The organism is Paenibacillus ferrarius, from assembly GCF_002027705.1.
GTDB classification, from domain to species: Bacteria; Bacillota; Bacilli; order Paenibacillales; family NBRC-103111; genus Paenibacillus_E; species Paenibacillus_E ferrarius.
This window is the reverse complement of sequence record NZ_MBTG01000004.1, coordinates 115,344-230,319: the sequence shown is the minus strand read 5'-3', so window position 1 is coordinate 230,319 and position 114,976 is coordinate 115,344. Positions and strand designations below refer to the sequence as shown.

121 protein-coding genes and 1 other annotated feature (2 of these 122 only partly in view) are annotated in these 114,976 nt (G+C 47.0%); of the genes, 78 read left to right on the top strand and 43 right to left on the bottom strand.

Annotated features, from left to right (window positions below):
• The 9 genes from BC351_RS06425 to BC351_RS06385 all read left to right on the top strand — a co-directional run.
• Nucleotides 1–720, top strand: the 3' portion of a protein-coding gene (locus BC351_RS06425) for an HpcH/HpaI aldolase/citrate lyase family protein (protein WP_079409895.1). The gene continues 384 nt to the left of window position 1, outside the view; 720 of the gene's 1,104 nt are visible here — the last part of the coding sequence; its start codon lies beyond the left edge, outside the window; its stop codon occupies nt 718–720.
• Complete coding sequence (locus BC351_RS06420) at nt 665–2,080, top strand: phosphoribosyltransferase family protein (protein WP_244208900.1); 1,416 nt, start codon at nt 665–667, stop codon at nt 2,078–2,080. The genes BC351_RS06425 and BC351_RS06420 overlap by 56 nt, the downstream gene beginning before the upstream one ends.
• Complete coding sequence (locus BC351_RS06415) at nt 2,056–3,189, top strand: cysteine protease StiP family protein (protein WP_079409894.1); 1,134 nt, start codon at nt 2,056–2,058, stop codon at nt 3,187–3,189. The genes BC351_RS06420 and BC351_RS06415 overlap by 25 nt, the downstream gene beginning before the upstream one ends.
• The gene (locus tag BC351_RS06410) at nt 3,186–4,022 is read left to right on the top strand and encodes an HAD family hydrolase (protein ID WP_079409893.1); all 837 of its coding nucleotides are present in this window, start codon (nt 3,186–3,188) and stop codon (nt 4,020–4,022) included. Before BC351_RS06415 ends, BC351_RS06410 begins: the two co-directional genes overlap by 4 nt.
• Nucleotides 4,019–5,041 (top strand): ATP-grasp domain-containing protein, encoded by a 1,023-nt coding sequence (locus tag BC351_RS06405; RefSeq protein WP_079409892.1) that lies wholly within the window; start codon nt 4,019–4,021, stop codon nt 5,039–5,041. Before BC351_RS06410 ends, BC351_RS06405 begins: the two co-directional genes overlap by 4 nt.
• Before the next feature lie 254 nt (nt 5,042–5,295).
• On the top strand, nt 5,296–5,865 hold the full coding sequence (locus BC351_RS06400; protein ID WP_079409891.1) for a hypothetical protein: 570 nt from the start codon (nt 5,296–5,298) through the stop codon (nt 5,863–5,865).
• 24 nt (nt 5,866–5,889) lie between these two features.
• On the top strand, nt 5,890–6,498 hold the full coding sequence (locus BC351_RS06395; protein WP_079409890.1) for a sigma-70 family RNA polymerase sigma factor: 609 nt from the start codon (nt 5,890–5,892) through the stop codon (nt 6,496–6,498).
• 39 nt (nt 6,499–6,537) lie between these two features.
• Nucleotides 6,538–7,182: a pentapeptide repeat-containing protein gene (locus BC351_RS06390; protein ID WP_079409889.1), complete on the top strand. Its 645-nt coding sequence runs from the start codon at nt 6,538–6,540 to the stop codon at nt 7,180–7,182.
• Between the two features lie 27 nt (nt 7,183–7,209).
• The gene (locus BC351_RS06385) at nt 7,210–7,773 is read left to right on the top strand and encodes a 5' nucleotidase, NT5C type (RefSeq protein ID WP_079409888.1); all 564 of its coding nucleotides are present in this window, start codon (nt 7,210–7,212) and stop codon (nt 7,771–7,773) included.
• 32 nt (nt 7,774–7,805) lie between these two features.
• Here the strand turns inward: BC351_RS06385 and BC351_RS06380 are convergent, their stop codons facing one another.
• Genes BC351_RS06380 through BC351_RS06365 form a run of 4 tightly spaced genes read right to left on the bottom strand, consistent with a single transcriptional unit; the run spans nt 7,806 to nt 12,878 of the window.
• Nucleotides 7,806–9,107: an MBL fold metallo-hydrolase gene (locus BC351_RS06380; RefSeq protein WP_079409887.1), complete on the bottom strand. Its 1,302-nt coding sequence runs from the start codon at nt 9,105–9,107 to the stop codon at nt 7,806–7,808.
• Nucleotides 9,104–10,762 carry an ABC transporter permease gene (locus BC351_RS06375; RefSeq protein WP_079409886.1) on the bottom strand — a complete coding sequence of 553 codons (1,659 nt, stop codon included), beginning with the start codon at nt 10,760–10,762 and terminating at the stop codon, nt 9,104–9,106. Before BC351_RS06375 ends, BC351_RS06380 begins: the two co-directional genes overlap by 4 nt.
• A gap of 24 nt (nt 10,763–10,786) precedes the next feature.
• Nucleotides 10,787–11,884 (bottom strand): ABC transporter substrate-binding protein, encoded by a 1,098-nt coding sequence (locus tag BC351_RS06370; RefSeq protein WP_079409885.1) that lies wholly within the window; start codon nt 11,882–11,884, stop codon nt 10,787–10,789.
• A 31-nt stretch (nt 11,885–11,915) separates the two neighbouring features.
• Nucleotides 11,916–12,878 (bottom strand): ABC transporter ATP-binding protein, encoded by a 963-nt coding sequence (locus BC351_RS06365; protein ID WP_079409884.1) that lies wholly within the window; start codon nt 12,876–12,878, stop codon nt 11,916–11,918.
• Nucleotides 12,879–13,046: 168 nt separating this feature from the next.
• Between BC351_RS06365 and BC351_RS06360 the strand changes: the two genes are divergently transcribed.
• From BC351_RS06360 to BC351_RS06345, 4 genes are all read left to right on the top strand, one after another.
• Nucleotides 13,047–13,946 (top strand): LysR family transcriptional regulator, encoded by a 900-nt coding sequence (locus tag BC351_RS06360; RefSeq protein WP_079409883.1) that lies wholly within the window; start codon nt 13,047–13,049, stop codon nt 13,944–13,946.
• A gap of 105 nt (nt 13,947–14,051) precedes the next feature.
• Nucleotides 14,052–14,915, top strand: a complete 864-nt coding sequence (locus tag BC351_RS06355; protein WP_079409882.1) for a hypothetical protein — start codon at nt 14,052–14,054, stop codon at nt 14,913–14,915.
• Between the two features lie 48 nt (nt 14,916–14,963).
• Nucleotides 14,964–15,935: a hypothetical protein gene (locus BC351_RS06350; protein ID WP_208629626.1), complete on the top strand. Its 972-nt coding sequence runs from the start codon at nt 14,964–14,966 to the stop codon at nt 15,933–15,935.
• Between the two features lie 626 nt (nt 15,936–16,561).
• On the top strand, nt 16,562–16,783 hold the full coding sequence (locus BC351_RS06345) for a hypothetical protein (RefSeq protein ID WP_079409881.1): 222 nt from the start codon (nt 16,562–16,564) through the stop codon (nt 16,781–16,783).
• A 913-nt stretch (nt 16,784–17,696) separates the two neighbouring features.
• On the opposite strand, the gene BC351_RS06340 is transcribed toward BC351_RS06345, so the two are convergent.
• Complete coding sequence (locus BC351_RS06340) at nt 17,697–18,539, bottom strand: transposase (protein WP_158081991.1); 843 nt, start codon at nt 18,537–18,539, stop codon at nt 17,697–17,699.
• A 678-nt stretch (nt 18,540–19,217) separates the two neighbouring features.
• On the opposite strand from BC351_RS06340, the gene yunB reads away from it, so the two are divergent.
• Entirely contained in the window at nt 19,218–19,991 is a 774-nt protein-coding gene (gene yunB / locus BC351_RS06335; protein ID WP_244208899.1) for a sporulation protein YunB, read from the top strand.
• Between the two features lie 8 nt (nt 19,992–19,999).
• Here yunB and BC351_RS06330 read toward each other — a convergent pair whose 3' ends face one another.
• Nucleotides 20,000–21,049 (bottom strand): M23 family metallopeptidase, encoded by a 1,050-nt coding sequence (locus BC351_RS06330; protein WP_425270903.1) that lies wholly within the window; start codon nt 21,047–21,049, stop codon nt 20,000–20,002.
• Nucleotides 21,050–21,165: 116 nt separating this feature from the next.
• Here BC351_RS06330 and larC2 point away from each other — a divergent pair, with 116 nt between their 5' ends.
• A complete protein-coding gene (gene larC2, locus BC351_RS06325) occupies nt 21,166–21,636 on the top strand; it encodes a nickel pincer cofactor biosynthesis protein LarC2 (RefSeq protein ID WP_079409878.1) in 471 nt (156 codons plus the stop codon).
• 47 nt (nt 21,637–21,683) lie between these two features.
• Here the strand turns inward: larC2 and larC are convergent, their stop codons facing one another.
• From larC to larE, 3 genes are read right to left on the bottom strand one after another with little or no spacing between them, the layout of a single operon-like run.
• Nucleotides 21,684–22,586 (bottom strand): nickel pincer cofactor biosynthesis protein LarC, encoded by a 903-nt coding sequence (larC, locus tag BC351_RS06320; protein WP_079409877.1) that lies wholly within the window; start codon nt 22,584–22,586, stop codon nt 21,684–21,686.
• A gap of 9 nt (nt 22,587–22,595) precedes the next feature.
• Nucleotides 22,596–23,372 (bottom strand): nickel pincer cofactor biosynthesis protein LarB, encoded by a 777-nt coding sequence (larB, locus tag BC351_RS06315; RefSeq protein WP_079409876.1) that lies wholly within the window; start codon nt 23,370–23,372, stop codon nt 22,596–22,598.
• On the bottom strand, nt 23,369–24,217 hold the full coding sequence (larE, locus tag BC351_RS06310; protein WP_079409875.1) for an ATP-dependent sacrificial sulfur transferase LarE: 849 nt from the start codon (nt 24,215–24,217) through the stop codon (nt 23,369–23,371). Before larE ends, larB begins: the two co-directional genes overlap by 4 nt.
• Before the next feature lie 156 nt (nt 24,218–24,373).
• On the opposite strand from larE, the gene lipA reads away from it, so the two are divergent.
• The gene (gene lipA, locus BC351_RS06305) at nt 24,374–25,249 is read left to right on the top strand and encodes a lipoyl synthase (RefSeq protein WP_079409874.1); all 876 of its coding nucleotides are present in this window, start codon (nt 24,374–24,376) and stop codon (nt 25,247–25,249) included.
• A gap of 41 nt (nt 25,250–25,290) precedes the next feature.
• Nucleotides 25,291–25,608, top strand: a complete 318-nt coding sequence (locus BC351_RS06300) for a YutD family protein (protein WP_079409873.1) — start codon at nt 25,291–25,293, stop codon at nt 25,606–25,608.
• A gap of 55 nt (nt 25,609–25,663) precedes the next feature.
• On the opposite strand, the gene BC351_RS06295 is transcribed toward BC351_RS06300, so the two are convergent.
• From BC351_RS06295 to ylbJ, 4 genes are all read right to left on the bottom strand, one after another.
• Nucleotides 25,664–26,476, bottom strand: coding sequence for an NAD kinase (locus BC351_RS06295; protein WP_079409872.1), 813 nt, complete (start codon nt 26,474–26,476; stop codon nt 25,664–25,666).
• Nucleotides 26,477–26,487: 11 nt separating this feature from the next.
• On the bottom strand, nt 26,488–27,159 hold the full coding sequence (locus tag BC351_RS06290; RefSeq protein ID WP_079409871.1) for a flagellar brake protein: 672 nt from the start codon (nt 27,157–27,159) through the stop codon (nt 26,488–26,490).
• 127 nt (nt 27,160–27,286) lie between these two features.
• On the bottom strand, nt 27,287–29,890 hold the full coding sequence (gene glgP / locus BC351_RS06285) for an alpha-glucan family phosphorylase (RefSeq protein WP_244208898.1): 2,604 nt from the start codon (nt 29,888–29,890) through the stop codon (nt 27,287–27,289).
• Nucleotide 29,891: 1 nt separating this feature from the next.
• Nucleotides 29,892–31,130: a sporulation integral membrane protein YlbJ gene (gene ylbJ / locus BC351_RS06280; RefSeq protein WP_079409870.1), complete on the bottom strand. Its 1,239-nt coding sequence runs from the start codon at nt 31,128–31,130 to the stop codon at nt 29,892–29,894.
• Between the two features lie 280 nt (nt 31,131–31,410).
• Here ylbJ and BC351_RS06275 point away from each other — a divergent pair, with 280 nt between their 5' ends.
• Nucleotides 31,411–31,803, top strand: coding sequence for a globin domain-containing protein (locus tag BC351_RS06275; protein WP_079409869.1), 393 nt, complete (start codon nt 31,411–31,413; stop codon nt 31,801–31,803).
• A 45-nt stretch (nt 31,804–31,848) separates the two neighbouring features.
• The gene (locus BC351_RS06270; RefSeq protein WP_079409868.1) at nt 31,849–32,550 is read left to right on the top strand and encodes a DUF2225 domain-containing protein; all 702 of its coding nucleotides are present in this window, start codon (nt 31,849–31,851) and stop codon (nt 32,548–32,550) included.
• A 66-nt stretch (nt 32,551–32,616) separates the two neighbouring features.
• Here the strand turns inward: BC351_RS06270 and BC351_RS06265 are convergent, their stop codons facing one another.
• Genes BC351_RS06265 through BC351_RS06255 form a run of 3 tightly spaced genes read right to left on the bottom strand, consistent with a single transcriptional unit; the run spans nt 32,617 to nt 34,166 of the window.
• Nucleotides 32,617–33,723, bottom strand: a complete 1,107-nt coding sequence (locus BC351_RS06265) for a GGDEF domain-containing protein (RefSeq protein WP_079409867.1) — start codon at nt 33,721–33,723, stop codon at nt 32,617–32,619.
• 38 nt (nt 33,724–33,761) lie between these two features.
• On the bottom strand, nt 33,762–33,998 hold the full coding sequence (locus tag BC351_RS06260; RefSeq protein WP_079409866.1) for a hypothetical protein: 237 nt from the start codon (nt 33,996–33,998) through the stop codon (nt 33,762–33,764).
• 3 nt (nt 33,999–34,001) lie between these two features.
• Complete coding sequence (locus tag BC351_RS06255) at nt 34,002–34,166, bottom strand: YycC family protein (protein WP_079409865.1); 165 nt, start codon at nt 34,164–34,166, stop codon at nt 34,002–34,004.
• A gap of 158 nt (nt 34,167–34,324) precedes the next feature.
• Between BC351_RS06255 and BC351_RS06250 the strand changes: the two genes are divergently transcribed.
• Nucleotides 34,325–36,130 (top strand): M3 family oligoendopeptidase, encoded by a 1,806-nt coding sequence (locus BC351_RS06250; protein ID WP_079409939.1) that lies wholly within the window; start codon nt 34,325–34,327, stop codon nt 36,128–36,130.
• A 93-nt stretch (nt 36,131–36,223) separates the two neighbouring features.
• On the opposite strand, the gene BC351_RS06245 is transcribed toward BC351_RS06250, so the two are convergent.
• Nucleotides 36,224–37,474 (bottom strand): methyl-accepting chemotaxis protein, encoded by a 1,251-nt coding sequence (locus tag BC351_RS06245; protein ID WP_079409938.1) that lies wholly within the window; start codon nt 37,472–37,474, stop codon nt 36,224–36,226.
• Between the two features lie 382 nt (nt 37,475–37,856).
• On the opposite strand from BC351_RS06245, the gene BC351_RS06240 reads away from it, so the two are divergent.
• Nucleotides 37,857–38,129 (top strand): O-methyltransferase, encoded by a 273-nt coding sequence (locus BC351_RS06240; protein ID WP_341865971.1) that lies wholly within the window; start codon nt 37,857–37,859, stop codon nt 38,127–38,129.
• Nucleotides 38,130–38,290: 161 nt separating this feature from the next.
• Here BC351_RS06240 and BC351_RS06235 read toward each other — a convergent pair whose 3' ends face one another.
• Entirely contained in the window at nt 38,291–38,530 is a 240-nt protein-coding gene (locus BC351_RS06235) for an alpha/beta-type small acid-soluble spore protein (protein ID WP_079409863.1), read from the bottom strand.
• A 160-nt stretch (nt 38,531–38,690) separates the two neighbouring features.
• On the opposite strand from BC351_RS06235, the gene BC351_RS06230 reads away from it, so the two are divergent.
• The 6 genes from BC351_RS06230 (at nt 38,691) to ilvD (ending at nt 45,467) form a co-directional block, all read left to right on the top strand.
• Nucleotides 38,691–39,203, top strand: coding sequence for a hypothetical protein (locus BC351_RS06230; RefSeq protein WP_079409862.1), 513 nt, complete (start codon nt 38,691–38,693; stop codon nt 39,201–39,203).
• A complete protein-coding gene (gene rnhA / locus BC351_RS06225) occupies nt 39,190–39,837 on the top strand; it encodes a ribonuclease H (protein WP_079409861.1) in 648 nt (215 codons plus the stop codon). The genes BC351_RS06230 and rnhA overlap by 14 nt, the downstream gene beginning before the upstream one ends.
• A gap of 155 nt (nt 39,838–39,992) precedes the next feature.
• A complete protein-coding gene (locus tag BC351_RS06220) occupies nt 39,993–41,087 on the top strand; it encodes a sugar ABC transporter substrate-binding protein (protein ID WP_079409860.1) in 1,095 nt (364 codons plus the stop codon).
• Nucleotides 41,088–41,192: 105 nt separating this feature from the next.
• Nucleotides 41,193–42,671: a sugar ABC transporter ATP-binding protein gene (locus BC351_RS06215; protein WP_167388007.1), complete on the top strand. Its 1,479-nt coding sequence runs from the start codon at nt 41,193–41,195 to the stop codon at nt 42,669–42,671.
• A 1-nt stretch (nt 42,672) separates the two neighbouring features.
• A complete protein-coding gene (locus tag BC351_RS06210; protein WP_079409859.1) occupies nt 42,673–43,659 on the top strand; it encodes an ABC transporter permease in 987 nt (328 codons plus the stop codon).
• 122 nt (nt 43,660–43,781) lie between these two features.
• The gene (gene ilvD, locus BC351_RS06205) at nt 43,782–45,467 is read left to right on the top strand and encodes a dihydroxy-acid dehydratase (RefSeq protein ID WP_079409858.1); all 1,686 of its coding nucleotides are present in this window, start codon (nt 43,782–43,784) and stop codon (nt 45,465–45,467) included.
• A gap of 1,037 nt (nt 45,468–46,504) precedes the next feature.
• Here ilvD and BC351_RS06200 read toward each other — a convergent pair.
• A complete protein-coding gene (locus BC351_RS06200; RefSeq protein WP_079409857.1) occupies nt 46,505–47,644 on the bottom strand; it encodes a permease in 1,140 nt (379 codons plus the stop codon).
• A gap of 116 nt (nt 47,645–47,760) precedes the next feature.
• Nucleotides 47,761–48,028 (top strand) — a binding site (T-box leader).
• Between the two features lie 54 nt (nt 48,029–48,082).
• Between BC351_RS06200 and trpS the strand changes: the two genes are divergently transcribed.
• Entirely contained in the window at nt 48,083–49,063 is a 981-nt protein-coding gene (gene trpS, locus BC351_RS06195; RefSeq protein WP_079409856.1) for a tryptophan--tRNA ligase, read from the top strand.
• 63 nt (nt 49,064–49,126) lie between these two features.
• Here trpS and BC351_RS06190 read toward each other — a convergent pair whose 3' ends face one another.
• Nucleotides 49,127–49,309 carry a DUF5325 family protein gene (locus BC351_RS06190; RefSeq protein ID WP_079409855.1) on the bottom strand — a complete coding sequence of 61 codons (183 nt, stop codon included), beginning with the start codon at nt 49,307–49,309 and terminating at the stop codon, nt 49,127–49,129.
• A gap of 153 nt (nt 49,310–49,462) precedes the next feature.
• Between BC351_RS06190 and BC351_RS06185 the strand changes: the two genes are divergently transcribed.
• The 3 genes from BC351_RS06185 (at nt 49,463) to BC351_RS06175 (ending at nt 51,992) form a co-directional block, all read left to right on the top strand.
• Nucleotides 49,463–49,696 (top strand): alpha/beta-type small acid-soluble spore protein, encoded by a 234-nt coding sequence (locus tag BC351_RS06185; RefSeq protein ID WP_079409854.1) that lies wholly within the window; start codon nt 49,463–49,465, stop codon nt 49,694–49,696.
• A 195-nt stretch (nt 49,697–49,891) separates the two neighbouring features.
• Nucleotides 49,892–51,076, top strand: coding sequence for an NAD(P)/FAD-dependent oxidoreductase (locus tag BC351_RS06180; RefSeq protein ID WP_079409853.1), 1,185 nt, complete (start codon nt 49,892–49,894; stop codon nt 51,074–51,076).
• A gap of 55 nt (nt 51,077–51,131) precedes the next feature.
• Nucleotides 51,132–51,992: an RNA polymerase sigma-70 factor gene (locus BC351_RS06175; protein WP_079409852.1), complete on the top strand. Its 861-nt coding sequence runs from the start codon at nt 51,132–51,134 to the stop codon at nt 51,990–51,992.
• A 46-nt stretch (nt 51,993–52,038) separates the two neighbouring features.
• Here BC351_RS06175 and BC351_RS06170 read toward each other — a convergent pair whose 3' ends face one another.
• A complete protein-coding gene (locus tag BC351_RS06170) occupies nt 52,039–53,022 on the bottom strand; it encodes a metal-dependent hydrolase (protein WP_079409851.1) in 984 nt (327 codons plus the stop codon).
• Between the two features lie 157 nt (nt 53,023–53,179).
• On the opposite strand from BC351_RS06170, the gene BC351_RS06165 reads away from it, so the two are divergent.
• Nucleotides 53,180–53,485 (top strand): hypothetical protein, encoded by a 306-nt coding sequence (locus BC351_RS06165; RefSeq protein ID WP_079409850.1) that lies wholly within the window; start codon nt 53,180–53,182, stop codon nt 53,483–53,485.
• A 79-nt stretch (nt 53,486–53,564) separates the two neighbouring features.
• Here BC351_RS06165 and gerQ read toward each other — a convergent pair whose 3' ends face one another.
• The 7 genes from gerQ to urtA all read right to left on the bottom strand — a co-directional run bounded on the left by gerQ (nt 53,565) and on the right by urtA (nt 60,002).
• Complete coding sequence (gene gerQ, locus BC351_RS43225; RefSeq protein ID WP_079409849.1) at nt 53,565–54,014, bottom strand: spore coat protein GerQ; 450 nt, start codon at nt 54,012–54,014, stop codon at nt 53,565–53,567.
• A gap of 185 nt (nt 54,015–54,199) precedes the next feature.
• On the bottom strand, nt 54,200–54,889 hold the full coding sequence (locus tag BC351_RS06155; protein ID WP_079409848.1) for a response regulator transcription factor: 690 nt from the start codon (nt 54,887–54,889) through the stop codon (nt 54,200–54,202).
• Between the two features lie 223 nt (nt 54,890–55,112).
• Nucleotides 55,113–55,808 carry an urea ABC transporter ATP-binding subunit UrtE gene (urtE, locus tag BC351_RS06150; RefSeq protein WP_079409847.1) on the bottom strand — a complete coding sequence of 232 codons (696 nt, stop codon included), beginning with the start codon at nt 55,806–55,808 and terminating at the stop codon, nt 55,113–55,115.
• Complete coding sequence (gene urtD, locus BC351_RS06145) at nt 55,801–56,592, bottom strand: urea ABC transporter ATP-binding protein UrtD (RefSeq protein WP_079409846.1); 792 nt, start codon at nt 56,590–56,592, stop codon at nt 55,801–55,803. The genes urtE and urtD overlap by 8 nt, the downstream gene beginning before the upstream one ends.
• A 47-nt stretch (nt 56,593–56,639) precedes the next feature.
• Nucleotides 56,640–57,716 carry an urea ABC transporter permease subunit UrtC gene (urtC, locus tag BC351_RS06140; protein WP_079409845.1) on the bottom strand — a complete coding sequence of 359 codons (1,077 nt, stop codon included), beginning with the start codon at nt 57,714–57,716 and terminating at the stop codon, nt 56,640–56,642.
• Between the two features lie 20 nt (nt 57,717–57,736).
• On the bottom strand, nt 57,737–58,642 hold the full coding sequence (gene urtB / locus BC351_RS06135; protein WP_079409844.1) for an urea ABC transporter permease subunit UrtB: 906 nt from the start codon (nt 58,640–58,642) through the stop codon (nt 57,737–57,739).
• 94 nt (nt 58,643–58,736) lie between these two features.
• Nucleotides 58,737–60,002 carry an urea ABC transporter substrate-binding protein gene (gene urtA / locus BC351_RS06130; protein WP_079409843.1) on the bottom strand — a complete coding sequence of 422 codons (1,266 nt, stop codon included), beginning with the start codon at nt 60,000–60,002 and terminating at the stop codon, nt 58,737–58,739.
• Nucleotides 60,003–60,283: 281 nt separating this feature from the next.
• On the opposite strand from urtA, the gene BC351_RS06125 reads away from it, so the two are divergent.
• From BC351_RS06125 to BC351_RS06090, 8 genes are all read left to right on the top strand, one after another.
• Entirely contained in the window at nt 60,284–60,586 is a 303-nt protein-coding gene (locus BC351_RS06125; RefSeq protein ID WP_079409842.1) for an urease subunit gamma, read from the top strand.
• A gap of 26 nt (nt 60,587–60,612) precedes the next feature.
• Nucleotides 60,613–60,996, top strand: coding sequence for an urease subunit beta (gene ureB, locus BC351_RS06120; RefSeq protein WP_079409841.1), 384 nt, complete (start codon nt 60,613–60,615; stop codon nt 60,994–60,996).
• A 13-nt stretch (nt 60,997–61,009) separates the two neighbouring features.
• The gene (ureC, locus tag BC351_RS06115; protein WP_425270902.1) at nt 61,010–62,692 is read left to right on the top strand and encodes an urease subunit alpha; all 1,683 of its coding nucleotides are present in this window, start codon (nt 61,010–61,012) and stop codon (nt 62,690–62,692) included.
• Between the two features lie 36 nt (nt 62,693–62,728).
• Nucleotides 62,729–63,451 carry an urease accessory protein UreF gene (locus BC351_RS06110; RefSeq protein ID WP_079409839.1) on the top strand — a complete coding sequence of 241 codons (723 nt, stop codon included), beginning with the start codon at nt 62,729–62,731 and terminating at the stop codon, nt 63,449–63,451.
• A gap of 36 nt (nt 63,452–63,487) precedes the next feature.
• Nucleotides 63,488–64,147: an urease accessory protein UreG gene (gene ureG, locus BC351_RS06105; protein ID WP_079409838.1), complete on the top strand. Its 660-nt coding sequence runs from the start codon at nt 63,488–63,490 to the stop codon at nt 64,145–64,147.
• Nucleotides 64,140–64,994: an urease accessory protein UreD gene (locus BC351_RS06100; protein ID WP_158081990.1), complete on the top strand. Its 855-nt coding sequence runs from the start codon at nt 64,140–64,142 to the stop codon at nt 64,992–64,994. The genes ureG and BC351_RS06100 overlap by 8 nt, the downstream gene beginning before the upstream one ends.
• 234 nt (nt 64,995–65,228) lie before the next feature.
• Nucleotides 65,229–66,179: a heme o synthase gene (gene cyoE / locus BC351_RS06095; protein WP_425270906.1), complete on the top strand. Its 951-nt coding sequence runs from the start codon at nt 65,229–65,231 to the stop codon at nt 66,177–66,179.
• Between the two features lie 17 nt (nt 66,180–66,196).
• Nucleotides 66,197–66,829: an SCO family protein gene (locus BC351_RS06090; protein ID WP_079409836.1), complete on the top strand. Its 633-nt coding sequence runs from the start codon at nt 66,197–66,199 to the stop codon at nt 66,827–66,829.
• 21 nt (nt 66,830–66,850) lie between these two features.
• Here the strand turns inward: BC351_RS06090 and BC351_RS06085 are convergent, their stop codons facing one another.
• Nucleotides 66,851–67,204, bottom strand: coding sequence for a toprim domain-containing protein (locus tag BC351_RS06085; protein WP_079409835.1), 354 nt, complete (start codon nt 67,202–67,204; stop codon nt 66,851–66,853).
• Nucleotides 67,205–67,373: 169 nt separating this feature from the next.
• Nucleotides 67,374–68,540, bottom strand: coding sequence for an MFS transporter (locus BC351_RS06080; protein ID WP_079409834.1), 1,167 nt, complete (start codon nt 68,538–68,540; stop codon nt 67,374–67,376).
• A 111-nt stretch (nt 68,541–68,651) separates the two neighbouring features.
• On the opposite strand from BC351_RS06080, the gene BC351_RS42065 reads away from it, so the two are divergent.
• The 10 genes from BC351_RS42065 to BC351_RS06035 all read left to right on the top strand — a co-directional run bounded on the left by BC351_RS42065 (nt 68,652) and on the right by BC351_RS06035 (nt 81,267).
• Nucleotides 68,652–68,807 carry a hypothetical protein gene (locus tag BC351_RS42065; protein ID WP_158081989.1) on the top strand — a complete coding sequence of 52 codons (156 nt, stop codon included), beginning with the start codon at nt 68,652–68,654 and terminating at the stop codon, nt 68,805–68,807.
• A 54-nt stretch (nt 68,808–68,861) separates the two neighbouring features.
• Nucleotides 68,862–69,296, top strand: coding sequence for a hypothetical protein (locus BC351_RS06075; RefSeq protein WP_079409833.1), 435 nt, complete (start codon nt 68,862–68,864; stop codon nt 69,294–69,296).
• 31 nt (nt 69,297–69,327) lie between these two features.
• Nucleotides 69,328–70,476, top strand: coding sequence for a transglutaminase domain-containing protein (locus BC351_RS06070; protein WP_079409832.1), 1,149 nt, complete (start codon nt 69,328–69,330; stop codon nt 70,474–70,476).
• A gap of 404 nt (nt 70,477–70,880) precedes the next feature.
• Nucleotides 70,881–71,603 (top strand): HAD-IA family hydrolase, encoded by a 723-nt coding sequence (locus BC351_RS06065; protein ID WP_079409831.1) that lies wholly within the window; start codon nt 70,881–70,883, stop codon nt 71,601–71,603.
• An 18-nt stretch (nt 71,604–71,621) separates the two neighbouring features.
• Nucleotides 71,622–73,688 carry a peptidoglycan D,D-transpeptidase FtsI family protein gene (locus BC351_RS06060; RefSeq protein ID WP_079409830.1) on the top strand — a complete coding sequence of 689 codons (2,067 nt, stop codon included), beginning with the start codon at nt 71,622–71,624 and terminating at the stop codon, nt 73,686–73,688.
• A 219-nt stretch (nt 73,689–73,907) separates the two neighbouring features.
• Nucleotides 73,908–75,974: a peptidoglycan D,D-transpeptidase FtsI family protein gene (locus BC351_RS06055; protein WP_079409829.1), complete on the top strand. Its 2,067-nt coding sequence runs from the start codon at nt 73,908–73,910 to the stop codon at nt 75,972–75,974.
• A gap of 384 nt (nt 75,975–76,358) precedes the next feature.
• A complete protein-coding gene (gene asnB / locus BC351_RS06050) occupies nt 76,359–78,233 on the top strand; it encodes an asparagine synthase (glutamine-hydrolyzing) (RefSeq protein WP_079409828.1) in 1,875 nt (624 codons plus the stop codon).
• A gap of 36 nt (nt 78,234–78,269) precedes the next feature.
• On the top strand, nt 78,270–79,010 hold the full coding sequence (locus BC351_RS06045) for a Cof-type HAD-IIB family hydrolase (protein WP_079409827.1): 741 nt from the start codon (nt 78,270–78,272) through the stop codon (nt 79,008–79,010).
• A 48-nt stretch (nt 79,011–79,058) separates the two neighbouring features.
• Nucleotides 79,059–79,538, top strand: a complete 480-nt coding sequence (locus BC351_RS06040) for a DUF456 domain-containing protein (RefSeq protein WP_144028289.1) — start codon at nt 79,059–79,061, stop codon at nt 79,536–79,538.
• 46 nt (nt 79,539–79,584) lie between these two features.
• Nucleotides 79,585–81,267, top strand: coding sequence for a putative polysaccharide biosynthesis protein (locus BC351_RS06035; protein WP_079409826.1), 1,683 nt, complete (start codon nt 79,585–79,587; stop codon nt 81,265–81,267).
• Here BC351_RS06035 and BC351_RS06030 read toward each other — a convergent pair.
• Nucleotides 81,262–82,518: a DUF2515 family protein gene (locus BC351_RS06030; protein WP_079409825.1), complete on the bottom strand. Its 1,257-nt coding sequence runs from the start codon at nt 82,516–82,518 to the stop codon at nt 81,262–81,264. The two genes, BC351_RS06035 and BC351_RS06030, sit on opposite strands and share 6 nt — an antisense overlap.
• Nucleotides 82,519–82,771: 253 nt before the next feature.
• Between BC351_RS06030 and BC351_RS06025 the strand changes: the two genes are divergently transcribed.
• The 4 genes from BC351_RS06025 to BC351_RS06010 are packed head-to-tail and all read left to right on the top strand — an operon-like array spanning nt 82,772 to nt 85,904.
• Entirely contained in the window at nt 82,772–83,161 is a 390-nt protein-coding gene (locus tag BC351_RS06025; protein ID WP_079409824.1) for a GntR family transcriptional regulator, read from the top strand.
• Nucleotides 83,154–83,843 carry an ABC transporter ATP-binding protein gene (locus tag BC351_RS06020; protein WP_079409823.1) on the top strand — a complete coding sequence of 230 codons (690 nt, stop codon included), beginning with the start codon at nt 83,154–83,156 and terminating at the stop codon, nt 83,841–83,843. Before BC351_RS06025 ends, BC351_RS06020 begins: the two co-directional genes overlap by 8 nt.
• On the top strand, nt 83,840–84,673 hold the full coding sequence (locus tag BC351_RS06015) for a hypothetical protein (protein WP_079409822.1): 834 nt from the start codon (nt 83,840–83,842) through the stop codon (nt 84,671–84,673). Before BC351_RS06020 ends, BC351_RS06015 begins: the two co-directional genes overlap by 4 nt.
• A gap of 13 nt (nt 84,674–84,686) precedes the next feature.
• Nucleotides 84,687–85,904 carry a hypothetical protein gene (locus BC351_RS06010; protein ID WP_079409821.1) on the top strand — a complete coding sequence of 406 codons (1,218 nt, stop codon included), beginning with the start codon at nt 84,687–84,689 and terminating at the stop codon, nt 85,902–85,904.
• Here BC351_RS06010 and BC351_RS41395 read toward each other — a convergent pair.
• The 3 genes from BC351_RS41395 to BC351_RS06000 all read right to left on the bottom strand — a co-directional run bounded on the left by BC351_RS41395 (nt 85,829) and on the right by BC351_RS06000 (nt 87,287).
• Nucleotides 85,829–86,089, bottom strand: coding sequence for a hypothetical protein (locus tag BC351_RS41395; RefSeq protein ID WP_144028288.1), 261 nt, complete (start codon nt 86,087–86,089; stop codon nt 85,829–85,831). The genes BC351_RS06010 and BC351_RS41395 overlap by 76 nt on opposite strands.
• Before the next feature lie 149 nt (nt 86,090–86,238).
• A complete protein-coding gene (locus tag BC351_RS06005; protein WP_079409820.1) occupies nt 86,239–86,436 on the bottom strand; it encodes a type II toxin-antitoxin system antitoxin in 198 nt (65 codons plus the stop codon).
• An 11-nt stretch (nt 86,437–86,447) separates the two neighbouring features.
• Nucleotides 86,448–87,287, bottom strand: a complete 840-nt coding sequence (locus tag BC351_RS06000; protein ID WP_079409819.1) for an SPFH domain-containing protein — start codon at nt 87,285–87,287, stop codon at nt 86,448–86,450.
• Between the two features lie 171 nt (nt 87,288–87,458).
• On the opposite strand from BC351_RS06000, the gene BC351_RS05995 reads away from it, so the two are divergent.
• Entirely contained in the window at nt 87,459–87,803 is a 345-nt protein-coding gene (locus BC351_RS05995; protein WP_079409818.1) for a thioredoxin family protein, read from the top strand.
• Between the two features lie 390 nt (nt 87,804–88,193).
• On the opposite strand, the gene BC351_RS05990 is transcribed toward BC351_RS05995, so the two are convergent.
• Nucleotides 88,194–88,715 (bottom strand): general stress protein, encoded by a 522-nt coding sequence (locus BC351_RS05990; RefSeq protein ID WP_079409817.1) that lies wholly within the window; start codon nt 88,713–88,715, stop codon nt 88,194–88,196.
• A 253-nt stretch (nt 88,716–88,968) separates the two neighbouring features.
• On the opposite strand from BC351_RS05990, the gene BC351_RS05985 reads away from it, so the two are divergent.
• From BC351_RS05985 to BC351_RS05965, 5 genes are all read left to right on the top strand, one after another.
• Nucleotides 88,969–89,868, top strand: a complete 900-nt coding sequence (locus tag BC351_RS05985; protein ID WP_079409816.1) for a COX15/CtaA family protein — start codon at nt 88,969–88,971, stop codon at nt 89,866–89,868.
• A 132-nt stretch (nt 89,869–90,000) separates the two neighbouring features.
• Nucleotides 90,001–91,752, top strand: coding sequence for a UbiD family decarboxylase (locus tag BC351_RS05980; RefSeq protein WP_144028287.1), 1,752 nt, complete (start codon nt 90,001–90,003; stop codon nt 91,750–91,752).
• Nucleotides 91,749–92,705: a DMT family transporter gene (locus BC351_RS05975; protein WP_079409815.1), complete on the top strand. Its 957-nt coding sequence runs from the start codon at nt 91,749–91,751 to the stop codon at nt 92,703–92,705. Before BC351_RS05980 ends, BC351_RS05975 begins: the two co-directional genes overlap by 4 nt.
• Before the next feature lie 41 nt (nt 92,706–92,746).
• A complete protein-coding gene (locus BC351_RS05970; RefSeq protein ID WP_079409814.1) occupies nt 92,747–93,457 on the top strand; it encodes a Cthe_2314 family HEPN domain-containing protein in 711 nt (236 codons plus the stop codon).
• 7 nt (nt 93,458–93,464) lie between these two features.
• Entirely contained in the window at nt 93,465–94,256 is a 792-nt protein-coding gene (locus tag BC351_RS05965) for an SDR family oxidoreductase (protein WP_079409813.1), read from the top strand.
• A gap of 65 nt (nt 94,257–94,321) precedes the next feature.
• On the opposite strand, the gene BC351_RS05960 is transcribed toward BC351_RS05965, so the two are convergent.
• Nucleotides 94,322–94,567 (bottom strand): NifU family protein, encoded by a 246-nt coding sequence (locus BC351_RS05960; RefSeq protein WP_056829608.1) that lies wholly within the window; start codon nt 94,565–94,567, stop codon nt 94,322–94,324.
• 96 nt (nt 94,568–94,663) lie between these two features.
• Here BC351_RS05960 and BC351_RS05955 point away from each other — a divergent pair, with 96 nt between their 5' ends.
• Nucleotides 94,664–94,918 (top strand): YuzB family protein, encoded by a 255-nt coding sequence (locus BC351_RS05955; protein ID WP_079409812.1) that lies wholly within the window; start codon nt 94,664–94,666, stop codon nt 94,916–94,918.
• A 1-nt stretch (nt 94,919) separates the two neighbouring features.
• On the opposite strand, the gene BC351_RS05950 is transcribed toward BC351_RS05955, so the two are convergent.
• Both BC351_RS05950 and mqnE read right to left on the bottom strand, forming a co-directional pair.
• The gene (locus BC351_RS05950; protein ID WP_079409811.1) at nt 94,920–95,984 is read right to left on the bottom strand and encodes an NAD(P)/FAD-dependent oxidoreductase; all 1,065 of its coding nucleotides are present in this window, start codon (nt 95,982–95,984) and stop codon (nt 94,920–94,922) included.
• 44 nt (nt 95,985–96,028) lie between these two features.
• Nucleotides 96,029–97,129: an aminofutalosine synthase MqnE gene (gene mqnE, locus BC351_RS05945; protein WP_079409810.1), complete on the bottom strand. Its 1,101-nt coding sequence runs from the start codon at nt 97,127–97,129 to the stop codon at nt 96,029–96,031.
• 341 nt (nt 97,130–97,470) lie between these two features.
• Between mqnE and BC351_RS05940 the strand changes: the two genes are divergently transcribed.
• The 8 genes from BC351_RS05940 to BC351_RS05905 all read left to right on the top strand — a co-directional run bounded on the left by BC351_RS05940 (nt 97,471) and on the right by BC351_RS05905 (nt 103,977).
• Nucleotides 97,471–97,647, top strand: a complete 177-nt coding sequence (locus BC351_RS05940; RefSeq protein WP_079409809.1) for an aspartyl-phosphate phosphatase Spo0E family protein — start codon at nt 97,471–97,473, stop codon at nt 97,645–97,647.
• A 147-nt stretch (nt 97,648–97,794) separates the two neighbouring features.
• Nucleotides 97,795–98,166 carry an iron-sulfur cluster insertion protein ErpA gene (erpA, locus tag BC351_RS05935; RefSeq protein WP_079409808.1) on the top strand — a complete coding sequence of 124 codons (372 nt, stop codon included), beginning with the start codon at nt 97,795–97,797 and terminating at the stop codon, nt 98,164–98,166.
• A gap of 374 nt (nt 98,167–98,540) precedes the next feature.
• Nucleotides 98,541–99,233, top strand: a complete 693-nt coding sequence (locus BC351_RS05930; protein ID WP_079409807.1) for a hypothetical protein — start codon at nt 98,541–98,543, stop codon at nt 99,231–99,233.
• A 422-nt stretch (nt 99,234–99,655) separates the two neighbouring features.
• Nucleotides 99,656–100,060 carry a hypothetical protein gene (locus tag BC351_RS05925; RefSeq protein WP_079409806.1) on the top strand — a complete coding sequence of 135 codons (405 nt, stop codon included), beginning with the start codon at nt 99,656–99,658 and terminating at the stop codon, nt 100,058–100,060.
• A 188-nt stretch (nt 100,061–100,248) separates the two neighbouring features.
• Complete coding sequence (locus BC351_RS05920) at nt 100,249–102,216, top strand: S-layer homology domain-containing protein (RefSeq protein WP_079409805.1); 1,968 nt, start codon at nt 100,249–100,251, stop codon at nt 102,214–102,216.
• Nucleotides 102,217–102,304: 88 nt separating this feature from the next.
• Nucleotides 102,305–102,760, top strand: a complete 456-nt coding sequence (locus BC351_RS05915) for an SRPBCC family protein (protein WP_079409804.1) — start codon at nt 102,305–102,307, stop codon at nt 102,758–102,760.
• A 120-nt stretch (nt 102,761–102,880) separates the two neighbouring features.
• Nucleotides 102,881–103,132 (top strand): DUF3953 domain-containing protein, encoded by a 252-nt coding sequence (locus BC351_RS44265; RefSeq protein WP_079409803.1) that lies wholly within the window; start codon nt 102,881–102,883, stop codon nt 103,130–103,132.
• A 164-nt stretch (nt 103,133–103,296) separates the two neighbouring features.
• Nucleotides 103,297–103,977, top strand: a complete 681-nt coding sequence (locus BC351_RS05905; protein WP_079409802.1) for a glycoside hydrolase family 73 protein — start codon at nt 103,297–103,299, stop codon at nt 103,975–103,977.
• A 48-nt stretch (nt 103,978–104,025) separates the two neighbouring features.
• Here BC351_RS05905 and BC351_RS05900 read toward each other — a convergent pair whose 3' ends face one another.
• Entirely contained in the window at nt 104,026–104,187 is a 162-nt protein-coding gene (locus BC351_RS05900) for a mechanosensitive ion channel protein MscL (RefSeq protein WP_079409801.1), read from the bottom strand.
• A gap of 340 nt (nt 104,188–104,527) precedes the next feature.
• On the opposite strand from BC351_RS05900, the gene sda reads away from it, so the two are divergent.
• Nucleotides 104,528–104,683 (top strand): sporulation histidine kinase inhibitor Sda, encoded by a 156-nt coding sequence (sda, locus tag BC351_RS05895; RefSeq protein WP_079409800.1) that lies wholly within the window; start codon nt 104,528–104,530, stop codon nt 104,681–104,683.
• A gap of 18 nt (nt 104,684–104,701) precedes the next feature.
• On the opposite strand, the gene BC351_RS41390 is transcribed toward sda, so the two are convergent.
• Both BC351_RS41390 and BC351_RS05890 read right to left on the bottom strand, forming a co-directional pair.
• A complete protein-coding gene (locus tag BC351_RS41390) occupies nt 104,702–104,950 on the bottom strand; it encodes a hypothetical protein (RefSeq protein ID WP_144028286.1) in 249 nt (82 codons plus the stop codon).
• Nucleotides 104,951–105,012: 62 nt separating this feature from the next.
• Nucleotides 105,013–106,014: an NAD(P)/FAD-dependent oxidoreductase gene (locus tag BC351_RS05890; protein ID WP_079409799.1), complete on the bottom strand. Its 1,002-nt coding sequence runs from the start codon at nt 106,012–106,014 to the stop codon at nt 105,013–105,015.
• Nucleotides 106,015–106,433: 419 nt separating this feature from the next.
• On the opposite strand from BC351_RS05890, the gene BC351_RS05885 reads away from it, so the two are divergent.
• Nucleotides 106,434–107,624 (top strand): NAD(P)/FAD-dependent oxidoreductase, encoded by a 1,191-nt coding sequence (locus BC351_RS05885; RefSeq protein WP_079409798.1) that lies wholly within the window; start codon nt 106,434–106,436, stop codon nt 107,622–107,624.
• 27 nt (nt 107,625–107,651) lie between these two features.
• Nucleotides 107,652–107,933, top strand: coding sequence for a hypothetical protein (locus BC351_RS05880; protein WP_079409797.1), 282 nt, complete (start codon nt 107,652–107,654; stop codon nt 107,931–107,933).
• Between the two features lie 151 nt (nt 107,934–108,084).
• On the opposite strand, the gene hemQ is transcribed toward BC351_RS05880, so the two are convergent.
• The gene (hemQ, locus tag BC351_RS05875) at nt 108,085–108,831 is read right to left on the bottom strand and encodes a hydrogen peroxide-dependent heme synthase (RefSeq protein WP_079409796.1); all 747 of its coding nucleotides are present in this window, start codon (nt 108,829–108,831) and stop codon (nt 108,085–108,087) included.
• A 193-nt stretch (nt 108,832–109,024) separates the two neighbouring features.
• Between hemQ and BC351_RS05870 the strand changes: the two genes are divergently transcribed.
• Complete coding sequence (locus BC351_RS05870) at nt 109,025–109,315, top strand: YuiB family protein (protein ID WP_079409795.1); 291 nt, start codon at nt 109,025–109,027, stop codon at nt 109,313–109,315.
• 39 nt (nt 109,316–109,354) lie between these two features.
• Complete coding sequence (locus BC351_RS05865) at nt 109,355–110,272, top strand: alpha/beta fold hydrolase (RefSeq protein ID WP_244208896.1); 918 nt, start codon at nt 109,355–109,357, stop codon at nt 110,270–110,272.
• 212 nt (nt 110,273–110,484) lie between these two features.
• On the opposite strand, the gene BC351_RS05860 is transcribed toward BC351_RS05865, so the two are convergent.
• Nucleotides 110,485–111,528, bottom strand: a complete 1,044-nt coding sequence (locus BC351_RS05860) for a zinc-binding alcohol dehydrogenase family protein (RefSeq protein WP_079409793.1) — start codon at nt 111,526–111,528, stop codon at nt 110,485–110,487.
• 129 nt (nt 111,529–111,657) lie between these two features.
• On the opposite strand from BC351_RS05860, the gene BC351_RS05855 reads away from it, so the two are divergent.
• The 4 genes from BC351_RS05855 to BC351_RS05840 all read left to right on the top strand — a co-directional run.
• Entirely contained in the window at nt 111,658–112,023 is a 366-nt protein-coding gene (locus BC351_RS05855; RefSeq protein ID WP_079409792.1) for a winged helix-turn-helix transcriptional regulator, read from the top strand.
• A gap of 169 nt (nt 112,024–112,192) precedes the next feature.
• The gene (locus BC351_RS05850) at nt 112,193–113,710 is read left to right on the top strand and encodes a replication initiation and membrane attachment family protein (RefSeq protein WP_079409791.1); all 1,518 of its coding nucleotides are present in this window, start codon (nt 112,193–112,195) and stop codon (nt 113,708–113,710) included.
• A 101-nt stretch (nt 113,711–113,811) separates the two neighbouring features.
• Nucleotides 113,812–114,762 (top strand): primosomal protein DnaI, encoded by a 951-nt coding sequence (dnaI, locus tag BC351_RS05845; RefSeq protein WP_079409790.1) that lies wholly within the window; start codon nt 113,812–113,814, stop codon nt 114,760–114,762.
• On the top strand, nt 114,752–114,976 hold the 5' portion of the coding sequence (locus BC351_RS05840; protein WP_208629618.1) for a hypothetical protein. It continues 87 nt past the right edge of the window; only the first 225 of its 312 coding nucleotides appear in the window; the start codon lies at nt 114,752–114,754; its stop codon lies off the right edge, out of view. The genes dnaI and BC351_RS05840 overlap by 11 nt, the downstream gene beginning before the upstream one ends.

Genomic DNA, 114,976 nt, shown 5'->3' with positions numbered 1-114,976 from the left:
ATAACCCTGCTGACTGGGATTGTTTTTCCGAAGTTTACGATGGAGAATGGCGAAGCCTATTTCCAACCCTTAGAAAATTACAATGATGAGAAACCATCTTCTGCTCCTACGCTATACGGTCTGCCTATCCTCGAGTCTGGCGCTATTATCTATAAAGAAAGCCGCTTCCAAACGCTGCAAGGGATTAAAGACATTTTAACCAAGTATAAAGATCTCGTCCTGAACGTCCGAATAGGCGCTACGGATTTCTCCAGCTTATTTGGCTTGCGAAGAAGCTCGGAAATGACTATTTATGATATTGCACCGATTCGTGATTGCATCGCAGATATTATTAATATATTTGGTCGTGTCGATGCTTCGTATGTGATCTCTGGTCCTGTGTGGGAATATTTCCCTGAGAAGGGGCTGATTCGAGAAGTTATTATGGATAAAGAAAACGGACTTATTGGCAAAACCATTATTCATCCTACCCATATTAAGCCGGTACAATCGCTCTACACGGTAACCCATGAGGAATATGCCGATGCCACAAGCATTATCTCCAATAACAATGGCGATCATGGTGTGATCAAGAGCGCATATGCGAATAAAATGAATGAAATTAAACCTCATTTAAGCTGGGCCAAACGGATTCTTTTACGATCACACATTTATGGGGTGCTGCATGAACAACAACAATATTTCGGATTATTGTCCAAGCAAGACCGTGCGTACGTATAGCATTGCCGGAGATTTAGAGCTTCGTGTAAATGTGACTTCAAACCCCTATGAAATTCCTCTCGATAGTTTATTTGCGATGGCAGCAAGAATTAATAAGAAGCGCTCGTTTCTCTTTGTCAGTAAAGTGCTCGGCAAGCATATTCCAGTTCGTCCCTATGCCTCCTTGTTAAGCGGGGTATCGCTCTCATTACTGCTGCAGCAAGCTCTCCAAGGCAATCTGCCGAATCATTTAATACCACTAGCGATGCAAGGGATCATAGAGCCTCTTCAAGCAGAGGCTGCCTACAAGGAAATCATGTCACATCAATTGTCTCTCCCTCAGTCCGTTGCCTTTATAGGCTTTGCTGAAACGGCTACGGCGATTGGACATGCGGTGTTTCAGACTTTTGCCCATAATGGCAGTTACATTCATACGACGCGAGAGGTGATTGAAGGATCATCATCGTTGATTAATTTCAGTGAAGAGCATTCCCATGCGGTTGCTCATTACTGCTATGCCCAAGATCTGAATCTGCTTACGCAGGCGGAACTTGTCGTTCTGGTTGATGATGAGATTACGACAGGCAAAACATCCTTGAATATTATTCGAGATATGCAGGGGAAATTCCCGAAGAAGGTTTACTATATTCTAGCGCTGCTGGACTGGCGAACAGAGGACGATCAGGAGCAGTTTAGGAAACTGGAGTCGGAGCTCGGCATCACTATACACGTGATTTCGCTAATCAAAGGCGAGGTGAGCGTGCTCGGTTCATCGGAGAGCATCCCTCCTCAAACAACAGAACTAATTCACGCCGCGGATCAAAAGGAACTAATTCATTATACGTATATGGATCAACTGTTTGAACATGCCGACGCTGCGAGCCGACGTCCTTATTTGCGGCACAGCGGCCGCTTTGGTCTGACATCGGCAGATCGGGCACAATTCGATGAGGCCATTACTCAAGCCGCGAACCGGCTGGAACAGACGCGTACGGGCACGAAAACGCTGTGTGTAGGAACCGGGGAGTTTATGTATATCCCTATGCGTCTCGCAGCCGAAATGGGTGAAGGTGTTCGCTACCAATCGACCACGCGAAGCCCGATTCATTGCATAGATCGTGAGGGCTACGCCGTTACGGTCGGCTATCCTTATCCAGCTCCGGAGGACCCGGAGGTCACTCATTTTCTATACAACCTACCGGTAGGTTTGTATGACGATCTCTATCTTTTCATGGAAAGGGAAGTGGATCCCGCAGCGCTGCAGCCGTTGCTGCAGATTCTCCGAACGCGCAGGCTGCAAAGAATTCATGTTGTTTTCTTTTCTCCGCAAACCATAGAGTGGAAGGAGACTGAGGCATGGCAGATTGGCGCGCAAAATTAATAAACGAGCCAGCGCCCTTAGGCAGTTATCCGGCTTCTGATGTGACCTTCCTGCTTAAGGATATAAGCGAGGTTAAGCTGGAGAAGTCGGTTGATGCAAGGGAGCGGGCGATTCAATCAGGCACGCATTATTCCGAGATGCTTCCTGTTGAGAAGCAGCCAACGGATGATTATTTGGCGTTGTACCAAGACACCTTGCAGCAATCCGCCAGGAAAGTTGCAAGTGCTGTAGGTACGACGGCCGAGCTCATCAGACATAAAAAGGGGCGGAACACGGTGTTGGTCTCTTTGGCGAGAGCAGGTACACCTGTGGGTATCCTGATCAAACGCTACTTGCAGGACATACACCTTATGGACTTGCCTCACTACAGCATTTCGATTATTCGCGGCAAAGGGATTGACGAGAATGCTTTATTCTACATCCTGCAGAAGCATCCCGGCGCCAAGCTGCAATTCGTCGATGGATGGACCGGGAAGGGAGCCATCCGCAAAGTGCTGACGGATGCTTGCCGCAAGCTGGAACAAGCGTATGAAATCAAGCTGGACGATGATTTGGCTGTGCTTGCTGACCCGGGACATTGCACGGATCTATTCGGTACAAGAGAGGATTTCCTGATACCGAGCGCTTGTTTGAACTCAACGGTATCCGGATTAATGAGTCGGACTGTTCTGCGCGATGATTTGATTGGACCGAGTGACTTCCACGGGTCTAAGTATTACAAAGAGTGGCTGGATCAGGACCTCTCGAACCACTTTATCGCAGCGATAACACCTTTCTTCGGCGAGGTTCAGGAGGAAGCCATGCAGAGGGCAGATGACATGCTAGCCCATCCTCCTGAGGTATCCTGGAAAGGCCTTCAGGATATCCAGGCTATTCAACGCGATTATCAAATGGCGGATATCAACTTGATCAAGCCAGGTGTCGGTGAGACGACACGCGTGCTGCTACGCCGAGTGCCGTGGCGCATTCTTGTAGACCGCTTGGATAACCCGAATATTCGTCATATTCGTCTGCTCGCCGAAGCTAGAGATGTGCCGGTGGAAGTCTATCATGGACTCAGCTATTCGTGCTGTGGACTTATTAAATCGGTGAAGGGGGATGCTGAATGATTTTTGCAAGCGACCTGGACCAGACGCTTATTTATTCACAGCCTTTGGAACGAGCCGAAGAGCTGGGCAGTCGAATTGTACTGGCCGAGCTCATTGACGGCAAGCCGAGATCGTATATGTCTTCAAGCTCCTACCAGCAGCTTCAAGCGCTGATGACTGAGCTTACTTTCATTCCGGTCACGACACGGACGATGCAGCAGTATTTGCGGATACATGTGATCAGCCAAATGTTAAAGCCCAAATACGCAGTTACGAGCAACGGCGGCAATATTATGATTGATGGGCAGCCTGATCCAGACTGGCAGGTGTCTATGGTTAGCCGTGTAAATGAGACTAGCGTACACGTAGAGGACGTTCGAGCGTTGATGGCACAAGTGCTTCATCCGGAATGGGTCATTAATTCGACTTACTGTGATGAATATTTCTTTTCTCATATCGTGCAGAGAGACAAGATGCCGCTTCAGGAAGTGAGCGACATGAGCGCAGAGCTTCAGCGGATGGGATGGAATACGTCCATTCAGGGAAGGAAAGTATATGTCGTTCCTCAAGCTGTGAACAAACGAGATTCCGTCGCGCATGTTAAGGAGCTGCTTGGAGAAGACAAGGTCGCGGCATCGGGAGACTCCCTGCTGGATCAGGTCCTGCTGGACTTCGCTGACTATGCAATAGCACCCAGACATGGCGAATTATTTCGACAGCAGCAGCTTAACCCCACGGGGTGCTATCGCTTTACAGAGGAATCCGGCATTTTCGCTGCGGATGAAATCTTAGCGTATGTCCAAACCGTAAACCAAGAGCAGAAGAATCGTTTCGTGATAAAGGAGACCTCATGAAAAAAGTATGGTTTAACCGCTGGTTTTCCGTTGCTTACCACTACATGAACAGCATCCGCAATAATGAGGATGGCGTGCAGTTCAAGATGTATGCAACGCATCCTGATCGTACTCACATGGCCCTGCAGGCGGCTGATTTCGCAGATACAGAGCCTGTTCTGGGGGACGATGATTATGTTGAGTTCGCGCTCAATTTCTGCAAGCAACACGGCATTGATGTGTTTATTCCGAGATTGCATATGTACGCCATAGCCAAGCATTTGGATTTATTCGAAAAAGCAGGAACCAAGGTTACGGTATGCCGCGATCTGGAACTTCTGGAGAATTTGCTGGAGAAACAGAAATTCTATGAATCTATTCGACAGAAGGATATTCTTGCGATTCCTGATTATCAAGTTGTCAACACGGCAGATGAATTCATGGCGGCTTATGAAGCGCTCACCCAAGCAGGTCATCAAGTCTGTATGAAGCCGACGAATGCAGAAGGCGGGATGGGTTTTAGAATCATCAGTAACAAAAGGGATACCCTAGGTGATTTGTTCGGAACGGTGACACCTTATCTTTCAACCGATCAGGCATATCAGATCTTATCCTCCGTGGATCGTTTTGATGATCTGATGGTGATGGAATTGCTGAATGGCTATGAATACAGCATTGATTGTTTGGCTTCCGCTTCCGGGGAGCTGTTAGCCGCCGTACCACGCCGCAAAGCAGATGGACGACTGCGGTTATTGGAGGAAGTGCCTGAACTCGTCGAGATCGCGAATAAGGTTGCCGCCACGTATCGGATTCCTTTTAACTACAACATTCAAGTGAAATATAACCAAGGTGTTCCCAAATTGCTTGAAATTAATCCGAGAATGTCCGGTGGTCTGCATGTCACATGCTTATCAGGCATTAACTTCCCGTATTTAGCGGTGAAATCGATTTTGGGCGGGCAGGTGGACGTGCAGAAGCCCAATTATGGTATTTTAGCTAGCCATATCGAAAAATACATTATTATGGATATCGGCGAATAAAAAAAGCTGCCCATCATATCTTGGAGTATAGATGATCAAATCTGTCGAAGAAGGTGCAGAGTATGATGATAGGCAGAATTATACTATTCGGCATAATCGTCGTTCTCATTGTCTTAGCCAGTGCTGAAAAAGCAGAAGCTGTGTCCAAATTTATTGATAAATAGACATTTTTGAAACCTGAAAAGGTTTCTTTTTTTTCATTCGATTTGGTAGAATGGAAGATAGAGTCTGCATTTGTTCGGGAGGGATGTACGTTGCTCGATTTTACATTTGAAATTATCGACGAATTTACAATTAATACCAAAATTTTATACGCCAATGAATGGTTTACTTTCAACATATATGAGAAAGATCAAGTGTGGACACTTCATCCCTTCGATGGCATGCTCATACGGAATAAAGATATGTGCCAACTCGTCGTGAACGAACTGCTCAAAAATAAATATTTTCATGTCATGTGTGCCAAAGAAAATATTCTCTTGTCCGAAATTAGAACGACAGTGGATCTGGGGAATCGCGCAAATCCAGCGCTGCCTGAACCAAGGCCCAGAGAGGAAAGACCAGTAGACGATGAGCCGGAGGATGTTCAATCCTTCATGGATAATCACAGTCTGGATGAAATCATGGAAATCGAGAAAGAGATCGTTCACACGCGAATGTCTGTGTATAAGCAGATGCTAGAGATTATGTTTATGCAAGGAGCGAGTCCGACAGATAAGGAATTTGTGCAGATCCAATCCGTTTTTACGATGTGGAAAGAAGCGTACGAGAAGATCACCGGGCTCAGCGATTCAGATTTTTCGGGCGGGAAGAAAAGATGGTAGTTTTCATGAAAAAGGAGTTATATCATGCTGCAATTAAACGATAGTCAGCTTGCCACCATGTGGAGTCAAGGGGATTCTAAAGCGTTCAATCGTCTTCTGGAATTGTACAAGGACAAAATATATCGATTAGCCTTTCGAATGCTGCGCAACAAATCGGATTCGGAGGACGTTGTTCAAGAAACATTCCTGCGGGCGTATCAACACTCCCATCGGTTTGACACGACGAAAAACTTCTCCAGCTGGATTTTTAGCATTGGCAAGAATGTGACTATTGATTTTTTGCGCAAAAAAAAGTCGGAGCTGTCGATGGACTCCAATCCACATCCCTATCAGGATGCACTCCCTTTTTATGAGAAGCTGACCAGTCCTGAGAAAACGCCCGAGCTTCAATTGATCGAGTCAGAAACTGCGGCCCAAGTTGAGCTTATGCTTCAAGATCTGCCGGATAAATACAAAACGTTAATCATCTATAAATACTATTTGGATATGTCTCTGGAGGATATCAGCAAAGAGGTCAATTTGCCGGTTTCGACGATCAAAACCAGATTATTCCGCGGGCGGAATTTCATCAAAAGAAAATGGGGATCCTTATTCTTCATGGTGCAAAGTCTGACCTCGGTCATTATTTTCTAATAGCAACAACCCTACATTTTGATTGATAGAGGAGTACGTATGAGCCTTCCCAAAATTGATGCACCCAAGATGCCAAAGGAATTGCCGGAGATCACGCTGCCGAGCGAGGAAATGGAATCCGAGGAAAATTACCATACAGGAATTATCAGTGACTGTACGATTGATAATCAATCGGGCTATAAAGTTGCTTTTGATAAAATTATTTTTCGAAATGTCATCTTTACGCGGATTTCGATGAAAGAAATTGAACTGACCGATGTCATTTTTGATCGATGTGATTTATCCAACGTCGATTTTGGAGAAGCTACTATACATCGGACCGAATTCCGTAATTGCAAAATTATTGGCATGGATCTCACGGGAGCTACGATCCGCAATGTCTTATTTCAATCTTGTTTAGGCGATTATGCGACATTTCGGATGGCGAATTTCAAACAAATTAACTTCCAGGATTGTTCGTTGTTAAGCTCTGATTTTTATGAGTCAACGCTGCTGAAGGTGCATTTTGAAACTTGTCAGCTGGACCGGTCACAATTTACGGGATCGAAGCTCTCTGGCATTGATATCAGCAGCTGTGAGTTCACAAGCCTAGGTGTAAGCATAGATGACTTGCGCGGCTGCATTATTTCGCGGGGACAAGCTTCTGTTTTTGCAAGTCTTTTTGGACTTGTGCTTAAGGAATAAAGGGTTCAACGAAATGAGGATATTACCGTGAAATTTGGTTTTGATATTGATGATACGCTCATCAATTTAAGAGAGCATGCTTTTCATATTTATAACGATAAATTGCAGCAGCATGTAGGATTAGATGTATTTCAGGCTTTGCCTTCAATGGAAATCCACAGTGCATTCGGATTGACGAAGGAGGAGGGCGGGAAGCTATGGTCCAGCCTCCGCGATGATATTTATTACTCTAAGTGCGCTGTGTTCCCGCACGCTCGCGAGGTGCTTCAAGAGTTGGTCAAACAAGGCCATGAGGTATATTACATTACGGCCAGAGCCCCGGAGCATACGGATCGGACAAGGCAATGGCTCATAGATAACGATTTCCCTGTAGCGGAAGGCCATTTCTTCTGTGGCATGAGTGATTCGGAGAAGGTTCATATTATTGACGAGCTGAAATTAGATTATTATTTCGATGATAAACCAGCCGTGCTGGAAACCTTGTCACATCTGCCAGTGAACGTTTATGTCAAAGATCGATCCTATAATCAGCATTTGCAGCTGCCCAGGATTACTTCTTGGGATGAGCTTCTGGAAGTGTTGAAAAAGTAAACAGGGTAGGACGAATTGTCCTACCCCCTACCCTACAGATTAATCGTGTCACCTGGTTGCAAGGAAAGTAAATCATGAAGACCTTCAGACTCAAGCTGCCCAAGCAGGATATCCGTATCTCGTTTGGGCGCATGAACCAGCAGTTTAAACTTGCTGTTCATGGCTTGAGTCATTTTGCGTACATCCGGTTGCCCTTGGTGTATTTTGTAGCGAATCACCGACATCCGACAACCGCGCTCTTCTTCGCGAAGAGCCAGCAGCTGCTGCGCCATCGTCCCTTTGGCAACATGCCCGGTAATCAGAATGCCGCTGGCTGCGTGACTTTGCAGCTGCTCATAATACCACTGTGCCTTCACGGACTGCATCATGCCATCTGTCGTAAACCAGATGGCTGCTCTGTTGTTGGCGATGTCTTGCTCCAAGAGCCGTGCGCGCTGCTCATCGCTGCGCACCACTTCAAAGCTGCTGACGCGCAAAGCATCAGCGAGAACGCGTTCCATGCCTGGCTTGAGCCAGCTGGCATGCTGCAGTAAGAGCTCCATGGCGTGGACGAGCTCTTGCTCGACGCGAATGGGCGTTTCGGGGAACTGCTGCCGCATGAGCAGCAGAAGCTCTTGACCTCTGCCGGAGACGGGTACCGGCATAAGCAGCTGGCCGCCTGCTGACAAGATGTCATCAGCAGCAGCATAAAGCTGCTCCAGCTTGTCAGCTTGCTGCGCCGTGTCTGTGCTGTAAGCAGCATCAACAATAGCTCCGTCCAAATTCGCAAGCCTGCGCAGTTCATCCTCCGGTGCATCGGTTCCAAGCAGGAACGATTCTTCACTATAATCCCCTGAGTAGAATAAGCGCTTTCCATCCAATTCAAGCAGCAGCCAGACCGATCCAAGCATATGTCCGCTTCGCCCCCAGCAAATCCGAAGGGAAGGTGACAGCTCACACCATTGCAGCGGTGGAACCTCGTCTTCAAGGTAGGCATAGGTAACAGCAGCAAGGTCTTCTTCACCATAAGGCAGCTGTCCGCCTTGCTGTTTAACATAGTTCCCCCAAGCGGTGTAATAACCGGGCAGCTGCTCGGCTGTTATTCTCGTGGTCCACACTTTGCCGGTGTACCCCATTTTATATAGCCAAGGGATGGCGATCGAATGATCCTCATGGGCATGTGAAAGAAAAACAGCGTCCAAACGAGCAATACGGGAGGGATCCAGAAGAGGATATTCCCCACAGCCTTCCCGCTTGACGCCGCAATCCAGCAAAATACTCGTGTGATCATTGCCTAGCCAATAGCAGGAGCGGCCGTGTTCACCGGCACCGCCCCATACATGTAATTGCATCATTGCGCATTCCACTTTCTGTTCGAATTCATGTTGTTTACAATAAGCAGCAGGGTTGTAGTCAGTGCGACCGACACGACGGCCATCGCCATACCGAGAGAGAGCTGACCTTGCTCGAATTGAGCGAAGATGTAGGTGGCTGAAGTCTGCATGGAAGGCGGCAGCACCATCAGCGAGGCGACTAGCTCTCTTAGCGAGATGGTGAAGGTCATCATCCAGCCGGCCAGCATACCCGGCAGCAGCAGTGGCAAGACAATACGTCGGAACACGTACCAGGGCTTCCCGCCGAAGACTTGCCCGGCTTGCCGCAAGGATTCGTCCAGCTGCCCGTTGCGGGCCTTGACGTATTGTACGGTGTACGGCAGGAAGAACACCACGTAAGTGAGGACGACCATGCCGTAAGTGTTGTAGATATGGATCGGCATCCAAGGCGCGTTCCATACCATAATGAGTCCGACGACTAGGACCATATCAGGCACGGTGTTCGGCAGCAGGCTGAACATATCGGTGATGCGCTGCGGCAGCCGCTTGGCGCGGCCGATGCTCAATGCGAACCAAGTGCCAAGCGCGACAGCTAAGCATGCGGCGAGCAGGGCGAGCCCCATGCTGTTCATCAGCGCTTTCATGCTCGGTGAGCCCCATGTCAGAAGCTCGCCGTAATGGTGCAGCGTTAGGTTGGTCCAAGCCAAACCATTGCCCCGGAGCTTCATCAGTGAAGCCGAAATGATAGAGAAATAGGGAATGCCGATGGCGGTAGCAAGCAGCAGAACGACATACAGCCAAGCCAGTGCTTGCTGCCAGCCGCGGTAGCCGACAATTTTCTCGCGGGAACCTTTGCCGCCAACAAGGTTGTAGGAATGGCGGCGCACAACGACAGACTGTACGTACCACAGTACGAGACAGGCAAGAAGCAGAAGTGAAGCCAATGAAGTCGCTTTTCCGAAATCTACAGGCCAACTAGAGATAGACGCTTGAATCTCGGTCGTTAGCACGAAGTAGCCGATCCGTCTGCCGAAGGTGGCCGGCGTACCGAATTCGGCCAAGGTTTTCACGAAGATAAGCAAGGCACCCATCACATAGCTTGAGAAAACTAGCGGCAGCATGACACGACGCATCGTATACATGAAGCTTGCACCATGAACGGCGGCTGCTTCTTCTTTATTCCCTCCGATTTGGATAATCGCATTGCGCAGAATTAAATAAAGGAATGGAAATAAATGAAGGCTCATGATCGTAATCATCCCGAACAAGCTGAAAAAATGGCTGCTGATCCATTGCGCACCGGGAAATAGCTGTTCAAGATAGCCGCGAGGCTGCATGAACAAAATCCATCCCATTGAGCCAATGTAAGGCGGCGTCATGAATGGAATGAGCAGCACAATGTCGAGCCAGCGATGTTTGCGAAGCGGTGTTTTAGCCATAAGCCAGGCCAAAGGCAGGGCAAAAAGGGTAGATCCTGCCACGACCCCTATGCCTAGCGTTAAGGAGTGACTGAACACTCCAGTCAAATCTTTTTCCAAAACGGTTCGAATAGGCGCGAGCAAATCCAGCTTCCCATTGATCCAAATACTTTTAAAAGAAACCCATAATAGAGGAAGGACGACCAGCACAGCCAAAAGCAGCAGTGCCAAGAACGTCCCCGTACGTTTGATTCTCATCTAGCAGTCATCCCCGTCCGGCGCTTACTTTTTGAACAATTGGGTGAACTTCTGTGTAACTGCGGCTTGGTTGTCATTCATCCAGTTCCAGTCCACTTGAATCGTAGGAATGTCTTTCGCGCTCATTCTTCCTTGTATCTGGATATCACTGCGACCGGAAAGCAAGTAAGCATCTGTGACCATCTTTTGAGCTTCATCGGAGAGCAGATATTCAATAAAGGCCTTTGCACTGTCGACATTTTTACTTGTTTTCATAATCATCGCAGGTCTTGGGGAAATAACGGTTCCGCTCGCCGGATAGATCAAATCAATTGGCTCGCCTTTTGCTTTGGAAGCATAAGTCATATAATCCACGCTAGCCATAACGATGCTTTTAGCTCCAGAAATGACAGGGTCCATAGCTTCTTGGTTGGCTCCGGCAATAATAGCTCCATTGGCTTTTACTTTACCGAACAAATCCCATGCGGAATCACCGTTTTTATTTGTATAACCTGTCATGAAATCAAGAGCAGAGCCGGATTGAGCTGGATCGGGAATATTTACTTTGTCTTTCCACTCAGGCTTCGTCAGATCGCTCCATTCCTTTGGAGGAGTCGTAACGGTTTTTGTATTGTAGGCAATCCCTAGCGCGGAGAGGCTGTAGCTAAAATAGTTGCCATCCTTATCGGAATAAGCTGGGATAAGCTTGTCAGCATTTTTCGCCTCTTTGTAAGGAAGCGTTAGTCCGCTTTTCGTCATTCCGATAGCGGAAGGAAGGGAGGCCAAGACGACAACGTCAACAACCGGATTTGTTTTTTCTGCTTCCATACGAGCTAAAATTTTACCGGTCGTTCCTTGGAACATTTCGATCTCAACGCCAGTTTTGGCTGTGAAGCCTTTTTGAATTTTTGTTGCCAAATCTGCTGGACCTGCGCTGTATACAACAATTTTACCGCTTAGTTTCTTTGCTTCAGGTGTTGGCGTCGCAGTGGCAGCTGTAGTAGCCGCGGCAGGGGTCGATGCAGTTGGATTGGCATTGGAAGTTGTTTTGGCTGTCCCACAACCGGTTAAACTAACACCTACTAGAACAGTCATTAGTGCCAAAGAGCTTACATGAAACGATTTCCTCATTTTTGTTTTCATTTTACATACACCCTCTCTGAGTTTTATGAATTTACAGCTGATGAATCTGATCTTGCGAAATATAAAGCTTTACCTGATCTCCTATTGCTAGGCGTGTTGGATGATAAGCCATCCATACATGACCATCTTCCAACTGTACAGTGACTTCATAACGCTCGCCGATGTAACTGACAGCCTGCACCACGCCGGAATAAGCAAGGTCATTCTCTGTCGATGGCATCCATCGTACATGCTCGGGACGAACCAGACGCTTGTCCGCTTCCAACCAATTCGTTTTGCCGATAAAGCGGGCGGTAAAAGCGTGTGTAGGTTTCCTGTAAATCACTTCGGGCACATCTTTTTGTAAAATGTGGCCGCTTTTCATGACGACGATCTCATCGGACATCGACATAGCCTCTGTTTGGTCATGCGTGACATAAACAGCTGTGAACCCAATTTGGCGAACCAGCCTCATAAGCTCAACCCGCATTTCTTCTCGGAGGAGAGCATCCAAGGCACTCATGGGCTCATCGAAAAGGACGAGCTGTGGACGGACAACAATCGCTCTGGCCAGGGCCACGCGCTGCTGTTGACCTCCGGAAAGTTGGTGCGGATAGCGCTTTTCCATGCCTTGCAATTGAACCAATTCGATGGCCTCCATCGATCGATTGCGCCAGTTGGTTGTATCTCCCTGAGCTTTAAGTCCAAAAGCCACATTTTCTAGAATTGTTAAGTGCGGCCAAAGGGCAAAGTCTTGAAAGACCATACCGAAATTGCGTTGGTGAACAGGGCGGTTAATCCTGCGTTTTTTCGAGAAGAGGCAAACATCTCCGATATGAATATCTCCCTCATCCGGCGTTTCCAGACCGGCGATAATGCGAAGCAGCGTTGTTTTGCCGCATCCTGAGGGGCCTAACAAGGTTGTAAATCGACCTTTTGATAGGGTGAGATGAATGTCTTTCAGGGCAGGTGATCCGTCAAAAGTTTTGTTGATACCGCTAAGGTGTAAAGGCATTTTAGGCATCCTTCCGTTCTTAGGAACTCAACTTCAGTTTAGAGCCTTATAATCAGCAGAGTGTCAACGCAAAGTAAATAGATTGTTAAGTTTTTGTTTGTAATCTATTCAAGTGCATAGATTTTTTCTATAATGATCCCAAACGTAATTTAAAGGAGATTGATCTCGATGAATTGGAATCTGATTAAGCTGCAAATCATTGAACTATTGGATAAATACAAACGAATTACAACCGTGGCTGAGCATTTAGGGCTGAAACAGCCAACAGTTTCCTTTCATATGAAAAGCATGGAACAGGATCTTGGCGTGAGCTTATTTTATTCCAAAGCGGGTAAAGTTCATTTGACAGAAGCGGGTCAATCGCTCAATCACTATGCCAAGAAAATAAATGCACTTGCTCAAGAAGCGGAAAGAGTTGTTAAAGAATTTGATGAGAGAGGGAGCGGACATCTAAAGATCGGAGCCAGCTATGTACCTGGCACCTACGTGCTTCCCAGCATTCTCAGCGCATTTTCGAAAAAATTTCCGCATATCTCCATTTCATTGACCGTCAGAACCTCTCCGGTTATACAAGAGATGCTGCTGAATCACGAAATCGATATTGGTGTTATGTCCGCTGAACCCTTTCAATGGGCTCCTCTGATTGGCGAAACCTTATGTGAAGACGAGCTTGTTTTCTTCTTTAACCCCCAGCACCGCATGTCCAGATATGAATCACTTCATCCCGAATTTCTAAAAGATGTTCCCTTCATCCTGCATGGCCAAGAATCAAGTACACGCACGATGACCTTGAAATGGGCGAAAAGCATGGGGATCGAGCTTAGACCTATTATGGAAATGGACTCTTTGGAAGCCATTAAACAAGCCGTATTGACCGGGGACAGTATATCCGTCATTTCGAAAATGGCCATTGCCAAAGAACTGCAGCGAGAAGAGCTGGTTTATCGTGCCATACCGCAAAATCCTTTTAAGCGGTACATCTATTTCACATATAACGAGGATCGGATTCGTTCTTCTGTTTTTGATAGTTTCTTTGATTACTTGCGTGATTCAGTTCGTTCGTACTGATCATATTTACAAAAAATACACGCACAGATGATAATCCAATGACAAATCTACCTTAATCTCAAGTCTGTAGGGAAAACTTTTCCAGAAAACAGAGGAGATGAATTGATGTTAAAGAAAAACGTGTTGAACGTCGTCATGGCCACAGTAGTTGGAACCACATTACTGGCCGGCTTTGGCGGGGCACCCCAGCAAGCAGCAGCAGCAAGCAACATGGTGCCGGATTACGAAGTGAAGCTTCTTCTGAATCCAAGCGTTGTTCTTGGATCCGATTTTAAGCTCACAAGCAGCGTCAAGACCGCATTTGGCATGCCGGACACAGTCACCAAGATGAATGTCCAATTTCTGGATACGAATGCGAAGGACATTTATAACAACGGATGGAGTCCGCGTATTCGCAAAACCGAGGGCGAGAATGATTTCGAACTCAGCTACAAAAAACGTTATGCTGTGACTGGCAATGACATCAATGGAGCATTGACATTAGCTAATCAAGAAGGCTTCAATTCAGGCGATACTGGATATGAAGCACAGATTGAGTGGGGATATCAGAAGAAAACGCTAAGTATTACCCGGAATAAAACGGGCAGCAAGTCCGGCTATAGTGGAATGGATTTACCGAACCAAAGCGATTCACGGAGTTTGCTGATCAATAATGCGCCGGATAAATTTAATAATTGGGTATCCAGTGGCTGGGGGACAAGCAAGCTTTCTTCCTCGCGTATCTATGGGCCAGTCCTCGCCAAGCGTTCTATCGGCACATGGAGTGGAGAGAAAATTTATATCGAAGTATGGCCAATTCTGAACGCAGCGGGTACGGGTACAGAATATGTCGTCGAAGCTTCCTTCAAAACAACCAGTCAAACTACGGCATCGGCCAAACATGATGAATTGATTACCTATTTACAGAACAAAGGATGGTTCCTCGCACAGGATTCTCTGAAAACACAACTTATTATGGATCGTTATTAATCTAATCGAAAAGTTCAAATAATCCAGGTAGACATAGGAGATGAGAGAATGTTACAAACCTTGAGCAAAACATCCAAACTCGTTATGGTAACAACCGCAGCAGCCGTTCTTTTGACAGGGGGGATGTTCTCGCCGCAACCAGTTTCAGCGGCAAATGGTACGCCCAACTACGAGGTCAAGCTCAATCTAGCTCCGGCGATCGTAGCAGATGCCAGTCATAATTTGGTCAGCAGCGTTCGCAGCCAATTTTCCACAGGCTCGTCCGCAAAAAGCTACCGTGTTCAGTACATGGATACAGCAGCACGTACAATGGAAGGTCAAGGCTGGAGTGATCGTATTCGCAAAAGAAGCGACCAAAGCACACACCAGATTCAGTACAAAAAGAGATACCCAGTTTCAAATGGGGATATCAACGCAGCCCTAACAACCGCAGCAGGCGATGGCCTGGATAGTTCATCTTCCGGCTTTGAATTCCAAGTCGATTGGACCTTTAGCAAACAGACCTTAAGTGTTCAATATGAAAAAGATGTAACAATTTCCGGCTATAGCGGCAACGGATTGAATGCCCCTAACCTGGCTACCTCTCGCTCCGTGTCCGTTTCTAATGCACCTAGTAATTTCAAGAACTGGACCAGCAATGGGTGGGGAACAACACAGTTGAATAATGCCGTGATTTATGGTCCCGTGGATTTCAAAAGATACAAGGGAACCTACAAAGACTTGGAGCTCGACATTGAGATTTGGACCATACTAAACGCCGCCAAAACAGGGACCGAAGATATCGTCGAGGCTTCCTTCAAAACAGACAGCCTTAGTGAAGCAACAAGCGTGCGTACCGATTTAATTAACTTACTCCGTTCCAAAGGATGGCTGGTGGAGTCCGACGTTCTCAAAACGAGCTTAATTATGGAGCGTTATGCGCCTGTCGCCACTACGCTGGATACAATTGCTCCATCCGTGTCTACAGGTGTGACCGCAGCAGCATCCTCTAGTACGCAATCACGCGTACCTGCATTTTAAACACAACAACAGACCTATTGCCCTTTCTGGGAGTGGGTCTGTTTTTTTTCGAGGGGCTGTCTCATCTTTGTCATCAGAAGCATAAAAGTACCGGAACTTTGGGTTTACAAGTGTAAGCCGATTAAAGCGCAGAGGCAAGCAAATTTTCGGGTGATTAAGGTGCAGGGAATGGGGCGAGGGCGTCCAACCCCGATCACTTGTCTGGGATACAAATACCTGTACTCACTATCCCTAAGGCTCAGTTTCTACTCGCAGACAACCGTCAAAGCAAAAAATGCGAAATGAGGAGAAAGTAAGTTAAATACTAAGCAAGATAGTAGAAGAGGAAGAGGAAGCCGAAGAGGAAGCGGATAGGAAAGCAAAGGAGCAAGCCAGGGGGATGAGGCAAAGGGGGAAGCAGGATAGGAAACAAAGGAAGGAAGCCGGGGATGAGATAGAGGAGGAAGCAGGATAGGAAACAAAGGAAGGAAGCCGGGGATGAGACAGAGGAGGAAGCAGGATAGGAAGCAAAGGAGAGGGGCCGGAGATGAGATAGAGGAGGAAGCAGGATAGGAAACAAAAGAGGGGAAGCTGGGGATGAGGGCAGAGGAAAAAGGAGGATAGGAAACAAAGGAGGAAAGTCGGGGATGAGACAGAGGAGGAAGCAGGATAGGAAGCAAAGGAGAGAGGCCGGGGATGAGGGGAGAAGAAAAAGCAGGATAGGAAAAAAAGGAGGGAAGCCGGGGATGAGACAGAGGAGGAAGCAGGATAGGAAGCAAAGGAGAGAGGCCGGGGATGAGGCAGAGGGGAAGCAGGATAGGAAGCAAAGGAGAGAGGCCGGGGATGAGATAGAGGAGGAAGCAGGATAGGAAGCAAAGGAGAGAGGCCGGGGATGAGATAGAGGAGGAAGCAGGATAGGAAGCAAAGGAGAGAGGCCGGGGATGAGATAGAGGAGGAAGCAGGATAGGAAGCAAAGGAGAGAGGCCGAGGATGAGATAGAGGAGGAAGCAGGGTAGGAAGCAAAAGAGGGAAGCTGAGGATGAGGGCAGAGGAAAAAGCAGGATAGGAAACAAAGGAGGGGAGCCGAGGATGAGACAGAGGAGAAAACAGGATAGTAAGCCAAATAAGGCAGCCGGGGATGAGGGCAGAGGAAAAAGCAGGATAGGAAGCAAAGAAGGGAATCGGAGGATGAGACAGAGGAGGAAACTGTGAATGAGGCAGAGGAGAAGGCAGAATACGAAGGTCATGAGGATACCGAAGAGCGGAAGAAGAGAAAGTAAGGAGGAAGATGAGGAAGAATAGGATGAGAAGCAGAGAAATAAAGAAGATGAAACACGTAGACATCGAAGAAAAAGAAGAACGTAAAATGTAGAAATAACGAATAACGAATAACGAATAACGAAAATTAATAATAAAAAGATATGAGGAAAAACAAAAATCGAACTTGAAGAACCAAAAACAAATACCAAAGTCCACGATTCACAGACCACAGACCACAGACCACAGACCACAGAATAGAAAACAAAAAATCGAATCGAGTGGTATCGATAAAGAGGTAACATGGACAAAAACGAAAAACGAAAAACGAAAAACGAAAAAAAGAAAGTAAGAAGCCATAAATGAGGGGAAAGAAGAAAATTAAATCAGTTTAATTAAAAAGTTAGCAAGTAAATGCAAATCTGATAGTAAACATGTGTGTTAATTCTAGTGGAGGGAGGATTTTTTTCCTGATTTCTAACCAGAAGGGTCAACATAAAACATGTCATTAGCTCTTACTATTTACTAGGAAAGTCTAAAACAGCGTTCGATTAAACAGGGGAATAGGGGAAGGTTTCTGGAAGATAGATTGAATCGAAAGCAGAATTCGTCTAAATAAATTTGTAGATGTTTGGCGCCGATTCCGTGGAAAGTATCGTTGATCCATTGGCTTGCTTGTTTTGTGAATTTGAGTAGAGGGCGAAGACGTTTAGGCGTATAGAATCCAGTTACAATATCAATAGAATATGCAGCTATATCAATCTGTTCATTTTGAAAAGTGATAATGTCGGAGCGGGAAATATGTTTTACTTTTGGATTTGTGGGAATGATGTGCTTTATTTTGAGAGAGGTAGAATCATCATCCTCATTAAGGGAAGAAGCGATAAGAAGTAGATGCTCTTTCGGGTGTTTATTAACAGTAGGGTTATAGGGGCGTCCGTAAACAGCAGAATTCACACAAATGGCGCCTGTAAGCGGAGTGAGAATATCAGAATTGTGAATTGTAGAACGAATTTTATGTAAGATAAGCCATGCAGTTTTGTATGTAACTTGAATGATATTGGAAAGCTCAACGGCCGTTGTGCCCTTATCCTTCCGTGAAACAAGGAAAAGTGCTGTCAGCCATTTACGAAGTTCTGTCCGACTGCCTTCCATGATGGTCCCTGAAGTAAGAGAGATTTGAAAGTGACAGTGACCGCATTCATAAAGCGGAAGTCGTCGCGTAGTCGTTACATATGCTTGAGGATGAGAGCAACGCGGACATTGGAAGCCTGCCGGCCACCTCGTATGGAAAAGATAATCCACACATGCGAATTCAGTGGGGAAATGGACATGAAATTGCTCTAAAGACATAGAAGAAAAATCCATGAGCATCCCCCTTAAAATTTATAAATAGAACACTTGTTCTTAATTTTATTATACTAAATATTCTGTTTTTTATCAAGTGAATAGGGAATTTTCTTGATAGTAATTGAACTTATATAACTGAGTGGTGGGGATAGTGAACATAGTGCTGGGCAAGGCAACAGAGGGTGCGCCAGAGCAGTGTCCCAGAGCAGTACCCAATAGCACTGCCCCAAAGAAGTGACCAGAGCAGTGCCCCAGAGCAGTGCCCCAGAGCAGTGCCCCAGAGCAGTGCCCCAGAGCAGTGCCCCAGAGCAGTGCCCCAGAGCAGTGCCCCAGAGCAGTGCCCCAGAGCAGTGCCCCAGAGCAGTGCCTCAGAGCAATGCGCCAGAGCAGTACCCCAAAGCAGTGCCCCAGACAAGCCCCAGACTAATGCACCAGACCGTTGAGCAAAGATAATGAACAATAACCCATGCTTCAGAAGAGGGACACTTAGGTAACGATGAAATTGGAGGTTAGTTGTAAGGGGAGTGAAATGTCAACATTTTTGCTATTGGAATATGAACAAGAAAGAAAGCCGAAGAGGCAATGCAGAGATAAACAACAAGGAAAGGCTTTATCGGGGGAACGTGTCTTCTTTTTCACTTCATGTCCGCATAAGGTAGTACTAATGAAAACGGGCAGGTCAGGGGAGGGAACGGGATGCTGCAAAGGCGACGGTGGAGAAGCAGGCCTACAGGGAAAACCAGCCGCAAAAAGGTGCTGTTGATTACTCTTCTCATCTTTGTCTTATTTGGTGTGCAGTTTTTTATTTTCGTGGAACGAAATCTTAGGCCGCCATTGATGAATTTGGCAAAAGTGCGCATAAAGCAGATTGCGACTCAAGCTATTAATACGGCTATTGCGGATCATGTGGCTGGGAGTACGAATGCGGAGCAGTTAATTGATTGGAAGATGGATAAAAACGGAAAGATTACCGGCTTCATGCTCAATTACAATGAACATATGCGTATTACATCGGATACGATTAAAACGGTGCAAGGGGAACTCAGCAATTTGCAAAGTATTTCTGAGCATATTCCTGTTGGGCAGGCGATGAATAGTGCCATTCTCTCATCATTTGGACCGGATATTCCGATTCGACTGCTGCCGGTGGGAAGTGTGAAGGTGGACTTAAACACACGCTCGCAAAATGCGGGAATTAATATGGTGATGTTCGAGGTATATGTACGAATTATTGCGGAGGTATCTGTCATTATTCCTTTTGATTCAGATACTGAGATTGTAGAAACCGAAATTCCAATATCTTACTCTTTGGTCGTTGGGGATGTTCCCACTTATTATTATGATAACAAGGGGAATCCTGTAGGCAGCAACAAGGACAATAGTTTACCGAGTATATCTCTACCGCAATTACCCAGTGCAGGCACTGCTACTTCACCTTCTGTGGAATTGCAAAAAGAGCCGAAACCATGAGGATCGGCTTATTTTTTTCTTTTGTTTCGATCTTCACGTTCCCATTTACGTAGTGAAGGATAAGGATCAAAGCTCCATTCTGTAAGCCCGTTATCACGATAAAGTCCAAAATGAAGATGAGGCGGAAATTTACCGGATGTACCAGGTTTTCCATACCCAGAACTGCCTACCCAACCGATCGTTTGACCAGGTTTTACGATGTCATTTTCTTTGATGCCTTTTTGAAAGCCTGAAAGATGGGCGTAGTAATGGTAGATATTGTTTACATCCCGAATTCCAATTCTCCAGCCACCGTAGGGATTCCAGCCTTTGACTTCGACTATGCCGTAACAGGTGCTTCTTACAGGAACGCCGTATCTGGCAAATAAATCGGTTCCTTCATGGGAGCGATGTCCCCCCCACCCTCGGCTGTCTCCCCATGTACTGCGATACGAGTAATCTGCGCTCACAGGCAACGGAAATGCATGTTCGGACGCGTCGAGTGTGCCAAGAGCTGCATAGATGGAGGAGAATTGTGTGATACGTTCAACGCTTCGCGAGTTTTGATAATAATTCCATAGATTAATTTGTAAATTCTCTTTATCGCTGCCGTTTTTGGTCATTAGTGAAGTCATGGCTGCAAGCAGATCTAAATCATTGTTTCGATCTGCTATCCCATCGCCAGAGCCATCTCGACCAAAGCCATGAAAGAAGGAGATGCTCTTTGGATCCGTATCTTGCTGGTTTGGATTTAATAACCCAACCCATTCCGACTCTGGAAAGTAAATACTGATAACCCCTTGGCGTTCGGGCCTTTTTTTGGCGATATTCATTGTTCTTTCATACTGATCTACGGCAGCCAGATATGTCCATGGAATGCCGGATAAGAGGCTTGTTTTCTCAAAGAGCTCTTTTCGTTCTGCATTCAGGTTGATTGGAGCTTTTGACGGAGCTTGCGTAAGTGATTGGTCAGTTACAGCCGCATGGGATGTCCAACTGCCTGTAAAAGTCCCGGATTCGGTTGCTGATAGGAGGAAGCTAATTACAAGAACCCGCGACCAAAACGGTCTGCTTTTCATCTCTATCATCCTTCCTGAAATGTTAGTTCTTAGGATGTACTCTTCGTGGTATGTTTATCCCCTTATCTTTCGTTGTTATCTGAATTTTGCTATGATGCCTTTAAGAGGTGAGGACAATGAGTTTTAATCATAAGGATGAGCATGTGGATGACAGTATGTTGTTAATTCAGGCAAATTTGGATGATATGAACCCAGAGTGGGTTACTTATATTATGGACAAGCTCTTCGAGGTTGGCGCGAATGATGTTTATGTCGTACCCATTATCATGAAGCGAGGCCGACCTGGCGTTATGCTGAATGTGCTTGTTGAGGAGAGGCTTTTATCTGCTGTGGAAGGTGTCATTTTTAGTGAGACGACGACGCTAGGCATAAGGTATATGCATGCATCTTGTCATCGCTTGGCTAGAGATTTCAAACAAGTTCAGACGCAGTGGGGGATGCTAACGGTAAAAGTCGGCTATCACCAAGGAAAGTTAGTGCAATATGCCCCTGAATTTAAAGAGTGTGAGCAAATTGCCAAGGAGTATCATGTTCCATTGAAGGTTGTTTATGAAGAGGTCAGGATGAAATTCATGCTGTTAAACTAAAAAACACCTCTTCCTGTTTGTGTTCAGGAAGAGGCGTTTTGCTGTGATTACTGGTGAGCTCCCGGAATGACAGCTCCTGTTTGATGAGAATGCGTATGTGGATGGGCATGAGCATGAGTATGTTCATGATGGTGATGATGGTCGTCATGCGTATGACCATGACTGTGGCTATGCTCTTGTGCAAGATGTTCATGGCCTACTTGCCATTTGCCAATGTAAGGATCTACTTTTCCAACTACTACACGCAGGACATTTGGTTGGTTAGGCAAATCTCTTGTGCCTGCTCCATAGCCGATTGTGTCTACGATCATCGGAGGAAAGCTTTTGGAAAATTCGTCCACGATACCGGATATGATGCCTGCACCCGTTGGCGTAGTCATTTCTAGGCTGTAGGTAGTTGAAGCAATTGGTAAGCCTCGCATCATTTCCAGGGTCGCCGGAGCTGGCACTGGATAAGTGCCATGGTCGATATGGATGGTTCCTGATCCAAGCGGCACTGGTGAAGCGAAGATGCGTTCTACCTGCAAGGAATCTACGGCTAGAGCAACACCAACAATATCAACAATGGAATCAATGGCTCCGACTTCGTGAAAATGTACTTTTTCAACGGAAATACCGTGAATTTTGGCTTCTGCAATACCGATTTTCTCGAAAATAGCTAAGCTGAGAGCGGTAACTCGCTCGTTGAATCCGGCAGCTTGAATAACTTTTACGATTTCGGAGTAATGGCGGTGGTGCTTAGGCGGATGATTGGGGTCTAAAATAACATCCAGCTTAAGTGCGGAAATTCCGCGTTTGACGACGCGTTTCCATTCCAAGATGTAAGGCTCTAGCTTGATTTTGGTTAGTTCTTCTTCAATGTAAGCTCGATCTGCTCCTGCATCCACTAAAGCGGCGAGAGTCATATCACCGCTAATACCGGAAAAGCAGTCCAAATATAAAATACGCATTGTGAGGTCTCACACTCGTTTCGACATATTTTTGTTGATGAGTCCTGCATAGTAGCCAGCTCCGAAACCGTTGTCAATATTGACGACGGAGATACCTGGCGAGCAGCTGTTCAACATGGACAACAAGGGCGCGACACCTGCGAGATTAGCGCCATAGCCGATACTCGTCGGCACAGCGATGATAGGCTTGGAGACGAGCCCGCCAACTACGCTGGCGAGTGCGCCTTCCATGCCGGCCACGACGACAATCGCGTTAGCACCGCGAATGAGCTCCAGCCGGCGGAAAAGCCGGTGAATGCCAGCCACACCCACGTCGAACACCCGTTCAACGTGACTGCCCAGGCATTCAGCTGTAAGAGCGGCCTCCTCCGCCACGGGGAGGTCGGAGGTCCCTGCACACACGACGGCGATGTAGCCGTCGTGGACCTTCAGCAGCGGTCGCTTGAACCAAGTGAGCGACCGGGCAGTTTCGTGGTAGGTGACGCCTTCCACGGCAGCGACAACATGGGCGGCCTTGGCGGCGTCGACCCGCGTAGCCAGCACGCGATCGGTATGTTCCGTCAGCCGCCGGAAGATCGTCTCGATCTGCTCGGCGGTCTTGCCTTCCCCGAATATGACTTCGGGGAAGCCTGTTCGCTTCTCGCGATCGATATCGAGCTGAGCAAATCCAAGATCAAGGTTGCCGGGGCCATTGCCCGCGCCATCCTTGATGATTTGCTTTTTGGCTTCTTCTACGTCCAGGTCGCCTGTCTGGACGAGCTTTAAAATCTTTTCTAAGTCCATCATAGGGATGCTTCTTTCACCTTATCTTTGGTTTCTTTGGACAGTACTTCGTTCATACTGCCTGTACGGTAGCCTTGCAAATCCAGCGTCACGTAAGTAAAGCCGAGTTTGCTGAACTTTTCGTAAATGGCGTCACGATGTTCCACGACCTTATGTATTTCATCCGGCATGACTTCAATCCGGGCAATTTTTTCGTGGTGGCGCACACGTACTTGATACAGACCGAGCTGGGATAAGAAGTATTCCCCTTCATCCAACTGGTCAATTTTCCACTTCTCAATTTGCGTTCCATAAGGAATCCGTGAAGACAAGCAAGCAAAAGATGGTTTATTCCAAGTGCGAAGACCCAATTCTTTGGAAAGCTGTCTGATCTCATCCTTGGTCATGCCAGCCTCTTGCAGCGTACTGCGAACGCCTTGCTCGTTCTTGGCTTGGAGTCCCGGTCTATAATCACCGAGATCGTCCATATTAGAGCCGTCCAAAATATAAGGGTAACCTAACTCTTTGGCTAGATCCTGCAAGTGAGAATAAAGTCCCGTTTTGCAATGATAACAACGATCCGGATTGTTGGCGACGAAGTTCGCATTCTCCAATTCCTTGACCTCTGTTTGATACAGTGGGACACCGATTTGTTCAGCAAGTTCGACAGCTGCATCGAATTCCCTCGATGGGAATGTTTCGGATGCGGCAGTAACGGCAAGGACTTGATCGCCTAGCTCCTGCTTCGCACGCTTGAGGACGAATGTACTGTCCACGCCTCCGGAGAAGGCAATCAATACACGGCCCATGCCGCGCAGGATTTCGCCAAGCTTGCGGTCTTTCTCTCGTGTTACATCTGTTATGCTCATGTTTCTTCCCTCCCATACAGCCTTCATGTCATAAGCTGAGCTGTTTTGGTCCATCTAGATAAGTGTATCACAACTGACTGGCAAAGTGGATTGTTTTGTCAGTCATTCATGTTATAATAACAACAATGAGAAACCTACAAAAAGGCGGGAAATACAGTGCCTACTAAGCCATTAGAGAGAAAACCAGACTGGTTAAAAATTAATCTCAAGACCGATGAGAATTTCAAAGAAATAAAGTCAATGATGCGTTCCAAGACGCTGCATACGGTTTGTGAAGAAGCCAAATGTCCGAATATCCATGAATGCTGGGCCAATCGCACAGCGACTTTTATGATATTGGGTGACATTTGTACCCGAGCTTGTCGTTTCTGCGCTGTGAAGACAGGACTTCCGACTGAGCTCGATCTGGAAGAGCCGGAACGCGTGGCTGATGCTGCTTTGCAAATGGGACTGCGCCATTGCGTTGTTACCTCTGTTGCACGTGATGATTTGAAGGATGGCGGGGCGATGATCTTCGCGGAGACGATCAAAGCGATTCGCCGCAAATTGCCGCTGTGCACCGTGGAAGTGCTGATCCCTGATTTCTTGGGGCGCGAAGAATCACTGATCACGGTACTGGAAGCGAAGCCCGATATTCTCAACCATAATATGGAGACGGTGGAGCGTATGTCCGATCGCGTTCGTTCCAAAGCGAAATACCGCCGTTCCTTGGAGCTGCTTGAGCGCTCCAAACGAATAGCTCCGAACATTCCAACCAAATCCAGTGTTATGATTGGTGTAGGTGAGGAGTGGGACGAGTTGCTGCAGACGATGGACGACTTGCGTGCTGTGAACTGTGATATTATGACCATAGGGCAGTACCTGCAGCCATCCACGATTCATTTGGCTGTAGCCAAATACTACACACCTGAGCAATTTGCAATATTAAAAGAAGAGGGAATGAAACGTGGCTTTAAGCACGTAGAGTCAGGTCCTCTGGTACGCAGCTCTTACCATGCCCATGAGCAAGTAAAAGCGGCGTCCAACGATTAGTCTAACTTAACGGATCATAGAAAGGAGAGCTTCCTAACATCATGATTCATATTGCCAATAAAACATACGAGCTCGTAACCGATCATAAGAATGGCTGGAACTTTGAAGTGTTCAAGGAACGCTTCAGTGAAGTGCTGGAGCGTTATGATTATATTGTTGGCGACTGGGGATACAGCCAGCTGAGGCTGAGAGGATTTTTCAAAGAAATCCATCCAAAGGCAACCAAGGAATCATCGATTGCTTCGCTTCAAGATTATTTGAACGAGTATTGCAACTTCGGCTGCGCATACTTTATTATCGAGAAAGTGAATGCTGCGAAGCAGCAGCCAACTTCGGAAGTCGTTGCATCAACACCATAAGCATTGCCATAAATAAGACGCCCCGATCTCTTCGTGAGACGGGGCGTCTTATTTTTTATTTTAATTCTAACCCTACGAAGGCTTCGCGGACCCTGTTCCAGAAAGGGAATGGACGGAATCTGGCGAATTTCACTTTCACATTGGAGGCAACGCGGCAGCGAATCGAAACGACATCATTTCGCTGCATATACAAATGGTCAAGAGAAAGGAGCATCGTTTGCTGCGCCTTCGGATAAATATCGCAATGATGATGCTTAGGCAAAATCATGGAAGAACCCAGCGTTCGATACACCCGATTGTTAATTGAGGCGATTTCGGCAATTTGAATGGCTTCCAGGGAAGGGTGGACCATAGCTCCGCCCAAGCTTTTGTTATAAGCTGTGCTGCCAGCCGGCGAAGAAATGCAGATGCCGTCCCCGCGGAACATTTCGAACATTTCGTCGTTCACATGCAGACGTGCAACCAATGACACTTCAATGCCGCGCAAAGTGAATTCATTAAGTGCGAGATGGGTCTCGATGCCTTGTTCTGTCGTAATTTCAATTTCGACAACAGGATACTGTACAATATGAAGCTCCTCAGGTGTAGCGACGCTGAACATTAAGGATGCCAAATGGTCCAGTTCATCCGGTTTCCAATCCGCGAAAAACCCCAAATGCCCCGTGTGGATACCTACGAAGGCGATATGATCCAGATGATGTGTATATTTATGAAAGGCTTGCAGCATTGTGCCGTCTCCGCCAATCGATAGGACAATATCGGGATTCTCTTCGTCCCTAGGCATTCCATGCTGGGCAGCGAGTGTGTGAAACCGCTCTGTCAGGTCCTTGGAGATGGGATCTCCGCGTTCAATGACGTTGTATTTCAATGATGTTCCTCCTAATCTACCGAGCAGTATTTATCAATTTCTTGCAGGATCGATTCAGGTATATAGCGGAATTCGGCGGCAACGCGATAGGAATCATTGCTGAAATTCGTTACCCTGACAATTTCGCCATAGGCGGTAATGGGATGTGGAAACCCAGGAAGTATGAAGCTGAATTCTAAAAATAACGGATAAATAAGCCGATTGGATGTTACAAAAGAAAGACCTCCTGCGCTGATATCCAGCAGTTGTCCCGAGAAGGCAACACCCTTGCGTGCAGACAGGCCGCGAATGCCAACAATTTGGAGGGTAATCGGCGTACGAAGGGAGAGCTTAGCCCGGTTGTACTGTCGTTTCTGATGTTGATGAATTTCTTCGGGAATGGATAATGTGAGGTAACATATCGTTTTCTTCACTTCAAGCTGAAGCAAATCGACATACGCATAATATAAAATGCCATGATCTTTAAAAGAAAATTCAATGAATGAAACATGTTCCAATTTGTCAAAAGGAAATAGTCCGGACACATCTAAAAAAACGGTGAAGGATGATTCACCCAGTTTATCCATTGTAAAATTTTCTTCATAGCAAAAAGGTTGTCCGTCTTTACATTCTCCGACAACGATCAAATGACACTCCGTATGGGGCGCGATATATGCCATTTCCAGTGCTTTATTCCAATCCATAGCATCACCAAGTGGTTAGATTTGCATTCATGAACACTTGCACAACCCTGAAGGCCTCTTTTCATAATAATTTATAAAGGAAAATAAGAAAAGCCCCAAACGGGGCTTTATGTCGGAAAATCAGGTTTTATTGCCAAGATAAGGTGCTGGTCACCAGTGAAAGCTCAAAAGAATGAGCGAAGTTTGCTGAAATGGGTCGAACACGAATGGAGAAGTGCGGCCCATGAACAAGGTGCCCGGGAATCGTTGCTTTGAAGCTTTGCATCTGGTCGGTGAGCTCGCCTGAGGGTTCCATGGAGACAATCTTCTGTTTCCAATCCCCCGCATGTTCTTCGTAATAAACGACTTCAACAGCTGTGTCTTGCGGCCAGATCGGCCCGAAATGCACTTGGGCTGTGATTTCTTTGGTTGTCGGCTTCATTTCAGCCAGAGGCACTTCGGTGGAAAGCTTGGCGGAACGGTCGTCGATGCCGATAATTTTGACGTGATACCAGTTGTTGCGGATGAACTGTTTGTAGTCGGCAACTTTGGTAGCTACATCATAGTGGTTGGCGACAAAAAGTCTGGCTCTTTCGGCCGTAGGAAGATAGGTCTCTTCCGTATAGTCTTGAACCATGCGATGTGTGTTATACACAGGACTTAACGATTGAATAGAACGCTTCATACGGCTGATCCATTGATGGGGAAGCGCGCCTTGATTATAGTAGAGCGGAATGATTTCCTTCTCTAAAATGTGGTAGATCGCTTGTGTATTTTCTTTCTCCTGGGCTGCCCAATCCGCTGCGCCTGTTGACCCGATAGCCCAGCCATTCGTTCCGTTGTAGCCTTCCTCCCACCAGCCGTCGAGCACGCTGAAATTAAGCACACCGTTCATGGCGGCTTTCTGGCCGCTCGTGCCGCTGGCTTCAAGAGGTCTGCGCGGATTATTTAACCAAACGTCAACCCCTTGGACAAGGTAGCGGGCCATATTCATATCGTAATTTTCGAGTATGACGATTTTGCCAGCGAACTCTTTCATTTGGGAGACGCGATAAATATCGCGGATGAGCTCCTGGCCTGGGTAGTCCGCAGGATGTGCTTTGCCGGCAAAAATAAATTGGACCGGACGATCAGGGTCATTCATAAGCTTCTTCAGCCGATACAAATCATTGAAAATCATATTCGCGCGCTTGTAGGTTGCGAAGCGTCGGGCGAATCCGATGGTCAAGGCTTTGGGATTCAAATATTTTCTTACTTCTTGGATACGTTCTTCGGACTCCCCGTTGCGTTTGCGCTGTTCCAGCAAATTCTGGCGAGCGAAGCGTATCAGATCTTCTTTCAGTTGTTGATGCACGCTCCAGATGGATTCATCAGGAATGACCTCAATCTGCTGCCATTGATGCTTGTTGGCTTGCTCCTCACGCCAAGTTCCTGGAAGGAAACGATCAAACAGCTCTTTCCATTGCGGGGCCGTCCATGTGTCCATATGAACGCCATTGGTAATGGAGCCAATGGGAACTTCACTTGCGTCGATATGTCCGTGGAATTCTTTGAACATTTCGCGCGATACTTGACCATGTAGCTTGCTGACACCATTGCGCATCCCAGCTGTATTCATGGCCAAATGGGTCATATTGAATTGACCCGTATGATGATCAAGCCCGAGTGTTACAATTTGCTGCTTATGCCGTGACAGCTCTTGAAGGTAAGGGCCGAGATAGTGTTCCACCATCTCGATGGAGAACGTATCATGGCCAGCTGGAACAGGCGTATGGGTCGTAAAGACCGTTGCAGAGCGCACCGTTTCAACGGCTGCGTGAAACGGCAAACCCAGCTGGAGCAGCTCCTTGAGCCGCTCCAGCGTGAGGAACGCCGCGTGACCTTCATTGATATGGTAGACGTTTGGGTAGACCCCTAGAGCGCGGAGTGTTTTCACGCCACCGATGCCAAGGACCATTTCTTGGGCAATCCGTGTATCTTGATTGCCCCCATAAAGCTGAGCGGTCAACTCTTTGTCCGCCGGCTGATTAGACGCATGATCCGCGTCGAGCAGATAGACGCGATTGCGGCCGACCTGAATCTGCCATACCTGCAAGGTGATCGCCCGGCCAGGCATAGCAACGGAGACGGTGAGCTGTTCCCCATTATCGATGACAGGCTGGATCGGCAGCTTGGTGAAGTCGTAGGGATACAACTCGCTTTGCTGACCACCGGAGGCATCGATCTTTTGAGTGAAATAGCCCTTCTTGTAGAGCAGGCCAATTCCGATTAAAGGGATGCCCAAATCGCTGGCCGACTTTGTATGATCGCCGGCCAAGATGCCCAGACCGCCCGAGTAGATGGGCAAAGATTCATGAAAGCCGAATTCGGCCGAGAAGTAGGCGATTTGCACATAGCTTCGATCGGCATACTTGTCTTGGAACCAGGTTTTGCCGTTCAAATACGAATCAAACGTATCCATGACCCGGCGATAACGTTCCGTGAATTCCGTGTTGCTGCTCAGGGCTACGATTTGGGATTCGTCCAAATCTTGCAGTAGGCGAACAGGGTTATGGCCGGATGCGGCCCATTTGACAGCGTCGATCTCGGCAAAAAGCGCTAAAGCCTCGTGGTTCCAACTAAACCATAAATTAGCTGCCAACTCGCTCAAACGTGCAATTGGAGAGGGCCATTGTTTAACTGCTTGCGGGAAGACTGCTGCTTGCATATCTAGAGGTTCTCTCCCTTTATTATCATGATCGTGAATACCCATATTATCTTGTTCCACCAACCTTTTCATACACGAGTTTAAGTAAGGAATATGCAGTGAACAGTCCAGCGATGACTGTAAAAGAAGCGAGGATGACTATTCCGCTAACCGGAAGCATCAACTTTAAATAGCTGAGTACCGGGGAAGTTGGTTCATATTGCGGGAAAAAGGTTGCTTGAGAATCCCGGAATATTTGCATAGGCTCCCAGATTACGAGCACAATAGCTGCGGAGAGCAGGGCATGCGTGACTCTGGCAATGAGAAAAGGCAAATAGCGCAAATTCGTGTGGCTAAGCAGACTTACGATTTGAGCGTGAACCGACATGCCGCCCCATGACAAAATGAAAGCCCCGATCGCCACTTTGCTGGAAAGCGCCAGCGCATCTGGAGCGTTGCCCGCAGCTTTGGCCCCGAGTGTCACCTCAAACAAGCCATTGATTACCGCTTGCGATAATTCGTGAGGCAGTCCGATAAATTGCAGGATGGAGGAGATGAGGACATACATAACATTCATCACCTGAGCGGACGTAAGAACCTCCAAAACCACGGAGAAAAAGACGACAAGACCGCCCACTACAAACATCAGGTTAAGTGAATGCAGGATGGACTGGCTGAGCAGCGTTCCGATGGACCGGCCATCACGGATTCGGGCGGTGTGCATCGTTTCGAAGGCGCGTTTCCAGATCCAACCGCTGCTTGTGCTTTTCTGTGAAGTTGGCACGCTTTTACGGCCATGGAAACGCATCATGAAACCGATCAGAAGCGAGCCGCCATAGTGGGCTGTGGCAAGAATGATGGCCAAAGATGCATCATGGAAAAAGCCGATAGAAACGGCTCCGATCAGGAAGATCGGATCTGAGCTTGTCGTGAAGGCAACCAGCCGCTCGCCTTCCTCGCGATTAACCAGCCGCTGCTCCCACAGCTGGGAGGTCAATTTGGCCCCGATTGGATAACCGGACGCAAAGCCCATTGCCATCACGAAGCCGCCGATGCCGGGGATACGAAAGACAGGACGCATCATCGGATCGAGCAGTGTGCCGAAGAAATGCACGATGCCAAAGCCGAGCAAAATTTCAGAGATAACAAAAAAGGGGAATAGCGCAGGAAAGAGCACATCCCACCAAATGGAAACGCCGCGCAAAGCTGCTTGCAGTCCGTCATGAGGAAAGGCAAATAAGCATAGAATAATGGCAAACACAGCGAAAGCCATCAGTAGTACACCTGTGAAGTTTCGTTTCTGCATGGAATAGGACACCTCCTCCTATTCAACTATATGTGTGGTGTGGGACATACATGCCGTCCCAAAAAACTTAGACTTTGGTACTGTGCATGGCTTGTTTTTATGGTAAAATAGAACTAGTTCGAGTCTTATATCCTAGGCAGTGGGAGTGATTCAAATGACAGGTGTCATTGCCGGTTTGGTTGTTTGTATGTTCGTGTTTGTCATTCGAGAAACGCTCATGCCTACAGGGGACGAGGATTTAGAGAATTATTAAAGTAACTAAGAGTAGCGAGGTTTTCTCATGTCAGAGCGTGAACGCAGCACCTTGTATGAATTGATGGGGGGAGCAGAGACGGTTCGCCGAATCGTGGAGGCCTTTTATCCGAAAGTGCAGCAGCACCCTTTGTTGGCGCCTCTGTTTCCTTCCAATATAGATCCGGTAATCGAGAAACAATACTTATTTTTGAGCCAGTTTTTTGGAGGTCCAAGCTTGTATTCGGATATCCATGGACACCCGATGATGCGGGGGCGGCATATGCCTTTTCCCATCACGAAAGAGCGTGCCGATGCTTGGTTGGAGTGTATGGCAGAAGCCTTGACAGAAGTAGGACTTCCGCAAGATTTACGGGATTTTTTGCTGGACCGATTGAAAGGCTCAGCCTATCATTTTATCAATACTCCAGAAGACGAATAGTTCTCAGCTCCTACATATTTTTCACTCAAAAGGCGGGGTTTTCAGATGGTTGAACCTTTATACGAAATTGCAGTGAAGTGTACCTATTGCGACAACGCCTTCAGAACGATGAAGGTTCGCCCAAGCTTCAAAAAAGCGAGCAAAACGGATGCGGATTTCTGTGTTCACTATAAAGACATCAACCCGGACTATTATGTTGTGAGGATTTGCCCGTTTTGTGGCTATGCACATACGGAAAACTTTGCAGATAAATGGCATCCGGGTCAAAAAGAAGCCTTCTATACGAAAGTTTCCAAGAACTGGACAATGCGCGATTATTGTCGCGAGAGAACCTGGGAAGATGCGCTTTACAGCTACAAGCTGGCACTGATCAGCGCACAGATTAAGGATGAGAAATCCCGTGTCGTCGCTGGTCTTCTTCATCATCTTGCATGGTTATATCGGGTTAAAGGGGATTGGGAACAAGAAGAGAGATTCTTGACCTATGCTCTGGATGCCTATGTCAGTGTGTTTGAGACCGAAGGAATGGATATTAATAACGCAAGGCTCATGTATTTAATGGGAGAGCTGAATCGCAGATTGAGCCGGTTTAATGAGGCAGTCAAGTGGTTTTCGCGGATTATTAATGATCGGAAGATTATGGATGCAGCAATGATTCGGGCGAGTCGTGAACAATGGGTAATCACCCGTGAGGATATGCTGGCTATACGGATGGAGCTTCCGGAGGAAATGAAGCAAGCGACATAAGGGACTTCATGAATAAGATAAGAACGCTTAACGATTCGCGGGAATGAACGGATTCCCTTGAATGGCTTAAGCGTTCTTTTTGTGGTTGCCAACAGGTATATCTTCGTAAAGGGTGGAACAATTTTTCCCACTATGCTTGGAGGCATAGAGAGCTTGATCCGCTTCGTAAATAATCTGTGTCAGATTGACTTGAGGTGCTACAGCAGTCGAGATGCCAATGGAAACCGTAATTGGCGATTGATCATAGTGCCTTTTGTGGAGGAAGCTTTCCGTCACGACGGAGCATAACCGTTTACCGTATAGGTTAAGCGTCAAAGGATCTGTTTCTGTGCTTAGGAGGATGAATTCTTCCCCGCCATACCTAGCGATGTAATCCTGCTCTTGGATATGGTGTTGAAGCACCGTACTAACCTCTCGAAGCAGTTGGTCTCCTTCCAAATGTCCGAATTGATCGTTGTATTGTTTGAAGTTGTCCAAATCGATCATCATGATTGATATTCGGCGTTTGTTAAGCTCGTTATCGGCAATCGGCATAAAGCTGCGTAGATTGGGAAGCTTAGTTAGGCTGTCTTGATTAGCCTGCAGCTCCATCTGTCGCTGAAGCCGCCAGCTTTTGTTCTCATCATTCACCATAATGATGATGATAATGAAGGTAGCCGACATGATAGCTAGCATAAATAGCTGATCAATAGTGTAAAGCCAAGTCAGCTTCCCCTGCAGGAAGCCGTAAATAACAAGTCGAAGGAGGAAGACATAGGCACATATTTGGAGCCCGTGCCGAATAGAAATGTCCAAGAAGCCTCTGCGGTATTCTTTGTTGTGAAACAACGAACTGATGAGAGCAGGGGCTAGCAAGTCTTGTAAGATGATGAACCAAGACTGGCTTTCATGCGAAATGAAACTGTAACCGATGGGCATTACGGTGGACAGCAGGGCAACGGGAAGACCATAGCGCAAGCCGGCCATGAAGACGGGCAAAGAACGCAAATCTATGAGTCCAAGCGCCTCTGGCAAAGGTTCTAGCATCATGATGATACAGGCGAGGCCTGTGAGCAGAGGGGCAAGGAATTGCTCATAGGAATCGAACAGCATCTTGCTGCGAACTTTCATCGCTATGTAATTAAGGGTGACTAATGTACATGCGCTTGTCAAAGGAACGAGGTACTCATTCATACGGGCTCTTTCTACTCCTTGCGCTTTGGAAGCTACGATTAATGGTTCCGAATAGCGGTGTCCGCCAATAAATAATCGCGGTCTGTATCAACGAGCGTCAACTTGTTATGACAGCAAGGGAACACAAGCAGCTTTTTCTTGCCTTCGCGTATGGATGTCAGTTCATCGATTTTCAACGGCAGCAGCACATTAGGGCTATGGCAAAAGGGACATTCGGCCACATAAATGTCCTTCATTACAATGTCATAAGGCCAAGTATTAGCGAAAGGAATCAAAGCTTACTTCGATTCTGGTTCGCTTGGTTCCGCTGAGGAATTTTTCGCGAGCTCGGCTAATTTCTGAAGCAAAATATGTTGTGGCATATGCATGAGATGTTCGAGCGGCACTTTCAGCTGTTCAGCTAGCTTCACGGCTGTTTCCGGGGAAATTTGTAACGGTTTCATAATTGGAATTCACACCATTCTGTTCCGATTTATATTGAAGGAACTTACTTCATTGAATCATACTTTTTGGCCAGAAGCAATGAGGAAGATTACGATCATTGCCGATCGCATATCGTTTATGATTTAATAAAAGATGGAAAGGAAAGGTGATCGCTTTGCTGCATTTACCTCTTAATCAAACATGGGATTTGGATACCTTTTTCCCTGGCGGGAGCGAGTCTTCTGCATTCGCAGCTCATCTGAAAGAGCTGCAAGCTTCAATCGCGTCATTTCGAGAGCAAGTACTGGCTACTCCCTCACCACAGCAGGCGTCAGACACAGATTCGTTAGCGAAGCTGATCGACTTGCTGCAGCATAATTTGAAACATATTTTGGAAGCAGATTCCTTCGTGGGATGCTTGCTGGCCGACAACCAGAAGGATAAGAAAGCTCCTGTACTTAGTGGACAAGTCAAAAGCTTGTTTGCGGAGCATCTGTCATCACTCACACGGTTCGATCAAGTACTGACTGGAATTCCGGATAATGTATGGTCTGAACTGCTGCAGAAAGAACCCTTCCAAGCGATCGCGTTTTCTCTGAATGAACGTCGCGCTTTAGCCCAAGAAAAACTGCCGCCTGAACAGGAAGCATTAATTAATGATTTGGCCGTTGATGGCTATCATGGGTGGGGAGATTTGTATAATACGACCGTTGGTCAATTCCGTATGCCGGTCGAAGTTGAGGGTAAACAGGTGGAGCTTTCTGCTGGTCAAGCCTTTAATAAGCTGCACACGGAGAATAGGGAAGAACGGCTGGCGCTTTTCGAGAAATGGGAACAAGCTTGGACGGACAAGGAAGATTATTGTGCCGAGGCTTTGAACCATTTGGCTGGCTTCCGTCTCCAGGTGTACAAATATAGAGGCTGGAAAAGCATACATAAAGAGCCGCTTGCCATCAATCGGATGGAAGAGAAAACGCTGAATGTCATGTGGGATGTGATTGACCGCAACAAAGCGATTTTCGTCGATTATCTTAATCGTAAAGCGCAGCTTATGGGGGTTGAGAAATTAGCTTGGGTGGACGTAGATGCGCCGCTGGGTGATTCCTCCAAGAAGATATCTTATGATGAAGGCGCAAGTCTCATTATTGAGCAATTCCAGCGTTTCAGTCCCAAGCTGGCAGCCTTCTCAACAGAAGCTTTCGAGAAGCGTTGGATTGAAGCCGAAGACCGAGCTGGGAAACGTCCTGGCGGTTTCTGTACTTCCTTCCCGATGGCGGGGGAAACACGGATTTTCATGACGTACGGCGGAACGTTAAACAATGTGTCTACCCTGGCTCATGAGCTGGGTCACGGCTACCATCAGCATGTCATGACGGATATGCCGGCTTTAGCGCAGGAATATGCGATGAACGTTGCGGAGACAGCATCTACTTTCGCAGAGATGATCGTTGCCGATGCGGTTGTGAAAAGCGCAACTTCCGATGAGGAACGGATTATTTTGTTGGAGGATAAAATCCAGCGCGCAATTGCGTTCTTCATGAACATCCATGCCCGCTTTATTTTTGAAACGAATTTCTACGCAGAACGGAGTCTAGGACTTGTTAGTGTGGAGCGTCTGAATGAGCTGATGGTAGATGCTCAAAAGCTGGCTTTTAAGGATGCGTTAAGCAGCTATCATCCGCATTTCTGGGCAGCCAAGCTGCATTTCTACGCAACGGATGTGCCCTTCTATAATTTCCCGTATACCTTCGGCTACATGTTCAGTGCAGGTATTTATGCGAGAGCGGTGCAAGAAGGTCCGGCCTTTGAAGATAAGTATATCGCACTGCTCCGAGATACAGGCAGCATGAACGTGGAGGAGCTCGCTCAGAAGCACCTTGGCGTTGATTTGACGGAGCCTGACTTCTGGCAAAGCGCAGTGGATATGGCAGCTCAAGATGTGTTGCAGTTCATGGAGCTGACAGCAGCCAAAGTTCAAGCATAAAAAAAGGCTTTTCCTCGCTGTACTGCGAGGGAAAGCCTTTTTGGTTATGTAAGAATGGATGAAGGATGGATATGCTGAACTTAGGTAGCGAACTTATAATTTGAAGATTTGAATGGTTTGCTGCAGCTGCGTTACTACACGTGTCATTTCCTCGGCTTGAGAGACAATGCCTTGTACGGTTGCAATTTGCTCGTTCATGGAAGCAGAAACTTCCTGTGTTCCGGCTGCTGATTGTTCCGTGATGGCCGAGATGTTCTCCATGGCTGATGCGATTTGTCCGGAACTTGCCAGCATTTGCTCGCTTTCCTCGGCGAAGCGGGTAATCTCTTCTGAAATAAAGCCGACGCTTCCAACAATTTCGGCAAAAACAATTTCCGTTTGATCAATGAGAACGGTTTGTTTCTTAACAACATCCTCATTGACTTGGATGCTTCGAATCGCTTCTTGAATGCCTTGTTCGATGCTTTTCACGAAGCCAAACACTTCGCGTGTCAGTGATGTTGATTCCTCAGCCAGCTTACGCACTTCCTGGGCTACGACCGCAAAGCCGCGGCCATGCTCGCCAGCTCTGGCAGCTTCAATGGAAGCATTAAGAGACAACAGGTTGGTTTGCTCAGCAATTTCAGAAATGGAACGCGTTACACTCGAAATGCCGGCGGCTTGCTTAGCCAACATGTCGATGGTATCAGACACTTGCTGCGTGACTTCAACATTTCGTTTCATGCCTACGCCTTGGCTCTCCACAGAGTTGCGGCCTTTCTCTACAAGCGTCATCATTTGATCGGAGCGCTCCTTCATTTCTTTGGCGGAGCCTGCGTAGTTGACGATTCTCACTTCGATGTCCTTGGACGTAATGGAAACGCCGGATACTTCTTCGGATATTTGTCCTGCACCGGATGCGAGTTCATGGGCCGAAATGCTTACTTGCTCTAGGACTGTGCGGAAGTTTTCATTTTTCACATAAATATCGCGGCTGGTTTGAAACACTTGCTTGGAAATGGAACCTGTATCACGGAGAATGTCGCGGAGCTTGTCAATCATTTTGTTGAAGGATTGACCCAGCTGTCCGAGCGTATCATCCGAGGTGATGGTTACCTTTTGAGAGAAGTCACCTTTGGAAATATTAAGGGCAATGCGGGAGAGATCGGCCACGGGCTCTGTCAGCTGGTTCTCGAACCATCTAATGAAAGGATAGCTAATGGCTAGAAGTACGACCAGGAAAATAATTCCTAGTAAGCGGTTCCAATCCGATGCAAATGTCAAAATCAACATGAAAACACAGTTTAATCCAATCAGGGCATAACAACCAAGCTGCAGTTTCTTTCTAAACGATAGGGTTGACATTTTATCCAATCTGACCGACTCCTCGCGAAATTTTGTTTATTGATGCAGGAATATGCGGGCTATTTTGAAAATTATACCATTGAATACGGAAACATTCTACAAGATTTCGACAATTATCGTTTCTTGCGTGAAACGAAGGTAGGATTACCCAAGAAAATTTATAAATAATAGGGATAATTAGATGAATACTGGAAGGAAATTGTTGAATTATGTAAAATCTATGGATATAATAGGTCTACAGTCATATAACTTGCATAATTAGTAAAAAATAAAAACTTAAGGAGCGATAAATCTGGAGCAGATCCCACTTGCAAGACAAATTGACATGGTGTTTAGGAAAATTAAAGAAGAATTATCACATGTGACTTCAGGGACAGTTTTTGTGCACATTCGTAACAATGAAATCGGGAAGTTTGGCATTAAACACCTTCCATTCGAGAGTAAAGACGGCGTACTACCGGCAACTACGGTTAAAGGTTTAACGGAACTGCAATATCAATCTTTTCGTCAGATGGCTATAGAATCGTTGAAACGAAAGAAAAGCTGGACACATGGTGAAATCTTATTTGATTTTACGATTAGACAAAATGTTGTTTCTGCAAGTATTAGCTTTGAAAGTAATTATAATATGGCTAATTATGCGAGAACGATTTAGAGCACTTATCCTAATGTTATGGATTAAAAAAGCAACCCCAGTCATGTTGATGACTGGGGTTGTTTTGGCAAATGGGCTTCATTTGCACGAAGAAAAAGGGCTTTCTCTAAGTAGCTAGCTACTTATTAGAAAGTCCTTGTCTGTAAGTATAGGGAAAGCTGTTATCTGCTGAAACGATTAGCGCTGCCGCCTGCAAGCTGCTGTTCAGCAATTTGAACGAGGCGACGAGTGATGCTGCCCCCAATGGAGCCTGTATCACGGGAAGTCATGTACCCATAGTAGCCGTCTTGAGGAATTTGGATACCTAGTTCTTGAGCAACTTCATATTTCAATTGATCCAAAGCTTGTGAAGCTTGAGGAACAACGAGAGAGTTGCTGCTGCGAGATTGTCCTGATGCCATCTGATATCACCTCCAGTAATAGGTAGTATAATCTTTTTTTGAAAATATACTCATCAAATAAATGGAAATTTTCACCACTTTGTTGCATGCTGAAAGCAGAATGATGCAGTCTTTGCTATAATAGGAAAAGTGAGTACAAGGAAGGATGGAGGCGGGGAAAATGCTTGATGTTTCCATAAAGGGTTGGTCCCACGATAAAGATTTGCAAATCATCCAAGCGGATGTCCTTATGGCGGTGGACGACAGTGTTCTGGTGGAAGAGCCATTGTGCGTGGATGTTGGACTTCCAGCCTTCTTATATAGTGCACTGTACGATACGACACCGAATCGGTTTGCGCCGCCGGATCAATGGGAACGGATGCCTTTCTTTGTTTGCGGCTGCGGAGATCCGGAGTGTCGAGGGTTTTCGTTTGTTGTGAACCATCAGGCGGAGCAGCAAGTGGAGCTTATCGCTGTGGAAGAGCGTACGGATGGGACGTACCGCGAGCTCGAAACGCATATGATCCCGAGCATGGATTATAGAAAGCAAGTTGTAGCTATAGGTGAAACGTATCTTCAATTCATAAAGGAGTTGGATTATAGACCTTATTTGGCAGATACGGTGAAAGTGGTAGAAGACTTGGTGCATCAAATACATCAACAAATACGGAGTGATTTAGATGGCAGCAGTTAAATTTTACGTCGTTTGGGTGGGGCATAAGCCTGGTATTTATAAAAGTTGGGCGGATTGCCAAGCACAGACGAAGGGGTATCCTCAGGCAAGATTCAAATCATATGAATCCGAAGCGGAAGCGCGTCAGGCCTTGGAGAAGGGGTGGCAAAAGTCGCTCAATTTCTCTGGCAAGGGTAGTAGTGCAGCGACGAATACGAGTAAATCAGCGAGTCCTGAGAGCGCACCCGAAATTGATTTTGACAGCATTTCTGTGGATGTGGGCTGTTCAGGCAACCCCGGAATTGTGGAGTACAAAGGTGTTGATACGAAAACAGGTGAAATTATTTTCTATCAAGGGCCGATTGCCAAGGGGACGAATAATTTGGGTGAGTTTCTGGCGATTGTGCATGGTTTGGCCTATTTGCAGCAGCAGGGAAGCAATAAAACGATTTATACCGATTCAGTGACAGCACTGAGTTGGCTTCGGAAAAAAGAAGTATCCACGAATTTGGTGCGGGATTCCTCAACGGAAGAAATATGGACGCTTGTTGATCGTGCTTTGAAATGGCTTCGCAGCAACAGTTATTCGAACAAAATTGTGAAGTGGGATACGAAAAAGTACGGAGAAATTAAGGCGGATTTCGGTCGTAAATAAAAGAATGTCGAAAATTAGCAAAATTCAATTAAAAACTATTGACGAGAAATCCTTCCAAATGCTAATATACAATAATTCCTACTAAACAACTCGGTATATAAATCCGATAGAGTAGATAGGTAATTAGAGATGAGCATGGATCGGGAGGGTAACTCATGAAAAGAACAAAGGTAGTCAGCTTATTTATTATTTTGGCGGTGTTTGGAAGTCTATTGGCAGCCTGCGGACAAAAAGAGAGCAGCAGCGCCACGACAACACCCGCAGCAAGCACAAAAGCAACAGAAACAGCGAAGGCCGCTGATTTAAATGGCAAGAAAATTGCACTTATTATGCAGTTTAATACAGGTACTTTTTCATCGCAGTATGTTGAAGGCGTGAAAGAACAAGTAGAGAAGCTTGGCGGTAAAGTAACGGTGTTCGTTGCTGATACGGATCTGGCGAAAATGGCATCCAACCTGGATGCCGCTATTAATCAGAAATTCGATGGCATTCTGATCGACCATGGCACGGCTGAAGCACTTGAGGCCGGCGTGAAGAAAGCAATCGAGAAGAAAATTCCGGTTGTCAGCTTCGACTCCATTCTAACCGTACCAGGTGTGACTTCCTTGGAGCAAGGCGATCAAAAAATGGCGGAAGCTACTTTGGAGCAATTGGCTAAAGATGCTGGCGGCAAAGGGAATATCGTTAAAGTATGGGTAGCCGGTTTCGCCCCTATGGAGCGCAGACAAGAAGCTTATCAAGCTTTCCAGAAGAAATATCCGGATATTAAAGAAGTAGCGGCATTCGGAACGGCCAAAGACCCTGCTTTGGATACACAGACACAAATGGAAGCCATTCTTAAGAAATACCCGAACAAAGGCGATATTACAGCGATATGGGCAGCTTGGGATGAGTTTGCCAAAGGTGCTTCCCGTGCGATTCAACAAGCAGGCCGTACCGAAATTAAAGTATACGGCATCGACCTTAGCGATGAAGATTTGCAGCTTCTGCAAGATCAAAAAAGCCCTTGGGTAGCATCTGCTGCCGTAGATCCAAAAGATATCGGACGCGTTCAAGTCCGTTACTTGTACCAAAAGCTGCATGGCGATCAAACGCCTGAGAAAGTTGTTCTGGATCCTGTATATGTCTCCAGAGAGCAACTGCCGAAGGACAAGCAAGTGAATACAACACAGCTTAGCGAATACGTAAAAGGCTGGGGCGGAAGCCAACAAGGCTACACGGATTGGTTGAAAGCAGCAGAAAAAAAATAAACGTTCATAGTGAAGTCCCATCGCAGCTTATTAGCGATGGGACTTTCAGATTGACATGAGAGGTGAAGGCGGTTGCTGACGAAGGATAGCGCAGCTTTGTTACAAATGAGGGGCATTTCCAAATCGTTTACAGGTGTGAAGGCGCTGCAGGAGGTTGATTTTGACTTGCATGCGGGTGAAATTCATGCCTTGCTGGGTGCAAATGGAGCTGGGAAGAGCACGTTGATGAAAATCTTGTCAGGTGCGTACACCTACGATGTTGGTCAAATTGCGATTGGCGGTCAGGCACAATCCATTCAAACGCCCAAGGAAGCCATGGCTCAGGGGGTCTACTGTGTCTATCAGGAAGTGGATACAGCGCTTGTGCCTGAGCTTACGGTGACAGAAAACGTGATGATGGATCGCATGGTTCAGGGCGGAGCCTGGATCAGCTGGCGCAAGCTTCATCTCGAAGCGGAAGCGATTCTTGCCAAGATCGGGGCGACGTTCTCTGTGCGCCGCAAGGTCGATGAGCTGAGCATCTCCCAGAAGCAGCTGGTCCTGATTGCCAGAGCGATGGCGCACAAGGCGAAGATCATTATCTTCGATGAGCCGACGGCCCCCCTCAGTTTGGAGGAATCGGAGCGGCTGTTCCAGATTATGGACAGCCTCAAGCAGGAGGGAGTGGGGATTATCTTCATCTCCCACCGCTTGCAAGAAGTGTTCCGGGTGTCCGACCGGATCACGATTATGCGCGACGGCCGCCATGTGCTCACGCAGGCGGCCGCGGCTATGGACATCGCCAAGGTGATCGAGGCGATGCTGGGCAAAACCTTCACCGAGGAGTTTCCCAAAGCCAATGTGCCCATTGGCGAAACGCTCCTCGAGGTGAAGGGACTGCGCCGCGGCACGAAGGTGCGCGGCGTCAGCTTTGCCCTGCGCCGAGGTGAAATCCTCGGCGTCGTGGGGTTGGTCGGCGCCGGCAAGACGGAGCTGAGCCGACTGATCTTCGGCGCCGACGCCGCGGACGGCGGCGAGGTGTGGCTCAGCGGCCGCAAGCTCGCGCTGCGCCAGCCGGACGATGCCGTGCGCGCGGGCATCGCGCTCGTGCCTGAGGAGCGCCGCAAGCAGGGCGTCCTCGTGGAGGAGACCGTGAAGCGCAATCTGTCGCTTCCCATACTGCGCAAGCTGAGCTCGCTAGGTTTCGTGCGACAGCGCGAGGAAAGCGAGCACGCGATTAAGATGGTGTCGCAGCTTGGCGTGCAGCCGGGCGATCCGAACCGCGTGGTCAAGCATCTTAGCGGAGGCAACCAGCAGAAGGTCGCGGTAGGCAAATGGCTGCCGACGAACGCGGAAGTCTATCTGTTCGACGAGCCGACCAAAGGCGTTGACATTGGCGCCAAAAGCGATATTTTCCGGCTGATTGGGCAGTTGGCTTCGGAAGGCAAAGGCATTATTTATTTATCTTGTGAGCTGAATGAAATTATAGGAATTGCTGATCGCATTTTGGTGATGAGCTATGGTTCTGTCGTGAAGGAGCTCTCCCGCGAGGAAGCGACGCAGGATCTCATTTTAACGTATGCGAGTGCGGGGGAGGCTGAATAACATGAAAGAAAAAAGCTTGGATTTTTCCTTTAAATACGGCGCGTTGTTCATTATTGCAGTGGTCATCGTCGTCTTCTCAATCATTAATGAAAATTTCATGACCTATGATAATATCGCCGATATTTTGCGGTCGATTTCCATCGTGATGTTCGTGGCGATTGGCGTTACGCTATCCCAAATTGTCGATGGTTTTGATTTGTCTGTAGGTTCTACCGTTTCTTTATCAACCGTTGGTGCAGCGGCTTTGATGGTCTGGTATCAACAGCCTTTGATTATCGTTATTATTGTTCCTCTTATTATTGGGGCTGTGATCGGACTCTTGAATGCGCTGCTGATCGTTAAGATTCGCATCCCGGATCTACTGGCGACTTTGGCCGTCATGTACATCATCGGCGGCGTCCAAAAGACGTATACGAAAGGCTTTTCGATCTATAATAATATGAGATTTCAAGATGGAACAGTAGCCAAAGGAAAGTTCACACCTGAGTTCCTCTGGATCGGACAAGGGAAGTTCCTTGGCGTACCCGTGCCCGTTATTCTCATGCTGGTTGCTGTTGTCGGCGTTCATATTTTCCTTACTTATACACGCTGGGGCAGACAATTGTACATGACAGGCGGCAATCGTGAAGCCGCTCGGTTGTCAGGGATTTCGGTGAATAAAATTCGTTTGGCGGCTTACGTATTATCGGGTATTTTTGCTGCATTCGGAGGCATTCTATATGCTTCCCGTGTCGGCTCTGGGCAGATAGATGCAGGTGCGCCGCTGCTGATGGAAGCTGTTGCTTCCGTGTTCGTCGGGTATTCCGTGCTTGGCGCTGGGAAGCCGAATGTGATTGGGACGTTTTTCGGAGCTGTTTTGATCGGCATTTTGCTCAATGGCTTGACGATGCTGAATGTTCCCTATTTTGGCTTCGACATTGTTAAAGGCGGCGTGTTGGTTCTGGCTTTGGCCATTACCTTCGTGCATTTGAATCGCAAAAAAGCTTAGGATTCACTCCAATTCCTAGTACATTGACGCGTCAACACACTAAAGGGAGAAATTTGACGAGAAGTGTGGTATGATAGATTCATTATTTTCTCAAACGAAAAGAATTCTAGGAGGAATTGAGTATGGCTCATCCAAAACAGCGCAGCGACATGATTAAAAAAGGATTCGACCGCGCTCCGCATCGCAGTTTGCTGCGTGCAGCCGGCGTTAAAGAGGAAGATTTCGGCAAGCCGTTTATTGCCGTTTGCAACTCTTATATAGACATTATTCCAGGACATGTGCATTTGCAAGAATTCGGTAAAATTGTGAAAGAAGCGATCCGTGAAGCTGGTGGCGTGCCTTTCGAGTTCAACACAATCGGGGTAGATGACGGCATTGCCATGGGTCACATCGGTATGCGTTATTCCTTGCCAAGCCGTGAAATTATTGCCGATTCTCTGGAAACGGTCGTAAACGCCCACTGGTTCGATGGACTTATTTGTATTCCTAACTGTGATAAAATTACACCGGGTATGATCATGGGGGCTCTTCGCGTTAACATTCCAACGATGTTAGTCAGCGGTGGACCGATGAAAGCCGGCAAAGATAAAAACGGCAAATCCATCTCCCTTTCCTCTGTATTCGAAGGCGTAGGTGCTTTCCAGGCAGGGAAATTGGACGAGGCTGGTTTGGAAGAGCTTGAGCAATACGGCTGTCCGACTTGCGGATCTTGTTCCGGTATGTTCACAGCAAACTCCATGAACTGTTTGGCTGAAGGTCTTGGACTAGCGATGCCAGGTAACGGTACGATTCTTGCTGTTGCTGAAGAGCGCAAGCAATTCGTTAAAGACTGTGCGAAGCAATTGATGGTACTAATCGAAAAAGACATCAAGCCTCGTGACATCGTTACGATTGATGCGATCGACAATGCGTTCGCTTTGGATATGGCGATGGGCGGTTCCACGAACACGGTTCTTCATACCCTTGCTATCGCGCACGAAGCTGGTGTGGATTACCCGATTTCCCGTATTAATGAAGTGGCAGAACGCGTGCCTCATCTTGCCAAAATTGCTCCGGCTTCCGATTACCACATCGAAGACGTGCATTTGGCAGGCGGTGTGAGCGCGGTTATTAATGAATTATTGAAAAAACCGGGTGCTTTCAACGGCGATTGCTTGTCTGTAACAGCTCAAACACTCCGCGAAAACGTTGCTGGATGCGAAATTCAGAACACGGACGTTATCCGTCCTTTGACGAACCCGCACAGCGAGCGCGGCGGTTTGGCTGTTCTATTCGGCAACTTGGCTCCTGAAGGCAGTATCGTAAAAGTCGGCGCCGTGGATAAATCCGTTGGCGGACGTCACGTTGGCCCTGCCATCTGCTTCAACTCCCAAGACGAAGCATTGTACGGAATTGCAAACGGTCATGTCAAAGAAGGCCATGTCGTTGTTATCCGTTACGAAGGACCAAAAGGTGGACCTGGTATGCCGGAAATGTTGGCTCCAACGTCCCAAATCGTCGGTATGGGTCTGGGCGCGAAAGTCGCTTTGATCACAGACGGACGTTTCTCCGGCGCATCCCGTGGTATCTCGATTGGTCATATGTCACCGGAAGCGGCTGAGGGCGGACCTCTGGCTTTCGTACAAGATGGCGACATCATTGATGTGGACATGGATGGCCGCAAAATCGAGCTGCAAATCAGCGATGAAGAGTTTGCGAAGCGTCGTGAAACTTGGAAAGATTTCGAACCGAAGATCCAAACTGGATATTTGGCGCGTTATACCAAAATGGTGACGAATGCAAGCGCAGGCGCCATCTTGAAAATTTAAGGTTTATGACAAAAGGAGTCTCGCGTATGTGCGAGACTCCTTTTATTTAGGCTCGGAGGGTCGAAAGATTACCTCTTGTTTATTTGTGGCTTGCGGATGAAGTGAGCCAAACGGCCCAACTGACCTGTCTGAACCGCCAGCTCAGCCATCCAGTACTCAGCACCCCAGCCACCCAGCCACCCAGTAACCCCAGCACCCGAGCACCCGAGCTATACCCAACTCCAGTAACCCAGCCACCCAGCCCCAAAGTAACCCCAGCTACCCAGCCACCGAGCCCCCAAGTAACCCCAGCTACCCAGCCACCGAGCCCCCAAGTAACCCCAGCTACCCAGCCACCGAGCCCCCAAGTAACCCTAGCTACCCAGCCACCGAGCCCCCAAGTAACCCCAGCTACCCAGCCACCCAGCTACCCAGCCACCCAGCCACCCAGCCCCCAAGTAACCCCAGCTACCCAGCCACCCAGCACTCAAGTAACCCCAGCTACCCAGCCACCCAAGTAACCCCAGTCACCCAGCCACCCAGTAACCAGTCACCCAGCACCCCAGCCACTCAGCCACCCAGTCACCCAGCCACTCAGCCACCCAGTCACCCAGCCACTCAGCCACCCAGTCACCCAGTCACCCAGCACCCCAGCCACTCAGCCACCCAGTCACCCAGCACCCCAGCCACTCAGCCACCCAGTCACCCAGTCACCCAGCACCCCAGCCACTCAGCCACCCAGCACCCAAGTAACCCCAGCCACCCAGCATCCAAGTAACCCCAGCTACCCCAACTGACCTTGACCCCGGGAAAAGGAACTATGTTCCCTTATTCCTCCTTCAAACAGTCATTTGGCTAGTCAGACGGAACTATGGTACGCTAATTTGCCTAATTTGCTAGATTTTCCACCTGTAGGGGTGAAATAAGGGATCCTATTTCCCTTTCAGCTGCAAATATCGGATTTTGAGTCAATTAGCGGATTGTAGTTCCTTTTCGCAGGAGTTTATGATATTTTCCTTGGTTTGCAAAAGAAGGCGGATGGGAATAGCGAGTCCAGCTTAGTTCAAAAAGAAGTGCATGAACAGCAAGGAGCCTGTCAAGACGATAACCGCGACAAGGATGGACAGCGTTAGAACGAAACGGGCTTTGAAGACGGATAACAGCATCAAGGTGCTTTTGACATCGATCATCGGTCCAAAGACGAGAAAAGCGAGTAAAGAACCAGGTGAGAAAGTCTTGGCAAAAGAGACAGCAACAAATGCGTCTGTCGTGGAGCATAGCGAGAGCAAATAGGCAAAGCCCATCATAAACACATGAGAAATGAAGGGGCCTTGGCCAATGGCAGAAAGGCTGTCTTGAGCGACGAAAGTTTGTATCAGCGCGGTCAGGAAAGCGCCAAGCATCAGATATTTGCTCATCTCCAGCAGCTCGGTGCTGCCATGATTGAGCATCGTCATGACACGGCCTCCGTGGGCATGATGATGATGACTGTGATTATGGTCATGGTCATGTTTGTGATGATGATCGTGATCATTGTCATGGTTGTGCAGGTGGTCATGGCTATGATGATGATCATCATGGCTATGGCTATGCTTTTCGCCATGCGTATGCTCACTCTTATGCTGATGCGTCTCGTTGGGCAGCGCCGGGATCGCGTGGCGCAGCGGATTGCTTTTCAGGAAGCGGGTCAGAAAGAGTCCAACAGCCAGAGCTACGCCAAAGGTGAGTCCCATTCTGGAGTAGGCCATGGCAGGATCTCCGCGGAAGGCCATGAAGGTCGAAGCGAATACTATCGGGTTCAGAATCGGTCCGACAAGGATGAAGATGACGGCGATATATACAGGCATTCCTTTGTGCATGAGACGGCGAACGAATGGAATCATGCCGCATTCACATAGCGGAAACATAATCCCAAGCACGCAGGCGAACAGGATGCCTCCGAGCGGATGACGGGGCGTCATGCGACGGATAAAGCCTTCCGGTATGAAATTTTCAACAACGGTAGATAACAGAACTCCTAACACCATAAAAGGCAAAGCGTCGAGAAAAATGTCCAGAAAAGCGGATAAGACGCTTTTGCTTTCGTACATGACTAAGCCGATAGGAGGCAGCTCTCTGGTTGTTGCAATGAGGAGAAGAAGCAACGCACAAATGACCGTGGAGATAGGTAGGCTCCACCGGTATAGAGTTGATGACAATTCGTTGACACCCCTTTGTCCATAGATTGTATGATCTATCTTATGTACGGGTTCTGTCGGATAGGACAATGTCCTTGGTTGACAATGGGAAGTCAAGGTGTATAATAATATCAAATCAATAAGCGATGATAGGAACAAGTAAGTTTGTCTCCGTTTCTCAGAGAGCCGGTGGTTGGTGCGAACCGGTGAAACGCGCAAATCGAATGGATCCTTGAGCTTGAGGCTGAACACAGTAAGCAGGCTGCCGGAACCTAGGCCGGAGAAACAACTGCTTCTGACTAAGTATGCCAAACGGTAGCTCTCCGTTATCAGAGCCTGAAGGTCTTAGGACAATGTTATGTTCACAGACAAATTAGGGTGGTACCACGGTCTCTCGTCCCTTGCGGCGAGAGGCTTTTTTGTGTCTTTTTTTGGAATACAAATGAGGAGGATTTTCACATGAAACGAGTTCTATCCGGCATGCAATCCAGCGGACAGCTGACGATTGGTAATTATATTGGCGCACTTCGCAATTATGTAAAGCTGCAGCATTTGCACCGCTGTTATTTTATGGTGGTGGATATGCACGCAATCACGGTTCCTCAAGATCCGGCGGCATTGAAGGAGCAAACGGAATCAGCGGCTTCACTCTACATTGCAGCGGGTCTAGATCCGAATAAGGCGTCCATTTTCCTGCAATCCCATGTGCATGCGCATGCTGAACTTGGCTGGATTATGACGACGTTGACGAATATGGGTGAACTGGAGCGGATGACGCAGTTCAAAGATAAGTCGGAAGGCAAAGATTCCGTTGGCGCGGGCTTGTTCACTTATCCGTCTCTGATGGCTGCGGATATCCTGTTGTACAACGCGGATCTTATTCCGGTCGGGGATGACCAGAAGCAGCATTTGGAGCTGACGCGCGATTTGGCGAACCGCTTCAACCACCGCTTCGGCGAAATGTTTGTGATGCCGCAGCCGTATACGCCGGAAATCGGCGCAAGAATCATGTCTTTGGATGACGCGTCCAAAAAGATGAGCAAAAGCAGTCCGAATGCCGGCAGCTTCATCGGCATGCTCGATGAACCGTCTGTGATTCGCAAAAAGCTTAGCCGTGCGGTCACGGATTCCGGGCGCGAGGTGAAGTATGATCCTCAGAACAAGCCTGAGGTAAGTAATTTGATCTCGATCTACTCCCACTTTGCCGACATGAGCGTAGCTGAGATTGAAGCCAAGTATGACGGGCAAGGTTATGGTCCTTTCAAAAAGGATTTGGCAGAGCAAGTCGTTGCGGTTCTTGAACCGATCCAACAGCGTTATCATGAGATTCGCAAATCGGGCGAGATTTTTGATATTTTGAAAAAAGGCGCGCAGGAAGCAGCGGAAGTTGCCGATCAAACCTTGCTTGAAGTGAAGAAGCGGATGGGCTTTGTCGTTTAAACACTAAAAAACCTTCAGCACCACGAAAAATCGTGGGGTTGAAGGTTTTTTTACTCTTTTTAGCTAAGGCCGACTGTTTCTTTTGCGAATCTTTGCTTTAACAACAAAGCCAAATCCGATAAATCCTAAAGAAACGATGCAGCAGGCAAGAACCAGCCAAGGCTGACGGAGAGCGATAAATAAACTGATGCCAGCGAGCAGAAGCGTGCCGACAACAGCGAATAGAAGCGCGAGAGGTTTACTCATGAATGTGACCTACTTTCTAGAAGATTGAGCTTTATCACCTTATTTTAAACTTTTTTCATCGTCGTGCATATAACTTCATTTTCTTCACATACTATCTTTGCAAGCTTGCAAATACATCAAAGATCATAGCTGACTGAAAGGAGTCTGATCCTTATGGGTACAGGACAATCTCGCAACAGCAATACGCTGGTAGTTCCACAAGCCAACCAAGCTTTAGATCAATTGAAGTATGAGGTGGCTCAAGAACTGGGCATCCAAATTCCTCAAGACGGTTACTATGGCTACATGGCAACTCGTGATACCGGAGCAATCGGTGGTCACATCACTCGCCGGTTGGTACAAATCGCCGAACAAACGCTAGCAGGTCAATCCGGCTTCCGCAGCTAGGAACCTGTCAACCGTTAATAGCTTTCACCGTTTTTTGTCATATGAAACCTGGAGGAGAAATCCTCTGGGTTTTTTCGATTTTACATAAGGTTATAGCTGATTGAGATAAAATGTGCAGGAACTGCTCCCTCGCTGTCACAAAATGTGCGACGAACTCGTTACATGCGTAATCACAGACAAGAGGAGTTGGTTCCTATGCAAGAACACACATGTATTGTTGTTGGCGGTGGCTATGCAGGCATTCACACGATCAAGGCTTTGCTTAAATCATTTCCGGGGAAATTTCATGGTAAAAAGCTTCGATTGATCTTAATGGACAAAGAAGCTTATCATCTTCGCAAGGTTCTGCTTTTTAAACCGGCTGCAGGGGGAGAAAGTATTACGATTCCTTTGGCAGATATGTTCCCGGAAGGAGTTCAGTTCGTTCAAGGCGCGATAAACAAGGTTGACAGTCAAGCGAGTCAGCTTCATTATACAGGCCCGGACGGTAAAGCAAATTGTATCAAATATGATCAATTGGTGATTACGGTTGGCAGTGTAGTTCGTCAGCCCGATCCAGACCAAGGCGGCATCGCCTTAACCGGTCTGGATTCTGCTGCGAGGATTAGAGCATGCTGGCAGGCCAATCTTCAGAAAGCGATCCATTGCACGAATGAAGCGGAACGAGAGCAATTGCTTGCCGTTGCTGTTGCAGGAGCGGGGATCAGCGGAATGGAAGCTTCGGCTGAGCTCATATCTGCGCTGCGTGATGAGGCGCGCAAGCTCAATCTGAACCCGTCGGATGTCCGTGTGTTTCTTCTTAATGCGCATGAACGCCTGTTCCAAGAGGGCCCAGCTAAGGTAGGGCACAAGCTCGCTCACGTACTTTCAGAAGCTGGCGTTATCGTTAAGCACGCTGCAAAAGCGCTCTATGAGAAAGATGGAAAGCTAGTCCTTGCGAACGGAGAACAGCTGTCCGTGGGATTAACGGTCTGGACGCTTGGTTTGCTGCCGAATCCGGTGCTTCGTACTCTAGGTTTGCCAATTACACAGGAGGGTCAACTTATCGTGGATGCCAGCTATCGTGTGAAGGGAGTATCTGGTGTCTATGCGATTGGGGACTGCGCCAGAATTACGGACGCGGCAACCGGTCGTCCTGACCGGCTCACCTGCAAGGAAGCGACGGCGCAAGCAGCTCGTCTGGCCAAGGTGCTGTGTGCGGATCTAGACGGATCGCGAGCTCCTGAACATACAGGCTTCATGGACTTTTTCTGCATTGGGCTGGGGCCTGAACGAGGGATGGTCTGGACTCACAAGTGGGGGCTAGATATAATCCTGACCGGCAAGCTTGGTTGGAAAGTACGAAAGTTCACTTGGGATCAAGCCAGTTTGCTACAATAGATGGTAGCCGTCCCGTGCGGATCGTGTACTGCTTTTTGCGAAAGGACTTCATACCATGGATACTTTATATACGCAATATAAACCATTGTTATTTACACTTGCTTATCAACTTTTAGGCTCGATTGCTGATGCCGAAGATGCTGTTCAGGATGTTTTTCTGAAGGCCTATGGTGTTAATCTGGAGGAGATGGATCACCCCAAAGCCTATCTCTGTCGTATGGTTACGAATCGTAGTTTGGATCAACTGCGGTCAGCCAAGCGTCGGCGTGAACGTTATGTAGGCCCGTGGCTGCCAGAGCCAATTCCTACGCCAGAGGGGGATGCTTTGGAATCGGTCGTTCGCAGCGATTTGCTTTCTTATGCGATGCTGGTTCTGTTGGAACGTTTGACACCGAGGGAACGTGCCGTCTTTGTTCTCCGGGAGGCGCTGTGTTTCGATCATTCGGCCATCGCGGATCTGATGGGGATCAGCGAAAGCAACTGCCGCAAAATAATGAGCCGGGCGAGAGCCAAAGCGGGGATCTCAGAGGAAGAGACTGTTACCGCTGAAGCAGGAGCAGGGGAATGGGTTGTTCGTTTCATGTTTGCCTTGGAACAGGGGAATCTGGATACATTGTTAGCACTTCTTTCAGAAGATGTCGTTCTTCTGTCCGATGGCGGCGGTAAAGTGCTGGCAGCAGCCCATCCTATTGAAACGAGATTGCGTGTTGCGCGTTTCCTTCTTGGCATTAAAGACAAAGCTTTGCACAACAAAGAGACCCTGCAAGCGGAGCTTAGGGAAGTGAACGGACAATCAGCACTGCTTATCCGAACGCAAGCCGGTATTGATACGATTCTGTTGGTCCACGTTGAGCAAGAGACGATCCGTCATGTGTATCTCGTAAGAAACCCTGATAAATTAAGAGCCTTTAACTGAACAAAAAAAGCAGTAGGCCTAATGGCCTACTGCTTTTTTTGTTTTATTAATACAGATCGACTCGCAATTTCTTCTCAAGCCGAGTATCGTTTACCCAACCGACGTACGAATCTAATGTTTGATAATTATGATCCATCAGAATGACTCCGACGAAAGGATATTGCTTGCGATGGCGATAGCGGACATCCGCCCATCTGACTTCGTATCCCCAACGATGCTCTTTGACTTCCGCACAGGTGAAGGAAGAGAAGTAAAGCAAGGCTTGAATGTCTTCGTGATGCTTGGACGCTTCAATCGCTGGATGTTCTTCGCATTTGATGGTATCAATCCATCTAAGCTTTGAATTTTTGAGTTCGCCCAGCTGGTAGCTGCCGTCCTGTTTGCGCTTCACGACGTTCCACACATAGAGGTTGAATGTTACAATAAGGGTATATTGATCTCCAGGTTGATAGGTAGGATCTTTGCGAAACAGTCCCTTTTCGACGATGTAATGATCAAGGGAGCGCCAGATGTAATAAAGGGCAAGGACACCATAGAGCGTCGGAAATACCAGCGTCGGACTTGCCACATGAAAGGACCACATGAAGATAGCCGCAATATGACTTGAAAAGATGAAGGGATCAAAAATGTGAATAATGTTCCACGATACCCACTTTTCTGAGAAAGGCCGAATCGCTTGTGTGCCATATGTGTTGAAACAATCAGTGAAAACGTGAAAACAGACGGCAATACCTACCCACATCCCAAGATGCAAGAGAGGGATTCCATGAAAGAAGAGTGCGAGTGCCCCGGTGATCAGCAGCGTCCATAGCAGTAAAGCTGGCAAAGAGTGAGAGCGACCGCGATGATTGCGAATGTACGTAGCGTTTCCTTTGAAGCGAAGCAGCCCGTCCACATCCGGAATCTGAGAGCCAATGATTGTTCCGATGAAGACTGCTGTCGTTGTCGCAGTATCCGCGGAAACACTAGGGTCAATTTGCGAAAGTCCCGCTAACCCTAAACCAATAACAAGATGAGTTCCTGTGTCCAAGTGGGTTTCCTCCTTAGCGTTTTCCATAGGAAAACTTGTTTCGTAAGCATAGGCTGAGTTTTCGGTTGGAAAACTGGCTTCATTCGGATCAACTTTTTCCGTCTTCTTAATAGTTTACCATTTTGGAGCAAAAAATAAATCAGAGGGAGATCTAAAAATGTCTAAAGTTTTTGTAGAGTATGCCATAAAACCCGAATATCGGGAGCCGTTTCTCATCTATATGCAGCAATGGCAGCATCGGGAAGGGCGTTTGGAGCTATTGGAGGGAACGGATCAAAAAGGACTTTATGTAGAAATTTGGAATGGTGTCTCTTATGAAGAGTATACCCATTTAAAGCAAGTTCGATTGCAAGGGAAGCAAGGAGATTTGCAGCCGGATTGGGAAGCATGGGTAGAAGGCGGTTTGCGCAAGCTCCATATGTGGCACTTTGCTGCCGTCTCTTCCTCAAAAAAAGGCCTATGACCTGGAGTTCCATAATGGAACTTGCAGATTCATAGGCCATGTTAGTTTGTTGGCAGGGGATTGCCGCGGTATTATGTGCTTATCTTGGTTGGCCAATCCCGCCATATGGATAGTAGTACTGAAGCTCTTGGTCGAATGTAATGTAGTCCAGATTCACCATAAGCAATAGATAGCGCATGCCTGTTGCTGGGTCGCTGATGATGATATGATCACGGCCTGCGGCTTCTAGTCTGCCTTTGAAGATCTTGGCATTCCATTCGGAGTTGTTTTCGTATGTCATGTAGATGGTAGCAATTTTGCCTAAGTTCAAGCGAAGTATGTTTTCGATGTAGGACTCTTCCAAAGGAAGGAGACCAGGAGGGTTCACACCGACAGGTCCTTGATTGCCAGTTGGCAGGACTGTGCCGGTAGGTGTTGGCGGTACGACTTTGTTCGTAATGTTGGTAGGCACCGGATAGGCAGGGTAGGGATACCCGAATTGGGCTTGCGGGTTGGCTTGATTGCCGATCTTGAAAGGGTTATTCAACATAAAAATAAATCCTCCTTGAGCTTTCGTCTTGAAAGCTTTCTTCTGATCTTCTTAGATATGCACGACCGTGCTTTTCCTAGAACCGTGCGGGAACGATTTCCATAATCATCATATTGTGCATTCGCCTATTTGGTGACTGCTTTTGCTCACTTTTTTGGGCAAAACAAAAAGCCTCACAAGGAGGCTTAAGAGAATAAAAACTTATAACCAACGCCCCAGACCGTTTTGATGTATTTCGGCTCTTTGGGATCGGTTTCTATTTTCTTGCGAAGGTTGGCGATGTGAACATCAATGGCACGCTCAGTTACGTAGGAATCGAACCCGCGAACACGGTTCAGCAGCTCTTCGCGGCTGTACACGCGACCTTGATTTTGCCAGAGAAGTTTCATAATTTCGAATTCAGAGAAGGTGGTTTCTATCATCTTGTTATGAACGAATAAACAACGTTTCTCGAAATCTAAATGGACGATTTGGCCGGGTGCTTCATCCGCTTCCGCTGTTGGGGGGATGAAGACATGCGAACGACGGAGCAGCGCTTGAATGCGGGCAGCAAGCTCTCTCATCGAGAAGGGTTTGCACAAATAATCATCAGCACCTGTTTGCAGGCCTTTAACACGGTCTGAAACCTCGCTTTTGGCAGAGACCATAAGGATTGGAATCATAGAAACCGTTCGAAAGTGGGTACATAGCTGGATGCCATCTACATCAGGCAGCATAATGTCTAACACGATGATATCGGGTTCGAAGTCTCGGAATAGGGTTTCCCCTTGGCGGCCAGTTTCTGCCCGCATGACTTGATAGCCTTCTTCGTACAAATAAATGGACATCATTTCACCAATGCTTAAATCATCTTCAATGATCAAAACTTTAGACATACACGTTCCCCTCCTTTTCCTTCAAAAGGCTTGGTCCTCGATATGCCGGACGCAATAATTGTTTTATATTGTCATGTTATCATTATCCATTTTGTGACGTCCAGTTTTATGTTAATAAATAGGTCAATTCATAGAAAAAAAGAAACTGGATGGTACTTGATACCTACAAGATTAGGTCAAGTATGCCAGTTTCTTCTGATAGCGTGAGTTAAAGCTTGCCAAATCATACGGTTAAATGCTTACGAACTTGTTCTTCGCTCAAATGCTCGGCTCCACCCTCAGCGGCTATGGTGCCTCGATCCAACACATAATAGTAATCCGCTATGCGGGTAGCGAATTCCAAGCTTTGTTCAACCAGTAAGACAGCGATTTCCCGATTACGCTTGATGGCTTCGATGATGGCTTCAATTTCCATCACGATGGATGGCTGTATCCCCTCCATGGGCTCGTCTAGAAGGAGGAGCTTGGGGCCGGATGCCAAGGCGCGAGCGATGGCCAACTGCTGCTGCTGACCGCCGCTGAGGTCGCCTCCTTTGCGATGAAGCATTTGACGAAGCACAGGGAAGGTGTCGAAGAGGGAGTCAGGCAGCTTCTTCCGCCCATCTGCGGCGGCTTCTAGACCTAGCAGCAGGTTTTCTTCCACACTAAGCTGAGGGAAGATTTCGCGGCCTTGCGGCACGTAGCCGATACCCGATTTGGCACGTCGATCGGGCGGGAAGGAGCTAATGTCTCGGTCATGGTAAGAAATGGAGCCGGACTTTGGTTTGACGACGCCCATGATGCTTTTCATCAAGGTGGATTTGCCAACCCCATTACGTCCCATAAGGCAAACGATTTGTCCTGGCTTGACCTGAAGGTTGACGTTGCGAATGACCATGCTTTCGCCGTAGCCGGCTTCAATCTTCTGAAGGTTAAGCACCGCGCTCCACTCTCCTTCCTAGATACACTTCAGCAACCTTGTCATCATTCTGGATTTCTTGCATCGTACCTTCACGGAGAACGGTGCCTTCATGAAGAACGGTAACGGTTTTTGCAAATTGACGAACAAATGCCATGTCGTGTTCGACGACAATGATCGTCTGGTTAGCCGCTATTTCGTGCAGCAGCTCACCTGTTTTCTCCGTTTCGCTGTCCGTCATGCCGGCAGCCGGTTCGTCAAGCAGCAGCAGATCGGGCTCTTGCATGAGCAGCATCCCGATTTCGAGCCATTGCTTCTCGCCATGAGATAAGGAGCCTGCTCGCTCATTGCTCTTGTTCTGCAGTCCGATCATCTCCAGCCTATAATGCAGGCGATCCCGCTGTTCACTTGTTGTTTTGGCCACTAGTGCGCTAAGGAGACCTCGCTTCTGCTTCATGGACAAAGCCAAATTCTCAAATACGGTTAATGTCGAGAAAACAGAAGGTGCTTGAAACTTGCGGCCGATACCAAGCTGGGCAATTTGGTGCTCTTGATGCTTCGTGAGATCAATGGAATTTTTGAAATGCACATGACCTTGTGAAGGTTTCACTTTCCCGCAAATGACATCCAGGAGCGTTGTTTTACCTGCCCCATTCGGCCCGATGAGGAATCGAAGCTCTCCATATTGCAAGGAAAAGTCCAGATTTCGCAAGGCTTTGAATCCAACAAAGTTCACCTCAAGTCCTTTCACGCTCAGGATGTTCTCGCCTGCCACAGGTTCTTGCTTCGCTATTTGTCCTAGCATTGGGAAAACTCCTCCTTCTTTGTTCATAAAATCTGGATCATGTATAGTCAGCTTGCTTCTTGCGAGGAAGATATCGACTTGGGAAGCACGGGTTTTTTCCAATTGGAGGTGTAGTGGGTAATCGTGCCAACGATGCCTTTGGGTAAAAGAAGGACAACGATAATGAACATGGCTCCGAGCATAATCGGCCACCAAGCAGGATAGGCTTCGCTGAAGGTTGTTTTGGCGGCATTCGTAACCAAGGCTCCTAGAACAGCGCCGCCAATGGTTGACCGGCCGCCGATTGCCACCCACAGGACCATCTCGATGGAAGGGACAATGCCCATTTGCGCGGGTGAAATGATGCCTTCCTGAAGGACGAAGAACACGCCGGCAAGCCCTGCTAAGCCAGCGGACACACAGTAAATGAATACTTTGAAGGCGACGGGATTATAGCCGATGAAGCGGACGCGATTTTCTCCATCGCGAATGGCGGTGAGAATATTGCCCATCCGGCTGGTCACGAGCATACTGCAAAGGATGAGCACTGCGACAACAACGGCAAGCGTGAGATAGAAAAATAACAATTTGGTGGATTGTGCTTGCAGATTTAAACCAAGAAAAGTGTTGAAATTCGTAAGCCCATTCGTGCCGCCTGTATAGCCTTGCTGACCAACAAACAAGGTCACCGCAATAATGACAAGCGCTTGAGAAAGGATAGAGAAAAAGGCGCCTTTGATCCGATTGCGAAATGTAAAATAGCCTAAAATGAAGGCAACGATCATAGGCACAATCAAGGCGAGCAAGAAGGCTGCGCCTGCATTGTGAAACGGAATCCAGAACCAGGGGAGGCTTTCGACACCGCTCCAGGACATGAAATCCGGCAGCTGGTCAGGCGTCGCGGCAAGTTTCAAATGCATCGCCATGCAATAAGCGCCAAGTCCGAAATACACGCCATGCCCGAGGCTCAGGATGCCGGTGTAGCCCCAAATGAGATCAATGCCCATGGCGATAATGGCGTAGGCGAGAAATTTGCCGAGAAGCGATAAGCGAAATTCCGATAAGAAGAGAGGGGCTAAGGCGATAACGATCAAGAAAACGGTGTATACCGTGAGTTTGATTTTGGATTGTCCGGCTAAGAGCATGGAGGTTGACACATCCTTTCTTAATCTAAGGATCTTGAACGGATCGTCACAAGTCCCATCGGTTTCCACTGCAAGAAGGCGATGATCAGGGTGAAGACAAGTACTTTGCCGAGCGTAGCACTCGTTGTGTATTCTAAAGCCGTATTGAACACCCCGATTCCTAATGCTCCGGCAACCGTACCGATCAACTTGCCGATTCCGCCAAGTACCACCACCATGAAAGCATCAACAATGTAATAGGTGCCGATGGTTGGACCAATAGGTCCCAGCAGGGTTAAGGCGCACCCCGCAATTCCTGCCATAGCAGAGCCGAAGGCGAAGGATTGCGCATCTACCCGGCGGGTAGATATCCCCAGACAAGCGGCCATTTCCCGATTCTGCATGACGGCTCTCATCCGTCTGCCGCCTGCGGAGTGGTACAGGTACATATAAATCATAAGGATGCATAGTGCCACTAAGGCGATGATAAAGAGCCGCTTGTAGGGCAGAATGAGGTCGGCTGTCACATGCCAGCCGCCTTCCAGCCATTCCGGCGCCTTCACGGCAACATTCGGGGCGCCGAAGATCGTCCTTGCCAGCTGCTGCAAGGCGAGGCTGACTCCCCAAGTCGCCAGCAGGCTATCCAGCGGCCTTCCATACATGAAGCGAATCAAGCAAAGCTCAAGCAGCCAGCCTACGACGAAGGCAACAACGAAGGCTACACCCAGTGAAACAATGAAATACCAGCCGAAAGCGGACGCTGGAAGCATTTTCTGAAACCATTGTTGAACCAGATACGCCATATAGGCGCCAATCATAATGAATTCACCGTGAGCCATGTTCATGACGTTCATGAGGCCGAATGTAATGGCAAGGCCAATAGCGATCAGGAGTAGAATGGAGCTTAAACTTAAGCCGTTAAACAGTTGAAGCAGCAGTAGACTCATAACAATCCTCCCCCGGTAAAGCCTGAGTAAATGATGAAATCCAGGACTGCCGTTAGGCAATCCTGGCTCCAATAACGATCCTCATAAGTCCCTCTTATTTCTTCGTTACTTCTGAGCCCCAAGGGTAGGTTTTAAGGAAGGGATCCGGCTTGAGCGCTTGACCGGAATTCCATATTTCTTTGATTTGCCCATCCGCCTGGATTTGGCCGATACGAGCTGTTTTGTAAATATGCTGGTTCTCGCCGTCAATCGTAACTTTGCCTTCCGGTGAGTTCCATTCGATGCCTTTGGCTGCAGCTTTTACTTTCTCTACATCAAAGGAACCAGCTTTCTTCACTGCGGCAGCCCATAAATATACAGCTGTGTAACCAGCTTCAATCGGGTCATCCGTTACACGGTCTTTGCCATATTTGGCTTTGTAGGCTTCAACGAATTTTTTGTTTTCTGGTATATCCGTTGTTTGGTAATAGTTCCAAGCCGTGTAGTGACCATCGAGAACAGATGCGCCAATCCCGCGAACTTCTTCTTCAGCGATACTTACGGACATCGTCGTCAAGTCTTTGGCTGTAATGCCGGCATCCTTTAATTGTTTGAAAAAGGCTACGTTGCTGTCACCGTTCAACGTATTGAAAATAACGTCCGGTTTGTCTTTTTTAATCTTGCTGATAATTGTGTTGTAATCGGTGTGTCCAAGCGGGGTATATTCTTCTGCAATCAGCGTACCGCCTTCAGCCTTCAACTGCTCTTTAATAATCTTGTTGGCTGTTCTTGGGAATACGTAGTCGGAACCCAGGAGGTAGAATTTCTTGCCTTTGTTTTGCAGGAGCCAAGTGACAGCGGGGATAATTTGCTGGTTCGTTGTAGCGCCGATGTAGAAAATGTTCGGTGATGATTCCACGCCTTCATATTGTACGGGATACCACAGTAATCCCTTATTCTGCTCGACGACTGGAAGCACCGCTTTGCGGCTGGCAGATGTCCAGCATCCAAAGATCGTTACAACGCTGTCCTTTTGCAGTAACTTCTTAGTTTTCTCTGCAAAAGTCGGCCAATCGGATGCCCCGTCTTCAATAACGGGTTTGATTTTTTTGCCCAAGAGTCCCCCGGCTGCATTAATTTCGTCAATTGCCATAAGTTCCGCATCTCTGACAGATACTTCGCTGATGGACATCGTTCCTGTTAGAGAGTGAAGAATACCAACAGGTACGGTTTCATCCTTCGTCTCCGCCTTAACCTCCGCAGCTGTAGATGACTTAGGTGTAGTTGAGGTTGGAACCGATTTGGCACAGCCGGCCATGACCATCATTAGAGCCATGCTCAAAGCGACTGTGAGTTTACCTTTGTTTCTTATCTCTCTCATTCTCTGCCCACTCCCTTGCTTACAAGATTTGGATTACAACGCTTATGATAAATTGGGAAACAGGTTAGTGTCAATATACATGACACAAAAGAAAGGTTATTTGTGCTGGATGCACAAAATGCGATTAATTCTTTGGGGAAATCACATAAATACGAAATATTCCTTCGAAAAATTCAGTTTTAATGTAACTATATATGACATATAAGATTTACAATCGTTAAATACACGAATATAATAAGTGTAAAGGATTCCCATTATTCGGTTTTTGAAGAGGTGAAGATGTGCATTTAACGGAGAGAGAGAAAGAAAAATTGCTCATTACAGTGGCCGCCGATCTAGCGCGTCGAAGACTTGGGAGAGGTTTGAAATTGAATTATCCAGAAAGCATAGCGCTGCTCACCTCTGAAATTATGGAAGGGGCCCGGGACGGCTTGACCGTTGCAGAACTGATGGCATTCGGCACGACCATTTTGAGCGCGGAGCAAGTGATGGAAGGCGTTCCGCAAATGATTCATGAGGTTCAAGTCGAAGCGACATTTCCTGATGGTACGAAGTTAGTGACCGTTCACGAACCAATTACCTAAAATGATCAAAGGAAAGGGGCGACACCATGGTTCCGGGAGAATACCGAACTGGCAAGGGCTATATTGAAATGAATGTTGGAAGACAAACGGTCAGCTTGATCGTTACGAATACAGGAGATCGTCCCATTCAGGTCGGCTCGCACTTTCACTTTTTTGAAGTTAATCGGGCATTGGATTTCTCGAGAGAACTTGCTTTTGGGATGCGTTTGGACATTCCGGCAGGGACAGCGGTTCGCTTCGAGCCTGGGGAACAGAAGCCTGTTCAGCTAGTTGAGCTGGGCGGTGCCAAAGTTTCCTATGGTCTGAATAATTTGAGCAGGGGTCTGGTCGTCAAAGGGCAAATGTCAGATGAGGTCAAAGAAAGATTGCAAACATGGGAGGGAAATCCCGGTGAATCGAATAGATCGTAGGAGCTATGCTTCAATGTTTGGTCCAACAACCGGTGATGCCATTCGACTGGCAGATACGGAATTGTGGGCACAAATCGAACATGATTACACGGTATACGGCGATGAATGCAAATTTGGCGGAGGCAAAGTCATTCGCGATGGCATGGGGCAATCCAGCGGCGCCACACGCGATCAAGGCGTTCTTGATACTTTGATCACGAATGCCGTTGTCATCGACCATTGGGGCATTGTCAAAGGGGATATCGGCATCCGGGACGGTCACATTGTTGGCATCGGCAAAGCGGGGAACCCGGACATTATGGATGGCGTACATCCCTCGATGATCGTAGGTGCCAGCACGGAAGTCATTGCGGGTGAAGGTAAAATCGTGACAGCGGGCGGGATCGATGCCCATATCCATTTCATCTGTCCACAGCAAATTGAGACGGCGCTGTCTTCCGGTGTGACGACGATGATTGGCGGAGGCACAGGGCCAGCCACGGGCACCAATGCAACAACGTGCACACCAGGAGCTTGGCATATGCAGCGCATGCTCGAGGCTGCGGAAGCGTTCCCGATGAATTTGGGTTTTACGGGCAAAGGAAACGCCTCGTTCCTCGCGCCTTTAGTCGAGCAGATTGAAGCCGGAGCGATTGGCCTGAAGCTTCATGAAGATTGGGGAACAACACCTGCCGCGATTGATACGTGCCTGGAAGCAGCAGATCAATACGACGTTCAGGTAGCTATTCATACCGATACATTAAATGAAGCGGGATTTCTGGAGGATACGCTGGCGGCTATCAAAGGCCGGACGATTCACACGTATCATACGGAGGGAGCGGGCGGCGGGCATGCGCCCGATATTATCCGCGCAGCAGCCGAGCTTAACATTTTGCCATCTTCCACGAACCCGACGAGGCCATATACGATCAATACCATAGAAGAGCATCTCGATATGCTGATGGTGTGCCATCATCTGGATAGCCGTATTCCCGAGGATGTTGCTTTCGCGGATTCGCGAATTCGCCCTGAGACGATTGCGGCGGAGGATATCCTGCATGATTTAGGCGTGTTCAGCATGCTAAGCTCAGATTCGCAGGCGATGGGGCGGGTGGGCGAGGTCATTATCCGCACTTGGCAAACAGCCGATAAGATGAAGAAACAGCGTGGACCGTTGTCTCCTGACACGGAGGAAGGCGATAATTTTCGGATCAAACGGTACATTGCCAAATATACGATTAACCCCGCGATTACACATGGGGTCTCGCATCTTGTCGGTTCGATTGAGCCTGGCAAATTTGCCGATTTGGTCATTTGGAGTCCAATGTTCTTCGGGGTGAAGCCAGATTTGGTTCTCAAGGGCGGCAGTATCGCCTATGCGCAAATGGGAGACCCGAATGCTTCGATTCCGACGCCTCAGCCGGTATTCGGCCGGCCGATGTTCGCTGCATTTGGCAAAGCCTTAACGCAAAGCTCCATTACCTTCGTCTCTCAAACGGCCTATGACCGCGGTATTGCAGAGAAGTTGGGGCTGCGCAAACGCATTGAGCCTGTGAAGGGCTGCCGCGATATTTCGAAGAAAGATATGATTCACAATGATGGGACACCTTCGATTGAGGTGAATCCCGAAACTTATGAAGTGAAGGTTGATGGCGAAGCAATCACATGCGAGCCGGCGACAAAGCTGCCGATGGCACAGTTGTATTTTTTATTTTAAAAAAACACAGGAAGTTCCAGATTGAGGTGAGTACAAATGACGGCAGCTGGATTGACTTCACAGCAAACGGCCCCAAAGTTCCACTGGCTCGCTTATCAACAGCTGCTTGACTCCGCTCTGCCGATTGGCGGCTTCTCTCATTCCTTTGGTTTGGAAACGTTAGTTCAGCAAGGTCGATTGCAAACGGTGGATGAGCTTGAAGCCTACATCGGCACGATGCTTGCGAACAGCTGGGCTTCCTCTGATGCGATGGTGATCAAAGCCGTGTATCAACACATGCCGAGCGAGACATGGGAGCAGCTCTGGGAGATCGACCACATGCTGCATGTGCAGCGGGCGTCAAGCGAAGCAAGAATCGGTGTTCAGAAAATGGGACGCAGGCTGCTTCAGCTAGCCAAGTCCATGTATCCCGATCTGTCTTGGCAGTCGCTCGATGAGGCTGTGAAAGCGGGGCGATGCAGTTCCAACCATCCCATGATTCATGGATGGGTCAGTTATCAGCTTAGGGTGCCGCTGGATCAAGCCGTGGAAGGATATTTATACAGCTGCATCATGACCTGCATCAACAGCGCGCTGAGACTCATGTCCATGGGGCAGACGCAAGGGCAGATTCTGCTTGCCAAGCTGGTTCCGCTGACGGAGCGGGAATGGCGGCGTGTGGCTCATTTAGACCCCTTGGATGCGTATACGAACTCACCAGCTGCTGATTTGGCTATGATGCAGCATGAAACGCTATATTCGCGATTGTTTATGTCTTAGGGCTGACGCCCTAATCCAATTTGAGGAGGAATGGCTATGTGTCAAGGTCAAGGTCATCATCATCATCCGTGGGAAAAGCCTGCTGTGGATCGGAGCCGTCCGATGCGTATCGGGATTGGCGGTCCCGTAGGTTCCGGCAAAACAGCACTCGTGGAGCGATTAGCCCGCAAATTGAATGATCGCTACAGCATTGCGGTCATTACGAATGATATCTATACGAAGGAAGATGCGCGTATTTTGATTAGCTCTGAGGCGCTGCCAGAGGAACGGATCATTGGGGTAGAGACAGGCGGCTGTCCGCATACAGCGATTCGGGAGGACGCTTCGATGAACTTCGAAGCGATTGAAGAATTGGAGCAGCGTTTCGACAACCTCGATATCATATTCATTGAAAGCGGCGGGGATAATCTGGCTGCGGCGTTCAGTCCGGAATTGGTCGATCGCTTCATCTATATTATCGATGTGGCGCAAGGCGAGAAGATTCCGCGCAAAGGCGGCCCTGGCATTATGCGTTCCGATATGCTGATCATTAACAAAATCGATCTCGCGCCTTACGTTGGCGCAAGCCTGGAAGTGATGGATTCAGACACGAAGAAGATGCGCGGCGATCGTCCGTATATTTTCTCCAACCTGATGGGCGGCACAGGGCTTGATGACATTGTCGCATGGGTGGAGACGGAGTTCAGCCATGCCTAAGGTGACCGGGGAGATTCAGGTGGAATTTGCGGTACGCAGCGGCTTGACGCAGCTCGTTCGCAAATATCACACCTCCCCGCTCAAGATCGCCAAAACGTTTCGTTACGATAACGAAACGCTCTCTTTAGACGCACCTCCTGCGGAGCAGCTGGGCGTCTACATGATGGACTGCTCCCCTGGGCTCATGTCGGGGGATCATTACGAAATCACGATGCGCCTCGGCGAGGGCGCCCGTGTTTATCTCACGAACCAGTCGTTCACGAAGGTCCATCCTTCGGAGGCCGGTTCGGGGAGCACGCAGCGGCAGACGCTGAAGCTGGGGGCTGAAGCTTTGCTGGAGTACATGCCGGAGCCGCTGATGCTGTATAAGGATGCAAGCTTGGCCGCGGAGATGGACGTTCAGCTTTCGCCAGGTTCAGCGCTCATCTTCTCGGATGTGCTTTGCCCTGGACGAACGCAGCGAGGTGAAATATTTCATTACACCCGATACACGAATCGATTGAAGGTCTGGCATGATAACGAGCTGATCTTCTATCAAAATCAAAAAATTGAACCAGCGTCCATGCAATTGTCAGCACCGGGCTGTTGGGAGCAGGAAACGCATCTGGGAAATCTATACGTGTTTTCGGATCGCCTGAACCAGCGAGAGCTTGAAGCTGTACTGGCGATCATGGATACATTGGGAGATGTTCAGGTGCGTGTGGGAGCCAGTCTTACTTACAAACATGGCCTAGTCGTCTCGATCATGGGCAGACATGCATGGGAAGTGCAGAACGCATTGTCAATTGGCTGGCAGGAACTTCGCCGCAGTTTGTTTGGATTCATGCCCTTAATGGTAAATAAATAACATTGTGATAAAGGAGCCTTGTTGGGCTTCTTCTTTTTTTTCCTCTGGCAGAGAATGGTAAGTACTTTTTCCACGCATACTGGTAGGAGAATCGACAATATGATGACAACTGGCCGCACTTCATTGTCAAACGTTGTATGGGTTGGTATGATGAAAGTGTTCATAAATCAAATAGCTCGGAAGTTCGACATAGAGGAGGACAATGACGTGGAAAATCAAGCAAGCTATGAAAGTGTGACGAGCGGTTCGCCACAAGGATCTGTTGGGACCGAATCCATAGATGCTAGCAATAAGCAATCTTCTGCAGAGCCTGTAACGTTAAAAGAATTTTATCACTTGGTGAAGCCGGGGATTATTTATTCCAATCTGATGACCGCTTTTGCTGGATATTGGATGGCGGCGCATTGGGAAGTAAACTGGATGCATCTGATTTGGACGATGTTGGGCACAGCTCTCGTCATGGCAGGAGGCACGGTGCTGAACAACTATCTGGACCGTGAAATGGATGCGAAGATGGAACGGACTAAGGACAGAGCCCTGCCAAGCGGAAGACTGAGTGCCACTTTCGTTCTGTGGTATGGGATTATACTCGGCATAATTGGCTTGGCGGTATTATACTTTGGCGCTGCGTCACCGCTTGCGGCCCTGATCGGTTTACTGGGACTGTTCTTGTATGTTTGGCTCTACACCGCTTGGTTCAAGCGGACATCGGTATGGAGTACGTTTGTAGGCGCCTTTTCCGGGGCAACGCCTCCAGTGATTGGCTATTGTGCGGTTACCGGAACGGTTGATACAGGAGCGATTCTATTATTTGCCTTCTTGTTCTTATGGCAGCCGCCGCATTTCTGGGCGCTTGGGATTCGCCGGATGGAAGAGTACCGCGCTGCAGGCTTCCCGCTTTTGCCAGTTGTCAAAGGGTCCTATGTGACGAAGATCAGCATGGTGCGTTACGTTGTTCTGCTCGTTCCTGTCACGGTAATGTTAACGGCATATGGGTATCTCGGCTATATATTTTTAATCGGATCGACAGCTCTAGGCTTGATTTGGATGTTGATGTGTGTCAAAGGCTTCAAGGAAACAGGCGAAGCGGAAGTTCCTTGGGCGAAGCGTACATTCCTATTTTCAATTATGTATTTAACACTTTTATCCATTTTGATGGTCATTGATACGGTGAAGATTAGTTAGAATTGAGGGTATAAGGCATGGGTACTTTTTTTGAGAAAAATTGGTTCAAATTAGCGCTTGGTGTAATTCTGGTTGCGATGATTGCCTCATTTGGCTACAAATTGTGGGCTAACAGCAATGAGCCGGACCCGCGTCTAAAAGCGATGAAACAAGCGCCTGCTTTTCAATTGCAAGACCTTGACGGCAAATCTGTCGCTTCCCAAGATACGGATGGCAAGGTACGTTTGGTTTATTTCTTCTATTCCTTCTGTCCGGATGTTTGCATGCCAACCACGTTCCTGTTGACGCAAGTGCAGGATGCGTTGAAGAAGAAGGATTTATTCGGAACAAAAGCAGAAATATTATCCATAACGGTTGATCCGAACCGTGACACACCTGCGGTGCTCAAAGAGTTTGGAAACAAGTTTGAAACTAAACCTGATCCAAGCGGATGGATGTTCCTCCGCGGAGAAGAAGCGAAAATTCACAAGCTTGCAGAAGATTACGGCATCATGGTCATTAAAGAGAAAGACGGGAACTTTTCCCACTCCAATGCAATTTTACTAGTTGATCCTAAAGGCAAGATTCGCAATTATTATGATGCAGGCAATCCCCAATTAGATGCAGACCATATCGTCAAAGATGTGGTGACCTTGTCCAAAGGGAAGTAAATTAATTATTAATGGCATTAACTATTCAGGAGCAGGTTCTGTAGATGGGTATTTAATATACTCGTCCAGGCCTGCTTTTTCTAATTGTTGGATTAGATATTCCTCCGGTGTGCCTTCTACGCCTGCATATCCTTTGCGCGTATATAATTGCTCGGAGTCCGGGAAGGTATCACGAAGCAGGAAACGTATTTTTTTGCCGGAAGCGTCATTGTCCGTGAATAAGTAAACTTGTTTGTGTCCGACTTTTTTTCGAAGATCTTCCAAGGTAATGGAACTAGGGGTTCCAAAGGTGCAGAGGATTAGAACACTCTCATCAATCACACGTTTTAAGCGGCTTTTGTCGTTTTTACCTTCTACTATGATAGCGATCGACATGGGATCTCCTCCAACCAGGTTTTTTTGTAGTATAACCCGTTTTCGCAAGGGATCCAAGGTTTTGATTCGACGATTGCGCAAATAATGCGCGGCCATTTCCCGGGAAATGACATAGATTGACAGAGCAAAGACGACTTGACTAGTGCCAAGCCGTCTAGGAGATAGGCATTTATGTCGTTACGGGTGTTTTGAAAGAGCGCAGAGGGAGAAGGGAAAGAGCGAGCATAAGAATAAAGAAAGCAATGAAGTAGGAGGAGATATGATCGCGAAGCTGCCCGGCCATCATGGGACCAATAAAAGCGCCAACCGAATAGGAGATGGAAAGCAAAGAGAATACGCGGCCATAACGGTTGCTGCTGGTTATACTGGCCAAGAGGGCAGCTAAAGCCGGATAGATGATTCCTTTGGCCATGCCGATCAGGAAGAGAGAAACGGTTAGCGGAATCGGCCATTGAATGGCTAAGCCGAAGAAGACGACGGCTAGAGACAAGCTGCCGCAAACTGTACGGATAAAGGGAGAAACCTTGTTTAGGAACCAGAAGCTGATGCTTAGCAGAGCTCCTAAACTGATTAAGGTAAAAAAGACGCCCGACGTCAGGATAGAAGCTCTGGCTGATTCCATCAAAGGAAGCTCAAAGAAAAGAATGCCCTGCGAGCAAGAAAGTGCCATCGGGATGAGGAAAAACAACCACGGAATAGAGACGCCGTTGGGAAGGTCGTCATCTTCAAGACCAAGGCCATGTCCGTGGGAATCTAAAGCGGCGGCATTGTGTCCTGTCTGTCCCAGAAGCTGCTTCTCTTTGACACCAAAAATAGCGAGTACCCCTGTGATAATCAGGACCCATCCCAACACAGAGAAGGCTGTCGTGAACCCGATTTTGGCAACAAGAATGGCGCCGGCAGCCGGTGAGACGACAGAAGCGAGCGTGTGAACAAGTCCGTTGCCAGCCATAAGCTTGCTCTGTTGGATGCGGTCTTTGGCTATGCGAGCAAGCAGCGACAGACAGGCTGGAGATAGAAAGGCAAGTACGAAGCCGCTTATCGAGCGAATGTATAGCAAGTGCCAAGGATCTTTCACAGTAGATTGAAAAAGTAAGATGATCCCTGCTACAATCAGGCTACAGACGATAAACAGTTTGCTGCCGTATTTATCCACGCCATAGCCAGCCAGCAGATTGCCGGGTAAGTGTGTAATGGAGTATACCCCCATAATGAGCCCGATAAAGGAAGGCGCGGCACCTAAGGATAAGGCGAAAGGGGACAAGATGGGGTACTGCGCGTGCAAATCAAAAAAAGCCACAAACATAAATAAATACAACCACAGTGCTGTTCGCATGTTCTCACCACCTCGATTCATTAAACTTGTCTCTTCTTAAGATGTACGCCGCTCGTCCGATGGATATGACCGATGCAAGCAAATGACACAATTCATCTCGAGGAGGATTTCATGGACGCCTATGTGATTATCATGCTGGCTTGTGTAGCCATTTTTTTAATCTTTCGATTGAGACAATCCTTTCGCAAGACGAGAGGGAATGTCGATAAAACCAAACAAATTGAGGAAAAGTTAGCCCAGTTAAGGAAAAAAAGAGATGAAGACTAAGGAGTCTCTGTAGTATGATAGGAAAGACTTTTGGATAATTAGGAGGGGTTTGGTTTGGATCAGTGGATTTCATTTGCACAGGATCGTTGGTACTTAATCGTAGCTGCTATTATTGTGCTTTTCATCGTAATCGGAATTGTCAAAACGCTGGTGAAATGGGTTGTAGTCATTGCAATTGTAGGTGCACTTATCGTTTATGGAGCCAGCTATACGGATAAAATAAAGGATATTGGGGCAAGCGTTGTCTCCCAAGTCGGCAATGAAGTCACAGAGAAGGCGGTTAGCACGCTGACTGCGGAAGCAAAGGATGCTCAGTTCAAAGCGAACCCGGATGGTTCCTTTCTTATCACAACCAAGAGCCTGAAAGTGGAGGGCAAGGCAGGTTCAGAGGAAGTGCAGATTACTTTTCTCGGGAAAACCTTCAAGATGAATGCCAACGCCGCTGTGAATGCTTTCATCGAGCAAGCGAAGAAAAACGCGAAGCCATAATACGGATTTTCAAATAGGAGGGTGAGAAATCATGACGGATATGACGTGGTCCCAGGCAACTTCAATTAATTTAATATCCATTGTGATTGTGCTCCTATTTGCGGGTTCTATCGTTCAAGGCTTCATGCGGGGAGGCTCAGGGTCAGCCAAGCACCTGCTTTCCATGCTGTTGGAAGCCGTTATCGTTATTTTGTCCGTGGTTATTGCTTGGAAGGGAGTTCAATTGATCTCGCCTTTGCTGCAAACCTGGCTGAAAGGACAGAATTTGCAAGTTCCAGCCGAAGAGATTGGCATTCTGAAACAAACCTATTACACAGCCATGACGAGTCTCCGTGATTTTACACTGCTGCGTTTTGGCGTCTTGTTTCTACTTGGCTATATGATCGTGAAGCAGCTGCTGAATCTGTTGATCTATCCCTTCATCGGGCCTTGGCTGGCGGAACGATACGCGCAACCCGAACGGAACAAATCCTTTCTTAGCTCGGTTTCAGGCGGGGCGATTGGTTCTGTTGCCGGCTTCGCTAGAGCGCTCCTGCTGATTGCTGTTTTATTTATCTATGTGACACTGTTCCCGCATTCGCCGGTCACGCCTTATATTGAATCTTCTCAGATGTATCAGAAAGGGGCCAAGGAAGTTATTGCTCCCTTTACAGGTGATTTCATCACAGAGAAGGTTCCTGTGTTTACAAGGGCTGTGGAAGAGGAATTCACGAATATTTTACAGCGGAAATATGAGGTTCTTGATGCCAAGATACCAAACAATATTTCAGATGCAGCCAAGGAAGTAACCGCAAGGGGACAGACCGATGAAGAGAAAGCGAAGCTGCTGTACAAATGGGTAGGCAGCAGTGTTAAATACGATTGGGATAAAGTGAAGCTTTATGAAGAGAAGCGAATCTGGAAGGAACAGACGCCAGAGGATACCTTCAATACGCGCGAAGGCGTATGCATTGACTACTCGAGATTGTATGCGCAAATGGCCAGATCCATCGGTCTTGATGTGAAAGTCGTGACGGGGCTTGGCTACGACGGGCAGGGCAGCTATGGCCCTCATGCTTGGAATGAGGTTTATCTGAAGGAAACGAATCGCTGGGTGCCGCTGGATTCTACTTGGGTGGCGAGCGGAGGAAACTGGTTCAACCCTCCGAACTTTGATCAAACCCACGTTAAGGATGCTTAGCGGTATAAATAGTTTAGCAGACAGGGCCGTGGCAAGTAGAGATATCTACTTGCCACGGCCCTGTTGTGTTCCAAAAGCCGCGTAGAGAAAACCTGCGATTGTGCATCTATTTTTGCCGAATGATCTCCTTATTCGTTGTATTCCTGCGATTGTGCATCCTTTTGGCTCCCCTTTCCAATTTCAAGATGGAAAAGCCCCGAAAAACTGCATAATCGCAGCTTTTCTCTCATCTAGCATGATTTTACTGAAAATACCTGCACTTTTGCAGTTTTCGGCATTCTAGATCTTCCCTTGCAGTACCCAAAGACAACGTTCAAGCCTCTCTAATCAAGCTTTTTCTCATCCATAAATAAATGTGGTACACTAAGAAGGTGCGATTTTTTGTAAAGTATAAAGGAGACTGTATGCGCAAACCTATTCATGAATATCCAATGATTTATCTTGATGCGGGGGATACGTTGCTGACGATTCCGGCTGCACAAACGATTTTAAAGCAATATTTGCAGCTTAGATCTGTGGAACGTGACGAATCACATATTAATGAGCTTTTTACCGAAGCGTTTCGTCTATTTTATTATGTGGATAAACAGGATAATTTCATTGTCTGCAGTCCAGAGTCTGATCGTGAATTCTGGGTTAACCTATATAAGTATGTGCTTCATAAGTTAGGCATTCATGAGGAATGGACAGAGCAAGAAATTTTCGTTTGCTGTCATGAGCTGTATGAGATCTTCACAGCACCGGAGTATTATGATCTGTTCGAAGATGTGAAGCCTTTCTTGGAGCAGCTTCAGGCTCAAGGCTTTCGGATTGGCATTATCAGCAACTTTGCTCCGACTTTGAAAGCTATTTTGGAGCATAAGGGCATTCTGCACTACTTCGATCCAGTGATCGTTTCGACAGAGGTGGGTCTGGAGAAGCCGGACCCGGCGATTTTCAAGCTAGCCCTTGAGCGGGCCGGGGTTGAAGCGAAGGATGTTCTGTATATCGGTGACCACGAAACGAACGATATTTGGGCGCCCAGCCAAGTCGGCATAGATGCCGTACGCATTATCCGTTATTCCTACCATACAGGGGAAGGTATCCGTTCCCTCCTCGAGCTTTTTCAAGAACAACCGACTGTATGAGAAAGGATCTGAGACGTGATGAAGTCATCCATTATGGATGATCCGAAGAAAAAAGAAGTCACCAAGAAGCGTCACTTTTCATTTCGGATCAATATTTTCTTTTTTGTAACATTTGTGTTATTTTCCGTACTGATCGTGCGTCTAGCCATTTTACAATTTGTTCAAGCCAAAGATCTGAAAGCGGCAGAGAATACAAATACGAACCAGACGAACAAAATCGCGCCTATCCGCGGCAATATCTATGATTCCACGAAATCGCCTTTGGCGTATACCATTCCCGTGCAGTCTTTATTTTTTCGGATTGAGCCTGGGCAGCAGGTTAAGGAAGAAGTTATCAATCTGGCTCGTCGTCTGAAGGCGGATGTTTTTGATAAATATGGGAAAAAGACCGCGCCGGCGCTGACTGCGGAGGAAATTGTGCTGTCCATGGATCTGGGGTATGACATTAATGAGAATAAAGTAAAGGATCCAAGCTATTACTGGGTTCCCCGCAAAATTAAGACGGATTTGTCCAAAGAAGAGATTGCCTATTTGCTCGAGCATCGCGATGAATTCAAATGGCTGGAAGTAACGGAAGAAAGTATCCGGACCTATGAAATGGATGATGACGGGGTGACAACGATTGCTCCGCAGCTAATTGGCTATCTCAATAAATATTCAACGCAAACCGCGCAGGAGATGTACAAGGACAATCCCGAAAGCAAGGAATATTTGCCTACGGAAAATGTCGGTTTCGACGGAATAGAAAGAATGTACCAAGATGATCTCCGCGGGACCAATGGCTACAAAGTTTACCCGGTTAATGCGGCAATGAAAATTATCGGCCGAGCCACCGTGACGAAGCCTGTCAAAGGCAATAACTTGTATCTCTCGATCAATAAGGACATTCAGAAAACAGCGGAGAAAGCGATTCAGGATCAAATTGCCTTTCTGCACACGCCTTACGCGCGAAATGACGCTTTTATCAAATTTGGTGCGAATGCAGAGGCTGGCTATGCTGTTGCTATGGAAGTAGAGACGGGGCGAGTTGTAACGATGGCTAACTTCCCTGACTATAATTCAAATGAGTGGACTGGGGGAATCACCCAAGCTACGCTCGATAGAGTAGGATCTTATATTGCCAACGGCTCAATTACGACCGCCTATCCGAAATATACGGACAAAGAGCGGCCTAAGCATCCCTCATCTATCGTATTCATGGGTTCGACTATTAAACCATTGTCAGTTTTGATCGGTTTAACAGAGAAGTTGATTACGCCAGCGAATCAGTATTATAACGATACAGGAACATTTACTTTTGGTAAAACAGGATCCGCAAGCTCCATCTCCAATTCAGGAAAAGCAGCTTATGGCATGATCGACGCATCAGGTTCAATTGAACATTCATCGAACACGTATATGTCTGCCAAAGTGGGCATTCCCTTCTATCAGAAGTATGGTGGGGAAAATGTGAAGGTAACCGATAAATGGGCGGAATATTTGGCTAAATTCGGTATTGGCGTGAAAACGGGCAGCGGACTGCCGAATGAAAATGCCGGGTCTAACGATTTTGCCAAAAATGCCAAAAAAGACAGCTATCAGTCCGCTATGGTGTATGCATCATGGGGACAAAATGAGAAAACAACGACCCTGCAGCTTGCGCAGTTTGCCGCTACCTTAGCAAGCAGAGGGAAGAAAATGAAACCGCTGTTCGTTGATGAAATTCGCAGCTTTGAAGGCAATCTGGTCCGCAAGGTTGAGCCGGAAGTTATGGAAGATTCGACGGATTTGTTCGCAAAAGGGGACTGGAACACGATTATTCACGGCATGAAGAGCGGCGCTGAAGGGATTGAAGAACTGCCTTACAACGTTGCGCGCAAAACGGGAACATCGACGCAAGCCGTCTCAGGCGGAACAATCGATAATGCTGTGTTCATCGCGTTCGCGCCTGTGGAAAATCCGAAGCTGGCTGTTGCTGTTGTTGTACCTGAGGGTGGATATGGACGCTACGGAGCTTCTCCGATTGCGGCCAAAATTTTTCAGGCCTACGACGCGGCAAATGATGGCGTTTTGACGAAAGCGGGCGGCGGGAAGAAGCCTTGGTAATTGAAATTAATGAAAGAAGCTTGCTGATCCTGAGGCAAGCTTCTTTTTTTGCGTCTAGCCTTCGGCCCCAGCGTTTGCTCTATTATATACGAAAGGAATTTATCATACATTTTTTTCAATATGAGTGAACTTTTAGGTGATATTATTCGTCTTTTAATTGTGCACTTTCAGCTCTGTTAGAACAGCCCAGCAGGAACGTAAGAAAGGATCTGAGAATTGATGAAATCATCCATCCTGGATGATCCGAAGAGGAATGAAATTACGAGAAAGCGCCACTTTTCGTTTCGGATTAATATCTTTTTCTTTATCATGTTTGCCTTGTTTTCCATCTTAATTGGGCGTTTGGCGATTCTGCAATTCGTTCAAACCAAAGATTTAAAAGCAGCAGAAAATAGAAACGGCACCAAACCGATCAGCATTGCGCCGATTCGCGGCAACATCTATGATTCTAAGAAATCCCCTCTGGCTTATACCATTCCCGTGCAGTCCTTATTTTTCCGGGTTGAACCCGGTCAACAGAATGAAGAGCAGGTTATTGCCTTAGCTCGGCGTTTGAGAAGCGATGTTTTTGAGAAGTACGCCAAGCCCAACTCCGTGAGCCCCACGCCAGAAGAGATCGTTATCGCTATGGACCTGGGATACGATATTAATCAAAATGAGACAAAGGCTCCAAGCTATAATTGGGTGCCTCGTAAAATCAAATCCGATTTGTCCAAAGAAGAAATCGCTTATTTGCTCGAGCATCGGGATGAATTCAAATGGTTGGAAGTAACCGAAGAAAGCATTCGTACTTACGAAATGGATGATGATGGCGCTACGACAATTGCGACTCAACTTATTGGCTATTTGAATAAATACTCCACACAAACTGCGCAGAATATGTACAAGGACAGCCCGGAAGGCAAAGACTATCTTTTATCAGAAAATGTTGGCTTCGACGGGATAGAAAGAATGTATCAGAATGAACTTCGAGGTAAAAACGGAGAAAAGGTGTATCCCGTTGATGCGGTAATGCGAATTACAGGCCGAGCTGACGTGAGGGCACCAGTGAAAGGGAATAATCTCTATCTGACGATCAACAAAGATATTCAGAAAGCAGCAGAGCGAATTTTGGAGGAGCATATCAAGTATTTGCGCAGCCCCTCCCATGCGAACGATGAGTATATGAAAGTGGGGATGAAGGCTTCCTCCGGTTTTGCCGTAGCTATGGAAGTGGATACAGGACGCGTCGTCACGATGGCGAACTATCCGGACTATGATGCGAATGCATGGACGGGAGGCATGCTGTCGAGCACCTATAAGGAAATCGAAACGTATATTTCGAATGGAACGATCAAGAATGCCAAGTCGAAGTATCCGGATGAAAAAGAGAATGCGAAGCATCCTTCTTCCATTGTGTTTATGGGTTCCACGATTAAACCTCTGACTGTTCTGATAGGTCTTAAGGAAAAGTTTTTCAATGGATATGAGAAAAGCTATTACGACTCAGGCTCGTTCAGCTTCGGCAAGGACGGTGCCAGCACGATTACCAATTCAGGCAAAGCAGCTTATGGCTCTATGGATGCGGCTGAAGCTATTGAACACTCGTCGAACACGTTCATGTCCGAGAAGATTGGCATTCCATTCTGGGACAAATATGGCAGAGAGAAACCGGCGGTAACGGCGAAATGGGCGGAATATTTGGCCAAGTTTGGAATGGGCGTTACGACCGGAAGCGGTCTGCCAGGTGAGTTTGCAGGCAGCAACGATTTTATAAAAAATGCTCAGAAAGACAGCTACCAATCGGCCATGGTGTATGCTTCATGGGGACAAAATGAAAAAACAACAACCCTTCAGCTTGCTCAGTATACAGCTACATTGGCAAGTCGCGGCAAACGGATGAAGCCTCTTTTTGTAGATGAGATTCGCGACTATAAGGGTGAATTAGTTCAAAAGATTGTCCCTGAGGTAATCGAGGACTCGTCTTCTAATTTCTCGAATACGGACTGGAATACAATCATCCATGGGATGAAGAGCAGTGCTGAGGGGATTGAAGATCTGCCTTTCAATGTGGCACGCAAAACGGGAACATCTACGCAGGATGTGGCGGGCGGCAAAGTAGAAAATGCTGTATTTATTGCTTTTGCTCCAGTCGAGAACCCTAAGCTTGCCGTGGCGGTTGTCGTCCCTGAAGGCGGCTTCGGACGCTACGGAGCTTCTCCGATTGCCGCCAAGATTTTTCAGGCTTATGATGCGGCGAATGATGGCATTTTGACGAAAATGGGCGGCGGGAAGATGCCTTGGTGAAGGTGGATATTCACAGAAAAGCAAATAGCCTCAATCCCATTCATGGGTTTGGAGGCTATTTGCGCGTTCGAAGCCATCTCGCCCAAGGAAGGCACCAATCCTCACCCATAAGCATATCCTACAGAAAGGGGAGTGATCTTCTTATTCCCCAAAAGTTGCCCTAGGCAAACTTTTGTGCATGAAGGAAAGGTGGTGCGAGCTTATGAAAAAGACGCGGCTCACGGCTTCATTGAAACGACTGCTCATTTCCATCATTTTTCTATAGATTTCGGCTTTTCCCGTGCTTTCATCGTATTTCCAGTATGGCTAGCTGATATGGTATACTAATGTATCGGTTGCCTTGAGAGAAAGATTGATGAATGGTACGGAGGAGTGAGTTTCACCATGTGCGGTATTACAGGTGTCATGTATTTTGAAGATAGAGAACCAACGGTTGCCATGCTGCAGCAAATGACAGATGTGATTGTGCATCGGGGACCGAATGATTCCGGTTTTTGGACGGATAATCGGATTGGCCTGGGCTTTCGCCGCTTGTCTGTTATTGATCTGAAAGAAGGGCATCAGCCTTTAGCGAATGAGGATGATTCCGTTTGGATCATTTTTAATGGAGAAATTTATAATTATAAAGCGTTGCGCACTATGCTGCAGGAGCGGGGGCATCAATTCCGCACGCAAAGCGATACGGAGGTTATCGTTCACCTCTATGAGGAGTACGGTGAGGAATGCGTCAAACACATGCGCGGCATGTTTGGCTTCGTGATCTGGGACAAGAAAAAGAAGCAGCTGTTCGGTGCGAGAGACCACTTCGGCATTAAGCCATTTTACTATCATGTGAACGATCGCCAGTTCTTGTTTGGCTCTGAGATTAAGAGCCTGCTGGCTGCAGATGGCATGAATCGGTTAATCCACACGGACAGCTTGCTGAACTATCTGACTTTCCAATATGTGCCGGAGCCTAATACCATGTTCCATGGCATACATAAGCTTCCCCCTGGGCATACGGTCAAAATTACGTTCGATGGCGAAATGTCGATCAACAAATATTGGGACCCCATGTTTGAGCCCGAGGAGCGTCCATTCGACGACTATGTGGAACAAATTCGTGAAACCCTCAAAGATTCGGTCAAGCTCCACATGGTCAGTGATGTGGATCGCGGCTGCTTCTTGTCGAGCGGAATAGACTCGACGGCGATTGCGACCCATATGCGGAATATTGAACCAATCCGCACCTTTTCCGTTGGCTTCGAAGGAGCCAACAACGAGACACCGATTGCCGCGCAAACCGCAGCGACACTCGGTACACAGCATTATGACAAAATCATCACGAAGGATGATTTCTTCGCTACGATGCCGAAGGCGATATGGCACCAGGACGAGCCTGTCGCTGATCCTTCGGCGATTGCCCTCTATCACGTGGCGCAGCTTGCGCGCGAGCACGTGACGGTGGTCCTGTCCGGCGAAGGCGCGGACGAGTTGTTCGGCGGCTACCGCATTTACCGCGAGCCGCAGTCGCTGCGTCCGATCGAGCAGCTGCCGCAATCGGTGAAGCGCATGCTGAACCGCTTCGCGCGCATGCTGCCGAGCAGCGTGAAGGGCCGCAACTACGTCCTGCGCGGGACCACGCCGCTGGAAGAGCGATTCCTCGGTAATGCGAAGATTTTCTCCGAGGATATGAAGGCCGAAGTGCTGCGCCTCGATAGTGAAATGCTGCGCGCATATAAGAATCCGGTGCAAATTGCCGGCGATTATTATAACAAAACCAAACATCTGGACCCTGTGAGCCGCATGCAGTATATCGACATGAATCTATGGATGCCTGGCGATATTCTGATGAAAGCCGATAAGATGACGATGGCGCATTCCTTAGAGCTGCGCGTGCCGTTCCTTGATAAGGAACTGTTTGAAGTGGCTCGCCGTATTCCGGCGAAGTACCGCATTGCGAACGGAACGACGAAGTATATCTTCCGCAAGGCGATGGAAGGGATTATTCCCGACCCGATTCTGAATCGACCGAAGCTTGGCTTCCCGGTACCGCTGCGTGACTGGGTGAAAGGTTCGATGGGCGATGTGCTGCTCGAGCAAATCAAATCCAGCGGCATCGAAGATTATATCAATATGGACGCCGTTGAACGGATGCTGCATAAGCATCGCAATGGGCAAGGCGACTATGCCCGCCGGATTTGGACCATTTATATTTTTGCCCTCTGGCACATGACATTCATGGAAGAACTACCGAAGAAAGTGCTCGCTGCTTACTAGGTTTACTACTGATGTAAAGACAGGGGATGGATCAACGTGGGAACATACAAATTAATCGCCCTCGATATGGACGGCACACTGCTGAATGAGGACAAGAAAATTTCTGCTGAGAATCGCGAAGCGATTGAGCAAGCTACAGCCTTAGGCAAGATTGTAATCATGTCCACAGGGCGCGGCGCAATCAGTGCTATGCCCTACATTGAAGAACTGGGGCTTACTACGCCCCTTGTTGTGGTGAATGGGAGCGAAGTGTGGGAATCGCCGAGCAAGCTGCACAAGCGGACACTGCTTTCTGCTCAGACGGTGCGCAATTTGCATAAGCTGGCACAGGAGCATGATTGTTGGTGGTGGGCATATTCCGTCAATGGCGTGTTCAACCGGGAGAGCGAGCAGCTGGATTTGGAAGAGCAAGAATGGTTGAAGTTTGGCTATTTCACGGAAAATCAGGACAAATTGCAGCGCATTCGCACGATTGTAGAAGGCTGGGGAATTCTTGAAATTACGAATTCACACCCGTCTAACATTGAATTGAATCCTCTGGGCATTAGCAAAGCAAGCGGCTTGGAGATGGTGTGTCAGCTTCTTGGCATTCAGATGTCCGAAGTTATTGCAATGGGAGACAGCGAGAATGACATCGCGATGATTCGTGAAGCGGGTCTTGGGGTTGCGATGGGCAATGCGCAGGATGAAGTGAAGCGGATTGCGGATATCACCACGTTAACGAACGAGGAGCATGGTGTCGCAGAAGTCATTCGCACTTATTTGCTTCAAGCCTAGGAGCTGCTGTATCACGCATGCCTGAAAGAACAGACGGAGGTGCTGACCTTGATCGCTTTAGGCTGGAGCTTAGTCATTATTTTATTTGTCGTAGGGATGATTGGTGCTGTTTATCCGATCTTGCCCGGCGTACTGGCGATTTATGGCGCTTTCTTCCTCTATGGCTGGTTGATCAGTTTTGAGCCGTTTGGGGTCTGGTTTTGGATCATTCAAACGCTTGTTGTCATCGTTATTATGGTGGCGGACTACGCGGTAGGCGCGCTGGGGGTCAAGAAGTTCGGAGGTTCGAAGGCTGCCATCATTGGAAGTACGATTGGTTTGATTATTGGACCCTTCGTAATACCTGCTTTTGGCTTAATCATCGGGCCCTTCTTGGGTGCCGTTATCGGTGAGCTTATGATTGGGACCACGTGGAAAAAGGCTGTCAGCGCCGGATTAGGCTCTGTTGTCGGATTCTTCGCAAGCAGCGCCGTGAAAATTGTGCTGCAGCTGGCGATGATTATTATTTTCCTCATCTGGGTTTTCTGAGAAATAAGGATTTGCATGAATACAGGATCAGAGAGAAGGAACGGACTTGACGAAGGAAACCAAAGATTCTCTTGTAAAAGGGACGCTCATTCTCACCGTGGCCGCGCTTGTAGCGCGGTTTCTCGGCGTTTTTCAACGAATTCCGCTGGTGCACCTGCTGCATGAAGGTGGAATGGGCAGCTATTCGATTGCCTTTAATTTATACTCCATCTTGCTTGTTGTTGCTACGGCGGGAATCCCCAGCGCACTGAGCAAGATGGTCTCGGAGAAATACGCCATCGGCCGTCCTGCGGAAGCAGAACGGATCTATCGGGCGGCAATCTGGTTTGCAATTGTAGCCGGCGTCTTGATGACGGCTATCCTGTATGCCTTTGCTCCCATCTATGCGGAGCGCATTTCACATGGAGGTCCTGACGCTACGCTAGCTACCCGTGCGATAGCGCCGGCGATGTTGTTCTTCCCGCTCATTGCGATTATGCGCGGTTATTTCCAAGGTAGGCAGAATATGATGCCTAATGGGGTTTCGCAAGTTGTGGAACAAGTGTTCAGGCTCATTACTTCGATCGGACTGGCCTTTATTTTGCTGAATATCAGCTTAGGCTGGGGCGTCGCAGGCGCTTCGTTCGGTGGAGTTATGGGCGGCATCGCGGCGCTCGCAGTGATGCTTTATTATGCTTTGAAGCTGAGACGCAGAGATGCTCAAACGTTGAAAATGCCCTTGGCTGCTGCCGAGCAAACAGCCGCAGCAGGGAGCCAAGCTGCTGCGCAACCTATGGCCCGGTACAGCGACATCTACCGCAGTCTTCTTAAGCTGTCGATTCCGATCGTTATCTTCTCCGTGACGGTGACGCTCGTATACGCGATTGATACATCGATCATTATTCCGCTTCTAGAGGGATCGATTGGTCGTAGTGAAGCACTTGGTTTGGTCGGTATTATTGGTGGACGGGCCCAATCGTTGGCTGGGATCCCGATTATTTTGGCCATTGCGTTAAGTCAATCTGTTGTACCTATCATCTCAGCTGCGTATTCCCGCAAAGATTTGAAGCAAGTCGGGCACCAGACGACGAGGGTTCTCCAATTATCGATTCTATCTGGATTGCCTGCTGTGCTCGTGATCGCGATTGCGGCTCGTCCTTTGGACTTCTTCATGTTCGGATATGAGGATACGGCATATGGCATGAGCCATGGCCCTTACATGATCGCTTTGCTCACCTTAGGCGCTATGTTTCAAATCGTCATGCAAACCTCAGGTGCTGTTCTGATGGGCATGGGTCGAATGAAGCCGTTGATGCTGCATGTAGGTATAGGCATCGCTGTTAAGCTTGCAGGAAGCTTCCTGCTGGCTCCATCGTTAGGTATCTATGGCATCATCGTCTCTACAGGACTATGCTTCATAGCGATGTCATGGCTTAACTTGCGAGCTTTGCGCGCGGAAGTGAAATTCACGATTCTCGGTCGACGATTTATCGGCTTATTTGTCACCATTCTGGTGATGGCTGTTCTTGGTTTTGCTGTGGAATGGCTCACACATACGTACGTGCAGCCTACGAGCTGGTACCGTCTGAATGAAGGCATCAATGCCGTGCTGGTCTGTGGTTTCACCGCTGCCTTGTATCCACTCCTGCTGATGGCAACACGTGTTGTTACGAAGGACGACGTCAAGAATTTCCCAGCACCGGTGCAGAAGCTGATCGCCAAAGCAGGCAGGATTCTGAAACGCTCATAGCATCTCAGCAGCACGTATAGCAAGCTCTATTTTATTAAGCCCAAAATAAATTTCATTCGTCATATCATAGGGTTCCGGAACCGGAATCGCGTTCAAATGAGACAGCGGCTTCTCCACTTCCGTGAACCAGTCTCCAGGTTCTACAGGCGCAAGCGGCCTATCGGACCATGCTTGTGCGAGCGGAGGACTATACAGGGGGGAAGCCCCTGTCATCCACTTAGCACCATCCAGCCTCTCCTGATACTTCGTATCGGGGGAGGCTTTTGCTATTGGCGAATAACGATTGGGCCAGTAGTCAGCACGTGATCCCGTATGAGGGGCAGCAGCGGCAAACGCGATTACGCTTTCTAACACCTCAGGAATGCCAAATAGGATGGCGTATAAGCTTTTGCCGAACGCAATGCGCTCTGATTGATCCGCGAAATGTTCTAGAATCAGGCCGGCCAAGTGCCAATCGGGAGCGTGCTGAGCATCAGTAGGCAAGGGCTTGAAAGGAAACCCGACTTGGTTCAATTGAAGATAAGCTTGGCTTTTGAAAAGAACATTATTCAAAACGCTTTCCTGATAAAGCGTATTCTGGACAATCCGCTGCTCAATGAAGTTCTGCTCATTCACGATCAGTGATAGCGTAAGGATGGCTGAGTCACGATGTTCCCAGAAATCCTTCCAAAACGGCAGCATCCAAGCTGAGACACCGAGATCAGGAAGCAGATGGAAGAGGCTTATTTTCCTTCTCATACTTTCTTGATACAACAACAGCTGCGGATAAGCGTCATGAAAAATCAATCCATTAGCTCGTTCGAGGAAAGCGAAAAGCTGGTCGGTCAACTCCTGATTCAACAGTCTCGGCAGCAGCTCTCCGCGCAAGTCGGTCATGCACCAGCCGCCATTGCGAGATACCATATGAGCAAGCAGCGCCCAGTGGATTGCTGGGGTATCTATGTAAACTCTCCAGTACGCCGTGGTTCGAGTAACATTATTGCGATTGTCCTGCGCTGTTTGCTCGCGAATGTGCTTCACAAGTTCGAGTTCCTCAGCAGATGCCTTTTGGTTAGCGACTCCGGCTTGAAGAAGTTCGCGCTGTTTGATTAAACGGGCTTCTATTCGCTTGATCGATGCCTCGGAAACGGGGATGGGGCTGCTATGATCAGGAGTCTCCGTTGTATCAAAAAAGTGATGAATAAGGCTTGGAAAGCTCTTTAATTTCTCCCAAAACTCGTGGTCCTTCCTTGGTTTCGTGGTTCTACCCACCTGATCATCTCCCTCATGTAGTCTGCAAAAATCGATGAAATTTTATTGTTAGCATAAGCGCTTGGTGTTATGTGCTGTAAGGAGAAAATGACGATTTCAGCCTTCCTACGTTGTCAGAGCATACCCTGCAAGTGTAGACAGTGCTTGACACTTTTAGTGTATTAAGTGTATAGTACACTTCGTAGTGTATTAACCGGTTAATACACGCTCGAGTTCGGCTTGATAGATTAGGGTAAACATAGGAGATGGATAGATGAACATTACGTTTAACAACCGCGATCCGGTTTATCTGCAGGTTGTCAGATATTTCAAAGAAGAAATCGCCACTGGCAAGCTAGCGGCAGGACGGGAGATCCCCTCAAGGAGGGAGCTGGCAGGAATGCTGCAGATCAATCCCAATACGGCACAAAAAGCTTACAAAGAGATGGAGGAACAGAAGTTGATTACAACCGAAGGCAATTCTCCCAGTCGGATTACGACAGATGAGCAAATACTGAACTCAATTCGCGAAGAGCTGATTCAAGAGGCTGTTGCGGTATTCGTTCAATCGATCAAGAAGATCGAGCTGCCGACGGATGAGCTGCTTCGCTTCGTGAAAGAGAAGTATGAATCCGAACGGGCAAGGGGGGCGCAGCATGATTGAAATTGACAAGATTGTGAAGGCATACGGCCGCAAAAGAGTGTTGGATGAGGTCTCGTTCACAGCTGGCAAAGGCCAAATCACTTGTCTGATCGGTATTAATGGTGTTGGGAAATCTACGATCATGAAAGCAATCATGGGACTAACGCCTATTCAAGGCGGTCAGATCCGTATTGATGGACACCCATTAGATAAAAAAGCCTATGAAAAAGTCGTGTTTATACCGGATACCCTAACCATGCCTCCGCATTTAAAAATTCAAGATGGGATGCAGTTCATGCAAGACTTCTATTCGAATTGGAACCAGAATCGCGCACAAGAGCTGCTCACTTTTTTCAAATTGAAGGCAAATGAGCGCATCGGGAATTTATCCAAAGGAAATTCAGCCAAAGTTAATCTGCTGCTGGGGTTGTCGCTGGATGCCGATTATCTGCTCATGGATGAGCCATTCTCTGGTATTGATATTTTCAGCAGAGAACAGATCACAAGCGTATTCACAAGTCATCTGATTGAAGACCGCGGGGTTCTTATAACGACGCATGAAATTCATGACATCGAACATTTGATCGATCAAGTGGTTCTTCTGGATAGCGGTCGAGTGATGAAGCAGTTCGATGCGGAGGAGATGCGCTCCCAGGAGGGCAAATCGGTGGTGGATGTCATGAGAGAGGTGTATGTAACATGAATAGGTACAGCAAACTGTTGAACTGGGAAGTCGTCCGGTTTAGCAAAATATTTGGTGTGTTGGGCTTGCTCATTATAGTGGCCCAGTTTTTTGGGATATGGCTAAACGCCAGAGCATACTTAAGCAGTGCAGAAATTACGATGGAGCGGAAATCCTTGACTGCCATCCAGTATGGCGAGCAGTTCACCCCAGCCAAAATGACGGACAGCCTCCAATCCATTTGGTTCGAGGGTTCGATTGCCTTATGTGCTGTGACAATTTTTATCTATATTTTTTGGACATGGTATAAGGAATGGCTGGGCAAAAATACGTTTGCCTATAGGCTGCTTATGCTCCCTACGTCCAGAATGAACGTGTATCTGGCTAAGCTGACTGCCATCGTTCTATACGTTTGGGGATTCGTGGCTTTGCAATTTGTGCTGCTTCCTGTTCAATTAGCCTTATTTAACAGCTTGATTCCAAACGAATGGAGACAGCCTATCACGATCGCTGAACTGATTGGGCGCAATCGGTTCATCCATATGCTGCTGCCTTCTGATTTCATCGAGTTTGTATTGTATTACGGCGCAGGGGTGATGAGTGTTGTCATTCTATTTACAGGAATTTTGTTGGAACGCAGCTATCGATTGAAAGGCATTGTGGCTGGATTCTTATATAGTGCGGCAGCTGTCGTTGTACTTATATTACCTTACCTTGTTGAAAATAAATGGCCTACCGATACCTGGTTTCCAAGCGAAGTTCTGTTGTATCAAGCTGTCATTGGTCTTTGTCTTACAGCTGTTTCATTATGGTTGAGTTCATATCTATTACGTAAAAAAGTAACCGTATAAAGGAGGTGCAATCATGAAGCGTTATTGGATGCTTTTGGTATTACTTGTAGTTAGCCTTGGTTCAATCAGCTTTCATTATGTTGGTGCTGTGCAAGGACCAAAACCGGACTATTACTTAAAGATGCTGACAGGCAAGGAAGAAGAAGCTGCAGGGCTTGCGGTCAAAGGAAGATATCAGGCGGAACCGATCGCCGTTACAACCAAGGGAAGTGAGTATCCTAACGATCATCAGTCGTATTTGGCAAAAATGGATTTCTCTTATTATTATGAGGATGAACTCAAAGAGCTTCTGAAGGAACATCGTTCTTTCATGCGAGGAAAGCAGGATAGGAGCGCCTTTTTTGAAGATGACAACGTCATTGGTTATGTAGGGTCTGATTACCAGTATGATCTAGATAAAGGGCAGTCGGATATTCTCGATATAGCTCTATATGATAAAGGCAAGAAGAAAAACAGTGCGGCTTTCAAGGTACAAATCAAGAAAAACGAAGATGATTTTATCAGCATTTGCGATGTGCAAATCAAAGGACAAACGATGAAAGTGCTCATTGTTTTCCAGCAGCAATTGGCCGGTAGTAGGCAAGTATTTAAGAATCCGGAATATCACATGTACACGATTGATCTCGACAAGAAAATGGTTGTCGCGCACGAGCGGATCGAAACAGGGGCCAAGCAAGAAGATAAGCTGAAGTCAGTTGTCTCGTATAGGGGAGCAAGTGACTTCTTGAAATCAAGTCGTTACGAGATCTTTGATCAACGCACATATGAATGGAAAGATGGAAACGAAGACAACCGAAAACTGGTGAATCGCGAGATATTCGTTTATGACATTTGGAAGGGACAGCTCACGAAGATTCTTAATGAGTCTATACATGAGCTTCTGATGAAGCCAAAAGTAGAGGATCAAACCATTCAACAAGTTGGCGATGATCTGTATATTTCCTTAATTTCGGAATCTGAGCCGTCACAGGTTATGCGATACGATCTGGCAGAAAATAAGATTAAGAGTGATGCGAAGCTGGAGCTTCAGACTATGCAAATCAAATGGGGCCAGGCAAGAATAACCCAAATCGTGAATAATCGTGCATATATATTAATGTTAGGGAAGTTAAATCCCGCAGCAGCCATAATCGACTTAGACACCAAAAAGACCGTTTATGAAGGTGTTGTTGAGCGTAGAGGAAGTCCCGATATGAGTGAACTTTCGATTTCCGACCTAACGGTGAAATAGGGTGTTCGTGCCCGGTTTATCAATTGCTTATCAACTAGTTTCATCGCTTGAAATTGCTCTTGGAGCTGAAGATGTCCAGCCTCTTCGGCGCGAATTTCAAATTCATAGTTCTCACGGATGACGGCTTCGCCAGCGGGAACGACTTCTTGCCTGCCGACGCTAACCCAATAGGTGGTTTTTGGCATGCTGCATCTCTCCTTTTTTTTGTATATACGTCTAAGTACCCTCATTCAGAAGCTTAGAAACCTACAAACTTAGAAACGCCTCCCAACACTGAAAAACGCCTCCATTCCCACTTAAGATGTGGTTTTGGAGGCGTTTTTTGTACGTTATGTTAATCCTGTGACTTCTCTGGATTGGGTTGTGGTGGTTCGAGTCCTGGTTTTAACAGCCGCCCGGAACGATGAAGTGCTTCGCGCAAAACATATTCAATATGGCCGTTTACACTGCGAAACTCATCTTCCGCCCAACGCTCCAAAGCTTCATAGAGCTTGGGATCAAGGCGGAGTGCGAAGTTTTTCTTAGGAGCCATAACGGGTCCTGTTAATACAGCGTACCGGTATTAATGACCGGGCTCGCTGAACGGTCCGATACAATCGCAACGAGTAGATTGTTAATCATGGCCGCTTTTCTTTCTTCATCTAATTGAAGACCTTCAGCTTCCAAACGCGCGATAGCCATTTGCACCATTCCAACGGCCCCGTCAACAATGGTTTGTCTAGCTGATAAAATGGCGGAAGCTTGCTGACGCTGAAGCATGGCGCTGGCAATTTCCGTCGAATAAGCAAGGTGAGTAAGGCGCGATTCGATTACCTCAACACCAGCAACGGAAAGGCGATGCTGCAACTCAAGACTCAGCTCTGCGGCAACTTCATCTGCATTGCCTCTTAGGGAGTAGCCGTCACTGTCAAAGCGATCGTACGGATACTTGCTGGCGACATGGCGAAGGGCGGTTTCGCTTTGAATCTCCACGAACTTCTCATAGCTATCCACATCGAAGAGCGCTTTATAAGTGTCCACAACCTTAAACACAACAACAGCTGCAATTTCAATTGGATTGCCTTCAATATCATTCACTTTCAGCTTTACGCTGTTAAAATTGCGCACACGCAATGAAATTTTCTTCCGAGTGGAAAAAGGGATAATTAACCAAAGTCCGCTTTTTCGAATGGTTCCTTTGTAACTGCCGAAGAAATTGATGACAGAAGCTTCATTCGGCTGCACGGCAGTAATGTTCGACACGAAAATAATGCCAACCACAATGAGAACAATCCCGGAAACGATATATTCTTGCGTAAGAAGCAGAACACCAGCTCCAGCACCAATTACAAATAATAATAATCCAAGAAATCCATTAATTGACCAAGCGCTTGTTTCTTTCATGCGGGCAGCACCCTTTCTCGTTTAACATATTGTTTTGATATTTAAATGATATCACTTTTTACTTTAAATGTAAATGTTGATAAAAGGAAACGAGACGGCTCCCCATGAACTTGACACGGCTTTCGGGGCATGCTATAAGTGAATAAATTCCTAAGCAGTGAGGTGTCCGCTATGTTGAAAGTTTCTAATGAACAAACATTTCAAGAACAAATCTCGCAGTCCACGTTAACCGTCGCTATCTTCAAAACAACCTGGTGCAAAGACTGCCACTATATCGATCCCTTCATGCCAGCAGTCGAGCAAGCTTATGAAGGACGCATTACCTTCATTGAACTGGACCGCGATGAAGTCCCGGATCTCTGTGAGCAGTTGAACATCCTTGGCATTCCAAGCTTTATTGCTTTCCGTGAAGGCAAAGAACTCGTTCGCTTCGTCAACAAGCTGCGCAAAACACACGAAGAAATCGAGCAGTTCCTTGATCGCGCAATTGAAGTTTCCGGTGCATTGCCTTCTTAAAAGGCAATCGAAAATCTCTCTTATCTGTACAATGGGCTCTGGCCTGATTGTTGGTAAGAGAGATTTTTTGTTTTGTGAGTGGCGGCTTCGCGGCGGGAAGGCAGGGAGTGTTGGCTGAGCCGGCAGCAATGGCTTTCTCGAGCGCCCAAGCAGGGAAAAGGCAGAGAAAAAGGCTGAGCCGGCCGAAACGCCGTCTCAGCGGTGGGAAGCAGCAGTTTGCTGCCCGAGCCTGCCCAAAAGGCAGTCTCAGGCGCCAAAAGCAGAGAAAAGGCAAGAGAAGAAGGCTGAGCCAGCCGAAAACGCCGTCTCAGCGGCGGGAAGCAGCAGTTTGCATCCTGAGCCTGCCCAAAAGGCAGTCTCCCCTCTTCTCAGGCAAGCATATGCATATGCTTATGTTCTATAGCCATATTCTGGACTGTAAGTATCAGCATTCAGGGATTGATGGTTGCGAAACGTCTCGTACACTCTGGGATCGCGGACAGCGTCCGATTCGACGAGAACGAGAATTTTACCATCTTTGATATAAGCCTCATACGTGGCAGCCTCTTTTTCAGGAATCCCCAAACCGATTAGACTGCCGACAAGTCCGCCTGCACTAGCACCAATTGCGGCTCCGGTCAAAGTAGCTACAATAGGTCCGGCGGCAATAAGAGGACCTATGCCCGGAATGGCGAGTGCGCCGATACTTGCGAGCAGCCCGGTAACGCCACCAAGCACACCACCTGAAGCGGCACCAGTTGCAAGACCTTCTTCCGCTTTGGTTTCCGTTGCATCCTCAATTTGACTTAAGCCTTCGTTATTTCTGCCGATTACTGAGATATCATCGGAACTGTAGCCTTCATTTTTGAGTTTGTTAATCACCTGTATGGCTTCTGTTTCTGAATGAAAGACACCGATAATGTGTTTACTCATAGATAAAACCTCCTGTGATCGTTTTGGCGGGGACTAGCCGTGCCCCTTATTTTCGTGCTCAACTTCTACTTACCCTTGTCCCCAAAGTTGAAACATTGAATAGATGATGAACATCAGAGCCGCGTTTGGCTTGGTTTCAGAGCTTTGTAACAATTGCGAATGGATTTGCCAAGTTTTTAAAGCTATAATTGAAATCGGAACTCCACTATTCGACATGATGAACAGAAGTCACGACATAAAAGTAGGTGCAATCATGCAAAAACTGATCCAAAGATTAGCCAATCTTTCCGCCATCGGCATGTTTCTTATTCTTGCTATGGGCGCCTTGGTAACAAAGGCAGACGCAGGCAGAGGCTGCGGAGATGAGTGGCCGCTGTGCCATGGGCAATTCGTTCCGGCACATACAATTTCATCGCTTATTGAATACAGCCATCGCTTGGTTGTAGGCATCGTGACCTTAATTCTGGTTGCTACTTTCATTCTTGTTTTTCGATATGTGAAACGTAATGATGCCAAGTTTTTTATTTCAGCTACGGTATTGATGACACTGATTCAAGCAGCAATGGGCGCCATGGCTGTCGTTTGGCCGCAGTCTTCTCTGGTGCTGGCGCTTCATTTTGGACTGTCTTTATTGGCTTTTGCGTTTTCCTTACTCCTAGCGCTTGTATTTACTTCGTGGGGACAATTCAAGAGAGATACGAGCATCCACAGCGGCTTCAAAGCTCTTGTATGGATTACTACAGTGTACAGCTATGTTGTCGTATATCTTGGCGCATTTGTGCGCCACACCGTTTCATCGGGAGGCTGTTCGGGCTGGCCCTTATGCAACGGCGAGGTTATTCCGGAGCTTAGCGGCGCTACAGGTATTGTTTTTACCCACCGCATAGCGGCTTTACTGTTATTTATTTGTATTCTGTTCCTTTACTTGCAAGCAAAGCGTTATTATCAGAATTCAGACAAGCTGCGTTTTGGCAGCAAATGGTCGCTGATCCTGGTGTCGCTACAAGTGCTCAGCGGAGCGGTTGTCACGTGGTCCATGGGCAATGAGGTTGGTTATTTATTTGCCGGGATGGTGCATGCGGTTATCGTGGCTTGCATGTTTGGATTCTTATGCTATCTATGCGTACTAACTTTATATGACCGCAAAGCTTAATGCCTGACGGGCGGGCTCCTTGGAAGCACGGCGCGGCAAGGTGCTTTGGTGGAAAAGGAGGCCTTCTTAAGGAAGGCTATTTCCTTTTCTTTTTCCTTTCTTTTTATTTCAATGATTAAAGGGGGAACATACGTGACACCAACGAATTTACGTGCATTTCTGGATATTTTGCGCCGCGAAAATGAAGTGATCGAAATATCGGCTCCCGTCGATCCGAATCTGGAGCTCGCGGAAATTCATCGTCGCGTCATTGACGAGCAAGGTCCAGCTTTGCTGTTCACGAACGTCAAGGGCAGCTCCTTCCCTGTTGTTTCGAACCTTTTCGGAACGACTCGACGGGTTGATCTTGCATTTGGCCCGAAGCCAGAGCAATTCATGAAAGCGTTTATCAATGCCACAAGCACATTGTTGCCGCCTACCCCGCAAGCACTCTGGGGCGAGAGAGCCTTGATCATGGACCTTCTCAAGGTCGGCACGAAGAAAATACAGCCTAACCAAGCGCCGATTCTCGGCGGCTTTAGACGGGACAACCCGCTCGCCGGCCTGCCGCACCTAACGAGCTGGCAAGAAGACGGCGGCCCGTTCGTCACGCTGCCGCTTGTCTACACCGAGCATCCGGACGGCGGCCATCATAACCTGGGCATGTATCGCATGCAGGTGTATGATGACGTCACGACCGGGATGCACTGGCAGATGCATACAGGCGGCGGCTTCCACTACCACGAAGCCGAGAAGCGGCAGAAGCCGCTGCCCGTCACCGTGTTCCTCGGCGGCCCGCCTGCGCTCATCGCCTCGGCGATTGCGCCGGTGCCCGAGCACTTGCCCGATCTGATGCTCGCTTCGCTCATTCTCGGGCAGAAGCTCCCCATGGTAGAGAATCCCCATGGGGGGCACCGCCTCGTCGCCGAGGCGGAGTTCGCGCTATGCGGCGTCGTTCCGCCGCATACAAGAAGGGCTGGCGCTCATTTCGGGCACTACTCGCTCGCCCATGATTTCCCCATATTCAAGGTGAATCATGTATGGCACCGCAGAGACGCGATCTATCCGGCGACGATCGTCGGCAAACCGCGCCAAGAGGATTACTTTCTTGGCGAATTCTTGCAAAGACTGCTGGAGCCCGCTTTTCCAGTGGCGATGCCCGGGGTCCAACACCTGTGGACGTACGCGGAGACCGGGTTCCACCCGTTAGCCGCTGCCGTCGTCCGCGAGAGCTATAGCCGTGAGGCGCTTGGCACGGCATTCCGGATCTTGGGTGAGGGTCAGCTGTCACTCACCAAATTCTTGATCGTTACAGACAAGCCGACGATCTTGGCCAACTTCAGCGAGCTGCTGGAGACAGTGCTCGAACGATTCAACCCAGGTCGTGATTTGTTCATTTTCAACAAAACATCGCAGGATACGCTTGATTATACAGACGGCCAGCTCAATCACGGCAGCAAAGCTGTGCTTCTCGGCACAGGGGACCCTGTGCGCGAGCTGCCAAGAGCCTACACCGCGGGAGAGCTGCCTGAAATCGAAGATATCGCCGTCTATTGCGGCGGCTGTCTGCTTGTCTCAGGCGCGTCTTACGCGGCGGAGCCGGAACTGCCTCACCGCTTGCTGGCGAATGCGGCAAGCCGGCTCACCGAATGGCCGCTGGTTATACTCGTCGATGATGCCAGCGGCATTGCAAACGACCAAAGCAAGTTCTTGTGGACGGTGTTCACACGCTTTAATCCTGCAAGCGACATGTATGCACAGTCTTGTGTGAATCGTCATCACATCGCCTACGAAGTGCCGATCGTCATTGACGCTCGCATGAAGCCAGGATACCCAGATGAGCTGTTCCCGCGGGAAGACATTGTGGAGCTTGTCGACCGCAGATGGAGAGAATATTTCGTATGAGTCACGAACGGTTACGCTCATTTTATCCGCATGCAGGATTTGTCATCGTCTATATATTGTGGGGGATTAATCTCGCTTCTTTGAAAATCGGAGGGAGAGAATGGGATTCCCTTGTGTTCAACGGGCTCCGCTTCGCAAGTATGATTCCGATCCTCTGGGTCTATACTTACTGCTATTATCGATCGCGCTCGCTGAAGATGCAGATCGCAGGCAAGGATCTCCTTCTTATCTGTGCTCTAGGCGTGCTTAATGCGGTTGGCATGGAAGCTCTATTGCAATATGCGCTGCAGTTCTCCAACTCAGCGAATGGCGCTGTTCTAGGCAGAGGCTTCATGCCAGTGATTACGGTGCTCATTGCTGTACTTGCCCGTCAAGTAAGATTGACCTGGCGTATCTGCGTAGGCATACCCTTAGCGCTTTTTAGCGTGATTGTCATCGTCTCGGGCGGGGCAGAGGGTTTTCATCTGGGGGGAGCAACACTCCGGGGTGACATTTTATTATTGATGAGGAGTGTCATGGGGGCTATTTATTTGATTGGGATGAATCGTCTGGTCCTGAAATATCCGTTGCCGCTGTTGATTTCCTTCGAAATGACAGCAGGCGCTCTTTCCTTGCTTCCTTTCGTACTGATGCGCGCAGACGCTGCTTATTTCGCCTCCATTTCAACAACAGGCTGGATCAGCCTCATCTATACGTCTATTCTGGCAACAGCTGTCGGGTTCTCTTTGCATAATTGGAGTTTATCGAAGCTGGGACCCTTCAAGGCTTCGGCCTATGGGTACTTGCTGCCTGTGACAGCGGCGATTGCCGGGTACTTTTTTCTATACGAATCCATTTCCATATTTCAATGTCTGGGCGGTATCGGTGTGTTGACAGCGATGTATCTGGTACAGCGGGATCGTGCTCAGACAATTAAACGCGCTCAACGCAGCGAACAGACAACGAACCTGTAATCAAGCAAAACGGTCTCTAGATTCTAAAAGGGGGTGCTTACGTGCTGCGAATCTTGTTCAACGAGCCAAAACGAATCGATAGCGGACTTCTTTTGGAAGCCGGCAATGCGGTTAGAGCCTATATGGATTTGCTGGAATCCAAGGAGAGCAACCACTCAGCCGCGGATTATCCCAAGTATCACAGGCAGGCGATCTGGAGCAAAGGCTTTATTGATGCTTTGGATGAGCTGGAGCAGAGCAAATATTGCTGCGAGAAATACGCGGAGCTTATTCATAAAGCATTTTTGGAGGAAATGGAGCCATCAGAAATCGAAGCCTACCATCGTTTCGTTTACTTTTATAAAAATGCGTTCATTCGCTTGTTTTCTATTTTAGATAAATTGGGCACGTTTATGAATGATCTCTTTGAGCTGAAAACAGAGACATTGAAATCGCGGTTTTCATACTTTACTGTGCTGCGCCGGATGCATGAGAAACATATTCACGGCTCCTTGGAAGTTCAGTTGTACAATCTCAAAATGGATCACAAAGCCCCGCTGGATCGCCTTCGCAATCAACGCAATATGGAAATTCACTATATCAATGCGGAGATGCTCGATGATCTTATGCAAAAAGAGCCGTATCCCGGAGATCGGATTCATGTTGAAAATGTCCATTCCAACGTTGCTGATCTTCAGCAGGGATTTGATATGGCATGCCGAACCTTACTTATAGCGTTTACTTATATTACGGCAAATGTAGCAAAGGGGTAAGTTGACCATGGAATTAAGAGGCCGCACGGTTCTTATTACAGGCAGCGCCAAAGGACTCGGCAAAATGACCGCTTTAACCCTGGCTCAGCGGGGCTGTCAGGTGGCTGTCAATTATGTGAACAGCGAAAAGGAAGCCGCCGAGCTCGTTCAGCGCTTGGAAAGCCTGGGCGTTCGCAGTCTGGCCGTGCAAGGGGATGTAGCCAAACGCGAGGACATAGTTCGCATTGTCGAGCAGACCAATTCAGCGCTGGGGCCCATTGATATTCTCGTTAATAATGCGGGGCCCTTCTTTCGCGAGCGGCGGTTTTTCGCCGATTATGGTGTCGATGAAATTGAATATTTGATGCGCGGCAATCTGTTAGGCGTGATGGAGCTGGATCATTTGGTGCTGCCCATGATGCGGGAGAAGCGGTGGGGACGCATTATCCACTTTGGTTTTGGCAAAGCAGCCGAAGCAAGGGGATGGACACATAGAGCCGTGTATGCAGCGGCTAAGGTTGGCTTAGTTTCCTTCACGAAAACTTTGGCGGAAGAAGAAGCCAGCCACGGGATTACCGTTAACATGATCTGTCCGGGCGATATCCGCGGCAAGAACAAAGAACGGACGATGGAAGAAGCACGACTGGAAGTGGATGGCGAAACGCCGGTAGGAAGACCGGGGACGGGCGAAGATGTAGCCCGCGTTATTGATTTTCTATGCTTGCCTGCTTCTGATTTCATCACAGGAAATATTATGGACATATCAGGTGGCTTGGATCCGATACAGCCATTGCCCGTACTTAACCAGCGCAAGAATTAACGCGCACTGCCCATAGCAAAAAGAGCTTACCATAGAGGTAAGCTCTTTCTTATGATATAGTCGTATTAGAATACCTGTACGACTTCGGTTATACCTTCAACTTCTTCAACCAGCGCACGTTCAATACCGGCTTTCAACGTAATTGTTGAGCTCGGGCAGCTTCCGCAGGCACCCATGAGTTTAAGCTTCACAATACCGTCTTCTACATCAACGAGATCAACGTCACCGCCATCGCGTTGTAGAAAAGGACGTAGTTTATCTAAAACCTCAAGGACTTCATCATAAATTACTTCTTTTGTTTTTTCAGTCATTTGATTCATCTCCTTTCTTTTATTATTATATTACAATACTGATTAAATGAAAATGGTTTTCAACTAGAATATCAGTAGTAAGGTGGAATTTTTATTATGAGACCAATTATCGAGTTTTGCGCAAGCAATATGCACCATGGCACGGACAAAGTCATGAAAGCTTTGGAGCTGGATCCTGATTATGACGTTATCGAATACGGCTGCCTGGGCAATTGCGGGCAATGTTATATGGAGCCTTATGCGCTTTTGAACGGAGAAATTGTAGCAGCCGAAAGCGCAGAAGCTCTTCATGAACGCATTGTGCAGAAAATCAAGGAAATCGAAGCGATGTACGATCTTCTTGGGGACTAGCTTACCCGAAGTGGCGCTTGGATTTCCACAGCACACCACTTTTGAGCATTCGGGCAATTTTACCAGTCATTAACGTACGCTTGCCCATGATGCCGAAGCCGCTCTTTTTACCCAACGAACCAAGCGTTCCTCTGAGCTTAATTTTGCCAAGACGTGGTGTATCGCCTTTCCAAATGGCTTGCATGGCTTCCACAATTTGCTTGCCTTGCGCTTGCGCCGCTTGCGCACTTGGAGAGAAGGGCAGTGACGCACAGTCTCCAACAACGTAGACTTCTGGATATTCAGCAATTTGATGATATTCATTGAGCACGATGCGGCCTTGACGATCCTTCGGAACGTTCAAAGCTTCCACAATCGGATTGGGTTGAATGCCGGCTGTCCAGATCGTAGCATCTGTTCGAATAATTTCATCCTGATTGTACAAATCCCCGCCGTCCAGACGAACTAACGAAACTTGTGTGCGAAGCTCAATATGATGCTCCGTCATCCATTCACGCACATATTGCTGCAGATTGCTTGGGAAAGCCGAGAGTAAGCTTGGTCCGCGATCAATCAACCGAATGTTCAGATCAGCACGGCTTTCCCGCAGCTCAGCTGCCATTTCAACACCGCTTAAACCGCCCCCGATAATAGAGACTTGCCCATAAGGCGCGATGTTGTTAATGCGCTGATACGTAGCACGTGTTTGTGCTAATGTCTGAATACTGGAAGAATGCTCAGCAGCACCAATGATGCCATGGTAGCTATCTACACAGCCTAACCCAATAACCAGCCAATCGTAGGAAATCGGTTCTTTATCAGCAAATAAAATTTGTTTGTTGTTCAAGTCAACTGAGGAAACTTCCCCATACGTAAGAAGCAGCCGCGGATCATCCGGATACGCAACTCGAATATGCGTTTCCGCAATCGTGCCTGAGGCAAGCGCGTAATATTCTGTTTTGAGTCCTTGAAAAGGGCTCCGGTCAATCAACTCCAGGATGGTGTCCTCCGGTAAATCCTTTTCCAACATGTTTAAGGCTATGGTCAAACCGCCATAACCTCCTCCGAGAATGACAAACTTTTTCATGCTATCCAATATCCCTTCTGAACGATATCTCTTCTCTAGTATGACTAATAAACTTTGATTTCATTATAAAAGGTGTCGCGTTCAACGGGAACACGTCCTGCGCCTTGAATTAACCAGACAAGCTCATCCCGCGTAAGTCCTTCAGGAGATAACGCGCCGGCTGCATGGGAAATTTTCTCTTTCACAATCGTTCCATGTGCATCGGAAGCTCCGAAAGCGAAGGAAAGCTGGGTTAATTTGACCCCGATATTGATGAAATAAGCCTTAATATGAGGGAAGTTATCTAACATTAACCGGCTGATCGCAATGGTCTTCAGCTCATCCCAAGCGGGAACGCGTCTTTTGAGACCTGCATTTTTACTTGCCGGTTGAATGGAGTTCGGAATAAAGACAAGGAAGCCGTTTGTTTCGTCTTGCAGCTCACGCAGCAACATCATATGACGGATGCGCTCTTCTTTGGTTTCAATGGAACCATACAGCATAGTGGCATGAGTCTTCATTCCAAGAAGGTGAGCATTGCGGTGAACATCAAGCCATTCTTCAGAGGACGCTTTTTCAACATTCATTTTGGTCCGGTAGCGTTCGGTCAGAATTTCAGCTCCGCCGCCGGGAAGCGTGGACAAGCCTGCATCCATAAGCGTTTTGAGGACATCTCGGTAGCTAAGACCGCTGATCCGTGAGAAAAACTCAATTTCGGCCGCGGTGTGCGCTTTAATCGTGACATCGGGATAAGCCCCTTTTAATTGACGAATACAATCGACGTAATATTCAAATGGTAAGTGTGGGTTATGCCCTTGACTAATATGAAACTCTCGAATTTCCGGGTTGAAATTCTCAGCCACATAATCCAACATTTGACTTGGCGTTAACGTGTAGGAGCCTTCTTCCCCTTCATCGCGGCGGAAATGACAAAAAGCGCAATGCTCCTCACATACGTTCGTGAAGTACAAGCTCATGTTTTGTACAAAATAAACCTTATTCCCGTTCAGTCGTGTATTGACCTTGTTCGCTAATTGACCAATTGTCAGTAGATCGTCGGACTCATACAAAAAGAGCCCATCTTCCATGCTAAGACGCTGACCGTTCTCAACCTTCTCAGCAATTTCTGCCATCCGTTTGATCGGGTCTGTGGTGATCACACTCATTCTAACTCCTCCTATGAATACAAAATAAAGCTCATACTGAATGGGCGCATCGAACTTCAGTAAGAATCCAATGCGCCTTGCGGTGTAAGTGGCTCGCATACCTGTCAGCCAGTTCGGTTCAGGAATTCACACCCGTTTGCTTCATAAACGTACAAACCATCTATTCTATTATAAACCTCCGCATTGGGAGGGGCAACATCATGATGATGAAGATAAATTGACAATCTCACAAAAGCGACAAAAAAATCATGTATTTTCTGAAAATGTTATTCCCAATAATACCAAATTCCTGTATACTATTGCAATGTGATTACGTAGGGTTAAAAGGTGAATATAACGTGATGCCATTATTCGTGACCGAACCGCAGGAACGATTGAATATAGAAATTGAGCAGCTGAGAGGACAGATGGTTTCCCTCGGTACGACATACGGTTTTCTGCACCCCGAAGTACAGCAGTGCAGCCGTGAGCTGGATCGATTGCTTTTGCAGTATTATGCGATGCGACCCAAGCAGTAAGTTAATGGCAGTAATGGCTAGTCTAAGCTAAGCTGCTGCCCTTGAGCTATACAGGGATTAGGAGTATACTTGTTAGTAAGCATTACGAAATCTTATGGATAATGCCAGTTTTCTTACAAAGAGAACTTCTAAGGAGGGATTTCCGTTATGATTAACATTAGTGAATCAGCGACTGATAAAATCAAAGAGCTTCTAGCATCTGAAGAATCTTCGAACCTGTTTCTGCGCCTTGGAGTCAAGGCTGGAGGCTGTAGTGGTTTCTCTTACGGCATGGGCTTCGACGATGAGCAGAAGGATGACGATAAAGTATTTGACATACATGGCCTGAAGGTCGTTGTAGATGATGATAGCTCCAAATATCTATACGGTGTGGAAATCGACTACACGGACGCAGGCATGGGCGGCGGCTTCTCCATCAACAATCCGAATGCGGTAGCTTCGTGTGGTTGTGGCTCTTCCTTCAAAGTGAAGGATGAAGAGGGCTTGGTTGAGAAGTGTGACGATAAGGTTGAGGCTTAATTGGGGTTTGGGTGTTTTTAAGTGAATTGAATGAACACAACCATAGAATACGATTCTAGGTTGCTGATTTTGAACCTTCCATGCTTGGTGTGGGAGGTTTTTTTTGTGCTTAAAAAGAAGGAAAGAAGAGTGGACTATCTGCATTCGCCTAATTGTTGCTTTTATTCGGCCTCAAAATCAGTTTGAACGATAAATTCTCAACTATACTATACGTCAGATGGTACAATAGGAATAAAAAGGAAAATAACTCATTTGTTTAATGCAAGTTCTTTTTGCGATTACTTAGTTTTTGGGCGATAACTCATTGGAAAAAAGAGCTATTTATTGCGTTTGTTCAAGCGGAGCACGATTTTATGTTGAGAGTGGGTTGATGGATGAAAATAAGTGTCAACAAAAAGGAGCGCCAAGTAATAAAAGGGTTCGCATTTTTACTGCTAATTCTATTTTCATTAGTTTTTACATTGAATCATCATTTGGGGTATTCGCTCGCTGATTCATGTTTAATCAAACTTGGAATCCCTACTTGGTCAAACGAGTATGAACCAGGTATCAATATCCACTATACGATGTTTATTGGATTACCACTATTTTTGATTGGATATAAATACAGTAGATTCTACCTGAACAATGTGTACCCCTCATTCATGAGACGACTGATTTTCATCGTTATTGCTTTTATCTTTGTATACCCCACAGTTACTGATAAAATGATGTATTTGATAAAATTTAATTCTTCGGGGTTGGATGCCATAACCTATTACCAGAAGAAGAGCAAATGTACCTTTCACTCAAATCCAGAAACCTTAGGTAGTATGTCTTGTAATTTAACGTTAGTGAACTACAGCGGCAAATCTATGGTCATATCAGTTATTCCTAATATCGCAAAGACGAACTATTGGAAAGACATGAAAGAGTCCTTTGAAGGAATTGAACTAGAACCAGTGAGTATACAATTATCACCACGCTCAAAGCTGAACATGGGAATCTATTTCAAATTTAAACAGATAAGTCAGTTTAATGGATCGGGAAGTATTGAAAACGTGGCCCTTGATATTGAGTTTAACTGAATACACATTTCCACACTACGTTATGAAGTGAATAGTTACTAATTACATAATCATAAAACAGCAATTTTATTACATAAGGAGCGATAGGCTATCCATTTAGGGTAGCCCTTTCATTCAGAATCAGGTACATAGCTATACGCACTTTTAAGCTTTCTAATGTCTTATAAACCATTTGATTCATCTGTTTACACCTAACTTGACTGTTTTAGTTATTCCACCATCTAGTGAATTCAAGATGTTTATCTGCATGAGATTTAAAAACTCCTCTTCAAGCTCTTTCCAAGTAGTTCCATATCCTTATATAATGGATCCTATACCAATGTAATCCAGTATTACATAGTTCTAAAGTGCTGTTGTTTGTATAAAAAGGAAAAAATGATGCACTTTTTGTCAATCTTTTATAATTATGAAGAGGTGAGAGAATGTCGTTAGCTAATTCAGCATGCTCAGTTGATGGTTGTGAAAATCAGCCTATCGAGATAGGGCTATGCCAAATCCATTTATCAGAGCAAAAAGAAAAACAAAGTAGAGAGAGAATGAACTTCTATGGGAAGCCAGATTTTGTGAGAAACCCTAAGTCTTCTATGTCTTATGAGAAAAGAAATTTTGCAAGCATAATAGTAAGTATCTTAATAGCTATTGCCTGCATAGAACTTATAGTCGCATTAATTCTTGGCTATTCTGCTGGAAATGAAACGTATAGCAGCAGTTTCAGATGGTCTGCTGCTTTTATTTGGTGGGGGAGCGGTATCACTAGTGCCGCATTTATTTTTGGTTTCTCCCAAATCATTCAGTTGTTACATGAGATCAATAGCAAGATGAAATAAGATTGCAGATGAAAACCTCGAAGTTGGTAGGATGATTCCTATTTTATGTATGCTGCGGTATAGGCTATTTTCCAAAAAGAGGGGATTCATATTTCTTGTCGAATAAATACAACTGCACTAGTCCAAAAGTCACAGCTAATCTTCTAGTAGGACAGTGAAATATCTTCATAGAAAGTAGGAACCTCATTTTGAAAACACTGAGCAAATGGTTATGTGCCCTATTAGTCTTTACTTTAATTTCTTCTACCTCTTTCGTTTATGCTGAAAATGTTCTTCAGAACCAAGCAGTTAACGGGGGTGTAATCAATCAGAACATAATATTCGTGGATGTAAAAAACCACTGGGCCAATGATGCCATCTATGATATGGCGCGAAAAGGAATCATCGGCGGTTATGAGGACTCTTCCTTTAAACCGGAAAAATCGATTACTCGTGAAGAGTTTGCCAAGCTTATCGCGCTAACTTTCTCTCTGAACTTGGAGAATCCGGGGACTCCGTCCTATTCCGATGTAACTCGAGATAAATGGTCTTATTCCTATGTGGAGTCCACTAAGGAGTTTATGACCGGATATTTCCCTCCTAAGGGCATACCTTTCTTCAGTCCGGAAACCAAAGCAACCCGGGAGGATGTTGCCGTCGCTTTAGTGAAGGTACTAGGCTATTCTTCGGCTGATCTTCAAAATGCGGATATCCTTTCACATCAATTTTATGACGCGGCGGATATTTCCTATGGTATTCGGGATTATGTTGCCATCGCGACAGAAAAAAAGTTAATCAGCGGTTACGAGGACGGTACGTTCCGTCCAGAAAATCCAATCACACGTGCTGAGGTAGCGACGCTGCTATACCGCGTAATTAAATCTTCGGCTCAAGATCAGTCAGATGGACCAGAGTTAAAAGTAAGCATGCCTGAAACGACGGAAAATGGCACTTATTATGTTTCCGGTACAACGCATCGTGATGCGAAGGTGTCTATCAATGGAACAGTTATCCCCACAGATAACGGTACTTTTAAAGAAGGCTTTAAACTAAATGAAGAGGGTAAGCAGGATGTGACCATCGTTGCCAAGCTGCCAAGCGGTAAAACGAGGACTGTCAAAAAAAGCATTACCTACAAAACCAGTGGTCCGGTCCTTAAACTTGATGATATTGAAGAAACAGTCAATGTTGACCATATTACAGTGTCTGGAAAGGTCACAGATGTAAATGATGACAAACCTACCGTATATGTAAATGGGAAAAAAGCTTATCTTTCTAGCTACAGCAGTGATTTCTCTGAAGAAGTGAAATTGCAGCAAGGTGAAAATACACTCACGATTAAAGCGAAAAACAAGGCCGATAAAGAGACCGTCATTACCAAAAAAGTGACATTCAGTGTTGATGGAGCAATCCTGAAAGTGAATGCAATCCCAGAGACAACGCAGAAGGATTCTATCACGATTTCGGGGTCCGTTAAAGATATCAATGACAACAATCCAACCGTATACCTTAACGATAAAAAACTGTATGTGTCCAGTTATAACGGGGAATTTTCAGAGGAAGTGAAGCTGGTAGAGGGTGAAAACACACTTACTTTTAAATCGGAAAATAAACTTGGCAAGATTACGACCGTTGTTAGGAAAATAACGCTTAATGTTGGTGGACCTGCAATTACTATCAATACTTTGCCTGAAAAGTCAACGGCTAAAACGGTTACCATTACGGGAACAGTTAAAGATAAAAATGACAACAATCCAACGGTAATGATCAACAATAAGAATGTATACTTGTCTTCTTACAATGGCACTTTTTCCGAGGACTTCAAACTGGAAGAAGGGGAAAATACGTTTACCATTACAGCTTCAAACAATAACGGGAAGACTACCACGATTACCAAAAGAATTATTTTTGAAATCGCGGCACCAGTGATTAAACTTAACTATTATCCAGTAAACACATCGCTTTCTACAGTTACCATTTCGGGTACAGTGACGGATAAGAATGACAACAAGCCAACGATCTTTTTGAATGACCGTAAAATATACGTCACAAGCTATGACGGATCTTTCTCGGAGGATATCAGACTGCAGGTAGGTACTAATCCATTTAAGATCGTTGCTTCTAACAGCTATGGAAAAACAAGCACAGTTACAGGCGTTGTATACTATAATAAGTAACTTCAAAAACGGGTCTCCAATACATTGGTGATCCGTTTTTTTTCATTTATAATAAGACTAAATAAGCATGATTAGAAAGTGAGCCTGTATGCCAATCATCAAAACAGAACTCCACATCCATGCCCCCATCGAAACTTGCTTCGACATGGCTAGAAGCATTGATATCCACGCACAATCAACATCCCAAACTAATGAAAGAGCAGTTGGAGGCGTGACAAGCGGCTTAATTGAATGCGGTCAAACCGTTACCTGGGAGGCCGTTCATTTTGGCGTTAAGCAGCGTCTAACAGCTAAGATAACTGAAATGGACTATCCTCTTCGCTTCGTCGATGAGCAGGTTCGTGGTGCCTTCAAGAGGTTTAGGCATACACATGAGTTCTATACGACAGAGAACGGTACCCAGATGATTGATGTATTTGATTACACCTCGCCTATGGGCTGGTTAGGGAAGCTTGCGGATGTACTTTTCTTACAACGCTACATGAAGGGGTTTCTTATAAAAAGGAACATGTATATTAAGAAAGTTGCTGAGGAATTTAATTAAAATAGGATGAGGTCGAAAAGTTTATTGAGTGCATTCCCAACTAGAAACTGTAATTAATGATATAATGGATGATATGGAATATAAAGGGGTTATAAGAGGTGGAAGTGAGGACTGTTATCTATGTTGAAAAGAATGAACGGATTTCGAGTTGTTAGTTTATTAATAACGATAGGTCTAATTATTAATGCTAGTATGGTCCTGACGAATCCATTTAAAGGCAACAGCAATACGACGGTGCTGCTTATAAGTCTGCTTTTTTTATTTTTAAGTATCTCTGAATATAAAGAAAATAAGAGAAGAATAAGCTTGATAAATTTTATCGTTTTTTTGTTTGCTAGTTTTGTGTATATCTATTCAATCGTTAGACAATAGGTGCTAGTTTTGAGGGATTTTAAGTAATGACAATGGAAAAGGATTCAGTTTAATAAACTGGATGCTTTTTTTGCCTTTTTGTGTCTTTAGATGAACCTTTTAAGCTGGCACAAGAATAGAATACATAGAAAGGAAATGCTAGCAAGCTAGAAGGAGGTGATCACATGGCAACAAGAGAGGCATTTATTGATCTCGTGGCGCCGATTGCAGTGAAGCTGCGCATGGAGGGTTCCGCTATTTATCCATCGGTGCGAATCGCGCAGGCGATTTTGGAGACGGGTGGGAAGGTGAATGCGTGGAATAATCTGGTCGGTTATAAAGTGGGCAGCGGGATACTGACGCCTTATTGGCAAGGTGATCGAGTTTCCGCTGTGACTTGGGAAGTCATCGATGGAACAAGGGTTGATAATGTGCCTGGTGACTTTCGGGCGTACTCTTCGATTGAGTTGGGGTTTCGTGATCAAGATCTCTTTTTTCAGGCGGCCAGGTATGCCGGTGTTCGAGCAGCAAGGGATCCAGGTGAGCAGACGTTAGCACTGCAAAACAGCGGCTATGCTACTGATCCCGCCTATGCAGCTAAGATGAATTCGATTATACAAGCGAACAATTTGACTCGCTATGATGAGGAGGTTACGAATATGCTCGAAGAGCTGCAAGCGCAATTAACTGCACTGCAAAATAGAGTTGCCGCATTAGAGGGGCAAATGGCCTTGGAAGCCATACCGCAATGGGCCGAGGCTGCTGTAGAGGCAGCTGTCAAAGCGGGATTGATCGACACGCCGGACCATGGCAGCTACGATTTTTATCGTTTGTTAACTGTTCTTCATCGGAAAGGAATTGTTTAATGTGATTCCAGCAAAAAAAGGGCCGCTAGTGAAGTTAGGAAGCTAATCCTAATACACCATGCGGCCTTTAATTTTAACATTTTCACCATATTTAACTTTCATAAGTTTGCTTTGCTCCAACATAAAGCTGTAGATCTCTTTCAAGCGATTTTTACGAGGCTTAATCGTTTCTTTAATTTCTCCGTTAACTACGATGTCATAGACGAGCATGTTTGTTTCACTCCTTGTTTTGTCTTTCTACTAGTATTGTATGCGATGAATGTTAAATGACGATTAAAATTTCTTTTCAAATTTGTGAACAACCTTAAGGGAATGTTAAGTGAGGGTAAATAAATTCGGGAAAAGTGATCACTTTTTTTTATCGCATTTGGGGATATCCAGTATGTGCATAACTTTATACACATTATACCCTATGCATTTAAAGAGATTATGAGACATATCAACAATCTACCCACAGGATATGCACAATCTTCTGTGGATAACGGAACGCTTGTTCTAATTTTTCCCCCGTGATAATATAATTACAAATTATAGAATAAAGGTGATTTCAGTGAGACAAATTAGCGACGAAACATTGATCGACTCTTATTACAAAGCACTGGATTTGAGATTGGAATCTGATTTTGTTGACCTATTGCTCGCAGAAATTCAAAGACGGAATTTGAAACTGCATGTTTTGATGAAGGATGAAACACCGCTCAATTAAGATCATGATAAGCAATAGTTAGATCGAAGAGTTGATCTGGATGGTATAACTGTGCGTGCAAGCGGAACATACGACAAGATGGACGCACGCACCCTGTTGGTCGATCTTTGTTCCCACGGATGAGGAAATCTCATCTATCTCCAGATAAGGAGAATAGGGACCGACATAATCACTTAATCTCCCATAATCACTGACAGGCTGCGAGCAGTTAGGACATTCCGTATGCATTTCCTGCAGGCCATTACAGACCGGACATATATAAGACAAAGGGGTATTCCTCCTAATCTGTGGATTAGGAATAGAATACCCCTTTTTATGTAGAAAAATGATTAAAATTTAAGGTTGCTGCTGTGTCCTGGTGAAAGCTTAGCTGTAGGGTCAATATACACTTTGGCGTTGTTAATCGCTGTAGGTGCTTCTCCGAAGCCAACCGCAATCAATTTTAATTTGCCAGGATAGGTTGTGATATCCCCGGCTGCGAAGATACCTGGAATGTTCGTTTCCATTCTGGAATCAACAACGATGGATCCGTTCTCGATCTCAAGTCCCCATTCGGAGATCGGTCCAAGAGAAGACACGAATCCGAAGTTAATGATAACAGCATCCACATCGTGAACGGTTTCTTCACCGGATTTGATGTCTTTGAGCGTGACTTGCTCAATGCGGTCTGTCCCATGAAGCGATGTGATTTCGGTAGGCGTCACAACGTTTACTTTGGAATTCATCAAGTTCTCAACACTGTGCTCATGGGCACGGAATTTATCTCTGCGATGAATAAGGGTTACTTTCTCAGCGATTGGCTCAAGCATCAGAGCCCAGTCAACTGCGGAGTCGCCACCGCCGCTGATCAATACTTTTTGACCTGCGAAAGCATTCAGATCGCTGACGAAGTAGTGCAGGTTCTTCTTCTCGAACTGTGCCGCTTCGGGAAGCTCCAGACGACGTGGTTCGAATGCGCCAACCCCGCCAGTTACGATCACAGCGCGGCTGTAATGCGTGCCCAAGTCTGTCGTAACTTCGAAAAGGCGCTCTTCGCTTTTCACCACTTGGTGGACTTTCTCTTCCAGGCACACTTGGATAGGGAAATGTTTCATTTGGGAGAGCAGGTTGTTAACTAATTCTTGCGCTGTTACTTTCGGAAAGCCGGCAACATCGTAGATGTATTTCTCCGGATATAAGGCTGCAAGTTGTCCGCCGAGCTGCGGCATACTTTCAATAATTTTCACGGATGCTTGACGCATCCCTGCGTAGAAGGAAGCGAACATCCCTGCAGGACCGCCGCCAATTACAATAATGTCTACAATGTCTTGATTTGTCTCTTTCTCGCTCATTTGAATAAACTCCTCCGATTCAGTTCCTTTGATGGTGAGTAAGAATAATTCTCAGTACAGTCACAATCATTATTCCATTATAAACGTCTCTTCTATTGAAGGAAACAGAAAAGTGTGATTTATTTATATATTTCGTTTATATATATGATAAGTTATGCTTACAATGCATGGACAAGCTAGAATGCCCCGTATGCCTTATTTTAAGCCAAAATAGCACTTGATATTTACTAATGAAAATTATATTATATCATGAGAATCAGTTTATCCATCTTGTGACGAATTTCAGCTTGTTTCATCATAATTCGCTGTGAGTGAGTGCAAACTAGAAGCAGTATACAACTTTTGAAGCTGTTTGTGTAATTTTTCACAAAATAGAGAAACCATAGGACTATAAATACGGATATGGAAGTGAGAGAAACATGAGTAGAATACCAAGAATCGTTATTTTAGGCGCCGGTTATGGCGGGATTCTTTCTGCTATTCGTTTGCAAAAAGAATTAAATTACAATGAAGCTGATGTAACACTTGTGAACAAACATGACTACCATTACATTACAACACATCTTCATATGCCTGCGGCTGGGACGGATAATCCTGAAAATGCACGCGTGAACATTTTGAAGTTGATTGATGAATTTAAAGTAGATTTCGTGAAATCAACGGTTACACAAATCCGTCCTCATGAGAAAAAGGTTATTCTTGAAGATGGGACGCTTTCCTACGATTACTTGGTTATCGGACTAGGCGGCGAAGCTGAAACTTTCGGTATTCCGGGGCTTAAAGAGAATGCATTGAACATTCGCAGTATCAATAGCGTTCGTTTCATTCGTGAGCACATTGAGTACCAATTCGCGAAGTACAAGCGTGAACCGGACCGCAAAGATTACCTGACATTCGTCATCGGTGGAGCAGGCTTCACAGGTATCGAGTTCATCGGTGAACTTGCTGACCGTATTCCGCAGCTTTGCAAAGAGTTCGACGTAGATCCTTCCTTGGTGAAGATTTATAATATTGAAGCAGCTCCAACTGCATTGCCAGGTTTTGATCCTGAGCTGGTTGAATATGCAATGAAAGTGCTAACAGATAAAGGCATCACTTTCAAAATCGGTACCGCCATCAAAGAATGTACGCCTGAAGGTGTGCTGATTGCTGGCGACGAGTTCATCAAAGCAGCAACAGTGGTATGGACAGGCGGAATCCGCGGCAACCATATGCTGGATGAAGCAGGTTTCGAAACGATGCGCGGCCGCATTAAAGTTGACGAGCATCTGCGTGCTCCGCAATTCGACAATATCTATGTTGTAGGCGACTGTTCCATCGTGATGAACGATGAAGGCAGACCATTCCCTCCAACGGCCCAAATCGCCATGCAGCAAGGCGAAGCTGTTGCGCATAACTTGATTGCTTCCATTCGCGGTTCGCAAATGAAAACATTTAAGTTCTCCAACAAAGGTACGGTGGCTTCCCTTGGTAAAGGTCAAGCGATCGGTATCGTAGGCTCCCGGAAATTGAAAGGTAACGTTGCAGCCATGATGAAAAAAGTGGTTGATATGAGATACCTGTACATTATCGGCGGCATTCCGCTCGTAATTCGCAAAGGGCGTTTCTAGGAATCTTCAAGCAACGGGGGAATAGCCATGCGGCACTGCAGTGTCCAAGTAAGAGGACTTCTTACCCGGGATGAACTGGATCGTTACAATGCTCTGATCGAGGTTGGTCATTTTCTGGAGTCTGAGAAACGATATGACCATGTAGCTGTTGTCCAGAAAGAAATTGATATTCTAATTCTTCCTGCTATCGAACGATTGAAGGAGAAAGGTCGTCAGCGTGACCGCGATACCGAGGCGTATCTGGCCCGCAAAGCGCAAATGGAAGCTGAATTAGAGGCTGCCCTGCGGGACGACGAGGATGAAGATTAAGGATTTGCAATTAGGAAGCATCGCTCGGGATCAAGCGGTGTTTCTTTTTTTTGCCATGTAAACTCGTGGTGGTTGTTTATCGGCTTGCATTAATGTCCACAATGTGAAAAAAGAGCGACAGACCAAAGGTCCATCACTCTTTATTTAATAATTATACTTGGATTAATTGTGCGAATTTCTCAGGTGTAAGCAGATTGCCTACGTAGAAATCGCCGAATTCGCCAAAACGTGCGCTCACTTCGTCAAAACGCATTTCATACACGAGCTTCTTGAAATGAAGCGGGTCTTCCGAGAAGAGGGTAACGCCCCATTCCCAATCATCCAAGCCAACAGAACCCGTGATAATTTGTTTCACTTTACCAGCGTATGTACGTCCGATCATGCCATGGCTGCGCATCATCGTTTTGCGATCATCAGCAGGGAGCATGTACCAGTTGTCATTGCCATCGCGGCGTTTGTTCATCGGATAGAAGCAGATATGCTTCGCTTTGGGCAGAATCGGCTTCAAGCGTGCTTGCAATTCTGGATCTTCAGCCGGATCAACGCCCGGTTTAGCCAAGTAGCTGCTTAATTCTACAATAGATACATAGGAATAGACCGGAATTGTGAATGCAGCGAAGCTGGATTTGTTAAAAGCATTTTCCAGATCATTCAGCTCTTCCAGCGTTTCACGCAGTTGCATGAAAACAAAATCAGCTTTTTGACCAACGATGCTATAAACGGCCGTGCTGCCGAGTTTATCGTTTTCCACTTGCTGCCATTGGGACAGGAAAGTGTTAAGTTCTTCTGTTGCGTGTTTACGCTCCTGCGGGGTTGCAGCATGCCATGCGTTCCAGTCGATTAGACGGAAATCATGGAGCGCATACCAGCCTTCCAGCGTTTGTACGGCTTCACTCATGAGTGTTCCTCCATTCAAGGCTAATATCCCCTACATTGTATCCAATTCATGGGGAAAGGGCAAATGAACAAAGGGTGAAATGTGAAATGTTCAATTTGTGTACACTTTACCTGTATCCATTCGTGGATTACAATTATAAGGACAATTAAGAAGAGAAAGAATGAGTTTTTGATAAGTTAAGGGGGAGCATACTGTGCTGCAAATGGTCATCGCCACTGTCTTGATGATGGTGTTATTTTTTGGAATCGGTTTTATTTTGAATATGTTGATGAAAACAACCTGGTTTCCGCTGTATGCATTCATTGCTCTGGTTATCGGTGTTGTGATTTATGGATCAATTGGATCTGGATCGGCTTCTTTCCTTTCCAGCGGAGAGAGTTTCACAATTGTAGACATCGTACCGGCAATCGGTGGTTTGGCAGGCGCAATCCTGAGTGGATCGGCGATTAAAGCGCTGCGAATCCGAGGTTTCAAAATGTTTTAATGTCATAAAAGCAGGCAGAGTTGGTCACGCTAAGGTGGATTGATCGAAATTGATCTAACGGAGGAGACTACTTTGCCTTTTGCCTATGTGAATGGGACGATCCTGCATTATGAAATGACGGGAACCGGAACGCCTATCGTCTTTATTCATCCGCCATTATTAACCTCGCAGGCTTTCGCCTATCAAAAGAATCAACTATCCGAACATTACCAAGTGATTACCTTCGATATTCGAGGACATGGGGCCAGCCAATCCTCTGAGCGAACGCTCGATTATGCGCTTATCACGGAGGATATTCGTCAATTGATGGATTACATCGGGATCGAGAAAGCATTCCTCTGCGGTTATTCTACTGGTGGTTCTGTGCTGCTTGAAGCATTGCTCTCTTATCCGGAACGTTTCCTAGGGGGAATTGTGGTTAGCGGAATGTCAGAATTGACAGATTCTTATAACAGAAGCCGGGTTTGGCTTGCTTCGAGAATGGCAGGCTCTGAGCTGCTGCTGAAGTTGTTGAAAAAGGCAGTCTTTTATGGAAATGCGGATAACGAAGCGACCTATCGGCATCTGTACGAGAGTGCTCTCAGCGATGCTTCTGACAATGTGCAGTCTTTTTTTGAGCAGTCCCTTACATACTCTTGCACGAAGCGGTTGCACAGGATTCAGCATCCAATTCTTTTGATCTATGGTCAAAAGGATGCTATTTTTCATCGCTATGCGATGCTGCTTCACAAGGAATTGCCGCATAGTTCGCTTTATTTCTTGAAGGAAACGAAGCACCAAATTCCCTTTAAGCAGGCTCCCAAGATGAATGATTTGATTCACCTATGGATAGATAGCTTGGAAGATGAGCAATCGGAACGGGCACAGCTTGATTTATCGATAGCCCAAAAGTTGAACCCTGCGATGTATGGGCAGGAAACGAAGGAAGACCAGCCGTCTGCTGAATACACGAATTAGTCAAATTGCTCCTGTTGAGCAGCCCAAAGAACCCCGAATCCCATGTTTCATGGAACGAGGTTCTTTTTTGACCACAATAGAAAGTATAAGTTTTCGGTTCCCGAAAACGTCTTTCTATTTGGCGATAAAACCTACCTCTATACGCGGCCGCTCATCTTTGTATGGCCTCGATAGAGGTTTTCTCATTATTGGAAGGGTTGGAATAGTGCCATCTACAGTTCCTCAGGGGCAGTTAAAACAATCTTTCCGACGGTTCGTCCTGCTTCAATGCGGGCATGTGCTTGCCGCAAGCTTGCAGCGTCAATTGGCGTTAATGTCTCCGCTAAGGTGGTGCGCAGGATTCCTGTATCGACGAATCGCGCGACTTCATTTAGCAGTTTGTGCTGTTCGATCATATCATCGGTTTGGAACATGGAACGGGTGAACATGAATTCCCAAACGAATGTGACGCTTTTATTTTTAAGCAAAGTTAAGTCCAGCAGTTGGTCTGTTTCAACAATGGAGCAAATTTGGCCCTGAGGCGCAATGGCTTCAGCCATGTTCTGCCAGTGCTGCTTCATACTGTTTAGACAGAAGATATAGTCAACATTCGGCAAGCCGATTGCGTTCAATTGAGGAACGAAGGAATCGTTATGGGTGATAATCTGATCGGCTCCCATCTCCTTGACCCAAGCAGCCGATTCAGGGCGGGAAGCTGTGCCAATGACAGTTAATCCGGCATATTTGGCGAGCTGCACGGCAATTGAACCTACCCCTCCGGCAGCGCCTATGATCAAGATTGTTTTGCCTGTATTATTTTCTTGATTGCGGGACAAGCCCAGCCTGTCAAACAATGCTTCCCAAGCGGTGATCGCTGTGAGCGGAAGCGCCGCTGCCTCAGCGAAGTTCAGAGCTGCCGGTTTGAATCCGACAATGCGTTCATCCACGAGATGAAATTCGCTGTTTCCGCCTGGGCGAGTAATACTGCCTGCATAATAAACTTCATCGCCTGGCTGAAATAATGTGCAATCCGGGCCGGTTTGCTCCACGACGCCTGCAACGTCCCACCCGAGAATTCTAGGGGAGGTTTCCTTCTTAGCTTTGGGAGCGCGAACTTTGACGTCGACGGGATTTACGGAAATTGCTTTGACTTTGACCAGCAAATCCTTGCCAGTTGGCACTGGCTTCCCAATCACGACATCTAGCAAACTTTCCGGATGCTCGGCATCTAAATATTGATAAAGCCCTACTGCTTTCATCGTTTCTTGTGTACCCATAATCCTATCACCTCATAATCGATAATTGCTTCTACGGTTGTTAGTTTACTTTATATATTCTAAAATAGTAAGTAAGCACAATCATGTGATGTAGTATCAATTTGTATACTGTAAAAGGGGTTGAATGCCATGCGTGATCGCAAAAGAGGGTACGGTGACGATCCCAATAAAGAAGCCTGCCCCGTTGAATACACCTTGGATGTTATCGGGGGTAAATGGAAAGGCATTCTATTATTTCATTTGATTGACGGGACCAAAAGATTCAACGAATTCAAAAGAATCTGTCCATCCATCACACAGCGAATGCTGACCCTGCAGCTGCGGGAGTTGGAGGAGGACGGTGTTGTCCATCGTGAGGTGTACACGCAAGTTCCCCCGAAGGTGGAGTACTCGTTGACCGAATTTGGGCGAACGCTGGTCCCGATTATTTTGCTCATGAAAGAATGGGGAAACAGTTACAAAAACAAGAAGGATTGCGCGGTTAAAGGAAGTTAAAGGGATTTCTCATCATTTAGCCAACTGAGAGGTTGGTTTTTTCATTTTAGGTAATATTATCTTTTCTCTGGTAGATACCAAGCGTGTCGATTTTTGTGGTAGACTAGTAGAGAGAAACCGAAAGCTTTCATAGCTGTAATTGGTTGAGGCAGGATGGTGCTGTAACGGGATGCGAATGACGAATATGCTGCATTTCACCGAAAATCACAGGTTCTGTGTGAACCGTGACTTTTCTTTGAGCAGTTTGGATTATAAAATGTTAGCGATGATGTATCAGCCGATGATAGGCGGACTTGCGATTAGTCTCTATCAAGCTCTCTATCAGCAGATGAGTGCAGAAAAAGTCGGATTTTCGTCGCTCGAGCAGCAGCGCAAATTGTTTTTGCTGCTTGAGCTTGAGCAAGGAGAGCGCGGCCGCAAGTATTTGATCGAACAATCCTCCAAGCTGGAGGCCATCGGCCTTTTGCAAACGACCCGCAAGTTTCTGCCAGGTGAAGAAGACTATGTCTTCGTTTACACGTTATTTCAACCTTTGAGTCCTAATGAATTTTTCCGCAATCAGCATTTGACGCTGCTGCTGCGGGATAAGGTTGGCAAATTCATGCTGCTTTCCTTACGGGAAGAGCTGCTGTCGCCGGAGCCGGAAGAGTGCCAGGATGCCAGTGAGGAGAACTTGTCGGTACCGTTCTATGATTTGTTCCGTCTTAACACGCAAGTGGTTGATTATGAGTTGGAGCAAGCATTGTACGAAGCCTCTGCGAGCAAGCAGGGAGACGCCCGAATGGACGTTACGACCAAGGGCTTCCTGTATGCGGATATTATTATGAGATTCCCTCGGGGAGCGAGTAATCGAGTTTTTGTTGAGGCGCTCAAGCACAAGCCGGATCAGATGGCGGCCATTAATATTGTGGCGAAGAAATATAATTTATCTTTGCAGGAGACCTGTCGGTTGCTTGACGAGGATGGCGTGTTTGCTGAAGATGGCGAGCTGCAAATGGATTTGATGCAATACAATGCGAATTTATTCTATCGCCAGAGCAAGAAACGCGATGAGGATCGCGAGCGTACGTTAGCACGTACAGAAGAAAGGTCGCAAAGCGGCGAATCGGATATTTCCCAAGATACGGCGGGCGACAAGTCCGTAGAAATGGCGTACTATTTGGAGGTGCCACAGCAGCTGCGAGGCGAATGCACCGATCATCAGTACAATTACATTATGCGAAACGAGCCGTATACGGCAGTCTTGAAAATGTTCTTTACTCAGGGCTCCATTCCTGACGGCGTACTTAACATATTTGAGAAAATTGATCTCAACTACAAATTGAAAGAAGAAGTAATTAATGTTTTGATTCACTTCTTGCACATAGATCGCCGCTCATGGGCGAAATCTTCCATTGAAGCTGTTGCATCCGATATGCTGGGCAAGCAAATCAGTACATACGAGAATGCAGTTGAGTATGTGCGCGAGAAGATCAGCTATAAGCAGAAGGCCGCTTCCAAGGTGGAAGCCGCCAAAGCGGGCGGCTCTGTCACCAGAGGCCGTCAAGGCAAAACGCAGAAGCCGCACATTCCGATTGTGGTGCCGGATGCCGGCGCCGCGGCCTCATCAAGGCTGACCGAAGAAGAGCTGGAGGCGGCGCGCAGGATGGCGCAGAAGCTGGATGAGCGCTTCAATCGGAAGAGCTAGCCGAGGCTGAAGTGTGCCTGTGAGGTAACGGAGAATGTCGCTCAAACTAGAAATTAGCAACGCAAAATAGCATGCCTGATAAATTAGGAGGTGCCGCAAGCATGGAATCCCTGTCGCACTTACTCAAATCAATGCCGAATTCGGAATGGAGACGGAAAGCCGAAGACAAAATTAAAGCCGTTATGGACGATGCTTTAGTTCATAAATTTCGCCAAAAGTATCCGTTTGTCGATGACTATACGATCAAAATCAATATGAACAAGCTGTACCAATATGTGACTGAGTTCAAAACCTGCTCGCACTGTCCAGGCTTGGAACGCTGCCCGAATGATATGACAGGCCATTACACGATGCTTACGGCAGACTCTGTGAATGAGAAGCCTTTTATCCATGAGGAGAAAGTAGCCTGCAAGAAATTCAACGCGAAGCTGCTTCAGGATGCGATCAGCAGCCGCATTCGCACCTTCCACGTCGATCCGCGGATGATTTCACGCAGCTACTCGTTCGGGGATATCCTCGAGACGGATCTGGATCGGGCCAAAGCCGTGATGCAGATTAACGACTATGTCAGCCTGACGATGGAAGAAGGACTGCAGCCGCGAGGGCTGTATCTCTCCGGATCGTTCGGAACGGGCAAGACCTTCTTAATGGGCTATATGCTGCATCAGCTGGCCAAAGTCGGGATGACAGGCGCCATCGTGTATATGCCGGATTTTGCCGAGGATCTTAAGGGCATGTTCCAAGAGCCCTACAAGCTGAAAGAAACGATTGACCTTCTGAAGGATACAGATCTGCTTGTCTTCGATGATATCGGAGCGGAAAACCTCAATCCATGGCTGCGGGACCACGTCATTGGAGCGATCGTGAATCACCGGATGAATCGCAAGCCGACCTTCTTCACGTCCAATTATGCGCTTCATGACTTGGAGAAGCATTTCAGCTTCACCAACAAAGATGGCGACGAGGAATACAAGGGGCAGCGGATTATGGACCGTATCCGGCCTTTTGTGGATGTCGTTGAAGTGACGGGTACGAATAAGCGTGGGAAATAGTGGAAGTGCAGGGAGTGCAGGAAATGCAGGAAATGCAGGAAATGCAGGAAATGCAGGGAATGTAGGAAGTGCAGGGAGTGCAGGAAGTGCAGGAAGTGCAGGAAGTGCAGGAAGTGCAGGGAGTGCAGGAAGTGCAGGGAATGCGGGGACTGCAGGAAGTGCAGGGAATGTAGGGAGTGCAGGAAATGCAGGGAATGTAGGGAGTGCAGGAAAT

Coding starts and splice junctions, on each gene's coding strand:
- gerQ (WP_079409849.1), bottom strand. CDS start 54,014: ATGTTGAATAACCCTTTCAAGATCGGCAATCAAGCCAACCCGCAAGCC.
- BC351_RS06190 (WP_079409855.1), bottom strand. CDS start 49,309: ATGAGTAAACCTCTCGCGCTTCTATTCGCTGTTGTCGGCACGCTTCTG.
- rnhA (WP_079409861.1), top strand. CDS start 39,190: ATGGCAGCAGTTAAATTTTACGTCGTTTGGGTGGGGCATAAGCCTGGT.
- BC351_RS06220 (WP_079409860.1), top strand. CDS start 39,993: ATGAAAAGAACAAAGGTAGTCAGCTTATTTATTATTTTGGCGGTGTTT.
- BC351_RS06015 (WP_079409822.1), top strand. CDS start 83,840: ATGAATAGGTACAGCAAACTGTTGAACTGGGAAGTCGTCCGGTTTAGC.
- BC351_RS06100 (WP_158081990.1), top strand. CDS start 64,140: ATGCCTAAGGTGACCGGGGAGATTCAGGTGGAATTTGCGGTACGCAGC.
- BC351_RS06340 (WP_158081991.1), bottom strand. CDS start 18,539: ATGGATTTTTCTTCTATGTCTTTAGAGCAATTTCATGTCCATTTCCCC.
- BC351_RS06290 (WP_079409871.1), bottom strand. CDS start 27,159: ATGGATTGGAATAAAGCACTGGAAATGGCATATATCGCGCCCCATACG.
- BC351_RS05990 (WP_079409817.1), bottom strand. CDS start 88,715: ATGAGTAAACACATTATCGGTGTCTTTCATTCAGAAACAGAAGCCATA.
- BC351_RS06025 (WP_079409824.1), top strand. CDS start 82,772: ATGAACATTACGTTTAACAACCGCGATCCGGTTTATCTGCAGGTTGTC.
- BC351_RS06405 (WP_079409892.1), top strand. CDS start 4,019: ATGAAAAAAGTATGGTTTAACCGCTGGTTTTCCGTTGCTTACCACTAC.
- BC351_RS05940 (WP_079409809.1), top strand. CDS start 97,471: ATGCCATTATTCGTGACCGAACCGCAGGAACGATTGAATATAGAAATT.
- BC351_RS06360 (WP_079409883.1), top strand. CDS start 13,047: ATGAATTGGAATCTGATTAAGCTGCAAATCATTGAACTATTGGATAAA.
- urtA (WP_079409843.1), bottom strand. CDS start 60,002: ATGAGAGAGATAAGAAACAAAGGTAAACTCACAGTCGCTTTGAGCATG.
- yunB (WP_244208899.1), top strand. CDS start 19,218: ATGCTGCAAAGGCGACGGTGGAGAAGCAGGCCTACAGGGAAAACCAGC.
- BC351_RS06390 (WP_079409889.1), top strand. CDS start 6,538: ATGAGCCTTCCCAAAATTGATGCACCCAAGATGCCAAAGGAATTGCCG.
- BC351_RS06275 (WP_079409869.1), top strand. CDS start 31,411: ATGTCAGAGCGTGAACGCAGCACCTTGTATGAATTGATGGGGGGAGCA.
- trpS (WP_079409856.1), top strand. CDS start 48,083: ATGAAACGAGTTCTATCCGGCATGCAATCCAGCGGACAGCTGACGATT.
- BC351_RS41395 (WP_144028288.1), bottom strand. CDS start 86,089: ATGCCAAAAACCACCTATTGGGTTAGCGTCGGCAGGCAAGAAGTCGTT.
- larB (WP_079409876.1), bottom strand. CDS start 23,372: ATGATGGACTTAGAAAAGATTTTAAAGCTCGTCCAGACAGGCGACCTG.
- glgP (WP_244208898.1), bottom strand. CDS start 29,890: ATGGGTATTCACGATCATGATAATAAAGGGAGAGAACCTCTAGATATG.
- BC351_RS05960 (WP_056829608.1), bottom strand. CDS start 94,567: ATGACTGAAAAAACAAAAGAAGTAATTTATGATGAAGTCCTTGAGGTT.
- urtC (WP_079409845.1), bottom strand. CDS start 57,716: ATGCTCTTAGCCGGACAATCCAAAATCAAACTCACGGTATACACCGTT.
- BC351_RS06155 (WP_079409848.1), bottom strand. CDS start 54,889: ATGTCTAAAGTTTTGATCATTGAAGATGATTTAAGCATTGGTGAAATG.
- BC351_RS06185 (WP_079409854.1), top strand. CDS start 49,463: ATGGGTACAGGACAATCTCGCAACAGCAATACGCTGGTAGTTCCACAA.
- BC351_RS06055 (WP_079409829.1), top strand. CDS start 73,908: ATGAAATCATCCATCCTGGATGATCCGAAGAGGAATGAAATTACGAGA.
- BC351_RS05995 (WP_079409818.1), top strand. CDS start 87,459: ATGTTGAAAGTTTCTAATGAACAAACATTTCAAGAACAAATCTCGCAG.
- BC351_RS06375 (WP_079409886.1), bottom strand. CDS start 10,762: ATGAGAATCAAACGTACGGGGACGTTCTTGGCACTGCTGCTTTTGGCT.
- BC351_RS44265 (WP_079409803.1), top strand. CDS start 102,881: ATGTTGAAAAGAATGAACGGATTTCGAGTTGTTAGTTTATTAATAACG.
- BC351_RS06255 (WP_079409865.1), bottom strand. CDS start 34,166: ATGAAACCGTTACAAATTTCCCCGGAAACAGCCGTGAAGCTAGCTGAA.
- BC351_RS06345 (WP_079409881.1), top strand. CDS start 16,562: ATGAGACAGAGGAGGAAGCAGGATAGGAAGCAAAGGAGAGAGGCCGGG.
- larC2 (WP_079409878.1), top strand. CDS start 21,166: ATGAGTTTTAATCATAAGGATGAGCATGTGGATGACAGTATGTTGTTA.
- BC351_RS06065 (WP_079409831.1), top strand. CDS start 70,881: ATGCGCAAACCTATTCATGAATATCCAATGATTTATCTTGATGCGGGG.
- BC351_RS05925 (WP_079409806.1), top strand. CDS start 99,656: ATGTCGTTAGCTAATTCAGCATGCTCAGTTGATGGTTGTGAAAATCAG.
- urtB (WP_079409844.1), bottom strand. CDS start 58,642: ATGAGTCTACTGCTGCTTCAACTGTTTAACGGCTTAAGTTTAAGCTCC.
- BC351_RS06000 (WP_079409819.1), bottom strand. CDS start 87,287: ATGAAAGAAACAAGCGCTTGGTCAATTAATGGATTTCTTGGATTATTA.
- BC351_RS06020 (WP_079409823.1), top strand. CDS start 83,154: ATGATTGAAATTGACAAGATTGTGAAGGCATACGGCCGCAAAAGAGTG.
- BC351_RS42065 (WP_158081989.1), top strand. CDS start 68,652: ATGGACGCCTATGTGATTATCATGCTGGCTTGTGTAGCCATTTTTTTA.
- BC351_RS06060 (WP_079409830.1), top strand. CDS start 71,622: ATGAAGTCATCCATTATGGATGATCCGAAGAAAAAAGAAGTCACCAAG.
- BC351_RS05880 (WP_079409797.1), top strand. CDS start 107,652: ATGCGGCACTGCAGTGTCCAAGTAAGAGGACTTCTTACCCGGGATGAA.
- BC351_RS06350 (WP_208629626.1), top strand. CDS start 14,964: ATGTTACAAACCTTGAGCAAAACATCCAAACTCGTTATGGTAACAACC.
- BC351_RS06380 (WP_079409887.1), bottom strand. CDS start 9,107: ATGATGCAATTACATGTATGGGGCGGTGCCGGTGAACACGGCCGCTCC.
- BC351_RS06175 (WP_079409852.1), top strand. CDS start 51,132: ATGGATACTTTATATACGCAATATAAACCATTGTTATTTACACTTGCT.
- erpA (WP_079409808.1), top strand. CDS start 97,795: ATGATTAACATTAGTGAATCAGCGACTGATAAAATCAAAGAGCTTCTA.
- BC351_RS06215 (WP_167388007.1), top strand. CDS start 41,193: ATGAGGGGCATTTCCAAATCGTTTACAGGTGTGAAGGCGCTGCAGGAG.
- BC351_RS05860 (WP_079409793.1), bottom strand. CDS start 111,528: ATGGGTACACAAGAAACGATGAAAGCAGTAGGGCTTTATCAATATTTA.
- ureC (WP_425270902.1), top strand. CDS start 61,010: ATGTTTGGTCCAACAACCGGTGATGCCATTCGACTGGCAGATACGGAA.
- BC351_RS05890 (WP_079409799.1), bottom strand. CDS start 106,014: ATGAGCGAGAAAGAGACAAATCAAGACATTGTAGACATTATTGTAATT.
- BC351_RS06265 (WP_079409867.1), bottom strand. CDS start 33,723: ATGAATGAGTACCTCGTTCCTTTGACAAGCGCATGTACATTAGTCACC.
- BC351_RS06410 (WP_079409893.1), top strand. CDS start 3,186: ATGATTTTTGCAAGCGACCTGGACCAGACGCTTATTTATTCACAGCCT.
- BC351_RS06180 (WP_079409853.1), top strand. CDS start 49,892: ATGCAAGAACACACATGTATTGTTGTTGGCGGTGGCTATGCAGGCATT.
- BC351_RS05905 (WP_079409802.1), top strand. CDS start 103,297: ATGGCAACAAGAGAGGCATTTATTGATCTCGTGGCGCCGATTGCAGTG.
- BC351_RS05850 (WP_079409791.1), top strand. CDS start 112,193: ATGCGAATGACGAATATGCTGCATTTCACCGAAAATCACAGGTTCTGT.
- BC351_RS06010 (WP_079409821.1), top strand. CDS start 84,687: ATGAAGCGTTATTGGATGCTTTTGGTATTACTTGTAGTTAGCCTTGGT.
- BC351_RS05885 (WP_079409798.1), top strand. CDS start 106,434: ATGAGTAGAATACCAAGAATCGTTATTTTAGGCGCCGGTTATGGCGGG.
- BC351_RS05965 (WP_079409813.1), top strand. CDS start 93,465: ATGGAATTAAGAGGCCGCACGGTTCTTATTACAGGCAGCGCCAAAGGA.
- BC351_RS05950 (WP_079409811.1), bottom strand. CDS start 95,984: ATGAAAAAGTTTGTCATTCTCGGAGGAGGTTATGGCGGTTTGACCATA.
- asnB (WP_079409828.1), top strand. CDS start 76,359: ATGTGCGGTATTACAGGTGTCATGTATTTTGAAGATAGAGAACCAACG.
- BC351_RS05900 (WP_079409801.1), bottom strand. CDS start 104,187: ATGCTCGTCTATGACATCGTAGTTAACGGAGAAATTAAAGAAACGATT.
- BC351_RS06355 (WP_079409882.1), top strand. CDS start 14,052: ATGTTAAAGAAAAACGTGTTGAACGTCGTCATGGCCACAGTAGTTGGA.
- ylbJ (WP_079409870.1), bottom strand. CDS start 31,130: ATGCAGAAACGAAACTTCACAGGTGTACTACTGATGGCTTTCGCTGTG.
- BC351_RS06370 (WP_079409885.1), bottom strand. CDS start 11,884: ATGAAAACAAAAATGAGGAAATCGTTTCATGTAAGCTCTTTGGCACTA.
- BC351_RS05915 (WP_079409804.1), top strand. CDS start 102,305: ATGCCAATCATCAAAACAGAACTCCACATCCATGCCCCCATCGAAACT.
- larC (WP_079409877.1), bottom strand. CDS start 22,586: ATGCGTATTTTATATTTGGACTGCTTTTCCGGTATTAGCGGTGATATG.
- BC351_RS05955 (WP_079409812.1), top strand. CDS start 94,664: ATGAGACCAATTATCGAGTTTTGCGCAAGCAATATGCACCATGGCACG.
- urtD (WP_079409846.1), bottom strand. CDS start 56,592: ATGCTAGGACAAATAGCGAAGCAAGAACCTGTGGCAGGCGAGAACATC.
- BC351_RS06070 (WP_079409832.1), top strand. CDS start 69,328: ATGACGGATATGACGTGGTCCCAGGCAACTTCAATTAATTTAATATCC.
- BC351_RS06245 (WP_079409938.1), bottom strand. CDS start 37,474: ATGTCAACCCTATCGTTTAGAAAGAAACTGCAGCTTGGTTGTTATGCC.
- BC351_RS06420 (WP_244208900.1), top strand. CDS start 665: ATGAACAACAACAATATTTCGGATTATTGTCCAAGCAAGACCGTGCGT.
- BC351_RS05855 (WP_079409792.1), top strand. CDS start 111,658: ATGCGTGATCGCAAAAGAGGGTACGGTGACGATCCCAATAAAGAAGCC.
- larE (WP_079409875.1), bottom strand. CDS start 24,217: ATGAGCATAACAGATGTAACACGAGAGAAAGACCGCAAGCTTGGCGAA.
- ureB (WP_079409841.1), top strand. CDS start 60,613: ATGGTTCCGGGAGAATACCGAACTGGCAAGGGCTATATTGAAATGAAT.
- BC351_RS06080 (WP_079409834.1), bottom strand. CDS start 68,540: ATGCGAACAGCACTGTGGTTGTATTTATTTATGTTTGTGGCTTTTTTT.
- BC351_RS05975 (WP_079409815.1), top strand. CDS start 91,749: ATGAGTCACGAACGGTTACGCTCATTTTATCCGCATGCAGGATTTGTC.
- ilvD (WP_079409858.1), top strand. CDS start 43,782: ATGGCTCATCCAAAACAGCGCAGCGACATGATTAAAAAAGGATTCGAC.
- BC351_RS05985 (WP_079409816.1), top strand. CDS start 88,969: ATGCAAAAACTGATCCAAAGATTAGCCAATCTTTCCGCCATCGGCATG.
- BC351_RS06395 (WP_079409890.1), top strand. CDS start 5,890: ATGCTGCAATTAAACGATAGTCAGCTTGCCACCATGTGGAGTCAAGGG.
- BC351_RS06300 (WP_079409873.1), top strand. CDS start 25,291: ATGATTCATATTGCCAATAAAACATACGAGCTCGTAACCGATCATAAG.
- BC351_RS05930 (WP_079409807.1), top strand. CDS start 98,541: ATGAAAATAAGTGTCAACAAAAAGGAGCGCCAAGTAATAAAAGGGTTC.
- BC351_RS06165 (WP_079409850.1), top strand. CDS start 53,180: ATGTCTAAAGTTTTTGTAGAGTATGCCATAAAACCCGAATATCGGGAG.
- BC351_RS06235 (WP_079409863.1), bottom strand. CDS start 38,530: ATGGCATCAGGACAATCTCGCAGCAGCAACTCTCTCGTTGTTCCTCAA.
- hemQ (WP_079409796.1), bottom strand. CDS start 108,831: ATGAGTGAAGCCGTACAAACGCTGGAAGGCTGGTATGCGCTCCATGAT.
- BC351_RS06330 (WP_425270903.1), bottom strand. CDS start 21,049: ATGAAAAGCAGACCGTTTTGGTCGCGGGTTCTTGTAATTAGCTTCCTC.
- BC351_RS06110 (WP_079409839.1), top strand. CDS start 62,729: ATGACGGCAGCTGGATTGACTTCACAGCAAACGGCCCCAAAGTTCCAC.
- BC351_RS06270 (WP_079409868.1), top strand. CDS start 31,849: ATGGTTGAACCTTTATACGAAATTGCAGTGAAGTGTACCTATTGCGAC.
- BC351_RS06090 (WP_079409836.1), top strand. CDS start 66,197: ATGGGTACTTTTTTTGAGAAAAATTGGTTCAAATTAGCGCTTGGTGTA.
- BC351_RS06415 (WP_079409894.1), top strand. CDS start 2,056: ATGGCAGATTGGCGCGCAAAATTAATAAACGAGCCAGCGCCCTTAGGC.
- dnaI (WP_079409790.1), top strand. CDS start 113,812: ATGGAATCCCTGTCGCACTTACTCAAATCAATGCCGAATTCGGAATGG.
- BC351_RS06210 (WP_079409859.1), top strand. CDS start 42,673: ATGAAAGAAAAAAGCTTGGATTTTTCCTTTAAATACGGCGCGTTGTTC.
- BC351_RS06085 (WP_079409835.1), bottom strand. CDS start 67,204: ATGTCGATCGCTATCATAGTAGAAGGTAAAAACGACAAAAGCCGCTTA.
- BC351_RS06365 (WP_079409884.1), bottom strand. CDS start 12,878: ATGCCTTTACACCTTAGCGGTATCAACAAAACTTTTGACGGATCACCT.
- BC351_RS06230 (WP_079409862.1), top strand. CDS start 38,691: ATGCTTGATGTTTCCATAAAGGGTTGGTCCCACGATAAAGATTTGCAA.
- mqnE (WP_079409810.1), bottom strand. CDS start 97,129: ATGAGTGTGATCACCACAGACCCGATCAAACGGATGGCAGAAATTGCT.
- ureG (WP_079409838.1), top strand. CDS start 63,488: ATGTGTCAAGGTCAAGGTCATCATCATCATCCGTGGGAAAAGCCTGCT.
- BC351_RS06005 (WP_079409820.1), bottom strand. CDS start 86,436: ATGGCTCCTAAGAAAAACTTCGCACTCCGCCTTGATCCCAAGCTCTAT.